The sequence below is a fragment of the Bradyrhizobium sp. WSM4874 genome, from assembly GCF_055811835.1.
In genome coordinates this window covers 1-113060 of sequence record NZ_JBVVPR010000013.1, presented here as the reverse complement: position 1 = coordinate 113060, position 113060 = coordinate 1, and the positions used below count along the sequence as shown (strand labels likewise).

Annotated in this window: 102 protein-coding genes, 1 tRNA gene and 1 pseudogene (1 of these 104 running past the window's edge); 50 read left to right on the top strand and 54 right to left on the bottom strand. The window is 63.5% G+C overall.

The genetic code is table 11. The features are described 5' to 3' along the window. The 3 genes from AC0L3P_RS16190 to AC0L3P_RS16180 all read right to left on the bottom strand — a co-directional run. Positions 1-398, bottom strand: the start of a protein-coding gene (locus tag AC0L3P_RS16190) for an RND family efflux transporter (RefSeq protein WP_275174385.1). 532 nt of this gene lie to the left of the window's left edge; only the first 398 of its 930 coding nucleotides appear in the window; the start codon lies at positions 396-398; its stop codon lies beyond the left edge, outside the window. A 158-nt stretch (positions 399-556) separates the two neighbouring features. Beyond that, positions 557-1228 (bottom strand): OmpA family protein, encoded by a 672-nt coding sequence (locus tag AC0L3P_RS16185; RefSeq protein ID WP_473302827.1) that lies wholly within the window; start codon positions 1226-1228, stop codon positions 557-559. 146 nt (positions 1229-1374) lie between these two features. Then, positions 1375-2889, bottom strand: coding sequence for a caspase family protein (locus tag AC0L3P_RS16180; protein ID WP_354210685.1), 1515 nt, complete (start codon positions 2887-2889; stop codon positions 1375-1377). Positions 2890-3261: 372 nt separating this feature from the next. Between AC0L3P_RS16180 and AC0L3P_RS16175 the strand changes: the two genes are divergently transcribed. Next, the gene (locus AC0L3P_RS16175) at positions 3262-4068 is read left to right on the top strand and encodes an N-acyl homoserine lactonase family protein (RefSeq protein WP_354210715.1); all 807 of its coding nucleotides are present in this window, start codon (positions 3262-3264) and stop codon (positions 4066-4068) included. On the opposite strand, the gene AC0L3P_RS16170 is transcribed toward AC0L3P_RS16175, so the two are convergent. Further along, on the bottom strand, positions 4069-4611 hold the full coding sequence (locus tag AC0L3P_RS16170; RefSeq protein WP_354210684.1) for a MarR family winged helix-turn-helix transcriptional regulator: 543 nt from the start codon (positions 4609-4611) through the stop codon (positions 4069-4071). 109 nt (positions 4612-4720) lie between these two features. Between AC0L3P_RS16170 and AC0L3P_RS16165 the strand changes: the two genes are divergently transcribed. From AC0L3P_RS16165 to fahA, 5 genes are all read left to right on the top strand, one after another. Next, a complete protein-coding gene (locus AC0L3P_RS16165; RefSeq protein WP_473302823.1) occupies positions 4721-6349 on the top strand; it encodes an FAD-dependent oxidoreductase in 1629 nt (542 codons plus the stop codon). Positions 6350-6357: 8 nt separating this feature from the next. Then, complete coding sequence (locus tag AC0L3P_RS16160) at positions 6358-6582, top strand: DUF2783 domain-containing protein (protein WP_275172668.1); 225 nt, start codon at positions 6358-6360, stop codon at positions 6580-6582. Between the two features lie 19 nt (positions 6583-6601). Further along, on the top strand, positions 6602-7558 hold the full coding sequence (locus tag AC0L3P_RS16155; protein WP_275172669.1) for an MBL fold metallo-hydrolase: 957 nt from the start codon (positions 6602-6604) through the stop codon (positions 7556-7558). Positions 7559-7560: 2 nt separating this feature from the next. Further along, positions 7561-8907, top strand: a complete 1347-nt coding sequence (gene hmgA / locus AC0L3P_RS16150; protein WP_473302819.1) for a homogentisate 1,2-dioxygenase — start codon at positions 7561-7563, stop codon at positions 8905-8907. A 177-nt stretch (positions 8908-9084) separates the two neighbouring features. Continuing rightward, positions 9085-10359, top strand: coding sequence for a fumarylacetoacetase (gene fahA, locus AC0L3P_RS16145; RefSeq protein WP_473302817.1), 1275 nt, complete (start codon positions 9085-9087; stop codon positions 10357-10359). Positions 10360-10476: 117 nt separating this feature from the next. On the opposite strand, the gene AC0L3P_RS16140 is transcribed toward fahA, so the two are convergent. Continuing rightward, positions 10477-10788 (bottom strand): DUF1272 domain-containing protein, encoded by a 312-nt coding sequence (locus AC0L3P_RS16140; protein ID WP_354210681.1) that lies wholly within the window; start codon positions 10786-10788, stop codon positions 10477-10479. 74 nt (positions 10789-10862) lie between these two features. Continuing rightward, complete coding sequence (locus AC0L3P_RS16135; RefSeq protein WP_473302811.1) at positions 10863-11342, bottom strand: Lrp/AsnC family transcriptional regulator; 480 nt, start codon at positions 11340-11342, stop codon at positions 10863-10865. Between the two features lie 121 nt (positions 11343-11463). On the opposite strand from AC0L3P_RS16135, the gene hppD reads away from it, so the two are divergent. Beyond that, complete coding sequence (gene hppD, locus AC0L3P_RS16130) at positions 11464-12579, top strand: 4-hydroxyphenylpyruvate dioxygenase (protein WP_473302925.1); 1116 nt, start codon at positions 11464-11466, stop codon at positions 12577-12579. Between the two features lie 202 nt (positions 12580-12781). Here hppD and AC0L3P_RS16125 read toward each other — a convergent pair whose 3' ends face one another. The 4 genes from AC0L3P_RS16125 to AC0L3P_RS16110 all read right to left on the bottom strand — a co-directional run bounded on the left by AC0L3P_RS16125 (position 12782) and on the right by AC0L3P_RS16110 (position 17815). Continuing rightward, complete coding sequence (locus AC0L3P_RS16125; protein WP_473302809.1) at positions 12782-13891, bottom strand: CaiB/BaiF CoA transferase family protein; 1110 nt, start codon at positions 13889-13891, stop codon at positions 12782-12784. A 196-nt stretch (positions 13892-14087) separates the two neighbouring features. Next, positions 14088-14888 carry an FAD binding domain-containing protein gene (locus tag AC0L3P_RS16120; protein ID WP_275172674.1) on the bottom strand — a complete coding sequence of 267 codons (801 nt, stop codon included), beginning with the start codon at positions 14886-14888 and terminating at the stop codon, positions 14088-14090. 14 nt (positions 14889-14902) lie between these two features. Continuing rightward, the gene (locus tag AC0L3P_RS16115; protein ID WP_275172675.1) at positions 14903-17245 is read right to left on the bottom strand and encodes a xanthine dehydrogenase family protein molybdopterin-binding subunit; all 2343 of its coding nucleotides are present in this window, start codon (positions 17243-17245) and stop codon (positions 14903-14905) included. An 84-nt stretch (positions 17246-17329) separates the two neighbouring features. Then, positions 17330-17815 (bottom strand): (2Fe-2S)-binding protein, encoded by a 486-nt coding sequence (locus AC0L3P_RS16110; RefSeq protein WP_473302806.1) that lies wholly within the window; start codon positions 17813-17815, stop codon positions 17330-17332. Between the two features lie 341 nt (positions 17816-18156). Between AC0L3P_RS16110 and AC0L3P_RS16105 the strand changes: the two genes are divergently transcribed. Both AC0L3P_RS16105 and AC0L3P_RS16100 read left to right on the top strand, forming a co-directional pair. Next, positions 18157-20196 carry a methyl-accepting chemotaxis protein gene (locus tag AC0L3P_RS16105; protein WP_473302804.1) on the top strand — a complete coding sequence of 680 codons (2040 nt, stop codon included), beginning with the start codon at positions 18157-18159 and terminating at the stop codon, positions 20194-20196. Between the two features lie 301 nt (positions 20197-20497). Continuing rightward, positions 20498-22531 carry a methyl-accepting chemotaxis protein gene (locus AC0L3P_RS16100; RefSeq protein ID WP_473302802.1) on the top strand — a complete coding sequence of 678 codons (2034 nt, stop codon included), beginning with the start codon at positions 20498-20500 and terminating at the stop codon, positions 22529-22531. Positions 22532-22699: 168 nt separating this feature from the next. Here AC0L3P_RS16100 and AC0L3P_RS16095 read toward each other — a convergent pair whose 3' ends face one another. Next, positions 22700-23038: a DUF3175 domain-containing protein gene (locus AC0L3P_RS16095; protein ID WP_473302797.1), complete on the bottom strand. Its 339-nt coding sequence runs from the start codon at positions 23036-23038 to the stop codon at positions 22700-22702. A 182-nt stretch (positions 23039-23220) separates the two neighbouring features. On the opposite strand from AC0L3P_RS16095, the gene AC0L3P_RS16090 reads away from it, so the two are divergent. The 3 genes from AC0L3P_RS16090 (at position 23221) to AC0L3P_RS16080 (ending at position 27247) form a co-directional block, all read left to right on the top strand. Further along, positions 23221-24720 carry an MFS transporter gene (locus tag AC0L3P_RS16090; RefSeq protein ID WP_473302795.1) on the top strand — a complete coding sequence of 500 codons (1500 nt, stop codon included), beginning with the start codon at positions 23221-23223 and terminating at the stop codon, positions 24718-24720. Between the two features lie 3 nt (positions 24721-24723). Continuing rightward, positions 24724-25545: a trehalose-phosphatase gene (gene otsB / locus AC0L3P_RS16085; RefSeq protein WP_473302793.1), complete on the top strand. Its 822-nt coding sequence runs from the start codon at positions 24724-24726 to the stop codon at positions 25543-25545. 238 nt (positions 25546-25783) lie between these two features. Then, positions 25784-27247, top strand: a complete 1464-nt coding sequence (locus tag AC0L3P_RS16080; protein WP_473302790.1) for a trehalose-6-phosphate synthase — start codon at positions 25784-25786, stop codon at positions 27245-27247. 49 nt (positions 27248-27296) lie between these two features. Here the strand turns inward: AC0L3P_RS16080 and AC0L3P_RS16075 are convergent, their stop codons facing one another. Further along, the gene (locus AC0L3P_RS16075) at positions 27297-27638 is read right to left on the bottom strand and encodes a hypothetical protein (RefSeq protein WP_473302787.1); all 342 of its coding nucleotides are present in this window, start codon (positions 27636-27638) and stop codon (positions 27297-27299) included. Between the two features lie 196 nt (positions 27639-27834). Here AC0L3P_RS16075 and AC0L3P_RS16070 point away from each other — a divergent pair. Next, a tRNA-Ser gene (locus AC0L3P_RS16070) sits at positions 27835-27924 on the top strand. Between the two features lie 431 nt (positions 27925-28355). Here the strand turns inward: AC0L3P_RS16070 and AC0L3P_RS16065 are convergent. The 9 genes from AC0L3P_RS16065 to AC0L3P_RS16025 form a co-directional block, all read right to left on the bottom strand. After that, a complete protein-coding gene (locus tag AC0L3P_RS16065) occupies positions 28356-29984 on the bottom strand; it encodes a type I restriction-modification system subunit M (RefSeq protein WP_473302785.1) in 1629 nt (542 codons plus the stop codon). Next, positions 29981-31183, bottom strand: a complete 1203-nt coding sequence (locus tag AC0L3P_RS16060) for an AAA family ATPase (RefSeq protein ID WP_473302782.1) — start codon at positions 31181-31183, stop codon at positions 29981-29983. The genes AC0L3P_RS16065 and AC0L3P_RS16060 overlap by 4 nt, the downstream gene beginning before the upstream one ends. Then, a complete protein-coding gene (locus AC0L3P_RS16055) occupies positions 31180-32493 on the bottom strand; it encodes a restriction endonuclease subunit S (RefSeq protein ID WP_473302779.1) in 1314 nt (437 codons plus the stop codon). The genes AC0L3P_RS16060 and AC0L3P_RS16055 overlap by 4 nt, the downstream gene beginning before the upstream one ends. Continuing rightward, positions 32490-35516 (bottom strand): type I restriction endonuclease subunit R, encoded by a 3027-nt coding sequence (locus AC0L3P_RS16050; RefSeq protein WP_473302777.1) that lies wholly within the window; start codon positions 35514-35516, stop codon positions 32490-32492. The genes AC0L3P_RS16055 and AC0L3P_RS16050 overlap by 4 nt, the downstream gene beginning before the upstream one ends. 69 nt (positions 35517-35585) lie before the next feature. Continuing rightward, on the bottom strand, positions 35586-36425 hold the full coding sequence (locus AC0L3P_RS16045; protein WP_473302775.1) for a hypothetical protein: 840 nt from the start codon (positions 36423-36425) through the stop codon (positions 35586-35588). A 701-nt stretch (positions 36426-37126) separates the two neighbouring features. Next, positions 37127-38119: a bifunctional DNA primase/polymerase gene (locus AC0L3P_RS16040; RefSeq protein WP_473302773.1), complete on the bottom strand. Its 993-nt coding sequence runs from the start codon at positions 38117-38119 to the stop codon at positions 37127-37129. Between the two features lies 1 nt (position 38120). Next, positions 38121-38330, bottom strand: a complete 210-nt coding sequence (locus tag AC0L3P_RS16035; protein WP_473302771.1) for a helix-turn-helix transcriptional regulator — start codon at positions 38328-38330, stop codon at positions 38121-38123. Positions 38331-38427: 97 nt separating this feature from the next. Continuing rightward, on the bottom strand, positions 38428-39024 hold the full coding sequence (locus AC0L3P_RS16030; protein WP_473302766.1) for a hypothetical protein: 597 nt from the start codon (positions 39022-39024) through the stop codon (positions 38428-38430). Continuing rightward, complete coding sequence (locus tag AC0L3P_RS16025) at positions 38993-40234, bottom strand: tyrosine-type recombinase/integrase (RefSeq protein WP_473302764.1); 1242 nt, start codon at positions 40232-40234, stop codon at positions 38993-38995. The genes AC0L3P_RS16030 and AC0L3P_RS16025 overlap by 32 nt, the downstream gene beginning before the upstream one ends. 503 nt (positions 40235-40737) lie before the next feature. Here AC0L3P_RS16025 and AC0L3P_RS16020 point away from each other — a divergent pair. The 5 genes from AC0L3P_RS16020 to recQ all read left to right on the top strand — a co-directional run bounded on the left by AC0L3P_RS16020 (position 40738) and on the right by recQ (position 47954). Next, complete coding sequence (locus AC0L3P_RS16020) at positions 40738-42312, top strand: amidase family protein (protein WP_275172684.1); 1575 nt, start codon at positions 40738-40740, stop codon at positions 42310-42312. Between the two features lie 363 nt (positions 42313-42675). Continuing rightward, positions 42676-43977, top strand: a complete 1302-nt coding sequence (locus tag AC0L3P_RS16015; RefSeq protein WP_275172685.1) for an O-acetylhomoserine aminocarboxypropyltransferase/cysteine synthase family protein — start codon at positions 42676-42678, stop codon at positions 43975-43977. Between the two features lie 12 nt (positions 43978-43989). Then, a complete protein-coding gene (gene metA / locus AC0L3P_RS16010) occupies positions 43990-44991 on the top strand; it encodes a homoserine O-succinyltransferase MetA (RefSeq protein ID WP_354063346.1) in 1002 nt (333 codons plus the stop codon). A gap of 104 nt (positions 44992-45095) precedes the next feature. Continuing rightward, complete coding sequence (locus AC0L3P_RS16005) at positions 45096-45839, top strand: polysaccharide deacetylase family protein (protein ID WP_354063348.1); 744 nt, start codon at positions 45096-45098, stop codon at positions 45837-45839. A gap of 249 nt (positions 45840-46088) precedes the next feature. Further along, complete coding sequence (recQ, locus tag AC0L3P_RS16000) at positions 46089-47954, top strand: DNA helicase RecQ (protein ID WP_354063350.1); 1866 nt, start codon at positions 46089-46091, stop codon at positions 47952-47954. Positions 47955-48359: 405 nt separating this feature from the next. On the opposite strand, the gene AC0L3P_RS15995 is transcribed toward recQ, so the two are convergent. Beyond that, positions 48360-49373, bottom strand: coding sequence for a 1-aminocyclopropane-1-carboxylate deaminase (locus AC0L3P_RS15995; RefSeq protein WP_354063352.1), 1014 nt, complete (start codon positions 49371-49373; stop codon positions 48360-48362). A gap of 163 nt (positions 49374-49536) precedes the next feature. Between AC0L3P_RS15995 and AC0L3P_RS15990 the strand changes: the two genes are divergently transcribed. The 3 genes from AC0L3P_RS15990 to AC0L3P_RS15980 all read left to right on the top strand — a co-directional run bounded on the left by AC0L3P_RS15990 (position 49537) and on the right by AC0L3P_RS15980 (position 51879). Next, positions 49537-50001, top strand: a complete 465-nt coding sequence (locus AC0L3P_RS15990) for an Lrp/AsnC family transcriptional regulator (RefSeq protein ID WP_007599137.1) — start codon at positions 49537-49539, stop codon at positions 49999-50001. 45 nt (positions 50002-50046) lie between these two features. Beyond that, positions 50047-51210, top strand: a complete 1164-nt coding sequence (locus tag AC0L3P_RS15985) for a PLP-dependent cysteine synthase family protein (RefSeq protein WP_473302758.1) — start codon at positions 50047-50049, stop codon at positions 51208-51210. A 108-nt stretch (positions 51211-51318) separates the two neighbouring features. Beyond that, entirely contained in the window at positions 51319-51879 is a 561-nt protein-coding gene (locus AC0L3P_RS15980) for a carboxymuconolactone decarboxylase family protein (RefSeq protein ID WP_473302756.1), read from the top strand. A gap of 13 nt (positions 51880-51892) precedes the next feature. Here the strand turns inward: AC0L3P_RS15980 and AC0L3P_RS15975 are convergent, their stop codons facing one another. Then, positions 51893-53476 carry a sensor domain-containing diguanylate cyclase gene (locus tag AC0L3P_RS15975; RefSeq protein ID WP_473302754.1) on the bottom strand — a complete coding sequence of 528 codons (1584 nt, stop codon included), beginning with the start codon at positions 53474-53476 and terminating at the stop codon, positions 51893-51895. Positions 53477-53795: 319 nt separating this feature from the next. Here AC0L3P_RS15975 and AC0L3P_RS15970 point away from each other — a divergent pair, with 319 nt between their 5' ends. Then, a complete protein-coding gene (locus AC0L3P_RS15970) occupies positions 53796-54041 on the top strand; it encodes a hypothetical protein (protein WP_473302752.1) in 246 nt (81 codons plus the stop codon). Positions 54042-54089: 48 nt separating this feature from the next. Here the strand turns inward: AC0L3P_RS15970 and AC0L3P_RS15965 are convergent, their stop codons facing one another. Continuing rightward, positions 54090-55025: an alpha/beta hydrolase gene (locus AC0L3P_RS15965; RefSeq protein ID WP_473302750.1), complete on the bottom strand. Its 936-nt coding sequence runs from the start codon at positions 55023-55025 to the stop codon at positions 54090-54092. 116 nt (positions 55026-55141) lie between these two features. Here AC0L3P_RS15965 and AC0L3P_RS15960 point away from each other — a divergent pair, with 116 nt between their 5' ends. Next, positions 55142-56026 (top strand): branched-chain amino acid aminotransferase, encoded by an 885-nt coding sequence (locus AC0L3P_RS15960; RefSeq protein ID WP_473302748.1) that lies wholly within the window; start codon positions 55142-55144, stop codon positions 56024-56026. 12 nt (positions 56027-56038) lie between these two features. Here the strand turns inward: AC0L3P_RS15960 and AC0L3P_RS15955 are convergent, their stop codons facing one another. Together AC0L3P_RS15955 and phaR are read right to left on the bottom strand one after the other, a co-directional pair. Next, positions 56039-56656 carry a class I SAM-dependent methyltransferase gene (locus AC0L3P_RS15955; RefSeq protein ID WP_275172696.1) on the bottom strand — a complete coding sequence of 206 codons (618 nt, stop codon included), beginning with the start codon at positions 56654-56656 and terminating at the stop codon, positions 56039-56041. A gap of 42 nt (positions 56657-56698) precedes the next feature. Continuing rightward, the gene (gene phaR / locus AC0L3P_RS15950; RefSeq protein ID WP_275172697.1) at positions 56699-57295 is read right to left on the bottom strand and encodes a polyhydroxyalkanoate synthesis repressor PhaR; all 597 of its coding nucleotides are present in this window, start codon (positions 57293-57295) and stop codon (positions 56699-56701) included. Between the two features lie 304 nt (positions 57296-57599). On the opposite strand from phaR, the gene AC0L3P_RS15945 reads away from it, so the two are divergent. The 3 genes from AC0L3P_RS15945 to yddG all read left to right on the top strand — a co-directional run bounded on the left by AC0L3P_RS15945 (position 57600) and on the right by yddG (position 60743). Then, positions 57600-58778, top strand: a complete 1179-nt coding sequence (locus AC0L3P_RS15945) for an acetyl-CoA C-acetyltransferase (RefSeq protein WP_275172698.1) — start codon at positions 57600-57602, stop codon at positions 58776-58778. A gap of 240 nt (positions 58779-59018) precedes the next feature. Beyond that, complete coding sequence (gene phbB, locus AC0L3P_RS15940; RefSeq protein ID WP_275172699.1) at positions 59019-59744, top strand: acetoacetyl-CoA reductase; 726 nt, start codon at positions 59019-59021, stop codon at positions 59742-59744. Positions 59745-59873: 129 nt separating this feature from the next. Then, positions 59874-60743 carry an aromatic amino acid exporter YddG gene (gene yddG, locus AC0L3P_RS15935; RefSeq protein WP_275172700.1) on the top strand — a complete coding sequence of 290 codons (870 nt, stop codon included), beginning with the start codon at positions 59874-59876 and terminating at the stop codon, positions 60741-60743. A gap of 282 nt (positions 60744-61025) precedes the next feature. On the opposite strand, the gene AC0L3P_RS15930 is transcribed toward yddG, so the two are convergent. From AC0L3P_RS15930 to gloB, 3 genes are all read right to left on the bottom strand, one after another. Next, positions 61026-61709, bottom strand: coding sequence for a flavin reductase family protein (locus tag AC0L3P_RS15930; RefSeq protein WP_275172701.1), 684 nt, complete (start codon positions 61707-61709; stop codon positions 61026-61028). A gap of 75 nt (positions 61710-61784) precedes the next feature. Then, positions 61785-62207 (bottom strand): cupin domain-containing protein, encoded by a 423-nt coding sequence (locus AC0L3P_RS15925; protein ID WP_275172702.1) that lies wholly within the window; start codon positions 62205-62207, stop codon positions 61785-61787. A 23-nt stretch (positions 62208-62230) separates the two neighbouring features. Further along, positions 62231-62998, bottom strand: coding sequence for a hydroxyacylglutathione hydrolase (gene gloB / locus AC0L3P_RS15920; protein ID WP_473302741.1), 768 nt, complete (start codon positions 62996-62998; stop codon positions 62231-62233). A gap of 108 nt (positions 62999-63106) precedes the next feature. Here gloB and AC0L3P_RS15915 point away from each other — a divergent pair, with 108 nt between their 5' ends. After that, on the top strand, positions 63107-63853 hold the full coding sequence (locus AC0L3P_RS15915) for a class I SAM-dependent methyltransferase (RefSeq protein ID WP_354063374.1): 747 nt from the start codon (positions 63107-63109) through the stop codon (positions 63851-63853). Positions 63854-63924: 71 nt separating this feature from the next. Here AC0L3P_RS15915 and AC0L3P_RS15910 read toward each other — a convergent pair whose 3' ends face one another. The 5 genes from AC0L3P_RS15910 to AC0L3P_RS15890 form a co-directional block, all read right to left on the bottom strand. Then, positions 63925-64716 (bottom strand): DUF4167 domain-containing protein, encoded by a 792-nt coding sequence (locus AC0L3P_RS15910; RefSeq protein WP_063992452.1) that lies wholly within the window; start codon positions 64714-64716, stop codon positions 63925-63927. A 462-nt stretch (positions 64717-65178) separates the two neighbouring features. Continuing rightward, on the bottom strand, positions 65179-66060 hold the full coding sequence (gene prmC / locus AC0L3P_RS15905) for a peptide chain release factor N(5)-glutamine methyltransferase (RefSeq protein ID WP_473302739.1): 882 nt from the start codon (positions 66058-66060) through the stop codon (positions 65179-65181). Positions 66061-66067: 7 nt separating this feature from the next. Continuing rightward, positions 66068-67153: a peptide chain release factor 1 gene (prfA, locus tag AC0L3P_RS15900; RefSeq protein ID WP_354063379.1), complete on the bottom strand. Its 1086-nt coding sequence runs from the start codon at positions 67151-67153 to the stop codon at positions 66068-66070. Between the two features lie 58 nt (positions 67154-67211). After that, positions 67212-69479, bottom strand: coding sequence for a phosphoenolpyruvate--protein phosphotransferase (gene ptsP, locus AC0L3P_RS15895; protein WP_275172707.1), 2268 nt, complete (start codon positions 69477-69479; stop codon positions 67212-67214). A gap of 269 nt (positions 69480-69748) precedes the next feature. Continuing rightward, on the bottom strand, positions 69749-71005 hold the full coding sequence (locus AC0L3P_RS15890) for an aspartate kinase (RefSeq protein WP_035973494.1): 1257 nt from the start codon (positions 71003-71005) through the stop codon (positions 69749-69751). Between the two features lie 149 nt (positions 71006-71154). On the opposite strand from AC0L3P_RS15890, the gene AC0L3P_RS15885 reads away from it, so the two are divergent. From AC0L3P_RS15885 to AC0L3P_RS15875, 3 genes are all read left to right on the top strand, one after another. After that, complete coding sequence (locus AC0L3P_RS15885; RefSeq protein ID WP_035973495.1) at positions 71155-71622, top strand: PH domain-containing protein; 468 nt, start codon at positions 71155-71157, stop codon at positions 71620-71622. A 15-nt stretch (positions 71623-71637) separates the two neighbouring features. Then, positions 71638-72411, top strand: a complete 774-nt coding sequence (ubiG, locus tag AC0L3P_RS15880; RefSeq protein ID WP_473302736.1) for a bifunctional 2-polyprenyl-6-hydroxyphenol methylase/3-demethylubiquinol 3-O-methyltransferase UbiG — start codon at positions 71638-71640, stop codon at positions 72409-72411. Between the two features lie 267 nt (positions 72412-72678). Then, a complete protein-coding gene (locus AC0L3P_RS15875; RefSeq protein ID WP_473302734.1) occupies positions 72679-73578 on the top strand; it encodes an EamA family transporter in 900 nt (299 codons plus the stop codon). Positions 73579-73584: 6 nt separating this feature from the next. Here the strand turns inward: AC0L3P_RS15875 and AC0L3P_RS15870 are convergent, their stop codons facing one another. Genes AC0L3P_RS15870 through AC0L3P_RS15850 form a run of 5 tightly spaced genes read right to left on the bottom strand, consistent with a single transcriptional unit; the run spans position 73585 to position 76401 of the window. After that, on the bottom strand, positions 73585-73917 hold the full coding sequence (locus AC0L3P_RS15870) for a hypothetical protein (protein WP_473302732.1): 333 nt from the start codon (positions 73915-73917) through the stop codon (positions 73585-73587). 9 nt (positions 73918-73926) lie between these two features. Next, on the bottom strand, positions 73927-74409 hold the full coding sequence (locus AC0L3P_RS15865) for a DUF1178 family protein (protein WP_473302730.1): 483 nt from the start codon (positions 74407-74409) through the stop codon (positions 73927-73929). Continuing rightward, positions 74406-75284: a carbon-nitrogen hydrolase family protein gene (locus AC0L3P_RS15860; protein ID WP_275172711.1), complete on the bottom strand. Its 879-nt coding sequence runs from the start codon at positions 75282-75284 to the stop codon at positions 74406-74408. The genes AC0L3P_RS15865 and AC0L3P_RS15860 overlap by 4 nt, the downstream gene beginning before the upstream one ends. Next, positions 75281-75556: a glutaredoxin 3 gene (grxC, locus tag AC0L3P_RS15855; protein WP_473302923.1), complete on the bottom strand. Its 276-nt coding sequence runs from the start codon at positions 75554-75556 to the stop codon at positions 75281-75283. The genes AC0L3P_RS15860 and grxC overlap by 4 nt, the downstream gene beginning before the upstream one ends. Before the next feature lie 47 nt (positions 75557-75603). Beyond that, positions 75604-76401, bottom strand: a complete 798-nt coding sequence (locus tag AC0L3P_RS15850) for a ComF family protein (RefSeq protein WP_473302727.1) — start codon at positions 76399-76401, stop codon at positions 75604-75606. Between the two features lie 64 nt (positions 76402-76465). Here AC0L3P_RS15850 and AC0L3P_RS15845 point away from each other — a divergent pair, with 64 nt between their 5' ends. Continuing rightward, positions 76466-77314, top strand: coding sequence for a methyltransferase domain-containing protein (locus AC0L3P_RS15845; protein ID WP_473302921.1), 849 nt, complete (start codon positions 76466-76468; stop codon positions 77312-77314). Between the two features lie 172 nt (positions 77315-77486). Here the strand turns inward: AC0L3P_RS15845 and AC0L3P_RS15840 are convergent, their stop codons facing one another. Then, positions 77487-77897, bottom strand: a complete 411-nt coding sequence (locus AC0L3P_RS15840; RefSeq protein WP_473302725.1) for a (deoxy)nucleoside triphosphate pyrophosphohydrolase — start codon at positions 77895-77897, stop codon at positions 77487-77489. Positions 77898-78036: 139 nt separating this feature from the next. Here AC0L3P_RS15840 and AC0L3P_RS15835 point away from each other — a divergent pair, with 139 nt between their 5' ends. Continuing rightward, the gene (locus AC0L3P_RS15835; RefSeq protein WP_473302723.1) at positions 78037-79392 is read left to right on the top strand and encodes a TadE/TadG family type IV pilus assembly protein; all 1356 of its coding nucleotides are present in this window, start codon (positions 78037-78039) and stop codon (positions 79390-79392) included. A 94-nt stretch (positions 79393-79486) separates the two neighbouring features. Here the strand turns inward: AC0L3P_RS15835 and argJ are convergent, their stop codons facing one another. Next, on the bottom strand, positions 79487-80728 hold the full coding sequence (gene argJ / locus AC0L3P_RS15830) for a bifunctional glutamate N-acetyltransferase/amino-acid acetyltransferase ArgJ (protein WP_473302721.1): 1242 nt from the start codon (positions 80726-80728) through the stop codon (positions 79487-79489). Positions 80729-80831: 103 nt separating this feature from the next. Further along, positions 80832-81749, bottom strand: a complete 918-nt coding sequence (locus tag AC0L3P_RS15825) for a peptidylprolyl isomerase (protein WP_275172716.1) — start codon at positions 81747-81749, stop codon at positions 80832-80834. Between the two features lie 361 nt (positions 81750-82110). Here AC0L3P_RS15825 and secA point away from each other — a divergent pair, with 361 nt between their 5' ends. Further along, the gene (gene secA / locus AC0L3P_RS15820) at positions 82111-84951 is read left to right on the top strand and encodes a preprotein translocase subunit SecA (protein WP_473302716.1); all 2841 of its coding nucleotides are present in this window, start codon (positions 82111-82113) and stop codon (positions 84949-84951) included. A 220-nt stretch (positions 84952-85171) separates the two neighbouring features. Here secA and AC0L3P_RS15815 read toward each other — a convergent pair whose 3' ends face one another. Beyond that, positions 85172-85606: a MarR family winged helix-turn-helix transcriptional regulator gene (locus AC0L3P_RS15815; RefSeq protein WP_007599198.1), complete on the bottom strand. Its 435-nt coding sequence runs from the start codon at positions 85604-85606 to the stop codon at positions 85172-85174. 178 nt (positions 85607-85784) lie between these two features. On the opposite strand from AC0L3P_RS15815, the gene AC0L3P_RS15810 reads away from it, so the two are divergent. From AC0L3P_RS15810 to AC0L3P_RS15780, 7 genes are all read left to right on the top strand, one after another. Continuing rightward, positions 85785-86972 (top strand): substrate-binding domain-containing protein, encoded by a 1188-nt coding sequence (locus AC0L3P_RS15810; RefSeq protein ID WP_275172718.1) that lies wholly within the window; start codon positions 85785-85787, stop codon positions 86970-86972. Positions 86973-87147: 175 nt separating this feature from the next. Then, complete coding sequence (locus tag AC0L3P_RS15805) at positions 87148-88662, top strand: amidase (protein ID WP_275172719.1); 1515 nt, start codon at positions 87148-87150, stop codon at positions 88660-88662. 96 nt (positions 88663-88758) lie between these two features. After that, positions 88759-89616: a branched-chain amino acid ABC transporter permease gene (locus AC0L3P_RS15800; protein ID WP_275172720.1), complete on the top strand. Its 858-nt coding sequence runs from the start codon at positions 88759-88761 to the stop codon at positions 89614-89616. A 4-nt stretch (positions 89617-89620) separates the two neighbouring features. After that, complete coding sequence (locus AC0L3P_RS15795) at positions 89621-90838, top strand: substrate-binding protein (protein WP_007599205.1); 1218 nt, start codon at positions 89621-89623, stop codon at positions 90836-90838. 6 nt (positions 90839-90844) lie between these two features. Further along, positions 90845-91939 (top strand): branched-chain amino acid ABC transporter permease, encoded by a 1095-nt coding sequence (locus tag AC0L3P_RS15790; RefSeq protein WP_473302712.1) that lies wholly within the window; start codon positions 90845-90847, stop codon positions 91937-91939. After that, positions 91926-92660, top strand: a complete 735-nt coding sequence (locus tag AC0L3P_RS15785) for an ABC transporter ATP-binding protein (RefSeq protein WP_473302710.1) — start codon at positions 91926-91928, stop codon at positions 92658-92660. Before AC0L3P_RS15790 ends, AC0L3P_RS15785 begins: the two co-directional genes overlap by 14 nt. After that, a complete protein-coding gene (locus AC0L3P_RS15780) occupies positions 92653-93348 on the top strand; it encodes a branched-chain amino acid ABC transporter ATP-binding protein (protein WP_007599215.1) in 696 nt (231 codons plus the stop codon). The genes AC0L3P_RS15785 and AC0L3P_RS15780 overlap by 8 nt, the downstream gene beginning before the upstream one ends. A 118-nt stretch (positions 93349-93466) precedes the next feature. Here AC0L3P_RS15780 and AC0L3P_RS15775 read toward each other — a convergent pair whose 3' ends face one another. The 6 genes from AC0L3P_RS15775 to AC0L3P_RS15750 form a co-directional block, all read right to left on the bottom strand. Beyond that, on the bottom strand, positions 93467-93880 hold the full coding sequence (locus AC0L3P_RS15775) for a PIN domain-containing protein (RefSeq protein WP_473302708.1): 414 nt from the start codon (positions 93878-93880) through the stop codon (positions 93467-93469). After that, positions 93877-94107: an AbrB/MazE/SpoVT family DNA-binding domain-containing protein gene (locus tag AC0L3P_RS15770; protein WP_354207445.1), complete on the bottom strand. Its 231-nt coding sequence runs from the start codon at positions 94105-94107 to the stop codon at positions 93877-93879. The genes AC0L3P_RS15775 and AC0L3P_RS15770 overlap by 4 nt, the downstream gene beginning before the upstream one ends. A gap of 148 nt (positions 94108-94255) precedes the next feature. Continuing rightward, on the bottom strand, positions 94256-95800 hold the full coding sequence (locus AC0L3P_RS15765; protein ID WP_473302705.1) for a L,D-transpeptidase family protein: 1545 nt from the start codon (positions 95798-95800) through the stop codon (positions 94256-94258). A gap of 415 nt (positions 95801-96215) precedes the next feature. Then, the gene (locus AC0L3P_RS15760; protein WP_473302703.1) at positions 96216-97178 is read right to left on the bottom strand and encodes an acetyl-CoA carboxylase carboxyltransferase subunit alpha; all 963 of its coding nucleotides are present in this window, start codon (positions 97176-97178) and stop codon (positions 96216-96218) included. 201 nt (positions 97179-97379) lie between these two features. After that, positions 97380-98363, bottom strand: coding sequence for a site-specific tyrosine recombinase XerD (gene xerD, locus AC0L3P_RS15755; RefSeq protein ID WP_473302701.1), 984 nt, complete (start codon positions 98361-98363; stop codon positions 97380-97382). A 17-nt stretch (positions 98364-98380) separates the two neighbouring features. Further along, the gene (locus AC0L3P_RS15750) at positions 98381-98527 is read right to left on the bottom strand and encodes a hypothetical protein (protein WP_035669499.1); all 147 of its coding nucleotides are present in this window, start codon (positions 98525-98527) and stop codon (positions 98381-98383) included. Positions 98528-98710: 183 nt separating this feature from the next. Here AC0L3P_RS15750 and AC0L3P_RS15745 point away from each other — a divergent pair, with 183 nt between their 5' ends. The 3 genes from AC0L3P_RS15745 to AC0L3P_RS15735 all read left to right on the top strand — a co-directional run bounded on the left by AC0L3P_RS15745 (position 98711) and on the right by AC0L3P_RS15735 (position 101876). Next, the gene (locus tag AC0L3P_RS15745; RefSeq protein WP_275172729.1) at positions 98711-99334 is read left to right on the top strand and encodes a shikimate kinase; all 624 of its coding nucleotides are present in this window, start codon (positions 98711-98713) and stop codon (positions 99332-99334) included. Continuing rightward, a complete protein-coding gene (gene aroB, locus AC0L3P_RS15740; protein ID WP_473302699.1) occupies positions 99331-100479 on the top strand; it encodes a 3-dehydroquinate synthase in 1149 nt (382 codons plus the stop codon). The genes AC0L3P_RS15745 and aroB overlap by 4 nt, the downstream gene beginning before the upstream one ends. Before the next feature lie 92 nt (positions 100480-100571). Then, a complete protein-coding gene (locus tag AC0L3P_RS15735; RefSeq protein ID WP_275172731.1) occupies positions 100572-101876 on the top strand; it encodes an HlyC/CorC family transporter in 1305 nt (434 codons plus the stop codon). Between the two features lie 112 nt (positions 101877-101988). On the opposite strand, the gene AC0L3P_RS15730 is transcribed toward AC0L3P_RS15735, so the two are convergent. Further along, the gene (locus AC0L3P_RS15730; protein WP_354063424.1) at positions 101989-102258 is read right to left on the bottom strand and encodes a BolA family protein; all 270 of its coding nucleotides are present in this window, start codon (positions 102256-102258) and stop codon (positions 101989-101991) included. Between the two features lie 159 nt (positions 102259-102417). On the opposite strand from AC0L3P_RS15730, the gene AC0L3P_RS15725 reads away from it, so the two are divergent. After that, a complete protein-coding gene (locus AC0L3P_RS15725; protein WP_007599228.1) occupies positions 102418-103053 on the top strand; it encodes a J domain-containing protein in 636 nt (211 codons plus the stop codon). 198 nt (positions 103054-103251) lie between these two features. On the opposite strand, the gene AC0L3P_RS15720 is transcribed toward AC0L3P_RS15725, so the two are convergent. Further along, a complete protein-coding gene (locus tag AC0L3P_RS15720) occupies positions 103252-104346 on the bottom strand; it encodes a citrate synthase/methylcitrate synthase (RefSeq protein ID WP_354063426.1) in 1095 nt (364 codons plus the stop codon). Positions 104347-104420: 74 nt separating this feature from the next. Between AC0L3P_RS15720 and AC0L3P_RS15715 the strand changes: the two genes are divergently transcribed. After that, a complete protein-coding gene (locus AC0L3P_RS15715; RefSeq protein WP_473302695.1) occupies positions 104421-105650 on the top strand; it encodes a citrate/2-methylcitrate synthase in 1230 nt (409 codons plus the stop codon). A 22-nt stretch (positions 105651-105672) separates the two neighbouring features. Here AC0L3P_RS15715 and AC0L3P_RS15710 read toward each other — a convergent pair whose 3' ends face one another. Continuing rightward, positions 105673-106602 (bottom strand): LysR substrate-binding domain-containing protein, encoded by a 930-nt coding sequence (locus AC0L3P_RS15710; RefSeq protein ID WP_473302693.1) that lies wholly within the window; start codon positions 106600-106602, stop codon positions 105673-105675. Positions 106603-106730: 128 nt separating this feature from the next. Between AC0L3P_RS15710 and AC0L3P_RS15705 the strand changes: the two genes are divergently transcribed. Further along, entirely contained in the window at positions 106731-107333 is a 603-nt protein-coding gene (locus AC0L3P_RS15705; RefSeq protein WP_473302691.1) for an NADPH-dependent F420 reductase, read from the top strand. 49 nt (positions 107334-107382) lie between these two features. After that, on the top strand, positions 107383-107754 hold the full coding sequence (locus AC0L3P_RS15700) for a nuclear transport factor 2 family protein (protein ID WP_473302689.1): 372 nt from the start codon (positions 107383-107385) through the stop codon (positions 107752-107754). A gap of 21 nt (positions 107755-107775) precedes the next feature. On the opposite strand, the gene AC0L3P_RS15695 is transcribed toward AC0L3P_RS15700, so the two are convergent. Continuing rightward, positions 107776-108435, bottom strand: coding sequence for a DedA family protein (locus AC0L3P_RS15695; RefSeq protein ID WP_354063433.1), 660 nt, complete (start codon positions 108433-108435; stop codon positions 107776-107778). 308 nt (positions 108436-108743) lie between these two features. Between AC0L3P_RS15695 and cobS the strand changes: the two genes are divergently transcribed. From cobS to AC0L3P_RS15680, 3 genes are all read left to right on the top strand, one after another. After that, a complete protein-coding gene (gene cobS, locus AC0L3P_RS15690; protein WP_275172738.1) occupies positions 108744-109742 on the top strand; it encodes a cobaltochelatase subunit CobS in 999 nt (332 codons plus the stop codon). Positions 109743-109928: 186 nt separating this feature from the next. Next, entirely contained in the window at positions 109929-111833 is a 1905-nt protein-coding gene (gene cobT, locus AC0L3P_RS15685; protein ID WP_473302686.1) for a cobaltochelatase subunit CobT, read from the top strand. Beyond that, on the top strand, positions 111830-112891 hold the full coding sequence (locus AC0L3P_RS15680) for an esterase-like activity of phytase family protein (protein ID WP_473302684.1): 1062 nt from the start codon (positions 111830-111832) through the stop codon (positions 112889-112891). The genes cobT and AC0L3P_RS15680 overlap by 4 nt, the downstream gene beginning before the upstream one ends. 92 nt (positions 112892-112983) lie before the next feature. Here AC0L3P_RS15680 and AC0L3P_RS15675 read toward each other — a convergent pair. Continuing rightward, positions 112984-113060, bottom strand: a pseudogene (locus AC0L3P_RS15675) (DUF1488 family protein); the annotation flags it as partial.

The following is a 113060-nucleotide window of genomic DNA, read 5'->3' as shown; positions in this document are numbered from 1 at the left end:
CGGACCTCGGTGATGAGGCCCGGCGCAGAGGCTTTCAGCGACACCGGACCTTGCGGGCCGGGCCGCTGCGGCTGGCCCGGGATCTGGGGCGGGGCGGTCAGGCGCGCCAGCTCCTGATTGTCGGTGACGAGAGTGCCCTCGGTGACGAAGAGGTCGGTGACCCTGGATCCCTCCTGGTCGGCGACGACCACCGCTTCGCGGCGCGGCACGAAGAAGCCGGTCACCCGGACCAGGTCGGAGAAGCAGGCATTGGTCGACTTGGTCACGATGACCAGCGCCTCGCCCGGCGTTTCCTTGGGCTCGGCGCGGTGCCGGTGCTCGAACAGATAATAGCCGACGCCGAGCGCGACGACGAAGACCACCGTGCCGGCTGGCTTGAGATATTGAGAGAGGTTCATCGCCGGATCGTCCTGGCCAGGCTCACGGCCATCCGCGCGCGGCCCATGGAGAGCGTTTCCCTGAAATAAAGCAGCGTCCCGCAAGGTTGCGGGACGCGCGCTGGAAGCGAGACTTTACACCACATCACGACTTGTCACTTCAAAGGATTACGTCGTGCTCACTTCGATGCGGTGGTCTTGTTTTCCATGTTGACGACCTGCACGCGACGATTGACCTCCGCCATCGGTTGGGCCGGGTCCTTCAGCTTGCTCTTGCCATAGCCGACGGTGACGAGGTCGGTCGCGGAGATGCTGTATTTGTCGACCAGGTAGCGCTTGATCGAATCCGCGCGGCGCTCCGACAGATCCTGGTTATAGCTCTCGCCGCCGGCGGCGTCAGTGTGACCGGCGACCACGAAGGTCGAGCCTTTCAGGTCGGGGCTGGTCAGCGCGCGGCCGAGCGCCTGGACCGAGGTAAGCGATTTAGCGCTGATATTGGCCGAGTTGTAGTCGAACGTGATTTCCAGATCGATGTTCGGCTTGTCCTTGGCCGCCGACGCGATTTCTTCACGCTCGGTCGACGACAGCGAGCGTGTCGAGCGGCCGCGCACGGACTGGATCAGCTTGGTCTCCGTCGCACTCGGTACGGGATCGGCCTGCGGAGCGATCGACAGACCCCGGGTCAGCGGCTTCTTCGGCGGCGGCGCCAGCGCGCGGACGATCTCGTCCTCGGTGACGTTCTTGCTGTTGCCGTCGTCGCCCGCGAATGCCAGCGGGGTCGTCAGCGACAGCGCGGCGCCGACGGTAATGATGGACAGGATTGCGGTAAGTCCCTTTGCAGCCAATCTCATAGCCAGTCCCTCCTGCGCAGCCAGCTCGCGTAGTTCCAAAATCCCTGCAATAAGCCCCCCGAAAGGACGGCCTGCGGCATCCGTTCGATTAGTCTTCGCCGGGCCGTCGCGGGTTCGAGGCACATCGGCCCCAATTCAAAAAAATATCAACGCACTCCGTAGCTTGCGAATTCCTGAACAATGTTCGGGTCCATCGCCTTGGCATTGGCGATGTCGAGCGCACCCTCTTGGGCCGAGCCGTTGCGCTGCTTGGCGATCCCGCGTCCGAACAGCGAGGAGGTCAGGCGCGGATTGATCCTCAGGGCTGCCTCGAAATCGGCGATGGCGTTCTTGACCGCCCCCGATTTCAGATTGACGAGTCCCCGGCTGTCCAGCGCGTCGACGAAGTTCGGCCGTAGCCGCAGTGCCTCGTTGCAATCCTTCAGCGCGCCCTGGAGGTCACCGACCACCGTGCGGGTCCAGCAGCGATTGTTCAGAGCCTCGACGTCCTTCGGGTTGATCCGGAGCGTCTCGTCAAAATCCTTGATGGCCAGGCTGTAGGCGCCCTTGCTGGCATAGACCTGGCCGCGCCGGTAAAGCGCGTTCACGTCGTCCGGATTGGCCGCGATCTTGGCGGTCAGCCCCTTGATGGTGGGGTCCTCGGCCAGGACGGCCGCACTCGGTCCGCTCTCCATGCTCGGAGCGGTGACGGGATCGGCCGGTTTCACAGGCGGTGGCGGCGGCGGTACCGGCGGCAAGGCAGCCTCGACCTGCGGCTTCGGTGACGGAGCCGGTGCTGCCACTGCGTCGGCTGGTTTCGGCAGCACAGGTGGCGGTGGCGCGGGCGGAGCCGGCGGCGGGTTGTTGGCGACGACCGGCGGCGGAGCGGGAGGCGGGGGTGGCGGGGTCGTTGTTGGGCGCGACCCGCCGGCCCCTGGAATGAACGAGAAATCCTCGGCCAGTGACGAGGATATCCACGGCACCTGCTCGCCCCGGGAGGCGCGTGTGACGCCCATCTTGGTGCGGTTCAGCGTCTCCTCGGCCATCAGGTCGGGGACGCGGATTTCCTTGAGGAGTTCCTGGACGAACAGGCTGTGCTCGCCGCCGGCGTCCGAGACCACCGAGGCCAGCGCCGCCGAATACATCACCAGCGTGCCGTTCGGCGCGATGACGGGGGTGAGGCCGGCTGAGAAGCTGCGGAACCGGCGCTCGAACGGGTTGCGCCTGGAGGCATCGACCAGCGCGATTTTGACGCCGGCGCCGCGGGTGTTGAGCTCGCCGAGCACGGTTTCGAGGCTGATGCCGTCGCGGCGCACGTCGGATTCGGTCCAGATCTGCGCATCGATCGGCAGCAAATAGCTCTGCCGCGCGGACTGGATGCCGAAGCCGCTAAAGAACACCAGTGCCACCGACCCCGGCTTGATCTTGCCGTAGAGCTTGTCGAAGGCGCGGCGCATGCCGTCGCCGGTCAGGTTTTCACCGGTTTCCACGGAAAAGCCGTCGCGCTTGAGCTCGTCGGCGACGTCGCGCGCGTCGTTGAGCGGTTCCTTCAGGGGAGCGTCGGCGTCCGGATATTTGGCGTTGCCGATCACAAGCGCAAAGCGATCGCCGGCCGCAATCGACGGAGCGGTCGGGATGAGCGACACGAGCAAGGACAGAACGAAAAGCAGGCGAATTTTCATAATTAGCGCGATCCAGCCAAAAAGGCGCCGTTTCCAGCTTGCGCCGCGGCGACCTTAACTTACGCAATGTGCATTATCAAACCGGGGAAGGGGGGCGTCAACCGCTTGCAGATTCGGCGCTATCGCGACAATTGACCGCGACGCATGGGCATGTGGCGGGGGGAATAAACGGGCGGTCACGATTGCACGCGATGCATTCTGGTTGTCATTGCGTCTGCACGTTAGGGCAGCCATGGCGACAAGAATGTGATTGGTCTCACATTGCGGACGGGCCTTCTCCGCAACCTCCGGTGTTTGACCTTTGCGGTGGACGATGGCTTGGTGCGGTCGATCGCACTGAAGGTGCATCCACAAAAGAGCAAGATCAAAACCATGGGAAACGCCTACGAAATCTACGCCCTGCGCTATGCGACGATGTCGCCGCGCACCCCCAATATGAACTTCCTAGCGCCCGACCCGCATGACAGCGCGGCGCAGGACCTCGACTATTTCGTCTGGCTGATCCGCGGCAACGGCCGCGACATCCTGGTTGATACCGGCTTCAATGCCGAGGAGGCGGGCTTGCGCGCGCGCAAGCTGACGCTCAATCCGGTCGACGCGCTGGAGCGCTTTGGTGTGGCGGCAGCGAGCATTCGCGACATCATCGTGACGCATCTGCACTACGACCATGCCGGCAATCTCGACCGCTTCGCGAACGCGCGCTTTCATCTCCAGGAGCGCGAGATGGCCTACGCGACGGGGCGCTGCATGTGCAACGGACTGCTGCGACATCCGTTCTCGGTCGAGCACGTCACCCAGATGGTCCGCCATGTCTATGGCGAGCGCGTCACTTTCTATTCAGGGGACGGCGAGATCGCGCCCGGCGTCACCGTGCACCGCGTCGGCGGCCATTCGGACGGCCTGCAGGTGGTGAGGGTCGAGACGGCGCGCGGGCCCGTGGTGCTGGCGTCCGACGCCGCGCATTATTACGCCAATCTCCAGCGGAGGAGTCCGTTTCCGATCGTCTACAATGTCGGCGACATGGCGGTCGGCTGGGAGACGATCGAACGTCTCGCCGGCCATCCTGACCGGTTCATTCCCGGCCACGATCCGATCGTGACGGAGATCTATCCGCGTGCCAGCGACGAGAGCGATGTCTGGGCTCTGCATTTGCCGCCGTCGCGATCGTTTGCGAAGTGATCAATACGCCTGCTTGGCGTCGGCCTCCTCGCTGGTCTGGATCAAATCGAGGCTCTGTTCGATCTTGCCGAGCAGCGTCGATAGCTGTTTGCGCTCCTGCGCGGAGAGGCAGGCGAGGATCTCGTCTTCCCGTCGCAGCAATTGCGGAAACAGCTCCTCGTAGAGCGTGCGGCCTTTCCTTGTCAGTCGCAGGCGGAATTCGCGGCGGTCGGCTTCGTTCTCGACGCGCTCAATCAAACCCTGTTGCAGCAGCATGGTCACCGCGCGGCTGATCGTGGATTTGTGCGTGCGGGTGCATTGCGCGACGTACTGCGCGCTGCAGGCATCGTTGCGGAAGCCGAGCGTCGCGATCACGCGCCAGGCCGGGATGTCGAGGCCGTGACGTTCCTGATATTCGACCGAAAGCGCGGCGCTGACCTCCGCTGCGAGCCGGTTGAGGCGGAACGGCACGAACCTGAATAGGTCGAGCCGTGTTTTTGGCCGCGCTGAGGCCTCATCGGCCTCGCGTGTCTTCAGCGCGATGTCGCTGGATGTCCTCGCCAAGGAGAGCGCTCCGAATTCCAGTTGACGGCCGGCCGGCTCCGGTCCAAAATAGTTGCACGTGAGACTATTAGCAGATCAGGCCTCTCCTGACCAGAGCCGAGGTTAGCGCATGGCGAAGGCCAATACGCATCAGGCCAAAACCCAGTTCGGCTATCGCCGCCACCCCGATCAGGATCGTCCCGGCCAGAGCGCGGCCGAGCATCCCGTGGTGGTCGTCGGCGCGGGCCCGGTCGGGCTATCGCTTGCGATCGACCTTGCCCAGCGCGGCCAGCGCGTCGTCCTTCTGGATGACGCCGACCGCATCGGAGAGGGCTCCCGCGCGATCTGCTTCTCGAAACGCTCGCTGGAATATTGGGACAGGCTCGGCGTCGGCGACCGCATGGTCGACAAGGGCGTGGTCTGGAGCGTCGGCCGCATCTTCCACGGCGAGCAGCAGCTCTACCAGTTCAATCTGCTGCCGGACGACGGTCACAAGCGGCCGGCCTTCATCAATCTCCAGCAATACTACGCCGAAGCCTATCTGGTCGACCGCATCAGCGAGCTGCCCGAGATCAACCTGCGTTGGCGCAACAAGGTGACGGCGCTGGAGAGCCGCAACGATTCCGTCGCGCTGACGATCGAGACGCCGGAGGGCGCCTATCGCCTGCACGCGCAATATGTCGTCGCCTGCGACGGCGCGCGCTCGTCGCTGCGGCAGATGGTGGGCGCCGATTTCGCGGGACAGGTGTTCGAGGACCAGTTCCTGATCGCCGACGTCAAGATGACCGCGGAATTCCCGACCGAACGCTGGTTCTGGTTCGATCCGCCGTTTCATGCGGGACGTTCGGCGTTGTTGCACCGACAGCCCGACGACGTCTGGCGCATCGACCTCCAGCTCAATCGCTATGCAGATCCCGTCGTCGAGAAGAAGCCCGAGAACGTGCGGCCGCGGATTGCGCGCATGCTCGGCCACGACGAGTTCGAGTTCGAGTGGATCTCGCTCTACAAATTCCAGTGCCGGCGGATGGACCGCTTCGTCCATGGCCGCGTGATCTTTGCAGGCGATTCCGCGCACCAGGTCTCGCCCTTCGGCGCGCGCGGCGCCAATTCGGGACTCGAGGACGCCGAGAACCTCTCCTGGAAGCTCGACCGCGTGCTGCGCGGCGCCTCACCCGCGAGCCTGCTCGAGAGCTATCATGTCGAGCGCAGTGGGGCGGCCGACGAGAACATCCGCGAATCCACCCGCTCGACCGATTTCATGGCGCCGAACTCGCATCAGGAAGCGCGGCTGCGGAAGGCGGTGCTGTCGCTGGCGAAGGAAACGGAGTTCGGCAAGCGCATGGTCAATGGCGGGCGGCTCTCGGTGCCGTGCAGCTATGACTCGCCGCTGTCATCGCCCGATGCGGATGCGTGGCGCGCTGGCCCGCTCCCGGGTTGTTCGATGCTCGATGCCCCCGTTACGATGCGCGCGGGCGAGCAAAGCTATTTGACGGATGCGTTCCGGCAGGGCGGAACGGATTTCACGTTGCTGTCGTTCAGCAATGGCGCGGCGATCGATGCGCCCGTTGGTGTGAAGGACATCTGCATCGGCGGTGAGGACGGGCTCGCAGATCCGGCGGGGCTCACCGCAAAGCGATATGATGCGGAACCAGGCTCAGCCTACCTGCTAAGGCCGGACGGCTATGTCGCGGCGCGCTTTCGCCAGCCGACGCGTGCCGGCGTCGCGGCAGCGCTGTCGCGGGCCCAAGGATTGAATTGAGGATTCGCATGCCGCTCTCGACCAGCTCCAACTTCGCGCGACCCGACGACGCCTTTCGCGCCATCATGGAGGCGCATCGTGGCTTCACCGACGAGCAGAGCGCCGATTTCGACGCGGCGCTGGTGCTGATCCTCGCCAACCATATCGGCGATATCGACGTGCTGCGGGAGGCGATCCTCCTCGCCAGGCGGCGCATGATCGACGGCCAGCAGCAACAGCAACAACAGCAATAATGTCCAAAGGAACGAACTGATGGCGAAGAATTTCGCATCCACCGGCGACCTCTCCGAGAAGAAGATCACCTTCTCCGAGATCGGCACCGATCTCTACGCCTTCACCGCGGAGGGTGATCCGAACACCGCGATCATTGTCGGCGACGACGGTTGCCTCGTGTTCGACGCGCAATCGACGCCGGCGATGGCCAACAAGGTGATCGAGCGCGTCCGTACCGTCACGGATAAGCCGATCAAATATGTCGTGCTGTCGCATTATCACGCCGTGCGCGTGCTCGGTGCCTCCGCCTACAAGGCGCAGGGCATCGTCGCCTCGCAGGAGACCTATCGCCTGATCGAGGAGCGTGGCCAGCAGGATTGGGATTCCGAATATGGCCGCTTCCCGCGCCTGTTTCAGGACGCATCGAGCATTCCCGGCCTGACCTGGCCGACGCTGACTTTCGAAGGCGAAATGTCGATCTATCTCGGCAAGCGCGAGGTGCGCCTGATGCAGCTCGGCGCCGGCCACACCTCCGGCGACATCGTCGCCTGGGTGCCTGATGCCGAGGTGATGTTCTCCGGTGACCTGATCGAATACCACTCGGCCTGCTATTGCGGCGATGCGCACTTGCGCGAATGGCCGCTGACGCTGAACGAAATCCGCAACTTCAATCCTAAGGCGATTGCGCCGGGCCGCGGCGATGCGTTGAAGGGTGTCGCCACGGTGCGCGAAGCCATCGCGATGACGCGCGACTTCGTCACCTCGCTCTACGGCGCCGCCGAAATCTCGGTCGCCAAGGGCCGCACGCTGAAGGAATCGATGGCCGCGACGCGCGAGGTGATGGATCCGAAATTTTCGAGCTTCGCCATCTACGAGCACTGTCTGCCGTTCAACGTGTCGCGCGCCTATGACGAGGCGTCGGGGATCGACGACCCCGTGATCTGGACCGACAAGCGCGACCAGGAGATGTGGGCCGCCCTGCAAGGAGGAGGATAGAAATGAACATCAATACCTCGCCCGATCAGATCATTCGCAGCTCTGCCCAGGTCACGCCGGGCTACATGTCGGGCTTCGGCAACAGCTTTGAGACCGAAGCGCTCCCCGGCGCGCTGCCGATCGGGCGCAACTCGCCGCAGCGCTGTGCCTACGGCCTCTATGCCGAGCAGCTTTCCGGCTCGCCCTTCACGGCGCCGCGCGGCAGCAATGAGCGCTCATGGCTCTATCGCATTCGCCCGTCGGTGAAACATTCGGGTCGTTTCGAGAAGGCCGACGGCGGCCTGTGGCGTTCGGCGCCGTGCCATGAAAACGATCTGCCGATCGCGCAATTGCGCTGGGATCCGGCGCCGATCCCGAAGGAGGACATGACTTTCCTTCAGGGCGTGCAGACCATGACCACCGCCGGTGACGTCAACACCCAGGCCGGCATGGCCGCGCATGTTTATCTCATCACCAAGTCGATGGTGGACCAGCACTTCTACAATGCCGACGGCGAACTGATGTTCGTGCTGCAGCAGGGCAATCTTCGCATCGTCACCGAGTTCGGTCGGATCGACGCCGAGCCCGGCGAGATCGTGGTGATCCCGCGTGGCGTCAAGTTCCGGGTGGAGATTCCGAGCGGACCGGCGCGCGGCTATCTCTGCGAAAACTACGGCGGCGCCTTCACGCTCCCGGAGCGCGGGCCGATCGGCGCCAATTGCCTCGCCAATGCCCGCGACTTCCTGACGCCGGTCGCGCACTACGAGGACAAGGACACGCCGACCGAGTTGTTCGTGAAATGGGGTGGATCGTTGTTCAAGACGCAGTTGTCCCACTCGCCTATCGACGTCGTCGCCTGGCACGGCAATTATGCGCCGTACAAATATGATCTGCGGAGCTTCTCGCCGGTCGGTGCGATCGGCTTCGATCATCCCGATCCCTCGATCTTCACCGTGCTGACCTCGCCGTCGGAGACCGCGGGCACGGCGAATATCGATTTCGTGATCTTCCCAGAGCGTTGGATGGTCGCCGACAATACCTTCCGCCCGCCGTGGTATCACATGAACATCATGAGCGAGTTCATGGGCCTGATCTACGGCGTCTACGACGCCAAGCCGCAAGGCTTCGTGCCGGGCGGCATGAGCCTGCACAATTGCATGCTGCCGCACGGCCCCGATCGAGATGCCTTCGAGCATGCCAGCAACGGCGAGCTGAAGCCGGTCAAGCTGACCGGCACCATGGCCTTCATGTTCGAGACCCGCTACGCGCAGCGCGTCACCGCGCACGCCGCGAATTCCGCGACGTTGCAGGACGACTACGCGGATTGCTGGAAGGGCCTGGAAAAGCGGTTCGACCCGAGCAAGCCGTAGCGTTCTGCCCCTCTCCCCTTGTGGGAGAGGGTGGCTCGCCCCTCAGCGGCGAGACGGGTGAGGGGTTCTCTCTCCCCACATGAGCCTCTTGCAGTATCAATTGTCGATACAACCCCTCATCCGGCGCTTCGCGCCACCTTCTCCCACAAGGGGAGAAGGAAAAAGGACCGTCGAAAAGTGACAACGCACCCCAACGACCCCAGCCTCCGCTCTTTCATCGACGTCGATCCCGCCTCCGACTTCCCGATCCAGAACCTGCCTTACGGCGTGTTCTCGACCGCGGCCAATCCGACTCCGCGCGTCGGCGTGGCGATCGGCAATTATGTGCTCGATCTCTGGGAGCTCGAGCAGGACTCGCGGCTCGATGTCGGGCCGCTCGGCGTGTTCTCGACGTCGTCGCTCAATGCTTTCATGGCGCTGGGGCCAAAGGTCTGGGCGAAGACGCGGGCGCGGATCAGCGAGCTGCTGCGTGCCGATCATCCCGAGCTGCGCGATAACGAGGAGTTGCGCGAGCAGGCGCTGGTGCCGATGCGCGATGCGAAACTGCATCTGCCATTCGCGGTCTCCGGCTACACCGATTTCTATTCCTCTAAGGAGCACGCCACAAATGTCGGCGTGATGTTCCGTGGCAAGGACAATGCGCTGCAGCCGAACTGGCTGCACATGCCGATCGCATATAACGGCCGTGCCTCGACCGTCGTGGTCTCCGGCACCAAGGTGAAGCGTCCGCGCGGGCAGCTCAAGCCGCCGAATGTGGAGGTGCCGAGCTTCGGACCGTGCAAGCGGCTCGATTTCGAGCTGGAGATGGGTGTCGTGGTCGGGCAGCCCTCGCCGATGGGCGGCATGCTCACTGAGCAACAGGCCGAGGAGATGATCTTCGGCTTCGTGCTGCTCAATGATTGGAGCGCGCGCGATATCCAGCAATGGGAGTATGTGCCGCTTGGCCCGTTCCTCGCCAAGGCGTTCGCGACTTCGATCAGCCCGTGGGTGGTGGCGCGCGCGGCGCTGGAGCCGTTTCGCCTGAAGGGGCCGGAGCAGGAGCCGGTGCCGCTCGATTACCTCAAGCAGGGTAAGCCGCAGAACTACGATCTCGAGCTCGACGTCTCCTTGCGTGCCGCCGGAGCCAACGCGCCGGCCGGCATCAGCCGCACCAATTTCAAGTACATGTACTGGTCCTCGGTGCAGCAGCTGATGCACCACGCCTCCTCCGGCTGCGCCATGAATGTCGGCGACCTCCTCGGCAGCGGCACCATTTCCGGCCCGGAGAAGAACCAGCGCGGCAGCCTGCTGGAGATCAGCTGGAACGGCACCGAGCCGGTCGAATTGCCCGGCGGCGTGAAGCGCACGTTCCTGGAAGACGGCGACAGCCTCGTCATGCGCGGCTGGTGTCAGGGCGAGGGCTATCGCGTCGGTTTTGGTGAGGTCGAAGGGACGATTTTGCCGGCGGAGTAGGGCGCCCCACACTCCGTCTTGTAGGGTGGGCAAAGGCGCATCAGCGCCGTGCCCACCATTCCACTCCGCGATCGCGGTAGCGTGGTGGGCACGCTTCGCTTTGCCCACCCTACGAAGTCAGCGCATTTCAGGCGGTACGTCCTTGACCCGCGCGCAATGCGCCGCGACGTCCTCCATGCTGTACTTCAAATGCACCCGCTTGTCCGACGGCGCCTGGTTGGTGGTGCACACGCCCGGTCGCCATTCCTGCGTTGGCCGTATCGGGCGCGGCGCAAAACCGCCGCCGCAGTTCGGGCAAACATTGGAGAGTTTCGTCTCCACGCAGTCCGCACAGAACGTGCATTCATAGGAGCAGATCCGCGCATCGATTGCGTTCGGCGGCAGGTCGCGGTCGCAATATTCGCAGTTCGGTCGAAGCTGGAGGGCCATGGCTCAGTCTCCGCAGATTGGCGGGGATCATCGCAGATCGCACGCGCAGCGCGAATGCCGGATTTCCCTCGATTTCAGCCGGGTTTGATTTCCTTCAGTGGCAGACGCGTGCTTTCCTTGAGCCTGTCGAGCACGATCGAAGAGCGCACATGCGCCACGCTCTGGTGCGGCATCAGCACGTCGTTGACGAGATTGGAGAGACCCTTCAGGTCGCGCAGCACGGCTTTCAGCACATAGTCGGCGTCGCCCGTGAGCGAATAGGCCTCCTGGATCTCGTCGATGCGATTGACCAGCGTTCGGAAGCGTTTCGAGTTGTCCGGCGAGTGGGTCGCCAGCGTCACCTGGATGAAGGCGACCACGCCGAAGCCCAGGGCCTCGCTGGAGAGATCGGCGTGGTAGCCTGATATGACCTTCTCCTCCTCCAGCCGCATCCGCCGGCGCGAGCATTGCGAGGCCGAGAGGCCTGCGAGGTCGGCCAGTTCCTGGTTGGTGAGGCGGCCGTCGTCCTGGAGCGCGCCCAGGATCTTGAGGTCGAAGGCATCCGCCAAAGTCATGCGCAGTTTGTCCATTTTATACACAGATCGTGCACAATATAGCCAAATGACGTCCCATTTGCACGTTCATTGCGGGCCCTGTGAAGGATAATTCATGGCAGCAGCAATTTGGGAGAGCACCATGGGTCCGTTTCCGCACGATGCACCGCCGGCCACGATCAGCGCCGACAATCCGATGGGCACCGACGGGTTCGAGTTCGTCGAGTATGCGCATCCCGATCCGGAACAGCTGCACGCCTTGTTCAAGCTGATGGGCTATGCGCCCGTCGCGCGCCACAGAACGAAGAAGATCACGGTCTATCGCCAGGGCGACATCAATTACCTCGTCAACGAGGAGCCCGGCACGCACGGTCACGATTTCGTCGCCGCGCACGGCCCCTGCGCGCCGTCGATGGCGTTTCGCGTCGTCGATGCGAAGAAGGCCTATGACCGCGCGATTTCGCTCGGTGCCGAACCTGCCGATGTGTCCTCTGCGCAGAAGACGCTCGACGTTCCCGCTATCAAGGGTATCGGCGGCAGCCTGCTCTACTTCGTCGATCGCTACGGCGCCAAAGGCTCGGCCTATGACAGCGAGTTCGAATGGCTCGGCGTGCGCGATCCGCGTCCCGCCGGCGCCGGCCTTTTCTATCTCGATCACCTCACCCACAACGTCCACCGCGGCCGCATGGACGTCTGGACCGGCTTCTACGAGAAGCTCTTCAACTTCCGCCAGATCCGCTTCTTCGACATCGAGGGCCGCGCCTCAGGCCTGTTCTCGCGGGCACTGACAAGCCCCGACGGCAAGATCCGGATTCCGATCAACGAGGACGCCGGTGATTCCGGCCAGATCGAGGAATATCTCAATATCTATCGCGGCGAAGGCATCCAGCACATCGCCTGTGGTTGCCGCGATATCTACCGCACTATCGAGGGCCTGCGCGAAGCCGGCCTGCCCTTCATGCCGGCGCCGCCCGAGACCTATTTCGAACGGATCGACGCGCGCCTACCCAAGCATGGCGAGGACGTCGCGCGACTTCAGGCCAACGGCATTCTGATCGACGGCGAAGGCGTGGTCGACGGCGGCCAGACCAAGGTGCTGCTGCAGATCTTCTCGGCCAACGCGATCGGCCCGATCTTCTTCGAGTTCATCCAGCGCAAGGGCGACGACGGTTTTGGCGAGGGCAATTTCAAGGCGCTGTTCGAGTCGATCGAGGAGGATCAGATCCGGCGCGGGGTGCTGAAGGTGGATGCGGCGTAGGCCGCGGCTTTTTGGCAGACTGCCGCGTCAAAACAGCTGTCGTCCCGGCGAAGGCCGGGACCCATACCCCCAGGGAGTGGCTGTTGCACGCAGGCGGTAACCCCGAGTCTTCGCCAAACCAAATGTCGTGGCTATGGGTCCCGGCCTTCGCCGGGACGACCCGGAGTGTGGTGCGGCAGCAGAGATCTTGCAGCTCCTAGATCTAACGCTCCGCCCACGCCTTCGTCACCGCGCCGATCTCCGCCGCTTCCGGCTCGCGCACCGCTGATGGTGTCCGCGAAAAGCGTGGCGCCGGGGCCGGCTGCTTGACGCCGTGGCGCTCGACAAACACCTGCCGGGCGACCATGTGCGGATGCTCGGTCGCTTCCGACATGGTCAGCACCGGCGCAAAGCAGATGTCGGTGCCTTCCATGATCTTGCACCAGTCCTCGCGCGTCTTGCTCTTGAATACCGTCTTCAGTTTTTCCTTCAGCGCGGGCCAGGCGTTGCGGTCCATCTGCGCATCGAAATCGGCGTCGGTCAGGCCGGCGTGCTCGCGCAGCAGCGCGTAGAACTGCGGCTCGATCGAGCCGATCGAGACGAAATGGCCGCAGGCGCATTCGTAGACGCCGTAGAAATGCGCGCCGCCGTCGAGGAAGTTCTCGTTGCGGCCTTCGGTCCAGCGGCCGAGGGTGGTCATGTCGAAGAAGAACGACATCAGCGATGCCGCGCCGTCGCACATCGCGGCATCGACCACCTGACCCTTGCCTGACCGCGATGCCTCCAGCAGCGCCGCAAGCACGCCGACGACGAGGTAGAGTGCGCCGCCGCCGAAATCGCCGACCAAATTGAGCGGCGGCACCGGCGCTTCCTTCGTGCCGATCGCGGCAAGCGCGCCGGTGATGGAGATATAGTTGATGTCGTGGCCGGCGGCATTGGCGAGCGGGCCCTGCTGGCCCCAGCCGGTCATGCGGCCGTAGACCAGCTTTGGATTACGCGCGAGCACCACGTCAGGGCCGAGGCCGAGCCGCTCCATCACGCCGGGACGGAAACCCTCGACCAGCGCGTCGGCACTCGCAAGCAGATCGAGCACCTCTGCGATCGCCGCCTTGTCCTTGAGATCGAGCTCGATCACCTTGCGGCCGCGGCCCGCGACCGACTTCATGTTCTTCCTGGCGCCGACCCGATCGAGCGTGACGATTTCAGCACCCATGTCGGCCAGCAGCATGCAGGCGAACGGGCCAGGTCCAATGCCGGCGAATTCGACGATGCGGAAGCCTGCAAGCGGGCCGGAGGTGCGAACGGAGGAGGTGGGGGCTGATTTGTCGAGCAATTTGTTGTTTCCTCGGGTCGCGGGCGGATGCCGATCGTTCGGCAATCGCCTCGGACATTCCTCTGTGGGCGAGTTAATTGGCTGATTAACTTTTCTCGCCTTCACGCCAGTGAGGCAAGCGCTTTTCATCCGCACGGCCAAATAAAAACGGCGCGCACCGAAGTGCGCGCCGCGGAAAATTTGCGTCGAGGCGCTATCAGCGTGCGGCGGCCACCGCGCGCTGCGCCATCACCTTGATGAGGTTGGCGCGGTACTCCGCCGTGCCGTGAATGTCGGCCAGCAGATTGCTCGCCGAAATGCTCACGCCGTCGATCGCCGACGGTGACCAGTTCGCCTTCAGCGCCGCTTCGATGGCGGGGACCCGCATCACGCCGCTTTGCGAAGCCCCGGTCGCGGCCACCCGAATCTCGCCCGACTTCGTCTGCGCAACGAACACGCCGGTCAGCGCGAAGCGAGACGCAGGGTGGCGCATCTTTTCATAGCCTGCCTTCGCCGGAACCGGGAACGACACGGCGGTGATGAGCTCGCCGTCTTCCAGCGCCGTCGTGAACATGCCTTGGAAGAAGTCATCCGCCGTAATCGACCGCTTGTTGGTCTTCACGGTAGCGCCGAGCGCGAGCAGCGCGGCGGGAAAATCCGCTGCGGGATCATTGTTGGCGATCGAGCCTCCGATCGTGCCGCGATAGCGCACCGCGGGGTCGCCAAGCACCGAGGTGAGATAGGCGATTGCAGGAATCGCCTTCTTCACATCGGCATTCTGCATGATGTCGAAATAGGTCGTGCCGGCTTTGATGGTCAACACGTCGCCCGAGAGTTCGACGCCCTGCAGCTCCTTGATCTTGCCGAGGTCGATCACATCGGAGGGGCTGGCGAGGCGCTGCTTCATCACGGGCAGCAGCGTCTGGCCGCCGGCGAGGAACTTTGCTTCGCTGCTCTTGGAGAACAGGGCGACGGCTTCGTCGACCGAGGACGCGCGATGATAAACGGTCTGGTACATCTTCGTTCCTCTCCTTAAGCCGCGTGGATCGTGCGCCACACCCTGTCAGGCGTTGCGGGCATTTCCAGATTGTTCTTGCCGATCGCATCCGTGATCGCATTGATCACGGCCGCTGACGCCCCGATCGCGCCGGCCTCACCGCAACCCTTGATGCCGAGCGGATTGCCCGGGCACAGCGTCGTGGTGTGGGAGAGGTTGAACGAGGGAACGTCGTCGGCGCGCGGCATGGCGTAGTCCATGAACGAGGCCGTGACCGGCTGCCCGCTGGCGTCGTAGATCGCGTGCTCGAGCAACGCTTGTCCGATGCCTTGCACAAGACCGCCATGGACCTGGCCCTCGACGATCATTGGGTTGATCAGCCGGCCGAAATCGTCGGCCGCGACGAAGTTGACGAAAGAGGTCTTGCCCGTACCGGGATCGACCTCAAGCTCGCAGATATACGTGCCGGCGGGGAAGGTGAAGTTGGTCGGGTCGTAGAAGGCGCTTTCCTTCAGGCCCGGCTCCATCCCGTCGGGCAGATTGTGCGCGGTGTAGGCCGCGAGCGCGACCATCGGGAAGGCGATCGCCTTGTCGGTCCCGGCCACCTTGAACTCGCCGTTCTCGATGACGATGTCGCCTTCCGAGGCTTCCAGCGCATGGGCGGCGATCTTCTTGGCCTTGGATTCCATCTTCTCCATCGCCTTCAGGATCGCGGTGAGGCCGACGGCGGCCGAGCGCGAGCCGTAGGTGCCCATGCCGAACTGCACCTTGTCGGTGTCGCCATGGACGATCGAGACCTGGCTGATGGGAACGCCGAGGCGCTCGGCGACGAGCTGGCAGAACGTGGTCTCGTGACCCTGGCCGTGACTGTGCGATCCCGTCAGGACCTCGATGGTGCCGACCGGGTTGACGCGGACTTCGGCGGATTCCCACAGACCGACGCCGGCGCCCAGACTGCCGACGGCCTTCGACGGCGCAATGCCGCAGGCCTCGATGTAGCAGGACACTCCGATGCCGCGCAGCTTGCCGTCGGCCTTCGCCTTGGCCTTGCGCCCGGCAAAGCCGGCGTAGTCGATCGCCTTCATTGCGGCATCGAGCGAGGCGTTAAAGTCGCCGGTGTCATAAGCCATGATCACCGGCGTCTGGTGCGGGAACTGGGTGATGAAGTTGGTCCGGCGCAACGCGGCCGGATCGACCTTCAACTGCCGTGCAGCCGTCTCCATCAGACGTTCGATCAGATAGCTCGCTTCGGGGCGGCCAGCGCCGCGATAGGCGTCGACCGGCGTGGTGTTGGTGTAGACCCCGACCACCTCGGCATGGATCGCCGGGATGTTGTACTGGCCCGACAGCAGCGTCGCGTAGAGATAGGTCGGCACCGACGACGAGAACAGCGACATGTAGGCGCCGAAATTGGCGTAGGTCTTCACCTTCAAGCCCGTGATCTTGTTGTTGGCGTCGAACGCCATCTCGGCATGGGTGACGTGGTCGCGGCCATGCGCGTCGGTGAGGAAGGCTTCGGTGCGGTCGCCGGTCCATTTGACGGGACGGCCGACTTTCTTTGAGGCCCACAGCGCCACCATCTCTTCGGGATAGATGAAGATTTTCGAGCCGAAGCCGCCGCCGACGTCGGGCGCGATCACGCGCAGCTTGTGCTCGGGTGCGATGTTGTAGAACGCCGACAGCACCAGGCGGGCGACGTGCGGGTTCTGCGACGTCGTGTAGAGCGTGAAATGCTCTTCCGCCGCATCGTAATCGGCAATCGCGGCGCGGGGTTCCATCGCGTTCGGCGCAAGACGGTTGTTGGTAACGTCGAGCTTCACCACGTTGGCGGCCTTGGCGAAGGCGGCATCGGTGGCGCCCTCGTCGCCGATCACCCAGTCATAAACTTGGTTGCCGGGAGCTTCGGGATGCAGCTGCGGCGCGCCGGACTTGATCGCGGCGTGGACATCGGCGACCGCGGGCAGCTCTTCGTAGTTCACGACCACGGCTTCGGCCGCGTCGCGTGCGAGATTTTTGCTCTCGGCGATCACGACTGCGACGGCCTGACCGACGAAGCGCACCGTCTCCGGCGCCATCGCCGGCCATGCGCCCATCTTCATCGGGCTGCCGTCCTTGGAGGTGATGGCCCAGCCGCAGATGAGATTGCCGACCTTGTCGTCGACGATCTCCTGTCCCGTGAGCACCGCGACCACGCCTGGCATCTTCAGCGCGGCGGAGGAATCGATTCCCTTCACCTTGGCATGCGCGTGCGGGCTGCGGATGAAATGGGCATGGGTCATGCCCTGCAACTTGATGTCGTCGACGTAGCGGCCCTTGCCGGTAATGAAACGCTTGTCTTCCTTGCGCACGACGCTCGCGCCAATGCCTTCAACACCCATGTCTGGTCCTCCCGACCGGAATTTGTCTTGACCGCGCTTTCCCTCGAAAGCGGCGGCGATGGTTCTTATTTCGAGGCGGGCCGCTTACTCGGCCGCCTGCGAGACCTTCATGCGGCCTGCCGCATCCAGCACGGCTTTGACGATGTTGTGGTAGCCGGTGCAGCGGCAGATATTGCCTTCGAGCTCGTGCCGGACGGTGGCCTCGTCGAGCTGGCCACCATAGCGGTGCACGATGTCGATCGCCGACATGATCATGCCCGGCGTGCAATAGCCGCATTGCAGGCCGTGATTGTCGCGGAAGGCGGCCTGCATCGGGTGCAGCTCGTCGCCCTTGGCGATGCCTTCGATTGTGGTGATGTTGGAGCCGTCGGCCTGTCCCGCCAGCATGGTGCAGGATTTGATCGCCGTGCCGTCCATATGGATGACGCAGGCGCCGCACTGGCTGGTGTCGCAGCCGACATGGGTTCCGGTGAGGTTGAGGTGGTCGCGCAGCAGCTGAACCAGCAGCGTGCGGTCCTCGACGTCAACGGCAACAGCCTTGCCGTTCACCGTCAGTTTGACTGTAGACACGGTTGAACTCCTCCCGGGATCGATTTTGATTGTTTCTAATTAGAGACAGCGACCCGGAACTTTGCAACTACGATTTTGGTCGCCTGCGTCATGGAAAAGTCATTGATTCAGAATGGCCAGCACTATTGAGGAGGCCGAGTCGACCGGATCGGGCGCGGCGCCGGGCCGCAGCTGGGATGCCAGCCTCTATATGTCTAAGGGGTCCGCCTTGGCCGATAGAGCCGGAAATGCTGTGGGCGCACCGAATTTACCGCCCCTTATCGATTCTGCCTTAGTTTTGCGCAGCCAGGTCAGGGGGCGGGGCGCCACCGGATCTCGGCTGAATGAAAATGGGGGTGGAAATGTCCGGGCGTATCGCGTCGTCCTCGAAGCGCACAATAATTCCGACCCTCAGGTTCCGCGCCAAGATCATTCTGGGCTTTGCCGCCGTGCTGGTAATCTCCGCCGGCAGCATGGCCTTCTCCTATTTTGGCTTCGAGCGGGTCTCGTCCGGGGTCGGGTCCTACCGTAGCAGCGTCACCGAGGCCGATCTCGCCCGTAACATCGACCGGGAGCTGCTCGCCTATCGCTCGGCCGTCAAATATTTCGTCGTCACCGGCAAGGAGGACGACGCCAAGGCGGCGCTGGACGCGGAGACTGGCCTGAAAAGCGCCATCGACCAAGCGGTCAAGAGCGCCAAGAAGCCGGCGGGCCAGGAGAGCCTGGGCAAGCTCGGCAAGGAGTTTTCCAACTTCTCCGCGACCTTCGCAAAGGTCCTCCAGGCCAAGCGTGACAGCGCGCTGCTGGTGCAGAACCAGCTCACGCGCAACGCCAACCTCCTGAAATACAAGCTCGACGACATCGGTAACAACGCCTCCGATTCCGAGGCGCAGGCGATCGAGTTCGGGACCAAGCAGGTCAATGCTCAATTCCAGACCGCGAACGCGGCCGCGACCAATTTCGTGCTGACATCTGACCAGGCGATCGCGACCAGCGCGCTGGCGCGGTTGAAATTCGTCGAGAACTCGCTCAACGCGGTCTATTCCATGGACGACAAGATCGTCGCCGGCCTGAAGGACGCCAAGGAATTGCTCGGTGCCTATCGGGAATCGCTGGAGAAGCTGATCGCCAACGCCAAGATGGTCGATGCTCTCGTCACCGAGATGAGCGGCTCGGCCGGCGCGATCCTTCAGGGCGCCACTGCCATGAAGGCGGACCTCGTTGCCGAACAGCAGCGGTTGGAGTCCGAATCGGAAGCCACCATCGGGAAGACCGAGCAACTGGTGCTGATGCTGGCCGTCGGCGGCACGCTGCTCGGCGCGGTCCTCGCCTTCCTGCTCGGCACCGGCATTTCACGTCCGATGATCGCGATGTGCAAGGCGATGCGCGAGCTTGCCTCGGGCAATTTCGACGTCGTGCTGCCGGGCTTGGGCCGCAAGGACGAGATTGGCGAGATGGCCGGCGCGGTAGAAGAATTCAAGGTGCAGGCCGTGGCCAAGGCCGAGCGCGATGCGGCCGCCAACGAACTCCAGAACAAGGAAGCGAGCGCTGCTCGCCGCTCCGAGCTGATCCGTTTCGCCGACGATTTCGAGAGCGCGGTCGGCGCCATCGTCTCCAACGTCTCGGCCTCCGCCGTGCAGCTGGAATCGGCGGCCTCGACGCTGACCCGCACCGCCGAGACCACGCAGAGCCTGTCGAGTCAGGTCGCCGACGTCTCCGAACAGGCCTCCAGCAACATGCAGTCGGTCGCGACCGCGACCGAAGAGCTCTCGGCCTCTGTCGAGGAGATCGGCCGTCAGGTTCGCGATTCCAGCCGCATTGCCGAAGCTGCCGTGGTGCAGGCAAAGGAGACCGATAATCGCATTGGCAAGCTCTCGCATGCCGCCCAGCAGATCGGCGAAGTCGTCAAGCTGATCACCGCGATCGCCGAGCAGACCAATCTTCTGGCGCTCAACGCGACCATCGAGGCGGCACGCGCCGGTGAAGCCGGCCGCGGCTTTGCAGTGGTCGCCAGCGAAGTGAAGTCGCTCGCAAGCCAGACCGCGAAGGCCACCGACGAGATCTCCTCGCACATCACGGGCATGCAGGGCGCCACCGCCGAGTCGGTTGCGGCGATCAAGGAGATCGGCGCGACCATCGGCCAGATATCGTCGATCTCGACATCGATTGCGAGCGCGGTGGAGCAGCAAGGCGCGGCGACGCAGGAAATCGCACGCAGTGTCCAGACCGTCGCACAGGGTACTCAGACCGCCGCCACCGACATCGGTCAGGTCAACCGCGGCGCTGCCGAAACTGGCTCGGCCTCGGAAGAGGTGCTGCACTCGGCCAAGACACTGTCGTCCGAAAGCACCCGCCTGCGCGCCGAACTCGACCGCTTCATGGGGAATATCCGGGCAGCGTAAGCTCGAAGCGCGTCACGCACTCCGCCGTCGTCCTGGCGAAAGCCAGGACCCATGACCCCAAGGCGGAGTTGTCGGGCGAACTGCTAACTCCGAGTCATCGCCAAACTGCTCCCCGGGGTAACAGGTCCTGGATCAGCGCTTCGCTTGTCCAGGACGACCAGACCCTGCGTCACCTAACCGTCGGTTGCGGCGCCACAAATTTACCGCCGCTTATCCTTTGCCATTTACCGTGCTCACGCGTCAGGAAGCGGGCTGCTTCGGGCTGCGCCTGGTTTTTCCGCGAATGGAATGGGGTGGGGGAATGCCCGTCAAGTCGAAGCCGACCACATCGAAGCTGCTCACCTTGCGTTTTCGCGCAAAAATCATCCTCGGCTTCGTGGCGGTGCTCGCCATCCTCGCCGTCAGCATGGCTTTCGCGTATTTCGGCTTCGAGCGGATTCAGGCCGCCGTGGCCTCCTACCGCACTAGCGTCGCCGAAGCGGACCTTGCGCGGACGGTCGATCGCGAGCTGATCGCTTACCAGGGGCTGGCGCGGGCCTACACGCTGACCGGCGCGGCCGATGATGAGACCGCTGCCAAAGCAGCCGAAGAGAATTTGAGGGCCGCGATCGCCAAGTCGGCGGCGGCCACCACGGGCGCGGCGCGCCGCGAGCAGGTCGGCAAGCTCGAGGCCGACTTCAAGAGCTTTACCAAGGTGTTCGGCGAGATCATCGGTTTGACGCGCGAGAACGGCAAGATCGCGACCGATGAGCTCAACAGCGTCGGCAACAAGATCCGGTTCAAGTTCGACGACCTCGCCGATACCGCGGCACTGGCGGGCCTGAATTCGGTTCAGAGCACGGCCAAGGACATCACATCGCAATATCTGGCGGTCTCCACCTCGGTCAGCGCCTTCGTCGCCAAGCCGGAGCCGAAGACCGCCGACGGCGTGATCGCCCGCATCAAATTCCTGGAGACCTTGCTGGTCTCGATCTATGCCAACGACCAGAAGATCACCGACCGCGTCACCGAGATCAGCAATCTCCTCAAGCAGTACCGCAGCTCCTTCTCAAAGCTGACCGAGAACGTGAAGGTCATCGTCAAGCTGAACGGCGAGATGACCAAGACGGCCGCGTCCATTCTCAAGCTCTCGGGTGAGCTGCGGTCGGAGCTGACGGCGGATCAGCAGCGCATCGAAGTGAGCGCCAATGCCACCATTGGCGACACCGAGCGGACGATGCTGATGATGGCGCTCGGCGGCCTCGCCATTGGTGCCGCGTTGGCCTGGATGCTGGGCAATGGCATTTCGCGTCCGATGATTGCGATGTGCAAGGCGATGCGCGAGCTTGCCTCGGGCAATTTCGACGTCGTGCTGCCGGGTCTGGGCCGCAAGGACGAGATCGGTGAGATGGCCGGCGCGGTAGAAGAATTCAAGGTCCAGGCCGTGGCCAAGGCCGAGCGCGATGCCGCCGCCAACGAACTCCAGAACAGGGAGCAGGCCGCAAGCCGTCGTTCCGAGCTGATCCGTTTCGCCGACGATTTCGAGAGCGCGGTCGGCGCCATCGTCTCCAACGTCTCGGCCTCCGCCGTGCAGCTGGAATCGGCGGCCTCGACGCTGACCCGCACCGCCGAGACCACGCAGAGCCTGTCGAGTCAGGTCGCCGACGTCTCCGAACAGGCCTCCAGCAACATGCAGTCGGTCGCGACCGCGACCGAAGAGCTCTCGGCCTCTGTCGAGGAGATCGGCCGTCAGGTTCGCGATTCCAGCCGCATTGCCGAAGCTGCCGTGGTGCAGGCAAAGGAGACCGATAATCGCATTGGCAAGCTCTCGCATGCCGCCCAGCAGATCGGCGAAGTCGTCAAGCTGATCACGGCGATCGCCGAGCAGACCAATCTTCTCGCTCTGAATGCGACCATCGAGGCTGCACGCGCCGGTGAAGCCGGCCGCGGCTTTGCAGTGGTCGCCAGCGAAGTGAAGTCGCTCGCGAGCCAGACCGCGAAGGCCACCGACGAGATCTCCTCGCACATCACGGGCATGCAAGGCGCCACCGCCGAGTCGGTTGCGGCGATCAAGGAGATCGGCGCGACCATCGGCCAGATCTCGTCGATCTCGACATCGATTGCGAGCGCAGTGGAGCAGCAAGGCGCGGCGACGCAGGAAATCGCGCGCAGCGTTCAGACCGTCGCGCAGGGCACTCAGACCGCCGCCACCGACATCGGTCAGGTCAACCGCGGCGCCGCCGAAACCGGCTCGGCCTCGGAAGAGGTGCTGCACTCGGCCAAGACGCTGTCATCCGAAAGCACCCGCCTGCGCGCCGAGCTCGACCGCTTCATGGGGAATATCCGGGCAGCGTAGGGCATTCCCGCCAATGTCGTCCTGGCGAAAGCCAGGACCCATTGCCCCAAGGCGGAGTTGTCGGGCGAAGTGCTAACTCCGAGTCATCGCCAAACTGCTTCCTGGGGTAATGGGTCCTTGATCAGCGCTCCGCTCCGCTTCGCTTGTGCAGGACGACCTAGCACTCACTCACTCCCTCCCGAACGCCCGCTTCAGCTCCACTTTTGCCCGCTCCAGCCGCGTGCGCTGCGTCTGCGGCAGCGTCTTGCCGGCGCGGTTGATGTAGAACGTCAGCATCGATAGCGCCGAGCGGTAGGCGCCGGTTTTGCGGCGCACGCTGTGCTCGGCCGAGCGCTTCAGCGACGTCGCGATCTTCTTCGCGCTGGTCAGCTTGAACACGCCTTGTTTCAGATCGAGCGCGTCGCTCTCCTTCGTCACGCGCTGTGACCAGCGCTTCGGTGCGGCGCGTTTGGTGCTCTTGCGCGCCGCTGTTTTGCGAGAATGTGTCGTCTTTCTGGCATGAGCCATGCGTCAACTCCTTGCGGCTCCACCGAAAACCGGCGGCGCGAACGGTCGTTCCACGGGGAACCTGCCTTCGCCGCAGACGTTGTCGCAGGTGGCAGGCGGAATGCCGCACCCCCTTGATCGGATCGCCCCCGTCCACGCCATGTGAACCGGGGCCACGTCCATTGGTCAGATACAACAACGCGATGGAATTGCAGCGAAGCCCAGCGCCGAACGATGGACCTGTGGTCTCCAAGGCGGTCGCGAAGGCGGCCGCGGCCGATCGCATCATCGAAACCAGCATTCCCGCACGACTTGACGCGCTGCCGTGGAGCGGCTTTCACACCCGCGTCGTGCTCGCGCTCGGCATCACCTGGATTCTGGATGGCCTCGAAGTGACCTTGGCCGGCGCGCTCTCCGGCGCGCTGAAGCAGAGTCCCACCCTGCATTTCTCCAATCTCGATCTCGGCATAGCCAATTCCGCCTATCTCGCGGGCGCGGTGCTCGGCGCGCTCGGTTTCGGCTGGCTGACCGATCGCATCGGCCGCAAGAAGCTGTTCTTCATCACGCTGGCGCTCTATCTCTCGGCGACGGCCGCGACCGCTCTGTCATGGGATGTCGCGAGCTACGCGCTGTTTCGCTTTCTCACGGGTGCCGGCATCGGCGGCGAATATACCGCAATCAATTCGACCATCCAGGAACTGGTGCCGGCACGCTATCGCGGCTGGACCGATCTCGTCATCAACGGCAGCTTCTGGATCGGTGCCGCGATGGGCGCGGTGGCGGCTATCGTGCTGCTCGATCCCGCGGTGATCGGCCCCGATCTCGGCTGGCGTCTCGCTTATCTCATCGGCGCGGCCATCGGCCTCGTCGTGCTCTTGATGCGGATGTGGATTCCGGAGAGTCCGCGCTGGCTGATGATCCACGGCCGTCCCGACCAGGCCCACGCCATTGTCGACGAGATCGAACGCTCGGTGATCGGACACGACCAGGATACGAGCGAGGCGCGCTTCGCCAAGATTCGCCTGAAAATGCGGAGTCACACGCCGATCCGCGAGGTCATGCACACGCTGTTCTCGGTCTATCGCCAGCGGGCGATGGTCGGCCTGGTGCTGATGATCGCACAGGCTTTCTTCTACAACGCTATCTTCTTCACCTTTGCGCTGGTGTTGACCGATTTTTACGGGATCAGCGCCGATCACGTCGGCTGGTATCTGCTCCCCTTCGCCGCCGGCAATTTCCTCGGTCCGCTGCTGCTCGGCCGCCTGTTCGATACGCTCGGCCGCCGTACCATGATCATGTTCACCTATGGGACGTCGGGCCTGTTGCTGGCGCTGTCGGGTTACCTGTTCTCGATCGGCGCCTTGAGCGCGCAGGGGCAGACCATCGCCTGGATGGTCATCTTCTTCTTCGCCTCGCCCGCCGCGAGCGCCGCCTATCTCACCGTCAGCGAGACTTTTCCCTTGGAAGTCCGCGCGCTCGCGATCGCCGTGTTCTATGCGGTCGGCACCGGCATCGGCGGCGTGATCGGCCCCGCGTTGTTCGGTGCGCTGATCGACACGGGATCACGCACGAGCGTGTTCGCAGGCTATCTGCTGGGGGCATTCCTGATGATCGCGGCCGCGATCGTGGCGTGGCGCTATGCCGTCTCGGCGGAACGGAGATCGCTCGAAGAAATCGCGCGGCCGCTTGCTTCCATGGAGTAGACTATGAAATCGGAACTGGCTGAATTGGATCAAAAGCGCACCATGGTCGACGATGAAGCGCCCGATGCGGTGCCGGTGCCTCACGCACTCGTGCCGCATCTCAATGAAACAGCGATCCTGCTCGACATCGACGGGACGCTGCTCGACCTGATGCCGACGCCGCGTGAGGTGTGGGTGCCGCCAGGCCTGTCGGAAACACTGAACCGGTTGACGGAGCGCACCTCGGGCGCGCTGGCGATGGTCAGCGGCCGTTCGCTCAACGACATCGACCTGATCTTCGCGCCCGATGTCTTTCGCGCCGTCGCCGGCCACGGCGCGGAAATGCGGCTTTCCATTGACAATGAAGCCGATGCCATCGGTGCGCCGCCGCTGGACAAGGAGCTGAAGCGGCGGCTCGCGGCGGTTGCCAAGCTCAGTCCCGGCATTCTGCTCGAAGACAAGGGCTATTCGCTGGCGCTGCACTACCGCCTTGCGCCGCATGCGGAGAAGGCGATCTATGAAGCCGTTTCGCTGATCCGCGCCGACCTGCCCAATGCGCCGATCGAGGTGCTGCCCGGCAAGTTCGTTTGCGAGATCAAGCATTCCGGTTTCACCAAGGCGACCGGCGTTCGCGAGTTGATGAAGCACGAGCCTTTTAGGGGACGCCGTCCGATCTTCATCGGCGACGACGTCACCGACGAAACCGTGTTCGCGATCATGCCCGACATGGACGGGCTCGCCTTCTCGGTCGGTCGCCGCGCCAGGGGTGTCAACGGGCACTTCGACGCGCCGAACGATGTGCGCGCGTTCCTTGCGCGGCTGCTCGACGATTCACGGTTGGAATAAGGCGCCGACATCTCGAAGCCACATTATCGCGCGCGCAACTCCCCAGCGCGCTGGCTTCGTGCTGCGCGCCCACGGCTCCGAAACTGAGTTTGTGCAGCAAAAACGTCAGGTTCCCTGGAGGTAAACCGGTTCCAACGCGCACGCCCGATTTTGGTTTCAATTGGTGCAAAGGATGATCAGGAACCATATTGATGAACGGCAGTTAAATGGGGTGGAATGAAACAGGAGGGGACGACCTGTGAACTTAGTCGTCGTTTCGAATCGCGTCGCGCGCGGCAAACCCAACGAGCCCATGACGGGCGGTCTCGCGGCGGCCTTGTTACCTGTCGTAGAACATTCGGGCGCGATCTGGGTAGGTTCCTCGGGCCGTGTGCGTGACGGTCATCAAAAGGAGCCGTTCGCCGAGATCGAAGCACTGGGTTCGGGCGCGATCGCGACGCTGGATCTGCCGGCGGCGCACTATGGCGGCTATTACGAAGGCTTCGCCAATTCGGCGCTGTGGCCGGCGCTGCACTCACGCAGCGATCTGATCCGCGTCTCGCGCGACGACTATGTCAGCTATCGCGAGGTCAACGCCTTCATGGCGCGCGCCTTGATGCGTTTCCGGAAAGCACAAACCGCGTTCTGGGTGCAGGATTATCATTTCCTCGCGCTCGGCGCGGAGCTGCGCGAGCTCGGCGTCGACGATCCGATCGGCTTCTTCCTTCATACGCCATGGCCGGTCGCCGCGGTGATGCAGGGCGTGCCCAATCATCGCGAGCTGATCACGGCGATGCTGGCCTACGATCTGATCGGCTTCCAGACCCATGACGATTGCCAGAATTTTCTCGGCTATGTCGCGAGCGAACTTGGCCTCGCCGTCGAAGACGGCGTTGCGATCTCGCAGCATGGCCGAACGCGCTGCGAGGTGTTTCCGATCGGCATCGACGCCGAGAAGTTCGCGCAATACGCGGCGAAATCGGCGTCGCATCCGGACGTGTCGCGGCTGCGCCGCAGCCTCAACGGTGAGCGGCTCGCGATCGGCGTCGACCGGCTCGACTATTCCAAGGGCCTCGTCAACCGCATCAGCGCGTTCGACCGGCTCTGGACCGATCATCCGCAGTTTGCGCGCAGCATTTCGCTGTTGCAGATCGCAAATCCCTCGCGCGGTGCCATCGAAGCCTATGGCAACCTCCAGAACGAAGTCGCGCGGCTCGTGTCCGACGTCAACGGCCGCCACGGCGAGGCCGACTGGACACCGATCCGCTATCTCAACAAGGGCTTCAGCCAGGCCGTGCTCGCGGGTCTCTACCGCACCGCGCAGATCGGCGTGGTGACCCCGCTGCATGACGGCATGAACCTTGTCGCCAAGGAATACGTCGCCGCGCAAAACCCGGCCGATCCCGGCGTGCTCGTGCTGTCGAAATTCGCCGGCGCGGCCAACGAACTCGACGCCGCGCTGCTGGTCAATCCGCACGATATCGACGGCATGGCGCGTGCGATCGCGGTCGCGGCCGCTATGCCGCTCACCGAGCGCAAGATGCGCTGGGATGCGATGATGAAGAAGCTGCGCGGCCACACCATCCAGCAATGGTCTGCGGATTTCGTCGCTGAGCTGGAGAAGTGCCGGACCGAGAAGGCCGCGGTCGCGCCGCTCGCCAATCAGCCGCCGCAAGCGCTGCGCTGGCTCAAGTCGGCGATATCGGGCGTGCGGTTGATTTAGTCTACTTCTCCCCGTTTTTTCGGGGAGGGCAGGGGCGAACACGAGAGCCTCAATAGCAATACGAGACGCCTTCCAAAATCGCGCACTGCCGCTTGTTCGGCGCGTTCGGATCGTCGAGCGGCACCATGCCCTTGCCTTGGCCGACGAACACGCCTGGCCCGACATGCACCGAGCTCTTGTTGCCGATGATGACGCTTTGATGCGGCGTCGAGCTCGAACGCGTGCCGTCCGGCCAGAGGATGGAGTCTCCCGAAAGCATCCCGCGCCGTCCGTCGTCGCAGCTGACGTCGAGCCCTTGCCGGGTGCAGACCTGTGCGGCGGCCGGCACGGCGAAGACGGCGGCAAGGGGCGAAATCAGGCTCAGCGCGGCGATGGTGTTGCGGATGGTCATGGTGCCCCCGGACTTGTTTGACGGTCTTGAGTGAATCGTCGCGCCGAACCCGCCACCGGTTCAGTTGGCGGGCGGTTCCGAGCGGTGGCGCCGCGCCTGATATTGTCTATAAAATACAACATCTTACGGAAAAATCACCCGATTTCCCCGCGATCCCTTGCAAAATCATCGGCGCCCCTTCAAGAGAGTGCGCTCCGGAGAGATGGCCGAGTGGCTTAAGGCGCACGCTTGGAAAGCGTGTGTGCGGGAAACCGTACCGTGGGTTCGAATCCCACTCTCTCCGCCAGTCAATCCAATTATGTAATTGATTTCATTGAATAAAAGCTTTTCTGATTTTTTGCTTCCCCACCTGATCCCCCACCGCAAGCCTTTCTGCAGAAGCAACGGCTGGTTTTTTTTTGCTCAGGTACCCCCAGGCATTTGGGGCCCCACTGCCCCGATCTGCGAGCGGCAAAAGGGGAGTTACCGCCTCATGCGCCGCCATCATTACGGCGCCGCCCGCTGTCCTGACGGGAAAATCCCCTGCCACTCTGTAGCTGCTACGGGCAGGGAAGTTACGCACTGCATAAAAGACGATTTATGTTTTTTGGACCAGATTCGAGAGAAGTCCTAGTGCTGCAGCTGTTTCTTGCGAAAAACAAATACCAAAAAAATCCGCGGTAAATCCATTTTTCATTCGCCGGCTGAACGGCCCACTAAGGGCGGTGATCGCGTTGCTTACTCCTCGGGCGCCGGCAACGGCGATAATCCAAGTTCCTTCAGAAAAGCGTTATGCTTCGCCGTTGACGCCCGAATCTGCTTCTCGATGTCGACCAACTCTCTATGCGTGGCCGACAGATCAATGGCGACATCATGCTCCGCCGTGGTGACATAACGCGAGATGTTCAGGTTGAAGTCGTTGGCCTCAATCTCCTCCATCTCGACGCGTCTGGCGTACCGCTCGACGCTGTGCGGACGCTGCTGATAGGTCTCGACGATCCTTTCGATGTGCTCATCAGACAGATAGTTTAGTCGTTTGCCCTTTTCGAAGTGCTCGGATGCGTTGATGAACAGGACGTCATCGGGCTTCTTGCACTTCTTCAGGACGAGGATGCAGACCGGAATGCCAGTCGAGTAGAACAGGTTGGCCGGCAGGCCGATGACGGTGTCGATGTGCCCGTCGCTAAGCAGCTTGCGGCGAATCTTCGCCTCAGCACCGCTTCGGAATAGCACTCCGTGCGGCAGGATGATCGCCATGACTCCATCATCCTTGAGGTAGTGAAACCCGTGCAGCAGGAACGCGAAGTCCGCCGCCGACTTCGGGGCTAACCCGTAGTTCTTGAAGCGCCCGTCCTCGTTCAAAGCTTCGTTCGGATCCCAGCGATAGCTGAACGGCGGGTTGGCGACCACGGCGTCGAAGTGAGGCTTCTTCGCCGGGTTCGTCTCACGGAGCATGTCCCAGTCGTTGGTCAGCGTGTCGCCGTGGTAAATATCGAACTCCGAATCCTTCACCCCGTGCAGCAGCATGTTCATACGCGCGAGGTTGTACGTGGTAATGTTTTTCTCCTGCCCGAAGATCTTGCCGATGCCATGCGGCCCCATGCGCTTTCGCACGTTGAGCAGCAGGGAGCCCGAGCCGCAAGCGAAGTCCATTACGCTGGCCAAGTGCTTCCGCTTGCCCGTCTTCGGCTCCTGGCTGTCGAGCGTGACGATTGCGGAGAGAATGTCCGATATCCGCTGCGGAGTGTAGAACTCACCGGCCTTCTTGCCCGAGCCCGCGGCGAACTGGCCAATCAGATACTCATAAGCGTCACCTAGGGCGTCGCTTTCGGTCGAGAACTCTGCGAGGCCCTCGGCTAACTTGGTGATAATTGTGCAGAGCTTTGCGTTCCGGTCTGCGTAGACCTTCCCTAGCTTGTCGGATCCGAGATTGATCTCCGAGAAAAGGCCCGAGAATGTGCTCTGAAATGAATCGTTCTCGATGTACTTGAAGCCGGCTTGCAGCGTGTTCAGCAGCTCGCCGTCCTGGGTGCGGGCCATGTGAGCGATGCTGGCCCAGAGGTGCTCTGGACGGATGACGTAGTGCGCCTTAAGGCGCATCTGCTTCTCAAATGCTGGCACGTCGTCCGGGTACTGCTCATACCAGACAGACAGAGATGACCGCCCCCCGTTTCCAATGGTGTTTGGGTCGGGGTAGTCGCGTCCGAGCTCCTTTTTCGCGGCTTGTTGGTAATTGTCCGAGAGGTACCGGAGAAACAGGAAGGCGAGCATGTAGTCGCGAAAGTCATCCGCGTTCATCGCCCCACGGAGCTGATCGGCAATGCCCCATAGCGTTTTGCCGAGTTGCTTCTGGTCGTTCTCTGTCATGCTGTTTCCGTATCTGCGGCAGGTTCAGGCAAGAGCTCACGATTGAACGGGTGGTGCTCCACGAAGCCGGTCAGGATTGTGAGGAAATATTCTTTGGTGTCGTCGCCCATCTCCGTCGGCTCGTACATCGAGTATTTACCGTGACTGAGAAGATCGACGAAGCGTTGGTGCAAGATACCGTCCGCATCGTCTGCCGCCTTCTTGATGCACTCAGAGAAATGGCGATGGCCCAGGAACAGCGCGGTCTTCTCCAAGATCGTTCGCAAGATGTTGAAATGGTAAGTCTTGGCCTGGCCGCTCTGCGCCACCAGCCAAAGGTCTGCCAATGCGGCTACATGGTAGAACTGCGGTGTATCGCCGCCCTGCTTAGCAAGTAGGTAGCCCTCAGTTCGGCGGTCTCGCTTCAGGATGTACTGCAACGGCCTCCCTACGTGACTTTGCAGTTCATAATGCAGCACATTGAAGAACAGCGCGTGATGCGTTGACATCACCGTCTTTATCGGACGTTGCGCCTCGCGATAGAGCTGTACAAGGTGGTTGCCCACGACGATCGCGTTGTGTTCATCGAGTGAAGAAATAGGGTCGTCGATGTATACGTTGTCCACCCACTTGTATGCTTCCGCTCCGTCAAGTGCGAGCTGAAGGATTGCGAGGAAAAAGCACCAGATGAAAATGTTCTCCTCGCCGCGCGATATTTTGATGCCATCGACCTCGTGCGCTCGTGCGTTTTCACCCTCGCCGCTCAGAACTTCGCGAGAGAAAGTCACTTCCGCGCCAGCGATGTTACCGTTCCGGTCATCAAAGTCGAAGCTAATCTTGAAGTCGAAGTCAGCATAGCGGTTCAGCAGCGGACGTATGCGGTTTTCGATCTCCAGCTCATTTAGCCCAACGAAGAAAGTGGAAGCAGCGTTGAGCTTCAGAGTGCGATGCTCGTCGTTCTCTAGGTCGTTGTCCCACGAGAACAGATCCTCAGTGAAGGCGTTGAAGTACAGCGTGTCGCGGCTTTGAACCGCGCCGCTTTCGTCGGTAACTTTTCCGAGATCCTTGAAGGCCGTGGAAAGTCGTGTTTTGCCGGTCCCGTTGAAGGCATACAAGAGCACGAACGGACTCTTGTCCGGCGACTTCTGGGCCTTGTCGTCAAGCAGCGACCGAAGATGCCGGGCGAGTTTGGGGAGATCGGCGTAGGCTGTCTCGCTCATCGCGTCTCCTCGTTTAGGGTCGGGAAGAGTTGCTGCAGCAGGCCCTGCTTATGCTGCTTCAGGCGTTCGAGCTTCTGTACCTGCAAGGCCAGCCGGGCGTCGAGCCAGGATAGGCAGGCGGCGATGTGCTGCTGCTCGGCGAACGACGGAAAGGGGAAAACGAGCTTGAGCCACCAGTCGAGCTTGAAGAGCATCTTTTCAATGACGATGCCGACGCTCGACTGAAGAAACGAATCGCTCACACATGGTTGCTGCGTGAAGTAGTTGAAGAACTTGATGTCGCATCCATCATTCGCAGTCAATACAGAGTACTCATTCGAGACGATTGACCCGGCAAGTTCGGCGGGAACGAGGCCGCACGCGTTGTGTACGATCTGCCGCTTTGAGATCAGAAAGTCATTTGCTTCTATAAGGAATTGCGACTTAACACTGATTGCCTTGCCCTTCAGGATCTTGCGAGCAACCACGCCGCCATAGCGACGTTTCACCGTCACGAGCGCGTATTCCGTCTCGTCATCCATCACGATTGGACGTTCCGTATTGCAAACTAGCGTGCCCACGGGCTTCGACTCCCACGCTTTGTTCACGAACTCCGGGAATCGAAGTCGGGGCGCAGTCTCGCCCGGTTGCGGGAAGAGTTGCTGCATCAACCCTTGCCTGTGCTGCCGCAGATCTTCAAGCTTCCGGTCCTCCGCCGCGATCAGGTCGTCCAGCGCACCAAGGCATTCGGCAATCTTCTGCTGCTCGGCCTTCGTCGGTGGAAGTGGGATCGGAACAGCCGAAATGCGGTTCGCCGATATACCGTAGACCTTCGCGCCCTGAGCTTCGTTCTTAATCCCGGCGCGAACGGCCGCGGACTGGAATACTTGGCCTCCAAAGCCAATGACCGGAACGTGGCCCCGCCGACTCGCGAGGATGGTGTGCGTTCCAGCAACGACGCGTTCTCCGCCTAGCGAAACTATTTCGATCGCTTTTCCGACGTCACCGAGATCTTCAGATGCGTCAGCAAGTACGATGTCGCCTTCCTCACAGAATGCGTTCTCAGAGAAATCGTTCGGGCCGGTATCCGGATTGATGTATGGGACGAGCTCGTTCTCTACGCGAAACATCGGCTTGAATTTAGTGTGGATGTCACCGTAGTGGATGTTCTTGATCGTCCCGGCTTCGTAGTTGAGCCCGTCTCTCGACAGACTGTTGGTGCGTTTGAACTCATAGAGCTCAGCGAGAGGTGGGGCCAACCAGACCGGATCGTTTCGAAACTCGGGAAACCGCAGCTTCGGCAAATAATGCGATGGCTTACTGGCTGTCATCGTGCGCCTGCATGCTCGTAGGCATTAAGGCCCGAGATGTCTCGGCCGTGAGCCCGCTTGTTCAAGAGCGGGACGAGGTCGGCCATGAGGGCGAGTTCCCGTTCGCGGCGTTCACGCCAGCCGAGGCCAAGCGGCTCCATCAAGTCGGTGAGCTGCTCGCCATCGAAGATCATGCGCTGAAGGATCGCGTCAACGAAGGCTGCGAGGGAGTCGGTCGTCAGCCTATGGGCCCGGGCAAGGTGCGCGATCTCGTTAGCCTGCTTTCCGGCCTTGAACTGCGCGTAGCCGGTGCGGATGGCGGTCTCGTCGAGGCCTTCACCCTGCTTAAGTGATCGGACGTATTCGGTGATCTCCTCCCGCTCGTCGAGGAATTTGGCGTCGGACTGGATCAGCCCGATGAGCTGCTCGCGACTGATCGTGAGCTTCTTCGGGTCCTGACCAGAGTACTTTGCGATCAGCTTCATGATGTAGTCGTAGTCGATGACAGCGGAGGCGAAGAGGACAAATTCGAAGTCGAGCTGGTCGATCTCGGGACTGCCCTTCTCGCTGTCCTGGGCGGGGGCGCGCTGCTGCTCTTTGAGACGCTGTGCGGTTTCGAGGTAGACGCCGCGGAAAGCGCGAAGGTCGTCCCTGGGGAGGGCTTGCTCGATCTGCTCCCGCTGCTCGTCGGTGAGGTCGGTGTACTGGTCGAGCTGAGTCTGAAGGCGCTGGACTTCCTTGAAGCGCTTTATGAACTGGGCACGGGCGTCGTCGCCCATGAGGTTGTTCACCCGATCGGGCGTGGCTGCGAGGCCCTGCGACTGCATAAACTCGCCGAGGTCCGCAACGGCTTGCTTGAAGTTTCCGATGACGACCGGAGGCTTGTCGACCAGCCAGATCTCGCGAGCCCGGTCAGCGTGCGCACCGGAGAAGAGAGCGATGGCAGCGTCGACGCTGTCCTGCTGGTTGCGGAAGTCGAGGATGTGACCGTAGGGCTTGGTCGCGTTGAGAACGCGGTTGGTGCGAGAGAAGGCCTGGATCAGGCCGTGGTGCTTGAGGTTCTTGTCAACGTAGAGCGTATTAAGGAACTTAGCATCGAAGCCGGTGAGGAGCATGTCGACGACAATGGTGATGTCGATCTTTTCCTTGCCCTTGCGGGGCAAGTCGCGGTTGGGGAATTGCTGGTCCTTGATGCGTTGCTGGACGTCCTGGTAGTAGAGGTCGAAGTTATTGATGTCGTGATTGGTGCTGTACCGCTGGTTGTAGTCGGCGATGATGGCCTTAAGGGCGGTCTTCTTGCCTTCTGGGTCGTGCTGGTTGTCCTGCTGCTCCTGGGGGAGGTCCTCCTGGATCTGCTGGACATCCTTGTTGCCCTGCGCAGGCGGCGAGAAGACGGCTGCGATCTTCAGCGGGGCGAACTCTGGGTCGGCGGCCTGGAGTTCGGTCTGGAGCTTCTGGAAGAGTTCGTAGTACTCAATGGCGTCGTTGATGGAGGCGGTGGCCAGCAGTGCATTGAAGCGTCGCCCTCCAGTCGCGGCCTCGTGCTTGTCGAGGATGGCCTGGGCTATCGCCTGCTTAGTAAGAGTCTGGCCGGGCTTAAGGGCGAAGGCGTCCTTGGGCTTGTAGTAATCGACGTGGAAGCGCAGGACGTTCCGATCCTCGATCGCGTGAGTGATGGTGTAGGCGTGCAGCTCTTTTTGGAAAAGGTCTTTCGTGGTTCGAAGGGTAGCGACGTCTCCCTCGATCTGCCTGACGGTCGCGTTGTCCTCGAAGATCGGAGTCCCAGTGAAGCCAAAGAGCTGGGAATTTGGGAAGAACTCCTTGATGGCCTGATGGGTCTCGCCGAATTGCGACCTGTGGCACTCGTCGAAGATGAACACCATCCGCTTGTCTTTGAGCTGTTCGAGTCGCTGCTTGAACGTTGACCGTCCCTGAACGATGTTCTGCTTGTTATGCTTGCTGTTCTCGTCGAGGGCGAGCCCGAGCTTCTGGATAGTCGTGACGATGACTTTGTCAGCGTAGTCGTCGGACTGGAGACGACGGACGAGCGCCGCCGTGTTGGTATTTTCCTCGACGCAGTTCTCTTGGAATCTGTTGAACTCCTCGCGGGTCTGGCGGTCAAGGTCCTTACGGTCGACGACGAAGAGACACTTGTGGATGCTCTCGTTGCTTTTGAGTAGCGTCGAGGCTTTGAAGGAGGTGAGCGTCTTTCCCGAGCCGGTCGTGTGCCAGATATATCCGTTGCCGCAGTTCTGATCTATGCAGTCTACGATGGCCTTGACCGCGTAGATCTGGTACGGGCGCATCATCAGTAGCTTCTGCTCGCTCGCGATGAGGACCATGTACTTGCTGATCATCTGACCAAGCGTGCACTTGGCCAAGAAAAGATCGGCAAAGTCGTCGAGGTGGGTGACCTTCTTGTTGTCCTCGGTCGCGAACTGATAGATCGGCAGGAACCGCTCGTCTGCGTCGAAGGCGAAGTGCCGTGCGTTATTGTTAGCGAAGTACCATGTGTCGGTGCGGTTGCTGACGATGAAGAGCTGGATAAAGCAGAGAAGGGTCTTCGTGTATCCGTTACCGGGGTCATTCTTATAGTCGACGATCTGCTCCATCGCGCGCCGGGGGCTGATTCCAAGCGTCTTTAGCTCGATCTGAACGATGGGGACGCCGTTGATCAGGAGCATGACGTCGTAGCGGTGATGGCTATTGTCCGTATTTATACGAAGCTGATTAACGACCTCGAAGTCGTTCTTGCACCAATCCTTGATGTTGACGAGCGTGTAGTTGAGCGGCGTGCCATCGTCACGGACAAATGCTTCCCGATTGCGCAGGGACCGGGCAGCTTCGTAGACGTCCGGAGTGACGATTTCGTCCAGCAGTCTCTGGAACTCGCCATCCGTGAGTGTGACGCGATTCAGGGCTTCGAACTTCACTCTGAAGTTTGCTTCGAGCGCGGCTCGATCGCGGATCTTAGAAGCCTCATACTTGAGGTCGCGGAGCTTCGTGACAAGCGCCTCTTCTAGTTGGCGTTCTGGTGCATTCATTGCCATTCATCTCATATTCTCGGAAGGTCTTGCATCGTCGCAGTTCAAGTCCCGACACAATCCGCGTTGTTAAGTCCACCCGTCGATGAAGCTGCAAACCCGTTGTAGGCTTGCAGCTTCGAGTTCTCCGATCAGTACGAAGCTCCTGTCGTTCAGGCCATTCATCGAGGGGCCGAACAGCCCGGAAATCTCGCCATTACGGTGCCGCGCCAAGTAAAATCTATCGTGAAAGCGCGTGCCGGTCGTCGTTCTGAAATACGTGAACTTGATGTTGTAACCTCGTCGCTCGCCGTGCTGCTTCACACTCCGGCGCCAAATCTTACCAGATTCTGTCTTCTTGCCCTTCGCAAAGGGCGGCTGATAGATCGTCAGCGTACCTGGCGCAGGAATCTGAAGCACGTCCAGATAAGTTAGAAAATTATTGATCCCTCCGACCGTGTCCTCTTCACCCTTGTCCGCATAAATGAACGGATCCGTGACAAGCAAGTCTTTGGCGGGGCCTTTGCTCCCATGTACCTTGCGGGCGGCATCCAAAAACGCATTGGCTTTGGCTTTCCAGCCGCCCGCGACAGTCATTAACTCAAGGACGAGTTCTCCACTGATTCCGGCGGCATCGAGGTTCGATGAAACCAAGTCCCGATGAGAACGGTTCAGTCGAAGAGGGCAGTCAGACTGTGGGCAGGTCCCTTCACGTACGGTCACAAGGGGGCGTGGATCATCTGTCTCAAGCCAACGTCTTATTTCGCTTCTAAACTCCTGGGGGTCCCAAAATTCCTGCTGGCGCGTTTCCAAGAAGCGATGATCGTGATCGAACAGCTCTGGTGCGAAACGTCGGATGTTTTCTCTATCCTCAGGCCGAGGGGGAAGGCCCATGCGGAAACGCCAAAACCAATCTTCCGAGTTCGACACGAAGGCAGCTCCAATTCCTGCGATTTCTGTTTCTATTCTTAATTGTCGCCCAGGCACCATACTCCTTTAGCCGAGCCATTGGCCAACGCGCCCGCATCACTGAAAATCCTCAAAATTCCATTCGCGTAGTCGGCCGAGGCTGAGAGCCTGCACGACCCGCGGGGTGCGGACTGTGTTGATCCCTGAGTATTCTGGGTTGGAGCTGTACTAGATCCCCAAGGAGGGCTGGTCCTCAGACCTCCATAGAGAAGTGTACCATAGAGGATAGCCTACCAAGGACGGTAGGCCTCTTCTTCTCACCTTTTCTTCCTGGTTTTGCGCCAACCATACTGAACGGGATCTCTTGGCCGGCCTGAGAATCGACTCAGGCCGTCCATGTGCTGAAGCGGCACTATCAGCCTTCTGAAAAGCTTGCCGCATACAACATTTCAAGGCGGTCCATTAGCACGGGGATCCAGTGGTGGGATAGTGACACTTCCGAAACGCAACCCTGACAAGATCCCTTTTGCCGGATGACGACTTGGCCGTCGCCTGTGCGATAAACAGCAACCGGTCGCTGTTCCGGGATCGTGATCCCGTCAAAGTCATCAGCCCGGCTCTTGCAATCAGACATATCAACTCCTTGCGTAAACGTATTCATATGTGCTCGGTGAGGGGCCGCTCGGCCCGTGAATGTTTTCCGTAGGGGCTCGGTGCAGTAGTCATCGCTGCTTCCTGGCCTCACCCCATTGGTGTTCGACCGGTTTACCCGGCTTGGGTTTGGTCAGCGGGGCGAGCCAATGAGCTCGGACTAGTTTGCGGCGAGCAGCCTGAAATTTTCGGCGAGGCCAACCGAACTCAGAATGGTTCAAGCCATCTGCCACCCAGAACGTGGCATCTGGCCCGTTGCGGGCCTGCAGCCAAGCGAGCAGCGCCAAAGCATATGGGTCTTTCACCAAGCTCTCCACGGACTCGGCGGTCAGCCATGAGCCGTGCCTGCCGACGCGGTTTTTGCCCTGCTCGGTGTACCTCCAAGCCGATCGCGCCGTGCGAACGACCTCGCCGTCGTCTAGTGGCGGGATGCACGAGTCCTCATTGAACGTCTGAGCGACGTCGAGAAGGTCGTCGAAAACGTCGCAGCTGTGAGCCTGCTCCATGCAATGCCACCACAGCGCTTTGTTTCGCTCGCCCTCGTGAGCGGTTCGAGGCTGGCCCTGGCCAGCCCTCCAGGCGTTCCGCATGAAGGGCAAGGTGGGCAGATCGTCCAAGGTGCCCTGAACGATCTCGTAAGACACGCGCGTGCCCTTCGACGGTGGCGCGACCACGTAGCCGTCGCCAAGTTGGTCGATCGGAAGCTCCTTACCCCACGGGCGGACCTGGCGCTTCTCGCCGTTGTGCCGGTACCAAGCTTGGAAGTTCTCCGAGCCCGTGCGGACCACGAACGGAGTCTCGCCGTGACGGGCCAAGGCATCAGCGAGGACCCGTTCGTCTTTGCAGTCAACGTCGAGGATGGTCAGACCCGTGAGACGACCGCAGGCCAGACCAAACGCGCTCGCATCGGCGAATTGCTTCACGAGTTTCTCGCTCGCTACGCTCCCGATCTTCATGTAGTTGCGGACGCCCGGCCGCTTTTCCTTGCCGGCGATCTGCACGGGAAATGTCGGGACCCCACGGGCGGCATATTCGGGCTGCCACCTGCCGAAGATTCCTTCCATGTCACGGCTCCTGGGCGAAGCCGCTGGCGACCAGCGCTTGGATGTCCTCAGCGCGCCATGCGGTGATGCGTGGCCCGAGCTTTACTGGTTTCGGAAAGCGGCCGGACTTCACGCCCGCCCACCATGTCGATTTGCTGACGGGGATGGGACCAGCTGGGGCGAGCACTGCTGGCAAGCGCAGGAGCCGGTCGTTGGATGGTTGAGAGTTCATAGACACCTCGTTGTTCAGACGAGGTGCCCTTTTCGGTCAGAGGCAACGGACGTTGGACGAACTCGGATTTTTTTGTCCGAACTCGGGAAGATTCTGTCTACCGGGCCCTTGGAGCTTTGATCGGGCCAAACCTCTGGACGGCCTCCTGTAGCTTAGATCGGATGGTGTCATCATCGACCTCAAGGCCGGCTTTGAGTAGATCGTCTCTGATCCTGGCAGCCACGCCCTTTCGCTCGTCTGGCCTGTAACGGTACTTCTCAATAGCCATACCAAGCAGGATTTTGAGGAAAGTGCCGCGCTCATAATCCCCTAGAGGCCTCTTCTCGACATTTGCCTGCGGTTGTGGTGCCCCCGTTTCGGTCATTTGAGACAGATTGTCCTTCCGTCCGTTCGTGGCCACGGCCCACCAGAGGTGCTCTGAGTGAAACGGCTGGAAAATGGTCCACGTAACCAGATTGAAGGGATTAATCCGCGTTGGCTCTCCAGCCAATTCCCCTACTTCAATCGAGCGCTCGATGATCTTCTTGAGTCGCTCAATCTTGATCACATCAACCGTCTCCTTGAATCTGCTGGCTTCCCCTGGGTCGAATCCGGCCAGAAGGGCTGCAGCCTCGTCTGATGTCCAGTACGGCATAATAGCCCACGCGTTCAGCTCCTCGGTCCTATCGTCCGACTGGGTGTCGCTTGAAGTCATTTTCGTTTCTCTTCTTAGGCTTTGCTTGTTTTCCGCTCTTAAGATTTTCAGAGGCGCAAAATGACGTCCAGTCGTCCATAAGGACTCTCCGCTTGTCGAGTGCATCTCCCCGTCGATAAGCACGCTCGGCCTTGTCGCCCACGATATGAGCCAGTGCGGCCTCGGCGACCTCGCGAGCAACGCCAGTCTTATCCCCAGCCCAGTCCCGGAACGAACTGCGGAAACCATGTGGCGTCGCATCGACGTCCATCCGCTTCAGCACGGCTTCCAATGAGGTCTCAGACAACCGCTTACCTCGCTTCCCGCCCAGAAAGACGAACTGGCTATCCGGAGTTCGGAGCCGTTCCATTTGCCGCAGGATTTGAACTGCCCGGTTCGTCAGCGGAACTCGGTGTTCGCGACCTCCTTTCATGCGCGAGCCCGGGATGGTCCACAGTTGATCATGCAGAGACAACTCAAACCACGTCAGGCCGAACACCTCCCCCGACCGCGCCGCCGTCAGGATGGCGAACTCCAATGCTCGTGGTGCTATCCCCTCCATTTCACGCAGCCGGCGCATGAACGCGGGCACTTCCTGGAAAGGGAGAGCCTTGTGATGTCCTCTCGTCAGCGTCGACCGTTTTGGCAGGATGGCATCCAGGTGGCCGCGCCACTGCGCCGGGTTCTCACCAGAACGCATCCCACGGGCCTTGGCGAAGCTCAGGACACGCTCAATCCGGCCCCGCACCCGAGAGGCCGTCTCTGGTTTCGAGTGCCAGAGGGGCTCCAGAACTGATAGAACGTCGTCGGTCATTATCTCTGCTACCGGCTTCGATCTGATCTGTTGGCAGTAGGTCGCCAGCGTCATCTTCCATTGTGCTCGGTGCTTCTCGTTTCGCCAGGACGGGGACATGCTCTCAATCAGAGCGTCAGCTGCTTCACCGAACGTGACTTTTGACTGTTCGGTATCGCGGGCAGCCAGGGGGTCACGTCCCTCAAGGACGAGCTGGCGAGCATTGGCGGCCTTCTCTCGGGCCTTGAGCAACGGCACGTCCCGCGCTGGTCCCAGACCCATCTCGCGGCGCCGGCCGGCGGTCTTCCACATGAACACCCATGAACGGGCGCCGTTCGGGCTGATGCTCAAGTACAGCCCGCCGCCATCGGAATGGCGTCCCGGCTTTCTCAGAGTTGCGACGCTGCGAGCGCTAAGCTTGTTGACGAGTTTGGCCATTCTCCCCCACCTTCTTCCCCACCCGATCCCTTGGATTTGGCAGGATTCGGTTGGACGACAAAGGATAGAGAATGTCCTAGATCGCTGGAAATACAGTGTCTAGAGAAACGTCAATGGATTGTATTGGACTTTGGTATGGCGGACACTCTCTCCGCCATCAGCCCCGTCCGGCCAATCTATACCTCCCGTCCCTCGCGCCCGTCCGCGACAGCCTTCCATCGGTGGTCGCTGCCGCCATGGCGATGCGGCTCCAGGCAGATGCTCTGGTTTGTCGCTGTCCAAATAGCCGCGTCAAAAGCTAGTCGCGATGCGGAAATCTCGGCGCTAGGTCGCTAAGTCATTCAATCAACATTTGGGTCATGGGAAGAACCAAAGGTGCATGAGCGTCTCTCGCGCGCCTTCGGCCGCGACAACGCGTCGTGACGGCGCGCCATGCAGAAACGCGCCTGTACACGGTCGCGTGACCTCCATAACTTCCGCGGCGCAATGTGAGGAGATGCGACGTGGCGAAGAAGACGGCGATCAGGAAGAAAACTGCTGCGAAGAAAGCAGCGAAGACCTCCAGCAAGAAAACCGCCGTTCGCAAGGGCAAGGCTGCGAAGGCTGCAACGAAGCCGGTCAAGCAGGCAGCCCCGCGCAAATCGTCCGCACCGCGCCGTCCCAAGGGCCCGGCCTGGCAATGGTCGGCGGTCGAGACCGCAGCCGCAATCCGCTCCGGCGCCATCTCCGCGGTCGAGACCGTCGAGGCGCATCTCGATCGGATGCGTGCCGTCAACCCGAGGCTGAACGCCGTCGTCGTCGATCTCTCGGAGGAGGCGCTGGCTGCGGCGCATGCGGCCGACAAGCGGCGCGCGAAGGGCGGCGAGCTCGGCCTTCTGCATGGCGTACCGATCACGATCAAGGAGAATGTCGATTACGAAGGCCGTCCGAATTTCAACGGCGTGCCGGCGAACAAGGACCTCATCGCGCCGTCGGATTCGCCGGTGGTGCGCAACCTGAAGAGAGCTGGCGCGATTGTCATCGGCCTCACCAACACGCCGGAATTCTCCTTCCGCGGGTTCACCGACAATCCATTGCACGGGCTGACGCTCAATCCCTGGGATCCGGATATCACCTGCGGTGGCTCCTCGGGCGGTGCGGGTTCGGCGGTCGCCGCCGGCATCGGCACCATCGCGCACGGCAACGACATCGGCGGCTCGCTGCGCTGGCCGGCGCATTGCAACGGGGTTGCGACCATCAAGCCGACGCAGGGGCGTATCCCGGCGTTCAACGCAAGCGCAACCGCCGAACGGCCGATGCTGGCGCATCTGATGTCGGCGCAGGGGCCGCTCGCCCGCCACGTCGCCGACGTCAGGCTCGGGCTGGAGGTGATGAGCCAGCGCGATCCACGCGATCCCTGGTGGGTGCCGGCGCCGCTGGTCGGACCGAAGCCGAAGGGGCCGATCAAGGTCGCGCTCGCCAGGATTCCTGAAGACATGGACGTCGATCCGCACGTCGCGGCGGCGTTGCGCCAGGCCGCCGATCATCTGGAGCGTTCCGGCTATCGGGTCAGCGAGGTCGAGGTGCCCGACATCGACGGCGTCTGGCAGACCTGGTGCGACATCATCACCAACGAGACGATGGTGATGCAGGAAGCGGGCATGTTGAAGGTGACGTCCGAAGACTTTCACAAGGCGTGGGGCGGCATGAAAGCCAAGGCCAACGTGCTCGACCTCAAAGCCTGGATGCAGGCGACCGCCGCGCGCAACGGCCATATCCGCGCCTGGCAGCTGTTCTTCGAGGAGTATCCGGTGGTGCTGGCACCGACCACGGTGAAGCCGATTCCGGGCCCGCGCGAGGATACTGTCAGCCCCGAGCGCGTGCGCGAGATTTTCTGGGGCGAAATCCGCTTCATCTCCGCGATCAACGTGCTGGGCTTGCCCGGCGCCGTGGTGCCGGTGGCGCTGCACGACGGCAAGCCGATCGGCGTGCAGCTCATTGCCGGGCGCTATCGCGAGGACCTCGCGCTCGATGCGGCGACCGCGATCGAGAAACGCGCCGGCGTGCTCGCCCATCGGCTGTGGGAACAGATGGACTGACAGGGCAGCGAAGTTGTTTCCCTCTCCCCTTGTGGGAGAGGGTGGCTCGCCGCGCAGCGGCGAGACGGGTGAGGGGTCTCTCTCCGCTAACGCAAGCTTGGCCGTATGGATAGAGACCCCTCATCCGGCGCTTCGCGCCACCTTCTCCCACAAGGGGAGAAGGGAGTGCAGCGTGGTCGCTGCCTTCATTAACAATTTGACTTGAATTTTAGCCAATTCCCCAACAAGTGTTAGGGTTACTTCCTCGATCTCTAGACGAATTATTGTCCGCTTTACCACCCGCCTCTAACAGAGGGACGGCGGACAACGCACATGCCTCATACAGGCCAATAAGTGCGGCCCGCTCCACGCGGAGGTGGCACGATGCGCAACGAGACGATCGCTATTCACGCCGGCTACGAGCCCGAAGCCACCACGCACGCGGTTGCCGTGCCGATCTACCAGACCGCGGCCTACGCCTTCGATAGCGCCGATCACGGCGCGGCGCTCTTCAATCTCGAGACCGAAGGCTATCGCTATAGCCGCATCGCCAATCCGACCAGCGCGGTGCTGGAGAAACGTATCGCCGAGCTCGAGGGCGGCGTCGGCGCGCTTGCGGTCGCGACCGGGCAGGCCGCGCTGCATTTCGCCTTCGTCAATGTCGCCGATCACGGCGGCAACATCGTTTCCGTGCCGCAGCTCTACGGCACCACGCACACGCTGCTCTCGCACATCCTGCCGCGGCAGGGCATCACCGGCCGCTTCGCCGAGAGCGACAAGCCCGAGGCGATCGAAAAGCTGATCGACGAGAACACCCGCGCCGTGTTCGCCGAAACCATCGGCAATCCCGCCGGCAATGTCTGCGACATCGAAGCACTGGCGAAGATCGCGCATGCGCATGGCGTGCCGCTGATCGTCGACAATACCGTTGCAACCCCCATCCTGCTCAAGCCGTTCGATTACGGCGCCGACATCGCCGTGCATTCGCTGACCAAGTTTTTGGGCGGCCACGGCACCACGCTCGGCGGCGCCATCGTCGATTCCGGAAATTTCCCCTGGGCCAAGCACGCCGATCGCTTCCCGGGCTACAACAAGCCGGACGCCTCCTACCATGGCCTGGTCTATGCCGAGCGCTTCGGCAAGACGGCCTATATCGAACGCGCGCGCAGCATCTATCAGCGCACCATGGGTTCGGTGCTGTCGCCGTTCAACGCCTTCCTGCTGCTCCAGGGCATCGAGACCGTCGCGCTGCGCATGGAGCGCCACTGCGAGAATGCCCGCAAGGTCGCCGAATTCCTGCGCAAGGATCCGCGCGTCGCCTGGGTCAACTACACCGGTTTCCCGCATAGCCCCTATTATCCGCTGGTGCAGAAATATCTCGACGGCAACGCGTCGTCGCTGTTCACCTTCGGCATCAAGGGCGGCATGGAAGCCGGCAAGTCCTTCTATGATGCGCTGAAGCTGATCACGCGTCTCGTCAATATCGGCGATGCCAAGTCGCTGGCCTGCCATCCGGCCTCGACGACGCACCGGCAGATGTCGGCGGAGCAGCAGCGGGTCGCCGGTGTTTTGCCGGAAACGATCCGCTTGTCGATCGGTATCGAGCATTGCCAGGACATCATCGAGGACCTCGACCAGGCGCTGGAAAAGGCCTGCCCGTCCGCGCGCCTCCAGGCCGCGGAGTAGGCGGCCGCGCCGATGACGATCCTGATCGACAGGGATCAAGCCATATCGAGCCCGACGCTGGTGCCGCGAGCGGGTGATCTGGCGCGCGAGCCCGGCGGCACCGAGCTCACCATTGGCCTGATCAACAACATGCCGGATCCCGCGCTGAAGGCGACCGAGCGGCAGTTCATGAAGCTGCTGCAAGCCGCAGCAGGTCCGCGCCGCGTCCGCTTTCAATGCTTCTCGCTGCCCTCGGTCAAGCGCTCGCCGGAAGCGAGATGGCATGTCGAGAGCGAATATTCGGAACTCACCGAACTCAGGCGCCACAAGTTCGACGGTCTGATCGTGACCGGCGCCGAGCCGATCGCGCCCGAGCTCGACCAGGAACCGTACTGGCGCGACCTCACCGAGCTGATCGACTGGGCCAAGGTCAACACGCGCTCCACGATCTGGTCGTGCCTCGCTGCCCATGCCGCGGTGCTGCATCTCGACCGCATCGAAAGGCGGCCGCTGTCGGCCAAATGTCACGGCATTTTCGACTGCGAGGCCGTGACCAGCGATCCGCTGACGCGGGCCGCGCCTGCGCCGCTCAAGGTCCCGCATTCGCGTCTCAACGAGATCGCCGAGAGCGACCTCGCGCAGGCCGGCTACCAGGTGCTGACGCGCTCGGCAAAGGCCGGCGTCGACATCTTCGTCCGGCAATATGCCAGCCGCTTCGTGTTCTTCCAGGGCCATCCGGAATATGACGCGCTGTCGCTTCAGCGTGAATATCTGCGCGACGTCGGCCGTTACCTCGCGCGTGAGCGCGACAATTATCCGCATTTGCCCGTGAGCTATTTTGACGCTGCGAGCGAAGAGAAGCTGGTGCGCTTCGAGAAGCAGGCAAGGCACCAGCGCCACCCCGCGCTCAGCAACGAACTGCCGGCGCTGAATTTGCGTGCCGATATCGCCGCGGGCAGCGCCGCGGCGGCATTGTTCCGGAACTGGCTGCAATATCTCGGTGCGGAGACCGACGCGTCGGTGCTTGCACGATAGGTCAGGACGGCGGGGTCGACGTTAGGACTAACGAAGTGTGAAGCTTGCCTCGAGCAGCGCACGAATGCTTCAGTGAGGGGCGGGGCAGACAGGAAATGCGAGTCGTGTGGTCGGCACTCCAGGGACGCGTGAGCAATCGGCTGGCCCGGCATTTCCGCGCCGCGCCGCACCGGCTGCCCGCGCATGCGCCCATGGTGAGCTTTACCTTCGACGATGCCCCCGATAGCGCCGCAGGCGAGGGGGCCGGGCTTCTGGAGCAGCATGGCGGCCGCGGCACGTTCTATCTCGCCGGCAGCCTGGTCGATCGTCCCTCGGACCACTGGCACGGGCTGTCAAACGACGCCGTGGTGCGGCTTCACCGGGCCGGACACGAGATTGCCTGCCATACTTTCTCGCACCTGAGTGCGGTCAATCTCGACGAGGCCGCCATGGCCCGCGAGATCGAGCGAAACCGCAGCCATTTTCGCGCCATCGATTCCTCGATCACGCTGGAAAATTTCGCTTACCCCTATGGCATCGCGTCGGTGTGGCGCAAGCCGCAGCTCGCCAAGACCTTCCGCTCGGCGCGCGGCATCCTTCCCGGCGTCAATCGCGACGTCATCGATCTCCAGTTCCTGAGGGCCTCGCCCCTGGTCGATTGCGAGATCGATATTGCCGGTGTCGATCGCTATTTCGACGAGGCGGTCGAGAGCGGCGGATGGCTGATCTTCTACGGTCATGACGTCGCCAACGCGGCGAGCCCGTATGGCTGCACGCCGCACCTGATGCGCCATGCGCTGCAGGCCGCCGGGAAGCGCGACATGCCAATCGTGACGGTCGCGGAAGCGTTGCGAAGGATAGGGGCGTAGCGACTTCTTCCCTTCTCCCCTTGTGGGAGAAGGTGGCGCGAAGCGCCGGATGAGGGGTTGTTTCCGCGAATTCAACTGCAGCAGGCTCACGCGCGGAGAGGTACCCCTCACCCGTCTCGCCGCTACGCGACGAGCCACCCTCTCCCACAGGGGGAGAGGGGAAGACTCGCGTCTCGCTCCGCAAACAGTCTTGCCACGCCTGCGCGGTCATGCGACTGGCCTTGGGACGAATCCCAGGTCCGCCACTCCATGTCCCCTCCTTCCACCGCTCCGCTTCCTGCGCTCCAAAACGGCCGCGATGCGCTGTCGGTGCTGCGTTCGGTGTTCGGCCTGCCCGGGTTCCGCGGCGCGCAGGGCGAGATCATCCGGCACGTCACCGACGGCGGCAATTGCCTGGTGCTGATGCCGACCGGCGGAGGCAAGTCGCTGTGCTATCAACTGCCGGCGCTGCTGCGCGAAGGCTGCGGTGTCGTAGTGTCGCCCTTGATTGCACTGATGCGCGACCAGGTCGCCGCCATGCTCGAAGCAGGCGTCAACGCCGCCGCGCTGAACTCGTCGCTGACCCCGCAGGAAGCCTCCGATATCGAGCGGCGCCTGATCGCGGGTGATCTAGACCTGCTCTATGTCGCGCCGGAGAGACTGGTGACGCCGCGCTGCCTGGCGCTGCTGGCGCGGGCGAAGGTGGCGCTGTTCGCGATCGACGAGGCGCATTGCGTCTCGCAATGGGGGCATGATTTCCGCCCCGAATATGTCGGCCTGTCGATCATCGCCGAGCGCTTTCCCGACGTGCCGCGCATCGCGCTGACTGCGACGGCCGACGAGTTGACCCGCAAGGAAATCGTCGAGCGGCTTCAGCTTGCAGACAGTCCGCACTTCGTCTCCAGCTTCGATCGTCCCAACATCCGTTATGAGATCGTCGACAAGCGCAATGCGGTGTCGCAGCTCAAGGATTTCATTCGGGATCGTCACGCGGGCGATGCGGGCGTCGTCTATTGCCTGTCCCGCAAACGCGTGGAGGAGGTCGCTGCCGCGCTCGACGACGCCGGCATTGCGGCGTTGCCCTATCACGCCGGGCTCGACAGCAGCGTGCGCTCGCGCAACCAGGACCGCTTCCTCAACGAGGACGGCATTGTCATCGTCGCGACCATTGCCTTCGGCATGGGCATCGACAAGCCCGACGTGCGCTTCGTCGCGCATCTCGATCTGCCCAAGAGCATCGAGGCCTATTACCAGGAGACAGGACGCGCCGGCCGTGACGGCAAGCCGTCGGCGGCCTGGATGGCCTACGGTCTCTCGGACATCGTGCAGCAGCGCCGCATGATCGACGAGTCGAGCGGCTCCGAGGAATTCAAGCGGGTCTCGATCGGCAAGCTCGATGCGCTCGTTGGCCTTGCCGAAACGCCGCACTGCCGGCGTCGGCGGCTGCTCGCCTATTTCGGCGAGATCGTGATGGGCGAGGGCTGCGGCAATTGCGACAATTGCCTGACGCCGCCGAAAATGCGCGACGGCAAGGTGCTGGCGCAAAAACTGCTATCCTGTGCCTATCGCACCGGGCAGCGTTTCGGCGCGATGCATCTCATCGACGTGCTGATCGGACGCCTGACCGAGAAGGTGACGCAGTTCGGCCACGACAAGCTGACGGTGTTCGGCATTGGACGCGAGCTCAACGAGAAGCAGTGGCGCACGGTGCTGCGGCAGCTCGTGGCGATGGGACATTTGTTGAGTGACAGCGAAGCTTTCGGCGCGCTGAAGCTGACGGATTCGTCGCGCGGCGTGCTGCGAGGCGAAACGGAAGTGTGGCTGCGCGAGGAAGCGCCCGGCGCCCGGATCCGTTCGAGCCGCGCCAAGTCCCGCCGCGGTGATCTGGCGCCGGCGCCCGGCGCGCCGCAGGGCGATGTCGATCCTGAATTGCGCACGCGGCTACGAGCGTGGCGCTCGGACATTGCCCGCGAACGTGGCGTGCCGGCCTACGTCGTGCTGCATGACGCCACCATCGACGGCATCGTTCGCGCATGGCCGACCACGCTGGACGAGCTGCGCAACGTGCCCGGCATCGGCGACAAGAAGCTCGAGCATTACGGCGACGAGCTGCTGCAGATCGTCAGGACGCGGTAGGGCGCGGTGGCGGTTGTTAGCGCCCCAACTCTCTCCACATCGTCATCCCGGACAAGCGCAGCGAAGCGGAGCGCAGATCCGGGATCCATACCGCGTGATCTGTCTTGGGGCACGCGCGACGGCGCTCCTCGCCAAACTGCTCCCTGGGGTTATGGGTCCCGGCCCCCGGGCGCAATTGCGCACTAGGCCGGGACGACACTGAATTTTTCGCGTAAGCGCAACCCCAAATTAGGGGTCGCGGGCGCCCCCCCGCCCCCCGCCCCCGGGGGGGGGGGGGGGGGCGGCCCCCCCCCCCCCCCCCCCCCCCCCCCCCCCCCGGCCGGGGGGGGCGGCCCCCCCCCCCCCCCCCCCCCCCGCCCCCCCCCCCCCCACGACAGCGGTAAATGAGGCGCGAGGCGGGCAACCTCACCCGTTCCGGAACGCATACCCATAGCCGTTCAGCGCCGGCGCGCCGCCGAGATGGGCGTAGAGGATCTTTGCGCCCTTCTCGAAATAGCCCTTCTGCGTGAGGTCGATCAGGCCCTGCATCGACTTGCCCTCGTAGACGGGATCGGTGATCATGGCTTCGAGACGCGCGGTGAGGCGGATCGCCTCCTTGGTCTCTTCCGACGGCACGCCATAGGCGGGATAGGCGTAATCCTCGATCAGCACGACGTCGTCGGCGACGAGATCCTTGCCGAGCTCGACGAGCTTGGCCGTGTTCTGTGCGATCGAGAGCACCTGCGCCTTGGTCTGCGCCGGGGTGAAGGACGCGTCGATGCCGATCACCTTTCGCGCGCGGCCATCGGCGGCGAAGCCGACCAGCATGCCGGCATGGGTCGAGCCGGTGACGGTGCAGACCACGATGTAGTCGAACTTGAAGCCGAGCTCGGCTTCCTGCTTGCGCACTTCCTCGGCGAAGCCGACATAGCCGAGCCCGCCAAATTTGTGCACGGAGGCGCCGGCGGGAATCGCATAAGGCTTGCCGCCCGCCGCCTTCACCTCCTCGATCGCCTCCTCCCAGCTCTTGCGGATGCCGATGTCGAAGCCGTCGTCGACCAGGCGCACGTCGGCGCCCATAATGCGCGACAGCATGATGTTGCCGACGCGGTCATAGACGGCGTCCTCGTGCGGCACCCAGGCCTCCTGCACCAGGCGGCACTTCATGCCGATCTTGGCCGCGACCGCCGCGATCATGCGGGTGTGGTTGGACTGCACGCCGCCGATCGAGACCAGCGTGTCGGCGTTCGAGGCGATCGCGTCGGGGATGATGTATTCGAGCTTGCGCAGCTTGTTGCCGCCATAGGCGAGGCCGGAATTGCAGTCCTCGCGCTTGGCATAGACCTCGACATTGCCGCCGAGATGCTTTGACAGCCGCTCCAGCTTCTCGATGGGTGTCGGACCAAAGGTAAGCGGATAGCGCGCGAATTTTTCGAGCATCGTCAGGTCATCCTGATTGGCGTTAATGTCTGCGAAAACGCTAGCATCAGGCTGCCAAAAGGTGCTTTCAAATATTGCGCCTCTATTGGGGCCGATCTTGCGATATTGAGGCCAATGCGTGCTATTCCTTTCGCAGTAGATGTCATTTACGGAAGCTTCTTCCATGTCCGCCCGTCTCGATCGTATCGACCTTAAGATGTTGCGATTGCTGCAAAATAACGGCCGGCTCAGCAATGCGGAGCTGGCCGAAACCGTCGCCATCAGTCCCGCCACCTGCCATCGCCGCACCCAGCGCCTGTTCGAGCACGGCTTCATCGCCGCCGTCCGCGCCATGGTCGCGCCGAAGAAGGTGGCAAAGGGCACGCTGGTGATGGTCGGCGTCGTGCTCGACCGTTCGACGCCGGAGAGCTTTGCGATCTTCGAGCAGGCGATCACCAGGCTGAAATTCGTGCTCGACTGTCACCTCGTCGCCGGCGACTTCGACTATTTCCTCAAGATCCGCGTCGGCGACATGGAAGACTTCAACCGTATCCACGGCGAGCAGCTGATCGCGCTGCCCGGCGTGCGCCAGACCCGCACCTTCTTCGTGATGAAGGAAGTCGTCGACAACGCGCCGCTGGAGTTTTGAGCGGAAGCTATTGATGCGCGATCCGCATCATGAGAGATTCAGCCGATGCAGACATTTCCCTTCCGGCATCTCAATCCGGCCGGACCGGCCTATCGGCGCGGATGGGTCGACGAAGCCGTCGCCGCGATCGAGGCCGACCAGTGCCGCACGGCCGACACGCATCTGATCCGGCTGATCGTGCCGGCGCTATCAGGCATCGACATCTATCTGAAGGATGAGTCGACGCATCCGACCGGCAGCCTGAAGCACCGGCTCGCGCGCTCGCTCTTCCTTTACGCGCTCTGCAACGGCCACATCCGCGAAGGTACGCCTGTCGTCGAGGCCTCGTCGGGATCGACCGCGGTATCGGAAGCCTATTTCGCGCAGATGATCGGCGTGCCCTTCTATGCCGTGATGCCGCGCACGACCTCGGCGGAGAAGATCGCCGCGATCGAGCATTACGGCGGCAACTGCCATCTGATCGACGACGGCCGTGCGCTGTATGCAGAAGCCGGCGCGCTGGCCGCACCGCTGGGCGGCCACTACATGGACCAGTTCACCTTCGCCGAGCGCGCTACCGACTGGCGCGGCAACAACAACATCGCCGAATCCATCTTCACCCAATTGCAGGGCGAGCCGCGCCCGCTGCCGGACTGGATCGTGATGGGCGCGGGCACCGGCGGCACGTCGGCCACGATCGGACGCTATTTGCGCTATCGCCAATATCCGACGCGGCTGTGCGTCGCCGATGTCGAGCATTCCGCTTTTTTCGACTGCTTCAGCTCGCAGGACCGCTCCCATGTTTGCGACCGCCCCTCGCTGATCGAAGGTGTCGGCCGGCCGCGCTGCGAACCCTCCTTCGTGCCGGGCGTGGTCGACCGCATGATGAAGATCCCGGATGCGGCGACGATCGCGGCGATGAACGTGCTGTCGCGCCGGCTGCGCCGCCCGGTGGGAGGCTCTACGGGCACCAATTTCCTGGCGCTGTGCCGGCTCGCCTCGGAGATGCGAAAGACGAATCAGACGGGGTCGCTGGTGACGCTGATCTGCGATTCCGGCGAGCGCTACCGGCAGACCTATTATGAGCCCGCCTGGCTGAAAGCGCGCGGTCTCGATCCAGCGCCGTTCGAGGCGGCCCTGTCGTCGTTCCTCGACACAGCGCAACCACTGGCGCTTGAGTTCGAAGACGTAACAAATCCGCAGAACTTGCGAAATCCTGAGGCCTTATAGCTGGCGCTTCCCTGCCATCTACAAAATTGCACGGCCGTCACGGCAACTTCACTTGCCTTGCGCCGTCACGCGGGCGAGCCTTGCGCCTCTCAACGAGGAGACTCTGCCGTGCGCCTTCCCATTCTCGATCCGAAAGACCTGAGTGCCGAACAGAAGCCGCTCTATGACGACATGCGAGCGGGCATCAAGGATCACTTCAAGGGCTTTGTGAACATGCGCGACGATGGCGCGCTGCTCGGGCCCTGGAATCCCTGGCTCCGTGAGCCGCGCTTCGGCAAGCCCGTGTGGGAGCTGGTCAAGGCGATCGCGGCGAACCCGCTGCTGCCGGCGCCGGTGCGTGAGGTCGCGATCCTCGTCACCGGCTCGCATTTCCGCTCCGGCTACGAGCTCTATGCGCATGTGCTGGTCGCCGAGCAGCGCGGCCTCTCCGACGAGAAGCTCGCGACCATCGTCGCGGGACAGCGACCGGTTGATCTCACCAAGCAGGAGGCCGTCGCCTACGACGTGGCGTCCGCATTGGTCAGCGGCGGCGTGCTGCCGGAACTGACTTATCGGGCCGCGGTCAAGGAATTCGGCGAGCACGGCGCGGCCGAACTGTCCTATCTCGTCGGCGTTTACTGCATGGTGTCGGTCACGCTGAACACGTTCGACGTGCCGGTGCCTGAATAGATGTGCGGTGCGATCACTCCGCCGCCTTGTTCATGGGCGGCGGGGGCGACCAGGCCATGCAGCGGTTGCGACCTTCGGCCTTCGCCTGGTAGAGCGCGTGATCGGCCGCACTCATCAAGGCGTCGATGCCGGACATGCTGACACTGGCGTCCGCAATGCCGATGCTCACGGTGACGCCGAACTGAACCTGATTGGCAACGATCTGCGAGCTCATTACGCGCTTGCGGATTCTCTCGGCGACGATCCTTGCACGCGACAGGCTGGTCTCCGGCAGCAGAATCGCGAACTCCTCGCCACCGAAGCGGCCGACGACGTCCGATTTGCGCTTGCCATCGAGGCATGCGGCCGCCACGGCCTTGATCGCCTCGTCTCCGACCGCGTGACCATAGCGATCGTTGACCGACTTGAAATGGTCGATGTCGAGCATCAGGACCGAAACAGAGCGATAGTAGCGCTGGAAGCGGCTCCATTCGGCCTCGAGCGAGCCGAGCAAATGGCGGCGGTTATAGAGGCCCGTGAGCGGGTCGGTGGTGGCCAGACGCTCCAGCATGTTGGCCTTGTTGGTGAGATCGGTAATGTCGACATAGGTCAGCATGCGGCCGCCGTTCGACATCGTGGTGCAGTGGGCCCTGATCCGCCGAGCATCCGGTGTCTGGAGGTCGCGCACATGATCGCCCGCCTTGACCTCGGCGACGCGCTTGACGGGAAATTTCGCCAGTTCGTTAGCCGGAAGATCGGGCGCGCTCGCACGGTGCACCCGGCTCACCAACGATGCATAGGTCGGGCGGGCGGCGGCATCCTGTTCGCTTACCTCCCAGAATCGTCGCATGCGCCGGTTCATGAAGCTGGCATTGAGATCGCGGTCGAGCAGCAGCACGCCGTCCTCGACATTCTCGAGGGCGTCGCGCAACAATTTCAGCTCGTCGGAATAGCGCACGATGTCGGTGACTGGCGTATAGGTCAGCATCCGCCCGCCGTCGGGCAGAGGCGTGCATTGCATCCGAACGACGTCGCCGCCGGTACGGCGCAGGTCGCGCGGAGACGCATCGCCTGCCTGTATTTGACGGACGCGCTCGGCGACATAAGCCTCCAGCTCGGCCGGCGGAATCTCGTAGGCGAGCGTATCGCGGCCATGATGCATCAGCGTCGCAAATGACGGGTTGCTGTTGGCGACTTCCTCCGGCAGGAGCCACATCTGCCGGAACGCCCGATTGATCAACTGCGCGCGGAGATTGGCGTCCAGCAGCACGATGCCCAGCGGAACGAAATCGAGAGCCGCGCGAAGCGCCAGCATCTGTCCGCGAATCAGCGAAGCGGTCGGCCGCTCCTGGTCGTCCACGGCCTTCGGTTCGATATGATTTTCCGCTCCGAGCGCAACCCCGACCTGACGGTCCGACCGCCAGAGCACACGACAGGAGAGGATCTCCTCGCCCGCGAGTCGGAGCTGGAACCGATCGGGCACGCCGAGGCTGCTCTGCATCTCCAGCGTCGCGCCATCTTCGGACATCCGGCGCACGACGCAATCGATCGTCGACTGGCCGAAGTTGAAGAAGATCTGGCCGGCGAGGAACGTTCGTTCCGATACCAAGCGGGGCATTCCCAACCTCCCAGGCGAAAGCGGCCCAGTTTGCCCGAAGCTTACTTGCAGAAGGGTAAGCTGGTGCGCGATTTTGCGAGAGGGCTAATAATTGGTTCACGCATCCGGCCGTCGTCTACCTCAACGATGAGGGGAGCGGCCGCTGTCGTGACAATCCGACGCGTCTGATGGCGGAACTGCCTGCTGGATTGTGATCGCCCGTGTGGTCACGCGGCGTCCGCAATCGGTGGACGGTGCTAATGCACGCAGGTACCTTGCCGTGACCGCACCGACACAGTCCCCCGCCAGAGTGCAGGCCGGACAATGGAGAACGACAGCCATGGACACGTCACGCCGCATCCTGCTCGCCGGACTGGCGGGACTCGCCGTTGCGCCGACCGCCGCAGGAGCCGTGCCCTCGGCCGCGTCCGATGATGTGACGGTCGCTGAAGAGCGCTTTGCGCGCATGATTGCGGCTGCGCATGCGCCCGACGTCACCTGCGCGCGACAAGCTGAGCATTATGCGGACGCGCATTGGCCAAACTACGTCGCGGCAGCGCGTTCCGTCATCGAGGCGAGAGCGTGAGGCATTCTCTTCCCTCTCCTGTCTTTGGAGATGGCAAAACGAGGTGTTTCACGTCCCCACCGCCCGCCTGACCTGCTCACCGATCTGCGACAGCACGAGCTGCGCCTGCGGCAGAATTGCGCCCATGGCGTGGAAATTGTGGACCATGCCCTCGTGGCAGACGTGCTCGACCGTGACACCCGCGGCGAGCAGCTTGCGCGCATAGGCATTGCCCTCGTCGCGCATCGGGTCGAACTCGGCGGTGTGGATGATGGCGGTCGGCAGGCCCGCAAGCCGCGTCGCGCGCAAGGGCGAGATGCGGGGATCGGCGGCATCCAGGGCCTCGGGCAGATAGTCGGCGAGATCGGCTTCGATCGTGGCGCGGTCGATCAGGTGGCCCTCGGCGAACGCCTCGCGCGAAGGTGAGGCCTCCTCGAAATCCAGCACCGGGCAGATCAGGCATTGCGCGACGATGGAAAGGCCTGCGCTCTGCGCCGCCTCCTGGCACACGATCGCAGCGAGCGTTGCACCCGCGGAATCGCCGCCGAGCACCAGACGTCCGGCGTCGATGCCGAGCGATGCGGCCTCGCGCGCCACCCATTCGGTGGCGGCGATCGCATCGTCCACGGCGGCGGGGAATTTGTGCTCGGGCGCCAGCCGGTAATCGACCGAGACGAGACGGCAGCCGGTCGCATGTGCCAACGCCGCCGCGATGCGGTCATGCGTGGCAATGCTGCCGGCAACGAGCCCGCCGCCGTGAAAGAACACGAAGCCGGGCGCGCGATCATCGGCGCCTGCGGGTGAATAGAGGCGATAGGGCAGCGCGCCGCCGGGGCCAGGCAGCAGGCCGTCGGATGTCGTCACGTCAGGCGCCTCCGCGCGCGCGAATTGCATCAGTTTTGCCAATGATTGCCGCCGTGCTTCCACGCTCGGCCGGCTCCGTGCCTGCGGCGCAGCCGCAGCCATCATGGTCAACAAACGCTTTGCGAGCGGATCGAGCGGCATGGTGCTTCCTTTCCCCGTCCGGGAGGGTAACCCACCATTTTCCCGCAGGGAATCATTTAGAAATTGCGCCCAATAGTGGCGCCATAATGCGGCACCACGCCAAGGGGAGGCCGGTCATGGCCGAGATCAAAAAGCCCATCGCATATTCACCGAGCTGGACCTTCTTCGAGGGCAAATGGCATGACGGCAATGTGCCGATCATGGGTCCGCGCACGCATGCGGCCTGGCTCGGCTCGGTCGTGTTCGACGGCGCGCGTGCGTTCGAAGGCGTCGCGCCCGATCTCGACCGCCACGTCGCCCGCGCCAATCAATCCGCGATCAACTTTGGCCTGAAGCCGGTGGTCGATACCGGAACCTGGATGACGCTCGCAAACGAGGGCATCGCACGCTTCGCGCCGAATGCCGAGCTCTACGTCCGTCCGATGTACTGGGCGCGGAACGGCTCGGGCGGCGGCGTGCTGTTCGATCCCGAGACTACCGATTGGTGCCTGTGCATCTACGAGGCGCCGATGCCAAAGCCGGTCGGCAACGCGATCACACTGTCGCCGTTCCGCAGGCCCACCGCCGAATGCGCCCCGGTCGAGGCCAAGGCCGCCTGTCTCTATCCGAACAATTCGCGCGCGCTTGCCGAAGCCGCCTCGCGCGGCTTCCAGAATGCGCTGATGCTCGACATGCTCGGCAACGTCGCAGAGTTCGGCAATTCCAACGTGTTCATGGCCAAGGACGGCGTGGTCTACACGCCGGTGCCGAACGGCACCTTTCTCAACGGCATCACCCGCCAGCGCGTCATCAGCCTGCTTCGCGCCGATGGCGTCACCTTGGTCGAGAAGACGCTACGCTACGCCGACTTCCTCGCCGCCGACGAGATCTTTTCGACGGGCAATTCAAAAGTCGCGCCGGTGATCCGCATCGACGACCGCGAGCTGAAGCCGGGCCCGCTCTACATTCGCGCGCGCAAGCTCTATTGGGACTTTGCCCACGCGGTGAAGCTGGCGGCTTGATTCGCGCTGCCCTTAGCTGTGTCGCTTGAACCGGCTGAACTGAAACGCCTGCGTCGAATTCCACGGCGTGTGGTGCGCCTCGTTGCGCGTTTCGACCAGCTCGAACCCCGGCCCGAGCTCAGCCGCAAGACTCGCGCTGTCATGACGCTGCACCGGCAGGCCGCTGCATTTCTCGGGGCCGTCGAGTGCAAACGTCGCAATGATGACGTGGCCGCCGGGCGCAACCGCCGACCGCAGCCGCTCGATGTAAGCGGTCCTGTCGCCGGAATCGGTCAGGAAGTGAAACGCCGCCCGATCGTGCCATAGATCGTATGCCTTTGTCGGGCGCCATGTCGTGGCGTCGGCAACGATCCAGTCGACCCTCGAAGCGGCTGCGCCGATTCGCTTCTTTGCAGCATCAAGCGCATTGGCTGAGAGATCCAGCACGGCGACGTCGCGATATCCGTCCAGCAGGAGAGCATCGACAAGTCGCGATGCGCCGCCGCCGATGTCGATGATCGCGGCCGCGCGGTCCGGATTGGCCGCCCGGATCATCGCGAGCGAAGTCGCCGGACTGTTCTGAAACCAGCTGACCTCGGCTTCGCCCTTGGTGGCGTAAACGTTGTCCCAATGGGTGCTTCGGTCGGACATGCGCGTCCTCCGGCTTGCCGGGAGCCGGCGCAGAGGGACGATCTACTCGTCCTTCTTCGACATCCGCTCGAGGCGTTCCTGCATGTCCTTCATCTGCTGGCGCAGATCGTCGATGTTGCTGTCCTTCGGCGCTTCGGCGGGCGCATCGGGCACCGGCTCCGTGGAGCCCGCGGGGCGTGCCGCGCCGGGCGCAAAAGGCTTGAACATCGAGAAGGTCTGCTGGAACAACTCCATGTTGCGGCGGACCTGTTCCTCCAGCGGCGCAAACGGGGTTCCGGACAGCGAGGTGGCGATCTGCTTGCGGAACTTCTCCTGCTCCTGAGTGAGCGACGCGATGGCCTGTTCCAGATATTTCGGCACCACCATCTGCATGCTGTCGCCGTAGAAGCGGATCAGCTGGCGCAGGAAGGTGGTCGGCAGCAGGTTCTGGCCGGCCTTGTTCTCCTGCTCGAAGATGATCTGGGCGAGCACGGAGCGGGTGATGTCGTCGCCGGTCTTGGCGTCGTAGACCAGGAAATCTTCGCCGTCCTTGACCATGGCGGCGAGGTCTTCCAGCGTCACGTAAGTGCTCGTTCCGGTGTTATAGAGCCGGCGGTTCGCGTATTTCTTGATGGTGGTGGGTTGGTCTGATTTCGCCATGGGCTCTCACTTGCAAGACGCGGAGAACGGGAACCTGTCGGGCTATGCCGCAGGGCGGGAAGAGTACGCAACGCAACAAAATAAGCATTTTCAAAGGGGTCACGCTACCGTTTTGTGCGCCACGGTTAATCGGGCAGCAAAAACGTGCTTGCGAAAGCGCCAAGAACGCTATTTTGAATGCGCTGCGGGATGAATTCGGCCGCCGGCCGATTGACATGCCTCAACGACGTTAACAGGATGCCGTCCGAGACTGGCGAGCCGTTTCCCCAGCCCCGTCTGCCCCCATACAACCCAGGAGATGCCCATGTCAGACGATGTCGTCATCGTCAGCGCCGCCCGCACCCCGGTCGGAAGCTTCAACGGAGCGTTCGCAACCCTTCCCGCCCATGATCTCGGGGCCATCGCCATCAAGGCCGCGCTGGAGCGCGGCGGCATCGAGCCCGGCCGGGTCTCCGAAGTCATCATGGGCCAGATCCTGACCGCCGCCCAAGGCCAGAACCCGGCCCGTCAGGCTTCGATCAATGCCGGCATCCCGGTCGAGAGCCCGGCCTGGGGCGTCAACCAGCTCTGCGGCTCGGGTCTGCGCACCGTTGCGCTCGGCTATCAGGCGCTGCTCAACGGCGATTCCGAGATCGTGGTCGCCGGCGGGCAGGAATCCATGAGCATGGCTCCGCACGCCCAGTATCTGCGTGGCGGCGTCAAGATGGGTGCAGTCGAATTCATCGACACCATGATCAAGGACGGCCTGTGGGACGCCTTCAACGGCTATCACATGGGCAACACCGCCGAGAACGTCGCGCGGCAGTGGCAGATCACCCGCGCCCAGCAGGACGAGTTCGCGGTCGCCTCGCAGCAGAAGGCGGAGGCCGCGCAGAAGGCCGGTAAATTCAACGACGAAATCGTTCCCGTCACCATCAAGGGACGCAAGGGCGATGTCGTCGTCAGCGCCGACGAATATCCGCGCCATGGCGCAACGGTCGACGCGATGGCGAAGCTCCGTCCCGCGTTCGAGAAGGACGGCACGGTCACCGCGGGCTCTGCGTCCGGCATCAATGACGGCGCTGCCGCCGTCGTGCTGATGACCGCCAGGCAAGCCGCCAAGGAAGGCAAGAAGCCGCTCGCGCGCATCGTGTCCTGGGCGCAGGCGGGCGTCGATCCGAAGATCATGGGCTCTGGCCCGATCCCGGCCTCGCGCGCCGCGCTGAAGAAGGCCGGCTGGAATGTCGGCGATCTCGACCTGATCGAGGCCAACGAAGCCTTCGCGGCGCAGGCCTGTGCGGTCAACAAGGATCTCGGCTGGGATACTTCCAAGGTCAACGTCAACGGCGGCGCGATCGCGATCGGCCATCCGGTCGGCGCCTCCGGCGCGCGCGTTCTGGTGACACTGCTGCACGAAATGCAGAAGCGCGATTCGAAGAAGGGGCTCGCCACGCTGTGCATCGGCGGCGGCATGGGTATCGCGATGTGTGTGGCGCGCGACTGAGATAGTTGACGCATCATTTGCGCGTGCGCTGCACGCGTTGCTGAGTGCGTTGCACGCGATTAAAAAGGCAGCGGTTGCAAATCAAATATTCTTCGCAACCGTACAAGCCTCGACTAAAGAGAAACGCCCGGCTCGACGCCGGGCGTTTTGTTCTTGATGTCCGTCAAACGTCCCCCATAATCCGCACTTAAAAACGATCACTCAGAAACGTCCGAAGAGTCCAAGGGAAGGAAATACGATATGGCACGTGTTGCATTGGTGACGGGTGGTACGCGGGGCATCGGAGCTGCAATCAGCAAGGCGCTGAAGGCGGCTGGCTACAAGGTTGCGGCGAGCTATGCCGGCAATGATGCGGCGGCGGAGAAGTTCAAGGCCGAGACCGGCATCGCGGTCTACAAATGGGACGTCAGCAATTTCGATGCCTGCGCCGAGGGCGTGAAGAAGGTCGAGGCCGAGGTCGGCCCGATCGACGTGCTCGTCAACAATGCCGGCATCACCCGCGACACCGCCTTCCACAAGATGACCCTCGAGCAGTGGAACGCTGTCATCAATACCAACCTCGGTTCGCTGTTCAACATGACGCGTCCAATCATTGAAGGCATGCGTGCGCGCAAGTTCGGTCGCATCATCTCGATCTCTTCGATCAACGGCCAAAAGGGACAGTTCGGCCAGGTCAACTATTCCGCGGCGAAGGCCGGTGACATCGGTTTCACCAAGGCGCTCGCGCTCGAGAACGCCAAGGGCGGCATCACCGTCAACGCGATCTGTCCCGGCTACATCAACACCGAAATGGTGCAGGCCGTGCCAAAGGACGTCCTGGAAAAGAACGTGATCCCGCAGATCCCGGTGAACCGGCTCGGTGAACCGGAAGAGATCGCGCGCGCGGTCGTGTTCCTGGCGGCGGATGAGGCCGGCTTCATGACCGGCTCGACGCTGACCATCAACGGCGGCCAATACCAAGCCTGATGACGCCAATTCTCTCGGCTGGACGTCGCTGAGCCAAATGCCTGTAGCTTCAGGCGCGACAAGGCGATAGTGAAGACGAAAATGCCCGGCCTTGTGCCGGGCATAAACGTCCTCAGAGCCTTTTGATCGATGACTCCCCGCACGGCAACGCTGATCGGACTGACCGCGATCCTGATGTGGTCGCTGCTGTCAGTGATGACGGTGGCGACCGGAAAAATCCCGGCGTTCCAGCTCGCCGCGATGACGTTCGCGATCGGCGGTCTGGTCGGCCTGCTCACTTGGATCGGCCGCGGCGAGGCGGCCAAAAGCCTGCGTCAGCCGCTGGCCGTGTGGACCGTCGGTGTGGGCGGACTGTTCGGCTATCACGCGCTGTATTTCCTCGCGCTGCGTTTCGCGCCGCCGGCGGAAGCGGGTTTGCTCAACTACCTCTGGCCGCTCCTGATCGTGCTGTTCTCGTCGTTGCTGCCGGGCGAGCGGCTGGCCGCGCATCACATCGTCGGCGCCATGCTCGGCCTCGTCGGCACCGTGCTGCTGTTCGCCGGCAACACCTCCGGCTTCACACCGGAGCAATTGCCGGGATTGGCCGCGGCCTTCATCGCAGCGTTCGTGTGGGCAACCTATTCGGTGCTGTCGCGGCGCTTGAAGGCAGTGCCGACCGATGCGGTCGCCGGATTCTGCCTCGCCACCGCGGTGCTTGCCGCGCTGATGCATGGACTGCTTGAAACCACCGTATGGCCGGACACCACGCTGCAATGGCTTTCCGTCATCGCGCTCGGCATCGGTCCCGTCGGTGCTGCGTTCTACGCCTGGGACATCGGCATGAAGCGCGGCGACATCCGCGTGCTCGGCGCCGCCTCCTATGCGACGCCGCTGCTCTCGACCGGCTTCCTCATCGCCGCGGGGTTTGCCAATGCTAGCGCCAACATCGCCATCGCCGCGATCCTGATCGCCGGCGGCGGCCTGATCGCCGCGAAGGACATGGTGCTGCGGAAGCGATGAGGCGCTCGTTCGCCATACTGCTGATCTCGATGCTCACAGCTCCGGGCGCCGTGGCGCAAGTCAGCGCGGCGCCCGAAACATTCACCGGCGTTTATCGGAACGAGCACGCGAATGGCCGGCCCGAGACCGTTACGATAAGCGATGGAAAATCCTTCATTGAATTGACAGAGGAAGATTATCGAGCCGGTGGTTATCGGCCGGCCTATGAGAGGCTTCCGGCGAGGTTTGTTCGTCGAATACCCGTGCGGAAGCCCACTCCAGCCGACCAGGATTGATCCGCAGCTAAAGCGCCGGCTGCCAACCCGGCGGCCGATACATCGCCTCCGGAATCTGTCCGAGTTCGGAGCGCTGCAAGCGTTGTGGCATTAGGCCGTAGAACTCCTGGAAGCTGAGGATCAGCGGCCGCCATTTGTCCGGATCGATGCGGTTGCTTGCACCGTCCATCATGATGTTGGGATGCGCATGCACGCGGGTAATGCGGACCTCGATCGCGGCCAGATGGCCGCGAAAGACCTGATCGTCCTGCGCCATCTCGTGCATATGCGCGACCTTGGCTTCCATCTGCACGGGGCACTCGGCCGCGCGTGGTGCGCCGACCGTTTCGCCTGCCAGCGCTGTCAATCCGCAAACGCTGAACTTGTCCTTTTCGTGCCGATAGCCGCGATAGAGTTTGCCGGGCGGCACCGGAGCCGATCCCGTGGTCCGTGCGAGGCGATCGACCGCGGCTACGAGATCGGCGGACGGCAGATTGAGCACGCATTCGCCCGTGCGAATCATGTTCTCGGTGGTCTTGGAATTTCGGGCCAGTCCCAGCATGCAGCGCCACCCGACCCACCATGCCGACGACATCGGCGCGAGATTGGAAGTGCCGTCTTCATTGGTTGAGCCGATGAGGACGACGGGCGTGCCGAAATACAAAATGGCCGGGTCGATCTGGACGGCGGCGGGGCCGAGTGTTCCGTGCATCGTGCGCTCCTGTTCGCTGGAAGCGCTGTCCTAAGGCGTGACGCGGACCGAACCCACCCGATTCCAGATTGAGATTCAGGGCTCCCAGCCCTTCGGCGCGAGCTCGAACTTGGCGAACTCGAAGGCGGGTGCCACGGTGCAGCCGACCAGGGTCCACTCGCCGGTGGTCTCCGCCGTCTGCCACGCATCGGCCGGCACGATCGCCTGTGGCCGCTCGCCGTTCAACAGATCCGTGCCGAGCCGCACCTCGTGCTGCGAGCAGCCGTCGTGCGCGATGCGCAGCGTCAGCGGGCTGCCGGCGTAATAGTGCCAGCTCTCGACAGCATCGATGCGATGCCAGTGCGAGCGCTCGCCGCGCGCCAGCAGGAAGTAGATGAGCGTCGAGCGCGCGCGGCCGTTGAGGTCCGTGGTTTGGTCGCGAAACGTCTCGCGATAGTGCCCGCCTTCGGGATGCGGTCGGAGTTCAAGGCGCGCGATGATCTCGGCTGCGGTCGGCATTGATCCCCGTCAGGATTTGCTCTTCAAGACTTGTTCTTGCGCTCGCGCAGTTCGCCGAACACCGCGGTGGCATCCGCGCCCTTCATGTGCAGCCTGGCTGCGATCGACGGTTCGTCGGCGCGCAGGAACACGTTTGTCCGCTTCTCGTCACCGAGCAGCGAGGGAATGGTCGGCTTGTTCTCGGCCCGCAGCCTCGCCACCTCCGCCGCGCGCGCCTGCAGCGCCGCATTGTCGGGGTCGACGGTCAGCGCGAACTTGACGTTGGACGCCGTGTATTCATGGCCGCAATAGAGCTTGAAGTCGTCGGGCAGGGCACGCAGCTTCAGAAGCGAATCCCACATCATCGGATAGGTGCCCTCGAACACGCGGCCGCAGCCGATCGAGAACAGGGTGTCGGCGGCGAACAGCGCTTTCTCGGTGTCGAACACGTAGGAGATGTGGTCGAGCGTGTGGCCGGGCGTCTCCAGTACGCGTCCCAGCAAGCTGCCGACCTTGACGATTTCGGCATTGGCGACGCGCAGGTCGACGTCTGCGATCCTAGTCGTCTTGTCATGCGGCGCGACGACGCGGCAATTGTATTTCTGCTTGAGCTCGGCGACCCCGCCGACATGATCGCCATGATGATGGGTGATCAGGATGTCCGTGAGCTGCCAGCCCTCGCGCTCGAGCGCCTTCAGGATGGGGCCGGCCTCCGGCGCGTCGATCGACGCCGTCGCCTTGGTTTCCACATCGTGGATCAGATAGCCGAAATTGTCGTTTAAACAGGTGAAAGTACGAATTTCGGCGGCCATGTCATCTCCATCGCGCTCAGCTCCGTCAGACAAATATGGCGTTAACGTTGCGCAGGCAATGCAATATTCCGCGCGCGGGGGCCGCCTCGTGCATGTTACATTGCGATCATGACCATTGATGTCGTCGACCTCCGCGAGTTCTACTCCCGTCGCCTCGGGATTGTGGCGCGGCAAATGATCAATCGCGGCATTCGGGAGCGCTGGCCACGCGTCGACGGCCAGCGGGTGCTCGGCTTCGGTTATCCCACACCCTATCTCGGGTTGTTCCGCGAGGACGCGGAGCGCTGCATTGCCTTCATGCCGTCGGCCCAGGGCGTCCTGAAATGGCCGACGGGACGGCCGGCGCTCGCCTCGCTGGTGGATGAGTTCTCGCTGCCGCTTCCCGACGCCGCGGTCGATCGCATCCTGCTGGTCCATGCATTGGAAATGTCGGACGATCCCGCCGCGCTGCTGCGCGAGGTGTGGCGCGTGCTGTCGCCGTCCGGCCGCATGATTGCGGTCATCCCGAACCGGCGCGGGGTGTGGACCCGCACCGACAGTACGCCGTTCGGTCACGGCCGGCCCTATTCGCGCTCGCAGATCACCGACCTGTTGCGCCAGACCTGGTTCACCCCGACCACCTGGGGCGAGGCGCTGTTCATGCCGCCTTATGCCGGCGGCTGGGTGCTGAAATCCGCGCAGATGTGGGAGCGCGCCGGCGCGGCGCTGTCGCTGCCCTTTGCCGGCGTGCACATCGTCGAGGCGACCAAGCAGGTCTACCGCGCGATCCCCGCCAAGCGCGAGCGGGCGCGGCTGATTCCCTCGCTGGCGAAGCCGGTGCTGGTACCGTCCTCGACGACGGCGACGCGCAGCTAAAAACAAATCGTCCCGGACATGCCGGGACGATTCAGGTCAGGATATCTGGCGCAAGATGTCCGGCGAAAGGTTTACTCGCCGGGGGCCACTTCGTCGCTCGAGGCGGCCGGAGCGGCTTCGCGCTCGGGGCGCGGGCCATTCGGCCGGCGGCGCCGCCGCGGAAAGCGTTCGCCACCACCACCCTCGAAGCCGGCCTGACCGGGCGCGCCACCGCTCACCTGCGGCTGCGGGCCGGTGATGAAAGAGGGCAGACGATCGACGCTAACGGCGTCGGCCACGACGGGCTGGGGCTGGTTCAGCGGCAGCGGTTGCGGCTGGGGCTGATATTGCGGCTGCGGACGATGGTCGCGTTCGCGATGCTCGCGCGGCTGCTGGTTGTCGCGCTGATAGTGGTTGTCGCGGGGCTGATGATCGCGCGGTTGATGATCACGCGGGCCGTCGCGGTCGCGCGTGAAGGGCTGCGGCGGCGGCTGTGGGACAAAACCCGGCTCCTGGCCGAAATTCGAGAAATTCTCGCCGTCGTCCTCGCCGTCGTCGCCGCTGCTATTGCTGATGGGCTCATCGCCGCGCGGCTGCTGGTTCTGCCGGAACTGTTCCTGAGCCGTCGCGATCAGGCGAAAATAATGCTCGGCATGCTGGTAGTAGTTCTCGGCCGCAACGGGGTCTCCGGAGGAGCGCGCGTCGCGCGCGAGCTGGAGATACTTTTCAGCAATATGCGAAGCCGTGCCGCGGATCTTGATGTCGGGTCCGTTGGATTCGTAGACCCGGGTCATCGGGTTCTGGCCGCGCCGGTTATTATTGTTGTTATTGTTATTATTATTGTTGCGGTTGCGCATCCGCTGCTTGTTCTGACCGTTTCTCATGTCCTGCCTTTAATTCCAGCCCTAAAGGTTGCACGCATTACTGATTGCCGAGAGTGACCTGGTGACAGCGGTTCACATCGCTTGCGCGCAACCGCACGCAAGAGCGGATTGATCCCTGCCGATGTTCGTCGACCGTCGCGTTCAACAAAAGACGCGTTCCCCACCGCCAGCATCCATCGCCAGCGAACCCATTCATATCGCCTGCCGAAACAAGCCCTGCTTTGTTGCGTAAGTCTTCAAGCGCAATATCAGGCTTTCGTTCACGTTGCGGTCGGTAAGCAGCGCAGCTCAAATGGCCATCGCGCTCAACAGGACCTGCGGCTTGGAACCATTATCAGTAAGCTCTCGCCCGAGAGCCCGGCTTTCACCCGTAGGTCTACGGGGCCGGCACCGATGTGTTGATCGGAAGGTAGTCGTTCCCAAGGGATATTCCAAGAGGTTTTTTGCAGCCCAATCCGGCTTTTATGGGGGCATTTTCCGGGCCGAAACCGCCCGCGGGATGCCCGCCAGATCGGCCTTGGGCGGCCTGTCCACGATCAACGCGGCAGCCGTCATCAAGGTTTCAATATTCCGGGCCTGGCCCTGTCCGGCCTCGACGATCAGTGCTCCGCCGGAGGCGAGACGTTCAGCCGCCTGCGGGATCAGGGCCCGATAGGCGTCGTAACCGTCATTGCCGCCATCGAGCGCCAGATGCGGATCGTGCTCGCGCACCTCGATGCTCAGTTTCGGAATTTCGGCCGACGGGATGTAGGGCGGGTTCGACACGATGAGATCGAACGGGCCGCGGAGCGCGGCTGCGTAGGAGCACGCGACGAAGCTGGCGCGGTCGGCGAGCCCCAGAGCCGCGGCGTTGTCTCTGGCGGTCTTGAGCGCGGTCAGACTGAGATCGGTGCCGACGCCGAAGGCGCCGGGAATTTCGTGCAGCAACGCGAGCAGGATGGCGCCGGATCCGGTGCCGATATCGGCGATGCGGATCTGATGGGAGGCTTGCCGCTCGCGAAAGATTTCGAGCGCGAGTTCGACCACGGTCTCGGTATCGGGACGCGGCACCAGCGTTGCTTCCGACAGACGAAACGGCAGGCCCCAGAATTCACGTGTGCCGAGAATGCGGGCGACCGGCTCGCCGGCGATGCGGCGCCCGGCATATTGCGCGAGCCGCGACGTCTCGGCTTCCGCGAGCAGGCGGGCGGCCTGCGCGATGAGGCCTGTGAGATCGAGGCCGAGTGCCGCGCCGAGCAGGATACGCGCGTCGAGCTCGGCTTCTTCGAGCTGCGCCGATCTCAGTTGCGCGGCCAGCGCGCGCCGCGCGCTCTCAACGGATAATCCGGTGAAGGGATTGCTCACGCGCCGGTCACGCCGCCGCGCCCTGGGCGGCGAGCTGCGCGGCCTGGTGCTCGGTGGTCAGCGCGTCGGTCAATTCGCCCAGCGCTTCGCCCGCCATCACCTGCGGCAGCTTGTAGAGCGTCAAATTGATGCGGTGATCGGTGACGCGTCCTTGCGGGAAATTATAGGTGCGGATGCGCTCGCTGCGATCGCCGGAGCCGACCTTCTCCTTGCGCTCGGCCGAGCGCGCCGCGTCGAGGCGCTGCTGCTCGGCGTCGTAGATGCGCGAACGCAGGATGTTCATGGCGGAAGCGCGATTCTTGTGCTGCGAGCGGCTGTCCTGCATCATCACCACGATGCCGGTCGGGATGTGGGTGATGCGGATCGCCGATTCCGTCTTGTTGACGTGCTGGCCGCCGGCGCCTCCGGCGCGCATCGTCTCGATACGCAAATCATCGTTCCTGATCTCGACGTCGACCTCCTCGACCTCGGGCATCACGGCGACGGTGGCGGCGGATGTGTGGATGCGCCCCTGCGTCTCGGTGTCCGGTACGCGCTGCACCCGGTGTACGCCGGACTCGAATTTCAGCTTCGAGAACGCGCCGCGGCCCTGCACCTCGGCGATGATTTCCTTATAGCCGCCGACGCTGCCCTCGCTCGCCGAGATCACCTCGACCTTCCAGCCCTGCAGGGCCGCGAAGCGCTCGTACATCCGGAACAAATCGCCGGCGAACAGCGAAGCCTCGTCGCCGCCGGTTCCGGCGCGGATTTCCAGCACCACGTTGCGGTCGTCCATGGCGTCCTTCGGCAGCAGCGCGACGCGGATCTTCTGGACCAGCTCCTCGATCTTGGGCGTCAGCTCGTCGCGCTCGGCTTCCGCCATGCCGCGCATCTCCGCATCGGTCGCGGGGTCGGCGATCAGCGCCTCGGTGTCGGCGAGCTCCTTGACGGCCGAGCGATAGGCTTTGACCGCTTCGATCAGCGGCGTGAGCTCGGCGAGCTCACGGGTGATCTGCACATAGCGTTCGGAGGCGAGCTGACCGAGCGATTCGGCCTCCAGCGAGGCGTGATGCGCGAGCAGGACGTCCAGTTTGGCTTCGGGGAGTGACGACATCGGTTCAGTCTCAAAAATGCGGAAAAGGGCGAGGCGGCGGGAAGGGGCGACAGGCCCGCTACAACGCCAGGCCTTCGGCCTCGGCAAATTCCGTCAGCTTCTGCCGGATCGAGACGCTGCCGGCGGGCGCGTCCAGCAACGGACCGAGCATCGCTTCGGCCTTCTTGGCGTCGAGATCGATCACCATCGCCTTGACCGGGCCGAGCGCGGTGGCCGAGAGCGACAGCGAGCGATAGCCCATCGCGATCAGGGCGAGTGCGCCGATCGGCTTCGAGGCCATCTCGCCGCAGAGCGACAGCGATTTCTTCGCGGCTTGCGTCTTGCGCGCAATGTCGCGAAGCGCGCGCAGGATCGGCGCCGACATGGTGTCGAAGCGCTCGGAGACTTTTGCGTTGCCGCGGTCGACCGCGAACAGGAACTGGAAAAGATCGTTAGAGCCGACCGAGATGAAGTCGACCTTCTTCAGGAGCTCGTCGAGCTGATAAAGCAGCGCCGGCACCTCGACCATGGTGCCGATGTCGATTCTTTCAGGCAGCGTGTGGCCGTGCTGGCGCAGATAGGTCAGCTCGCGTTCGACCAGCGCCTTCGCCGAATCGAATTCACCCACCTCGGAGATCATCGGGAACATGATGCGCAGGGCGCGGCCGCCGCCGGCACGCAGCAATGCGCGGATCTGGCCGCGCAGCAGGCCGGGACGGTCGAGCCCGAGCCGGATCGCGCGCCATCCGAGCGCGGGATTCTCCTCGATCACCGCTTCCATATAAGGCAGCGCCTTGTCGCCGCCGATGTCGAGGGTGCGGAAGGTGACGGGCTTCGTGCCGGCGGCATCCAGCACCGTGCGATACAGCGCGAGCTGGTCGCTGGTGCGCGGCAGGCTCTGGCCGACCATGAATTGCAGCTCGGTGCGGAACAGGCCGATGCCGGCGCTGCCGGTGTCTTCGATGTGCGGCAGGTCGATCGCGAGACCCGCATTGATCATCAGCTCGACCTTCTGGCCGTCTTTGGTGACGCAGGGCAGGTCGCGCAGCGCCAGATACTGCGCCTGGCGGCGGGCGCGGAAGCGCACGCGCTCCGCAAAGGCTGCCTCGACCTCCTGCGATGGGCGCACATAGATCATGCCGGAGGTGCCGTCGACGATGACGGCGTCGCCGGGATCAGCAATACCAGGCGCGTTCGGGACCTCGCCGACCGCGGGAATGCCGAGCGCGCGCGCCACGATAGAGACGTGGGAGTTGGCGGTGCCTTCCTCCAAGATGATGCCGCGCAGGCGCTTGCGGTCGTAGTCGAGCAGCGCCGCCGGGCCCATCGCGCGCGCGATGACGATGGCATTGTCGGGCAATTGTTCGCGTGACGGCGCGTGATCCTGGCCGACCAGCTGCCGCATCAGGCGATAGCCGAGATCCTCGAGATCATGCAGCCGGTCGCGCAAATAGGGATCGGTCGAGCGCAGCATGCGCGCGCGGGTGTCGGATTGCACACGTTCGACGGCGGCTTCCGCCGTCAGGCCGGTGGCGACCGCCTCGTGCAGCTTGTGCGACCAGCCCTGGTCGTTGGCGAACATGCGGTAGGCTTCCAGCACCTCGCGATGCTCGCCGCCTTCCGCCACGTCGCCGCGCTCCAGCATGCGATCGAGATCGGCGCGCAGCTTGGCGAGCGCGGTGTCGAGCCGCTTGATTTCCTTCGGCAGGTCCTCGGCGATGTAGTCCTTGATGACGACGCGCGGCTCGTGCAGCACGACATGGCCGAGTGCGATGCCTTCCGACAGGATGGCGCCGACCTTCTGCGCCGAATGACGCGCCGCGGGCTCATGGCCCGGCTGGGCCAGCGCAGACAGCTCGCCGGAGGCGATCAGCTCCGCCAGCACCATCGCTGTGGTCTGAAGCGCCTCGAGCTCCTCCTCGACATAGTTGCGCTTGGCGCGGTTCTGCACCACCAGCACGCCGAGCGTGTTGCCGGCGCGCAGGATCGGCACGCCGAGGAAGGAGTGGTAGATTTCTTCGCCGGTCTCCGGGCGGAACGAGAAGGCCGGATGGCTCTGCGCATCGCTTAAGTTGAGAGGGGTTGCCTCGCTGGCGACCAGGCCGACAAGGCCCTCATGCGCGCTGAGCACGGTGTGGTGCACCGCCTCGCGGTTGAGGCCTTCGGTGGCATAGAGCTCGAGCGTGTTGTCGACGCGCAGCACATAGACCGAGCACACCTCGGCCACCATGTTGGCGGCGATCAGCACCACGATCTTGTCCAGCCGCTCCTGGGCCGAGACCTGCTCCGCCATGGTTTCGCGGAGCCGTCTCAACAAGACGCGGGGACCTCCCGACGCGCTCCGCATGAACCGTCAATCTCCTCCGTCTGCCGGGGCCGAAAGGACCCGCGGCGGCTCGCCCAGAAATCCAGAAAAACAACAAATTTGCTCGTCCGGCCCCGGCCCCGGCGGTTGCCTGGGCCGAATCAGCGCCGCCTCAACTGGGGCACAGTTTCCGGCAGCCCACCCTGTTCGCCGTATAGCGAATTGGGGCTTGTTTTGCCAAGCAAAACGCCTGCCAAACGCGAAAGTGTGGAGACCTTAGCGTTTGCTGCGACTGCTAAGAGAAAATTAGCTTAAGCCTGATCGAGACCGTAGAGCGTGTGCAGCGTGCGCACCGCAAGCTCGGTATAGGCGGTGTCGATCAGAACCGAGAATTTAATCTCGGAGGTTGTAATGGCCCGGATGTTGATATTCCGTCCTGCGAGGGCCGAGAACGCCTGGGCGGCAACGCCGGCATGGCTGCGCATGCCGCTGCCGATCACCGAGATCTTGGCGACGTCGGTCGCGGTGTCGAGCCTGGCATAATTGATCTGGCTCTTGGCCGCGGTGATGGTCTCCTTGGCCCTGGTGTAGTCGGCGGCCGGGACCGTGAAAGTGAGATCGGTGGTCTTGCCGTCCTCGGAGACGTTCTGCACGATCATGTCGACGTTGATGTTGGCATCCGCGAGCGGGCCGAAGATCGACGCTGCCACGCCGGGCTTGTCCTCGATCTGGCGCACCGAAATCTGGGCCTCGTCCTTCGAAAAGGCGATGCCGGTGACGACGTGGCTTTCCATGATCTCCTCCTCGCTGCAGATCAGCGTGCCGGGCGGCTGGTTGGCATGCGGGTCGATATCCTCGGGCTTGTCGAAGCTCGAGCGGACGAAAATCGGCATGTTGTGGACCATGCCGAGTTCCACCGAGCGGACCTGGAGCACCTTGGCGCCCTGGGAGGCCAGCTCCAGCATGTCTTCGAACGCGATCTTGTCGAGCCGGCGCGCCTTCGGCACGATTCGCGGATCGGTGGTGTAGACACCGTCGACGTCGGTGTAGATGTCGCAGCGGTCCGCCTTGACGGCGGCGGCGATCGCCACGGCCGAGGTGTCGGAGCCGCCGCGGCCGAGCGTGGTGATGCGGTTGGTCTCGGGGTTGATGCCCTGGAAGCCGGCGATCACGGCGACTTCCTTGCGCTCCCTGAAGCGCTTGATGATCTCGCTGCCGTCGATGCCCTCGATCCGGGCCGAGGCATGGGCGTCGCTGGTCTTGATCGGGATCTGCCAGCCCTGCCAGGAGCGGGCCTGGATGCCCATGCCCTGAAGCACGATGGCAAGCAGGCCGGACGTCACCTGTTCGCCCGAGGCGACCACGGCGTCGTATTCGCGCGCGTCGTGCATCGGCGAGGCCTCGGTGCACCAGGCCACCAGCTCGTTGGTTTTCCCCGACATCGCCGAGACGACCACGGCCACTTCATGGCCGGCGTCGACCTCACGCTTCACATGGCGTGCGACGTTGCGGATACGTTCGATGTTGGCGACGGATGTGCCGCCGAATTTCATCACGAGGCGGCTCATGACGACGCGTGCATTCCCTCATAAGGATAAGTATGGTGACCCGCGCTGGACGGGTGCCTGCGATACCGACCGCGCGTATACAGACGGGCGGGGCCGGGGGCAAGCGGGTTCCTGCGCAGGCCAATCCGGGCAATGGGTTAATCGAGGTCATGGCGCGTTATATCGACGAGATCCTGCAACCGGGCGAGCGGGTGCTGTATTCGACCAATGCGCACTGGATCTTCTATTTGCCGGCGATCCTGGCCTGGATCGTGGCGCTGGCCCTGTTCGTCCTGTCCCGGCAAACCATCGTCGAGGGGCTCGTGCTGCTCTGCCTCGTCGCGGCCGGCCTGGTGGCTCTGGCGGCGCTGTACTGGACCGTGAAGGGCTGGTTCCATCGCTTTACCACCGAGACCGACGTGACCAATTTGCGGATCGTGCACAAGACCGGCTTCATCAAGCGCCGCACCTTCGAGATGGCGCTGGACAAGGTCGAGAGCGTCGATGTGAATCAGACCATTCTTGGACGTATTCTCAACTATGGCGACGTCACCATCAATGGCGTGGGGGAAGGCCGCGAAACCATCCGGACCATCGCCTCGCCGCTCGCCTTCCGCAGTTCGATCACCACGCGGTAGGACCGCGCGCAACCCATGAGCATGCAGCAAAATACTTCCGGCACCGCAAGCCCGCAGCCGGGCTCGACCGTCGACGCCGCCGAGATCGCAAAGTTCTCAAAACTTTCGGCCGAGTGGTGGGACCCCAACGGCAAGATGGCGCCGCTGCACCGGATCAACCCGCTGCGGCTCGGCTATATCCGCGATGCCGCCTGCCGCAAGTTCGAGCGCAATTTGCGCAGCCTCAACTGCCTCGGCGGTCTGCGCGTGCTCGACATCGGCTGCGGCGCCGGCCTCCTCTGCGAGCCGCTGTCGCGCCTGGGCGCGCAAGTCATCGGCGTCGATCCGTCGGTCAGCAACATCGCGGCCGCGAAGCTGCATGCCGACAAGGCGCATCTCGCGATCGACTATCGCTGCACGACGGTTGAGGAGATCGACCCGCGCGAGCGTTTCGACATCGTGCTGGCGATGGAGGTGGTCGAGCACGTCGTCGACGTCGGCGTTTTCCTGAAGCGCTGCGCCGCGATGCTGAAGCCGAACGGGTTGATGGTGGTCTCGACGCTGAACAGGAATTGGAAGAGCTTTGCGCTCGCCATCGTCGGCGCCGAATACGTCCTGCGCTGGCTGCCGCGCGGCACTCACGAATGGAACAAGTTCGTCACCCCCGACGAGCTGACGAAATACCTGCTCGACAACCGCCTCGTCATCACCGAGCAGACCGGCGTCGTCTACAGCCCCTTCGCCGACAAATGGACCCTCTCGTCAGACATGGACGTGAACTATATGGTGGTGGCGGAAGGCATGGTGTGAGGCGTTGCTGCTTCCAAACATTCGGCGTCGTCCTGGCCAAAGCCAGGACCCATTACCCCAGGGTCCAGTTAGGCGAAAACTGACAACCACGAGTCCTCGCCAAACCACTCCCTGGGGTAATGGGTCCTGGATCTGCGCTTCGCTTGTCCAGGACGACGATTAAGTTTGGCGAAAGCATCGCTCCCATGATGTGGGCGTGATTGACCTGCTTGAGCGCGAGCGGCACGTTGGTCTCAACTTCTTCTCCCTCCCACCGCCATCCCACCCATGTTCACCATCGCCAGCCTCTGGATTCCCTTCACCGTCATTGCTGCGCTTGGCCAGGTCGCGCGCAATGCGATGCAGCGGTCGCTGACGAAGCCGCTGGGGACCTGGGGCGCAACCAATATCCGCTTCCTGTTCGGCTTTCCGTTCTCGCTGCTGTTTCTCGCGGTGGTGCTGGTCGCAACCGGCGATCATCTCGGCATGCCGCCTGGCGTATTCTGGCCGTGGCTGCTGCTGGGCGCGCTCAGCCAGATCGTCGCGACCGGCCTGATGCTGCTCGCCATGAACGACCGCTCCTTCGTGGTGACGACGGCCTATTTGAAAACCGAGGCGATCCAGACCGCCATCTTCGGCTTCGTCTTTCTCGGCGATCATTTGACATGGCTGAAGGTGCTGGCGATCGTGATCGCGACAATCGGCGTCGTCATCACCGCGCTACGGCCCGGCGGCGAGAAGAGCTTTGCCGAGCTGAAGCCGACCATCACCGGTCTGGTCGCGGCGGCAGCGTTCGCATTGTCAGCGGTCGGCTTCCGCGGCGCCATCATCAACGTGCCTGGCGTCTCGTTCGTGACGGCGGCATCATTCACGCTGGTGCTCGGCCTGTTCGTGCAGACGCTGATCCTGACGATCTATCTGCTCTGGCGCGCGCCGAAGGTGCTTCAGGCGATCCTGAAGCTTTGGAAGCCGTCGCTGCTCGCCGGCTTCATGGGCGCCTTCGCCTCGCAGTTCTGGTTCCTGGCATTCGCGCTGACGGCCGCCGCCAATGTCCGGACGCTCGCCTTGATCGAGGTGCTGTTCGCGCAAGGTGTGGCGTATTACTCGTTCAAGCAGCCGATCGCGCCGCGCGAGATTGTTGGCATCGCGCTGATCGTGATCGGCGTGGCCGTGCTGGTGGGAGTTTAGGAAAAGTCAGCGTAGCTCGGCGAGTATGCCGGACGACAGAACGCGCAACTCGCCGCTCAAGATCGGGTTCGCCAAATCGAAGATCGCCGCTTCGATCAGCTCTTCAGACCCTGCTTCGAAGCCGATGTCCTCGCGGCATTCCACAAGATTAGCCCAATCTTCAACGGTGGGCGCATCGATCTCTCCCCTGGAATATCGCTCGAGGACAGCGGCGATATGACTCCGCGTCAACGTAACGACCGGATCGCTGTCCCAAGACAACGTGCCAAGTTCGGCCTTGAGCTGCTCTACCGGCGCATCGAACTTGAGCAGAGACGAAAGAATCGATTCGCGGCTCATGGTCTCGGGTCAGTTCCGGTCTTCCGGAAGCGTCGGCAGCGGCGAGACCTCGATGCCTTCGTCGATCAGCGACTTGGCCTCGTCGGCCGAGGCCTCGCCGTAGATTGGACGGTGCTCCTTGTCGCCGTAATGCATCGCGCGGGCTTCATTGGCGAATCGCTCACCGACATTGTCGGCGTTCTTCACGATGTGGTCGCGCAGCTCTTTGAGCTTGGCACGCAGCTCCCGCTCCTGCGCCATCAACAGCGAGGTTGGTGCGGATTGTGCAGCCTCAGGTGCGGTCGTGGCGGTGGGCTCAGGCGGCGGCGTGGCGCGTCCGCGGCCCTTCTTGCCGACGATGCGCGGCGCCATGATCGCCTTGTCGACCTTGGCCGAGCCGCAGATCGGACAGGTCACGAGCTTGCGCTTCACCTGCTGGTCGTACGCGGCCGAGCTCTGGAACCAACTTTCGAAGTCGTGGCTCCGGTCGCAGCGGAGCGCGTAGCGGATCATGCCGATCCCCGCACGAGGTGCAGATGGTCCGGCCCCGCCTTGGGATCGGCGACGCCGAAGCGGCGGCCGTGCTGGAGCGAGGGGATCGCGCGGCGCGCGGTCTCGACCTTGGCCGGATCGATCTTGGCCATGATGATGCCGGGCTCGACATCGCCCTCGGCGAGGATCTCGCCCCAGGGATCGATGATCAGCGAATGACCATAGGTCTCGCGCTTGTTCTCGTGCAGGCCTGCCTGCGCCGCGGCGAAGATGAAGCAACCGGTCTCGATCGCGCGCGCACGCAACAGCACGTGCCAATGCGCCTCGCCGGTCTTGCGGGTGAAGGCCGAGGGCACCGTGATGAAGTACGCGCCGCTTTCGGCCAGCGCGCGGTAGAGCGCGGGGAAGCGCACGTCATAACAGATCGTCAGCCCGACGCGACCCCAGGGCAGGTCGGAGATCACGGCCGTCTCGCCCGGCTGGTAATTGGCGGATTCGCGATAGCTCTCGCCGTCCGGCAGCTCGATATCGAACATGTGGATCTTGTCGTAGCTCGCGAGCACATTGCCCTCGGGCCCGATCAGGAACGAGCGGTTGACCGCTTTCTCGTCCGAAAAGCGCAGCGCCAGCGAGCCGACATGGATGTGGATCTTCAGTTCGGCCGCGAGCGCCCGGTACGCCCTCAGCGAGTTGTCGTCGTCCTGGCTCTGGAGGTGCTCGAACAGGGCCTTGCGGTTGAGCTGCATCATGTTGCTGACTTCGGGCGTCTGCACGTAGTCGGCGCCATTGGCCGCAGCCTGGCGGATCAGCCTGGTGGCCTGCTCGAGGCTCGGCTCGGGCATCAGGCCGGTGCGCATCTGCACCATCGCCGCAGTGAAGGTCCTGGTGTCGCTCATGACTCCGCCTTGACGCTTTCGAGCATGCCGTCGAGCTTGCCTTCGCGATCGAGTGCGTAGAGCTCGTCGCAGCCCCCGACATGGGTTCCGCCGATCCAGATCTGCGGGAAGGTCGAGCCGTCGCCGGCGCGATCGTACATCTCCTGGCGCCAGGACGGGTTCTTCGCGATATCCAGCTCCGTGAAGGTCGCCTTCTTGCGGGTGAGCAGCGACTTGGCGGCGGAACAATAGCCGCAGCCCGGCCTCGTGTAGATCTCGACAGCAGCGGTCATCTTGTCTGGCGCTTTCATGTCATGAATTCATTGAATTATATGGGACTTCACCGGCTCTCGACAACCCGGGCAAACACCAGCACGTCCACTTGCGCCGCCTTGGCCCGGAGCAGGGCCCGCGCACAGCCATCCAGCGTCGCACCCGACGTCAGGACGTCGTCGATGAGGACAATGCGCCGACCCTGGACGTCCGCCTGACGGTCGGGGGATACCTGGAATGCGCCCTGCACATTGGTGGCGCGCTGGGGCCGTGACAGGCCGATCTGCTGCTCGGTCGCGCGTACCCGGCGCAGCACCTCAGCCTTCGCTTTCACCCCGCTCTGCCGCTCGATGATCCGCGCCAGCGCCCCGGATTGGTTGTAACGGCGGCGCCAGGCCCTTCGCCAATGCAGGGGAACGGGCACCAGCATGTCGGCCTCGGTGAGCAGCTCGCCGCCCGCGCGCGCCATCCAGCGCCCCATGGCGGGCGCCAAATCCGTGCGGTCCTGGTATTTCAACGCATGTACCAGGGTGCGCGCGACGTCGTCATAACGCACCGCGGCGCGCGCTCGCTGGTAGGCCGGCGGGCTCGCGATCGCCTCCATCGACAGCATGTCGGGGCCGGGATCGTACACAAAAGGAATGCCGAGCCGCGGGCAGTAGGGCCGTTCGATGAACGACAGCCGCGCCCAGCACGCCGCGCACACGCCCTCGCCGTCGACCGGCTCGCGGCAGGACACGCACAGCGTCGGCAGCGCGATGTCGAGCGCAAGCCGTGCCGCACGTGACAGCACATGGCGGCCAGCCGTCCATGCGGCACGCAGGGGGGTGGCGATGGAACGAGGAGGGCCGGCGTCGGATGCCATGGCCGAAAGCTAGCGCCGCACGCACCGGATTGCCAGAACCGTCGCGATGGGCGTAACCAGCGGCATGGCTCAAGACCCGCAAACCCCGCCCGCTTTGTTCGACCGTGCTTTGCTGCACGCGCGACAGCGCCGCGCGCAGGCGCAAGGTGCCGTGAGCTTCCTGTTGGATCGGGTCGCCGAGGACATGTCCGACCGGCTGGCCGCGGTGATGCGGGAGTTTCACACAGCGGCCGATCTCTGGACGCCCGGCGAGGGTCTCGCGGTGCTGCGCGCGCGACTGCCCTCGATCGCGCGCATTGAGCTCGATACGTCGGGTGCGGAGAAGCTGCCCTTTGCGTCCGAAAGCCTCGATCTTGTGGTCTCGGCGCTGGCGCTGCAATTTGTCAACGATCTGCCGGGGGTGCTCGCGCAAATCCGTCGCGCGCTGAGGCCGGACGGGCTGCTGCTGGCGGCGATGATCGGCGGCGACAGCCTGACCGAGCTGCGCCAGGCTTTTGCCGCCGCCGAGGCCGAATGCGAGGGCGGCGTGTCGCCGCGCGTCGCACCGTTTGCCGATCTGCGCGACGTTGGTGCGCTGTTGCAGCGAGCAGGATTTGCGCTGCCGGTCACCGATGTCGACCGCGTCGTGGTGCGCTACGCCAATGCGTTCGCGCTGATGCAGGATATCAGGCGCATGGGCGCTGCCAATGTGCTGATCGAACGGCGGCGCACCCCGAGCCGACGATCGACGCTGCTGCGGATGGCGGAAATTTACGCGGAACGCTTTGCCGATGCCGACGGCCGCATCCGTGCGACATTCGATATCATCTGGCTCTCCGGTTGGGCCCCGCATGCGAGCCAGCAGCAGCCGCTGAAGCCGGGGTCGGCAAAAGCCAGTCTGGCGGAGGCGGTGCAGAAGGCGGGGAAAGAGTAGCGGTGTCTCGCCGCAAAACGCGGCGTCATCCTGAGGTGCGAGCCTCTTCGGCGAGCCTCGAAGGATGCTAGCGGGTACTTTGGCGCCGTCGCCCGTCGAGGCCTCCGCTTCGCTCCGGCACCGCCAGCGACAACGGCTATGCCGTTGCGCGGGGGTGACGGCGATCTTCCATTCACATCAACAAATCAATCAAATGCGGGATCAGCGGAATGTCCGCGGGCGGCATGGGGTAATCGCGCAGCTTGTTTGCGCGGACCCAGGCCAGGGTCTGGCCTTCGCGCGGCATGACTTGCCCTTCCCAGCGCCGGCAGATGTAGAGCGGCATCAGGAGGTGAAAGGTCTCGTAGCCGTAGCTCGCGAACGTCAGCGGCGCCAGGCACGGCTCGGCGACGGTGATGCCGAGCTCTTCGTGGAGTTCGCGAATCAGGCTTTGCTCCGGCCGCTCTCTGGGTTCACACTTTCCGCCGGGGAATTCCCAGAGGCCCGCCAGCGTCTTGCCCGCAGGGCGCTGCGCGATCAAGACGCGCTTGTCGGCGTCGACCAGCGCGCAGGCCACCACGAGCGTCAGTTTGAGATCAGCCATGTCTGAATGTCGCTCGCTGAAAGATCATCCGCAACGGTTGGTTAACCCTGTTAGGGCCGGTGTTTCCGAGGTCACCATAAGTCATATTTAATCCACGGATCCTAGGGTGGAAACGCTGAAACCATTCCGGGCCAGATCCATGCGCGTTGAGTTTCGTACCGTCTTCCGCCGCTTCCGTCGCGACCGGCGCGGCAATGTCGCGGTGATCTTCGCAATCTGCTGCGTTCCCCTGATCACGTTCGTCGGCAGTGCGATCGACTACTCCCGCGCGACGCAGGTCCGGGCGAAGCTTCAGGGCGCGGCCGACGCGGCCAGCGTCGGTGCGATCGCCAAAGCCTCGCCGGGGTTTGCTGCCGCGGGCTCGATGACCACGGATGGTTCGATCACGGTCGGCGTCACCGACGCCCAGAAAATCTTCGATGCCAATCGCGCCAACCTGACCGGCTATACGCTCAACAGCGTCACCCCGACAGTCGTCAAGACCGGCTCGACCATCAACTCGACCGTCTCGTTCACCGCCACCATCAACACCATGTTTCTCGGCCTGATCGGCAAGACCACACTGACTATGAGCGGCACGTCGGCGTCGACGGCCAACATGCCGCTCTATGTCGACTTCTATCTCCTGCTGGACAATTCTCCGTCGATGGGCGTCGCAGCGACACCGGCCGACATAACGAGTTTGCAGGGAAAGACGGGTGGATGTGCATTCGCCTGTCACGACACCACCAAGGCGGCCGGCACAAGCAACTACGACATCGCCAAAGCAAATGGCATCACGACCCGAATTGACGTGGTGCGCCAGGCGAGCGCGAACTTGATGGACACAGCCCAGAGCACGCAGACCTATTCGAACCAGTTCAGAATGGCGATCTACGATTTCGGCGCTTCGTCAGCGACGATCGGATTGAGAAATCTGTTCGCGCTCTCTTCGAGCTTGAGCTCCGCCAAGACGGCGGCGGGAAACATCGACCTGATGGCGGTTGCCGGTCAGAATGACGTGTATACTATCGACAAAGATACTCCCTTCACCACTATTTTTCCCGCAATCAATACCGCAATCGCCGCGCCTGGAGCAGGTACGTCCGCGTCACCGCTGAAATATCTGTTTTTTGTATCCGATGGGGTCGCTGACGAAGCCAACTCGGGCATGACGATGTGTAGTGTCTCGTCTTCTTCGTATCCTCTCGCGTCATCGAACCGCTGTCAGTCGCCGATCAATCCGGCGCTCTGCACGACGATCAAGAACCGCGGGATCAAGATCGCGGTGCTGTACACGACATACCAGCCGCCTACTGACGGCTGGTACAACACATGGATATCGCCCTTTAACCCCGGGCCGTGGGGGCCGTCTCCGAACAGCAAGATCGCGCAGAACATGCAGAGCTGCGCTTCGCCGGGATTCTATTTCGAGGTGAGCCCTACCCAGGGCATTTCGGAAGCGATGAACGCGCTGTTCAAGAAGGCAATCGCGGACGCGCGGATTGCGGGTTGAGTTGGACCAAGGCTCTTTCACCGTCACCCCTGAGGTGGCCGCATCTTCAGCGGCCCTCGAAGGCCGGCGGCCCGGCTATCGGTGGTCCTAAACACTACGACCTGTAGTCCCCGTTGATCGCGACATACTCCTTGGTGAGGTCGCAGGTCAGCACGCGGTCGCGGCCCTTGCCGAGACCGAGCGAGACCTTGATCGCGATCTCCGGCGCCTTCATCGCCTCCGACACCTGCGCCTCGTCATAGGACGGATCGCGCGCGCCGCTCTTGGCGACGCGGATGCCGTTGAACGAGATCGAGAGCTTGTCGCGGTCAGCCGGCTCGCCGGCCTTGCCGACCGCCATGACCACGCGGCCCCAATTGGCGTCCTCGCCGGCGATTGCGGTCTTCACCAGCGGCGAGTTCGCGATCGACATCGCGATCTTGCGCGCCGAGGCCTTGGTCTTGGCGCCCTCGACGGTGATCTCGACAAGCTTGCGCGCGCCTTCGCCGTCGCGGGCCACCTGCTCGGAAAGATTGGCGAGCACCTGGTTGAAGGCCTTGACGACGGCTTTCAGGCGCGGGTCGCTGGCGCGGCTGATCCTTGGCGCACCGTGCTCTGCAGCAGCGCCGGTGGCAAAGGCCAGCAGCGTATCCGAGGTCGAGGTGTCGCCGTCGATCGTGACCGCGTTGAACGTGTCCTCGACGCCGCTCTTGAGCAAGGCTTGCAGCGCGGCAGGCGCGATCGGTGCGTCGGTGAAGATGAAGGACAGCATCGTGGCCATGTCGGGCGCGATCATGCCGGCACCCTTGGCCATGCCGTTGATCGTGACCTTGGCCTTGCCGAGCTTCACGGTCGCGGTCGCGACCTTCGGGAAGGTGTCGGTGGTCATGATCGCCTTGGCGGCGGCCAGATAATCGCCGGCCTCGGCGGTTTGCGCGAGCCGACCGAGCACGCCGTCGAACTTGGTCGCATCCAGCGGCTCGCCGATCACGCCGGTCGAGGCCAGGAAGATCTCACCCTCGGTGCATCCGACGGCCTTGGCCGCGATCTTGGCGGTCAGTGCCGTGGAGCTGCGGCCGGTCTTGCCGGTGAAGGCATTGGCGTTGCCGGAATTGACCACCAGCGCGCGCGCCTTGCCGCCCTTGAGCTTGGCGCGGCACCATTCCACCGGTGCGGAGGGGCATTTCGACTTGGTGAAGACGCCGGCGACCGCGGTGCCCTTGTCCATCACTGCCAGCAGCACGTCGGTGCGGTTCTTATAGCGGATGCCGGCCTCGGCCGTCGCGAGACGGACCCCCGCAATGGTGGGCATGTCGGGGACGGATTTCGGTGCGAGGGGAGAGACGGAGGAGGACATCGGGGCGCCTTGATGGGATCTGGATATGCAGATGCCCGGCGCGGGGGGCCGGGCATCACAAAGGCTTAGATACTCTTCACGTCACCGAAGTGACAGCGAATTCTTACTTCTTCGCCGGCGGCGCCATCTTGCTGTCAGACGGCTTGGCCGCATCGGCCGGCTTGGCGTCCTTGGCCGCATCCGCCGGCTGGTCCATCCGCTCGACCTTGGCTTCCGCGCGCAGCTTGGCGACGTAGTCGGCCTGGGCCTTGCGGGTGACATACTGCTCGATCTGCGCCTTGACCTGCTCGAAGTCCGGCGCCTTGCGGCTGCGCTTTTCCTCGACCTTGATGATGTGCCAGCCGAACTGCGACTTCACGGGGTCGGAGATCTTGCCCGGCTCGAGCGCGAAGGCGATTGCCGAGAATTCCGGCACCATCTGCTCCTTGGTGAAGAAGCCGAGGTCTCCGCCGTCGGCCGAGCCCGGATCCTTGGACTTCTTCTTGGCGAGCTCGGCGAAATCGGCGCCCTTGTCGAGCTCGGCCTTCACCGCCTTGGCCTCGTCCTCGGTCTCGACCAGGATGTGGCGGGCGTGCACTTCCTGCTCGCCGGTGATCTGCTTGGAGGCCTCCTCATAGACCTTCTTCATGGCATCCGGGGTGGTGGCGGCCTTGCCCTCGCCGGCAAGCAGGCTGTCCATCAGGAGGCGGTTGCGGGCGAACGCCAGGCGCTTCTTGAACTCCTCGCCGTCGGCGAGCTTCTTGTCCTCGGCGGCCTTGCCGACGATCTTCATGTCGATCAGGAAGGACAGAACGTTCTCGTCCTTGGTCGCCGGGTCCATCTGGGCGAGGCTCGGCCCGAGTTCCTCTTCGGCCATGGCGACGTCGCTCTTCTTGATTTCAGCGCCATTGACCTTCGCCAGCACCGGATCGTCGGCAGCCCGGCCGGGCCCCGCGATCAGCGCCAGCGCAAGGCAGCCCACCAGGGCGGTGGCGAGGCCGAAGCGCAGGCCGGTTTTGGTTACCGGGAACGAGGTGGTCATGGAAAATCCTTTTGTTGAAGCAGGGGGCTGCTCGAGCGGGGCGGACACTCGCCCAATTCAGGGGGCCTTGGCAACGCGAAAAGTCTGTCAAAATGATGAATTAGCCGCAATGCACCCGCCGTTGACAAGGCCCTGACCGGGCCATATCTCTGCCCGGTCGCGTCCATGCGATGGCGTTTATTTTGCTGCGTTTTTGGCCGTTGAACCCAGACTTGCCCAACTCCCACCCATATGGCGGATGGACCCCCCGCAGTCCGGGCTCCGGCGCCCAGCAGGCGTCACGGTGAGTTGATAGGCAGGAGGGTGACAACCTCTTGGCTGCAACGCGAACGCGGTTGAATCGCGAACACAGGAACTAAGCATGATCGGCGCGCTCGCCCGCAAGTTTTTCGGCTCCGCCAACGACCGGCGGGTGAAGGGATATCAGTCCCGCGTCAACGCGATCAACGCGCTGGAGCCCGAGGTCTCGAAACTCTCCGACGAGGCCCTCAAGGCCCGCACCGCCGAGTTCAGGAAGCAGCTCGCCGAGGGCAAGACCCTGGACGACCTGCTGGTCCCCGCTTTCGCCACGGTCCGCGAAGCCGCCAAGCGCACGCTCGGCCAGCGCCATTTCGATGTCCAGCTGATCGGCGGCATGGTGCTGCACGAGGGTGACATCGCCGAGATGAAGACCGGCGAAGGCAAGACCCTGGTCGCAACGCTTGCGGTCTACCTCAACGCGCTCGCCGGCAAGGGCGTCCACGTCGTCACCGTCAACGACTACCTCGCCCGCCGCGACTCCGGCTGGATGGGCCAGATCTACGGCTTCCTCGGCCTGACCACCGGCGTGATCGTGCACGGCCTCGACGATTCCGAGCGCAAGACCGCCTATGCCTGCGACATCACCTACGGCACCAACAACGAATACGGCTTCGACTATCTGCGCGACAACATGAAGTACCGGCTCGAGGACATGGTCCAGCGGCCGCACTTCTACGCCATCGTCGACGAAGTCGACTCCATCCTGATCGACGAAGCGCGCACGCCGCTGATCATCTCCGGCCCGCTCGACGACCGCTCGGACTTCTACAACACCATCGACGGCTTCCTGCCCAAGCTCGACAAATCCGACTACGACGTCGACGAGAAGCAGCGCACGGTGACGCTGACCGAAGCCGGCATGGAGAAGATCGAGACGCTGCTGCGCGATGCCGGCCAGCTCAAGGGCGAGTCGCTCTACGACGTCGAGAACGTCTCCGTCGTGCACCACATCAACCAGGCGCTGCGCGCCCATACGCTGTTCACGCGCGACAAGGACTACATCGTCCGCGACGACGAGGTCGTCATCATCGACGAGTTCACCGGCCGCATGATGCAGGGTCGCCGCTATTCCGAAGGCCTGCATCAGGCGCTGGAAGCCAAGGAGCACGTGCAGGTCCAGCCGGAAAACCAGACGCTGGCCTCGATCACCTTCCAGAACTATTTCCGGATGTACGAAAAGCTCGCCGGCATGACCGGCACGGCGCTGACCGAAGCCGACGAACTGTTCGACATCTACAAGCTCGAGGTCGTGGAAATCCCGACCAATTTGCCGGTCGCCCGTCTCGACGAGGACGACGAGGTCTATCGCACCCAAAACGAGAAATACGCCGCGATCCTGGCCGAGATCGAGCGCGCCAATGCGCGGCTGCAGCCGGTGCTGGTCGGCACCGCCTCGATCGAAAAATCGGAAGTGATCGCCGAATATCTCAAGAAGCACGGCTATCGGCAGATCGATTTCGGCAGCGAACATTCGATGCAGAAGCTGTACGCCGCGGCCCGCGCCGGCAAGCCGGCAAAGCTGTTCGCGGTGCTGAACGCGCGCTTCCACGAGCAGGAAGCCTACATCGTCGCGGAAGCCGGCGTACCCGGCGCGATCACGATCGCGACCAACATGGCCGGCCGCGGCACCGACATCAAGCTCGGCGGCTCGCTGGAAATGCGCATCCAGCAGGAGGCCGCTTCGATCGAGGACGAGGCCGAGAAGGCCAGGAAGATCGAGCAGATCAAGGCCGACATCGAGCACTTCCGCGACATCGTGCTGAAGGCCGAGGAAGAGGTCGAGATCGAGCCGGCGAAGGGTTCGAAGCCCGCCAAGACCGTGAAGAAGCCCGGCGGCCTCTACATCATGGGCTCCGAACGCCACGAATCCCGCCGCATCGATAACCAGCTCCGCGGCCGTTCCGGCCGTCAGGGCGACCCCGGCCGCTCGAAATTCTTCCTGTCGCTGGAAGACGATCTGATGCGCATCTTCGGCTCGGATCGCCTCGACAGCATGCTGCAGCGCCTCGGCCTGCAGGAGGGCGAGGCCATCATCCATCCCTGGATCAACAAGGCGCTCGAGAAGGCGCAGCAGAAGGTCGAGGCGCGCAACTTCGACATCCGCAAGAACCTGCTCAAGTTCGACAATGTCCAGAACGACCAGCGCAAGGTGATCTTCGACCAGCGCGTCGACCTGATGAAGGACGACAGCGTCGCCGAGACCGTCGCCGACATGCGCCACGCCTTCATCGACGACCTCGTCGCCAAGCACGTGCCCGAGCATGCCTATGCCGAGCAGTGGGACGTCGCGGGCCTGAAGGAAGAGCTCAAGCGCGTGCTCGATCTCGACTTGCCGGTCGAGGATTGGGCCAAGGAAGAGGGCATCGCCGACGAGGAACTGCTCACGCGGATCGAGACCCGCGCCGACGAGCACATGGCCGCCAAGGTCGCGCAATGGGGTCCCGACGTGATGCGTTACGTCGAGAAGACCATTCTGCTCCAGACGCTCGACCATCTCTGGCGCGAGCACCTGATCATGCTCGACCATCTGCGCCAGGTCATCGGCCTGCGCGGCTACGGCCAGCGCGATCCGTTGCAGGAGTACAAGACCGAAGCGTTCAACCTCTTCCAGGAGATGAGCGCGCATCTGCGCGAGGCCGTCACGGCGCAGCTGATGCGGGTCGAGATCGTGCCGCCGGAGCAGGAAGCCCCGGCGCTGCCGCCGATGGAAGCGCACAAGTTCGACCCGAACACCGGCGAGGACGAAATGGCGCTCGCCAGCGTCACGCTGGGCGCGCAGGCCACCGACGCCGCGTTGCGCGATCCGAAGAACCCGGCCAGCTGGGGCAAGATCGGCCGCAACGAGGATTGTCCGTGCGGCTCAGGCAAGAAGTACAAGCACTGCCACGGGCGGTATGCGTAAGGCTTGAATGTGAGGCGTCGACGTCGGCGCCTCAGTCTCCGCTGTCGTCGCCCGGTTTAGCCGGGCGACCCAGTACGCCGCGGCTTCTCGGTTCAAATCACATGGGTCTCTGGAATACTGGATCGCCCGATTAAATCGGGCGATGACAGCGAGTATGTGGCGCGCAGCTCTATCTCCATCGCCGGGACGACCGTGTTAAGGGAGCGCGCTAAACGCACCCTCAATTCGAGCTGTCGATCAAGCTCTCCAGCAGCCGCTTCAATTCGCTCGTCGACTTGTCGCCGTAGCTCTCCAGGATGTGCTCTTCCTGGTCGACCGCGAGCGAGTTGAGCTTCTTGCTCAGCACCTTGCCGCGGTCGGAGATGAACATCAGGACCTTGCGGCGATCGTTCGGGTCCTGCACGCGGTAGACCAGCGTGTCAGAGACCATGCGGTCGATCATCTTGGTCAGCGTTGGATGGTTGAGCAGCACGGCATCCGCCAGCTCGCCCATCGAATGGCCGTTGCCATCCGACAGCACTTTCAGGATGCGCCACTGCTCGACGGGGACGCCTTCCTTGCTCAACCGCAGTTCGAGCTGCCGGTTGATCTCCCGGTTGGCTTGCGCGAGCAGGTAGGCGAGGTGTTCGGTGATCGGGGTGTTCGGTTTTGCCACGGCTAAGACTTTGTCTTGACCCAAATGAGTGAATGTCTTGCAATCGATGCTGCATCTATATGCACTTCAATTCTTGAATATTCAATATTTTCAAAATAGGATATTGCCCAACAATAGGGCGGGTGCCGCGGCCGCCTGCTGAATGAGCTTTCAAGTCTGGTGTCAGACAGGAGTTGGCGTGCGCGCGACGGTAAACTTCCCGGCTCACGGCGGTCCGGCCTTACCGCCGTCCTTGCTGTTCAGGAATCTGTCGCCCGCGGCAGCGGATTTCGACCTGTCGCCGGTTGACGCGCATTTCATGAAGCGCCGCGGTGCACACAACAAGCTCCGCATCGGAGGCTTCATGTGCTGCACCGGCTCGCCCGGCGTTTGGGGCCCGTGCGCGACAAGCAGCGCGCAGCTCGCGGTCGCCGAGATCAACAAGCGCGGCGGCATCCTCGGGCGCGAGATCGAGCTTTCGATCTATGACGCTGGCGGTCCGCTCGACGAGATTCTGAGCCGCGCCGAGCAGGCGATCGCTTCGGATGAGATCGACCTCATCGTCGGACTGCATACCAGCGCGGTGCGCGTGGCGCTGCGCAAGGTCACCACCCGCCACCGCATCCCCTACATCTACACACCCGTCTACGAGGGCGGCGAGCAGACACCGGGCGTCATGGCGATCGGCGAGACGCCGCGCTGGCAGAGCCGCCCCTCCATTCACTGGCTCGCCGACGTCAAGAAGGCGGCGCGCTGGTACCTGATCGGCAGCGACTATGTCTGGCCCTGGCAGTCACACCGCGCGGTGAAGCGCTACATCAAGGAGGCCGGCGGCCATGTCGTCGGCGAAGAGTTCGTTCCCCTCGGCGAAGACAACCACGAGCCGCATCTGGAGCGCATCCGTGCCGCGAGGCCGGACGTCGTGCTGATCTCGTTGATCGGCACCGACAGCATCACGTTCAATCGCGCGTTCGGCGAATGCGGCCTGGGCGCCACGACGCTGCGGCTGGCCGGGGCGATGGACGAGACCGTGTTGCTCGGAATCGGCGCCGACAACAGCGAGAACCTGTTCTGCGCCTCCGGCTATTTCCCCGGCATCGGATCGCGGGCCAACGACGACTTCCAGAGCCGCTATCGCGCGATGTTCGGGCCGAACGGGCCTCCGATCGGCTCGCTCGGTCAATCCAGCTATGAGGGACTGCGCTTCCTCGAGGCAGTCGCGAACAAGGCGGGCACGTTGGCGATGGGCCCGATGCTCGCGGCCGGCCGCAACATCGTCTATGGCGGCGCGCGCGGCCCCGTCACCGTCAGGAACGGTCACACCCGGATGCAAATGTATCTCGCCGGGGCGGATGGCCTCGACTTCAAGCTGATCAAACCGATCTGATGCCGGCGCGGCCATCTGCAAACGCCAGATTCCAAAATAATCCTTGAAAAGGAAAATATTTCCGTCTGTAATATCGAGGTGAAGCCGATTGGCGCGCGCCGCACACGTGCGCCCATGAGGCTCCAATGCCAGGGATTCCAATTCCAGGGATCAAGAAGCCTTTGAGGAGAGCGCCGTGACAGTTGTCCTTCCCACGCCAGCCCAACTTCGCAGTGTCGCCGACCAGTGCGGCCTTTCGCTATCCGACGACGATGTCGCCTCGTTCCGCGGCCTGATGCAGGGCTCGATCGAAGCCTACAATCTCGTCGGCGCCATGCCGGACGAGGTGCCGGAGGTCAAATATCCGCGCACGCCGGGCTATCGGCCCTCGCCGGAAGAGAACCCGCGCAACGCCTGGTATCGCAAGTCGACCGTCAAGGGTGCGGCGAGCGGCAAGCTCAAGGGCAAGACGGTCGCTCTCAAAGACAACATCATGCTCGCCGGCGTTCCCATGATGAACGGCTCGGCGACGCTGGAAGGCTACGTCCCCGATTTCGACGCCACCATCGTCACGCGCATGCTCGATGCCGGCGCCGAGATCGCCGGCAAAGTCCATTGCGAATCCTTCTGCATGTCCGGCGGCAGCCACACCAATGCGGTCGGCGCCGTCCACAATCCGCACAAGATGGGCTATTCGGCCGGCGGCTCGTCGTCAGGCTCAGGCGTCGTCGTCGCGCTCGGCGAGGTCGACATGGCGATCGGCGGCGACCAGGGCGGTTCGATCCGCATGCCGTCCTCGTTCTGCGGCACCTACGGCATGAAGCCGACCTGGGGCCTCGTGCCCTACACCGGCATCATGCCGATCGAGGTGTTCGTCGATCACACCGGCCCGATGACGGCGACCGTCGCCGACAACGCGCTGCTGCTCGAAGTGCTCGCCGGCGACGACGGCTACGATCCCCGCATCAAGGCGCCCAAGGTCGAGGAGTACACCAAGGCGCTCGGCCAGGGCGTCAAGGGCATGAAGATCGGCATCCTCAAGGAAGGTTTTGAGCAGGCGAATGCCGAAGCCGCCGTGAACGAGAGCGTGCGGGAGGCCGCAAAGCGTTTTAGGGATCTCGGCGCCACGGTCGAGACGGTTTCGATCCCGATGCATCTCGCCGGCCCCGCGATCTGGACGCCGATCGGCACCGAGGGCATGACCCAGACCATGATGTATGGCGACGGCTATGGCCTGTCCCGCTCCGACCTCTATTCGACCACGCTGATGGACTTCCATCGCGGCTGGCGGCGGCAGGCGGATTCACTGTCCGAGACCACAAAGCTGTTCCTGCTGCTCGGCACCTACATCAACAATACTTTCGGTCCCCGTTATTACGGCAAGGCGCTCAACATCTCCCGCCGCCTGACCGCGGCCTACGACAAGGCCTTCAAAGACTACGATTTGCTGCTGCTGCCGACCACGCCGATGAAGGCGACGAAGCTGCCGGAGCCCACGGCCAGCCGCGAGGACTATGTCGCGCGTGCGCTGGAAATGATCTCCAACACCGCGCCCTTCGACATCACCCATCATCCGGCGATGTCGCTGCCCTGCGGCATGGTCGACGGCCTGCCCGTCGGTCTGATGCTGGTCGGACGCATGTTCGAGGAATCCACCATCTACCGCGCCGCACATGCCTTCGAGCAGATCGGCGACTGGAAGAAGATGTGAGCGAGGGACTCATGCAGACGGACGCACCAGAGCGTTTTCAAGCGAAGTGGATACCGGTTCGCGTCAAGAAAACGCATCAAAACAAGAACCCATCATATGGCTAACGCGTTCGTTGCGGCGTTCGAGATCCTGAGCTTTGGCGCGATCATTGTCCTGATCGTGCTGGGGCTCGGGATCATCGCCAGCATGATGGGCATCTTCAACTTCGCGCAGGGGGAGTTCGTCCTGCTCGGGGCCTACATCACTTATCTCGCCTACGCCAAGGGCCTGCCGATCTGGGCCGGCATGGTCGCCGCGCCCTTCGTCGTCGGCGCACTCGGCTTCGTGCTGGAGGCGCTGATCATCCGCCGCTTCTACGCAGCACCCATCGTCGCCATGCTCGGCACCTATGCGCTTGGCTTGATCATCCGCGAATCCGTGCGCGGCCTGATCGGCGGCTTCTATCTCACCGTGCCGGAGCCGATCGGCGGCTCGATCGACATCGGCGCCATGCACATCTCGGCCTGGCGCTTCACCATCATCGTCATCACGGCGCTGGTGATGGGTGGCTGCTATCTGCTGCTGGCGCGCACCAGCTTCGGCCTGCGCGTGCGCGCCACGCTGGAAAATCCTTCGCTGGCGCGCGCCTCCGGAATCTCCACGCCGCTGATCTATGGCGCCACCTTTGCGTTCGGTGCGGCGCTTGCCGGCCTAGCCGGCGCTCTGATCGTGCCGGTGTTCAGCCTGTTCGCCGATCTCGGCCTGCGCTTCCTGATCCAGGGCTTTGTCGCGGTCATGGTCGGCGGCGTCGGCTCCTTCATCGGGCCGGTCGCGGGCGCCGGGCTCATCGGCACGCTCAGTGCCGCGCTGCCCTGGGTAATGGCGCCCGTCGTTGCCGATGTCCTCGTTTTTGTTCTCGCCATCGTCTTCATCAAATTCCGGCCGCAGGGCCTCATCGCTGGAAAAGGGGTTTAGTCACATGTCCGATCGCACTCAGCTCTCCCGCCGCCGCTTCCTCTCGAATTTCGCCTTTGCCTCCGGCGCGGTCGCCACCGGCGTCGGCAGTTGGGTGATTCCGGCGCCCTGGGCTAATGCGGCCGAAGCCCCGATCAAGGTGGGCATCGCCACTGACCTCACCGGGCCGATCGCCTACGCCGGCAATGCCGACGCCAACGTCGCGAAGATGGTGATCAAGGAGATCAACGCCGGCGGCGGTCTGCTCGGCCGCCCGCTCGAGCTCTATATCGAGGACACCGCCTCGAACGAATCCGTCGCGGTCGGCAACGTCCGCAAGCTGATCCAGCGCGACAAGGTCGACATGGTATTGGGCGGCATCACCTCGTCGATGCGCAACGCGATCAAGGATCCGATCGTCGCGCGCGGCAAGACGCTCTACATCTATCCGCAGCTCTACGAAGGCAAGGAGTGCACGCCCTATCTGTTCTGCACTGGGCCGACGCCCGCGCAGCAGTGCGACGAGTTCATTCCCTGGCTGATCAAGAACGGCGGCAAGAAGTTCGCGCTGCCGAGCGCCAACTACGTCTGGCCGCACACGCTCAACGTCTATGCCCGCAAGGTGATCGAGGCCAACGGCGGCGAGGTCGTGTTCGAGGAATATTATCCGCTCGACCAGGTCGACTTCTCCTCGACCGTCAACCGCATCATCTCCAACAAGGTCGACGTCGTCTTCAACACCGTCATCCCGCCCGGCGTCGGCCCGTTCTTCAAGCAGCTCTATGAAGCCGGCTTCCTCAAGAACGGCGGGCGGCTGGCCTGCGTCTACTATGACGAGAACACGCTCAACATCAACCAGGCGGCCGAGATCGAGGGTCTCGCCAGCTGCCTCGATTATTTCAAGGTGCTGACCAAGGAGAACCCGTTCGACGCGAAAATCCAGGCCGCCTACGAGAAGGATTTCCCGGGCAACTTCCTGTTCGCCGCCGGCAGCGCAGCCACCGGCACCTATCGCGGCCTGAAGCTGTGGGAAGCCGCCGTCAAGGAAGCCGGCAAGATCGACCGGGAATCGGTCGCGGCTACGCTCGACCACGCCAAGATCGCCGAAGGTCCGGGCGGACCGGCCGAGATGGTGCCGGGCAAGCGGCACTGCAAGATGAAAATGTACACCGCGGTCGCCAAGGGCGGCAATTACGAGATCGTCGGACGCAGCGACGGGCTCGTCGATCCCAAGGAGTGTTAAGCTGGAATGCTGAAGTCGATGGGCGCAGCGAAACAGGCAATCCCCGCCGAGATCGGCGGGGAGGCGGTCGGCGCGATGACTGAACACGGATCAGCGAAGCAAGCCGCTCCGGGACGAAAGGTCCTGCCGATCGTGGAGGGCGTCGTGCTGGTCGCGGCGCTCCTCGCGCCGCTGGTGCTGCAGGACTACCTCACGGTGTTCGCAACGCGGGTAATCATTCTCGCGCTGTTCGCGCTGTCGTTCGACCTGGTGTGGGGCTATGCCGGCATCATGAGCTTTGGCCAGGCGCTGTTTTTCGGCTCGGCCGGCTATGGCGTGGCGCTGCTCGCGCGCGACCTCGACATCACCAACATCTTCCTGGTGCTGCCTGCGGGCACCATCATCGGCCTCACCTTCGCGCTGCTGCTCGGCGGCTTCCTGCTGCTGGGGCGGCATCCCTCCAGTGTGATCTTCGTCTCGCTGGGCACGCTGACCGGATCCTACGCCGCCGACCGGCTGGCGCGCGGCTGGTACTATCTCGGTGGCCAGAACGGCATCCCCTCGATCGCGCCGATGACGGTCGGCAGTTACGAGTTCTCGGAAGGGCCGCCGTTCTATTATCTCGTGCTTGGCCTTCTTGTTGTGGTCTACCTGCTTTGCCGTTTTCTGGTGCGCTCGCAGTTCGGGTTGGCGCTGGCCGGCCTGCGCGAGAACGAGCAGCGCATCGCCTTCTTCGGCTACAAGGCGCAGCACCTGAAGGCGATCATCTTCGCGATCGGCGGCGCGGTGGCGGGTCTTGCCGGCAGCCTTTACGCCTTCCACGAAGGTTTCGTGTGGCCCAACATGGTCGGCGTCGTGGTGTCGACGCAAGTCGTGCTCTACGTGCTGTTCGGCGGCTCCGGGACGCTGATCGGCGCCGTCATCGGTGCCGTCATCGTCGAGGGTGTCAGCTTCTGGCTCTCGGACAATTATCGTGAGGTCTGGCCGATCATTCTTGGCGTGCTGCTGTTGCTCGTGATCCTGTTCCGGCCGCTCGGCCTGATCAGCTTCGTGCTCGGCGAACGCGAGCGGGTCGGCAGCTTCGGAGCAAAGGCGAAGGAGAAGCGCGATGCCGCTCCTTGAAGCCACCGGCGTCAAGAAAATCTTCGGCAAGCTCACCGCGCTCGATGGCGCGGCGCTGACCGTCGGCGAGAACGAGTTCCACGGCCTGATCGGCCCGAACGGCTCCGGCAAGAGCACGCTGATGAAGTGCATCGCCGGCGCCGAGATGCCGACACAGGGCAAGGTCTCCTTCGTCAACACCGACATCACCGCGTTCACGCCGACCGAGCGTGCCCGCGCCGGCATGAGCCTGAAATTCCAGATCACCAGCGTGCTGCCGACGCTGACGCTGTACGACAACATCCTGCTCGCCTTGCAGGCGCAGTCCTCGCTGTTCGATCTCGTGTTCTCGCGCACGCGCGGGCTCCTGCACGATCAGGTCATGACCATGCTGACGCAGTTCCGCCTCGCTGACCGCGCTTTCGACGCGGCGGCGGCGCTGTCGCATGGCCAGCAGCAATGGCTGGAGATCGCGATGGCGCTGGCCGGCAAGCCGAAGCTTCTGCTGCTGGACGAGCCCACCGGCGGCATGAGCCTGGAGGAGCGCCGCGTCACCGGCGAATTGCTGCAGCCGATCAAAAAACATTGCTCGCTGGTCATCGTCGAGCACGATCTCGATTTCATCCGCGACATCTGCGATCGCCTCACCGTGCTCGACCAGGGCAAGGTGCTGGCATCCGGCACTGTGTCGGAGATCCAGGCCAACAAGGCCGTCCAGGAGATCTATTTGCGCCGTGCCTGAATTTTTGGACATCAAGCATCTCGACGCCGGCTATGGCCGCAGCCAGGTCCTGTTCGACGTCAACCTCGGCATTCCCTGGCGCGGCGGTGTCGCCGTGCTGGGCCGCAACGGCGCCGGCAAGACCACGCTGATGAAGACCATCGTCGGCGAGCTGCCGGCGTGGAAGGGCGAGGTCGCCTTCGATGGCCGCGACATCAGCCGCCGCGCGACCCAGGAGCGCGTACGCGCCGGCATCGGCTACGTGCCGCAGGAGCATTCGGTGTTCGCGCGCCTGTCGGTGCGCGACAATCTCGCGGTCGGCTCGCTCGCGAGCAGGAAAGCCGACGCGGTCGACCACGTGCTGACCATCTTCCCAAAGCTCGGCCAGCGCCTCGACCAGCCCGCCGGCACGCTTTCCGGCGGCGAGCGCAAGATGCTCGCCATCGGCCGCGCCATGCTGGGCGATCCCAAGCTGCTTCTGCTCGACGAGCCAACCGAAGGCGTCTGGATCGGTGTCATCGAGGAGATCACCGAGCGCCTGATCGAGCTCGCGAAAACCATCGCCGTCATCATCGTCGAGCAGCACCTCGACCTCGCGCTCCGCGTAGCCGATTACGCCTACGTGCTGGACCGCGGCCGCGTCGCACTGCAAGGCGAGGCAGGCGAAGTGAGGGGCAATCCGGAGTTGCTGCGTTATCTGGCGCCGTAGGAGAGCCCTGGCAGTTCGTCATCCCCGCGCAATGGCGAAGCCATTGTCGCTGGAGGCACTCGCGTAGCGCTGCCAGCCGGGCCGTCGCCCTTCGAGGGCGGCTGAAGAAGCGGACACCTCAGGGTGACGGCGAAGTGCTTCCGAAAAATGGATTGACGATGGACAGCCCACCGATGCTGCGGCCGTGCTGCATGTCCTCGCTATACAGCGTCTCGCAGCCAGCCTCGATCGCGGCCGCTACGATCAGAGCATCGTAGAAGGCAAGCGTATGGTCGCGCGCAAGCGCAAGCGCCGTAGCGTGCGTGTCGGCGGTGAGCGGTGTGATATCCGGAAACCGAAATCGGATGGCTTGCACCGCGGCCTCGATAACGGACCAGTCCTGTATTTGCTTCTTGCGCAGTACGTTGGTGAACTCGTTCAGCACCTGCGCACTGATGACGCCGCCGCCAGCAATTGTGGTCAGCGCGCGCTCGCGCCGGATGTCGGCCGAAAAGGCATAGACCAAGATGTTGCTGTCGAAGAACGAGCTCATCTCTCGTTCGCTTCGTCGCGGTCGAATTTGTAACCCTCGGGCAGGGGAATCCGGAACTGCTCGGCTCGCTTGAGAAATTCCGCTCGTCTGTCGACCTTCTCTACTTTGATCTGGCCTGTCGAAGCCTCTACGACGTTGAGCTCGTCACCGGGGGCGAGGTTCAAGGCCTCAACGAGTGCCTTAGGCAGACGGACTGCGAGGCTGTTACCCCATTTGGAGACCAGCATGGAATGCTCCATGATATACAGGATTATTGTATATCATGGAGAGGATATCATCGCAATTCAAGGGCTTCAGGTCCTGGAAGGCCGCTGATCATCCGGGACGGCCGTCAGCTTGGTACGAATCGGGAAGGGGCGAGAGGTTCCCGCCCGTTTACTTCACCGCCCCAAACCGGCTGTCGAACGAGTTCGACTGCACGACCGGCGCGGCTCCCATGATCTGGGTTGCTTCACCCGCGCCATCCGACACCGACGGCTTGAGCGCAGGGCGGGTTGCGGCGAGACGGGTGTCGGGCTTCGCAGGTTCGGCGGGCTTGGCAGCGACAACAGCCGGCTTCGGCGCATCCTTCGCTGCATCCTTGGACTTGTCGTGTCCCGGCACGAACCGGGTCACCGCGGCCTTCAGCCGGGACGCCGCGCTCGGCGGCGTCGTGGTCGTCGCGGCCGGGGCGACAGATGCCGTGGCTTGCGGCGAAGGCGTGGTCGCCGTGGCCTCGGCGTTGCCCATGCCCATCTTGCGGCCGAGATTCGAGAAGAAGCCGGATTTCTCAGGTGCAGCTGCGGTGGCGACGCGGGTGTTGGTGGCGGGCGCGCTGACGGCGACGACGGGTTCTTCCTGCGGCGAGGGCGCGGCTGCATCGAGATTCGGCTTCGGCGGATTGACGTGCCCAGGGATCGTGCCCGGCGCCTTCGCCATGGCCAGCATCTGCAACGTCGTGCCTTCGGCGCCCTCCGACAGGCCGGTCGAGCCTTCCGGAATCTTCGCGGCGAAGATTTTGTTCATGCCGCCGTCGATGCCGGTGTTCATGCGCGCAACGGGCGTGCCGCGCGAAACCAGCTTGCTGTACTCCGCCTGGTCGCGCGCATCCTTCTCGCGCACGGCGCTGGCGATCTCCTCGGGGATCACATAGGCCGGGCACTTTGCAGACGCGTCGAACACCGGATCGCGCTTGGCGTCGGGCGGCTTCGCTGCGTCGAAGACGTACTTCTTCTCGCAGAAATCGACCTTCGGCTCCTGCCGCGTCACCTCGAAATGATCATAGCCTTCCTTGATCATCTTCCAGAACGGCATGTTCGGATTGTTCCGGTGCTTGGCCATGTTCACCGGCGTCATCTTGAACGGATAGGCCTGCAGCTGAAACGCCTTCTGGCCGCCGAAGAAGGACTCGCGCCCGAGCGAATAGATCTCGGCGATCTGCTCGTCCGTCATCGCGTAGCAGCCGCGCGACGAACAATCGCCATGCACCATCAGCTGCGAGCCGCTGCGGCCCAAGGCCTTGTCGAACGCGTTCGGATAGCCCGTGTTGAACGACAAATAGTACGCCGATTGCGGATTCATCTGGCCCGGATTGATCGAGTAGAATCCTTCCGGCGCCTGGCGGTCGCCTTCGCGCACCTTCGGGCCGAGGTCGCCCGACCAGCGACAGATCGGATAGGTCTTGAGCAGCGCGAACTGGCCGTTGCGGGTCTGCTTCCAGACCTCGAGCTCGGCCTCCTGCTTGAACAGGCGCACCAGGATCGGCGATTGCAGATCCATGTTCTTCTCGACCATCGCGGCGAGAAGCTTTGGCGGCACCGGCTGGTTGGCCTTGGCATTGGTCGCAAGCGAAACCTGGTCGGTGTCGCAGCCGGCCAGCACAAAGCTGGCGGCAAGCGCCACCGAAACCAAAAACGCGCGAGCAAGCGAACGAGAAATCAAGATGGACCCCACACCGTCCAGGGCATCGCGCGCAAACCCCAATCTTGAAGCATGATCCGACCGGAGACCCGGACCCGTCGCGACGGGCTTTTCGCAATCACGCTCCAGCGCTTATGCCCTGAAGCCATTGATTAAAATTCTAACCTCTGGGTCATGTGGTCGCAACCCGAACGGGGATCACGAGCCCGTTGGCCCAAAGGCGTGGTCAACGAAGGCTTAAACTGGGCCGTAACTTGGGCCTCGCGGCCAAACCGGTACAGAGATCGCTGATTTGGGCAAAAAAAGGGTTAACGCGGGGTTACCGGGGCCTACGGCGCGGTTTGGCCGGCCTCAAACTCAGTGTCGTCCTGGCGAAAGCCAGGACCCATTACCCCAGGGAGGGTGACGCGGCCGACGGGCCCCAAACCCGCCCGAATCAGCCCAGTTTCCGGCCAATATCGAGGAATTTCTGCCGCCGATGCTTGCGGATGGCGTCGCCGTCGAGGCCCCGGAGCTCGTCAAAGGCCTTGGCGATGGCATCGCCTGTGGTGGCGATCATGGCGGCGGGGTCGCGATGGGCGCCGCCGACCGGCTCCTTCAGGATGCTGTCGATCACGCCGAAGCGGAGCATGTCCTGGGCGGTGATCTTCATGTTGTTGGCGGCTTCCTGCGCCTTGGACCCGTCGCGCCAGAGAATCGAGGACGCCGCCTCGGGCGAGATCACGCTGTAGATCGCGTGCTCCAGCATCAGGACCTTGTTGGCGGTGGTGATGGCGATGGCGCCGCCCGACATGCCCTCGCCGGTGATGATGGCGACGTTCGGCACTGTCAGTGCCATGCAGGCATCGGTCGAACGCGCGATCGCCTCGGCCTGGCCGCGCTCTTCTGCGCCGATGCCGGGATAGGCGCCGGCGGAATCGGCGAGCGACAGCACGGGCAGGCCGAACCGCTCCGCCATCTCCATCAGCCGTACGCATTTGCGATAGCCCTCGGGCCGCGCCATGCCGAAATTATGCTTGATGCGGCTCTCGGTGGAATCGCCCTTTTCCTGGCCCATCACGCAGATGGCCTCGCCGCGGAAACGGCCGAAGCCTGCCACCAGCGCCTCATCCTCGCCGAACTTGCGGTCGCCGGCGAGCGGGGTGAACTCGGTGATCAGGCCCTTGATGAAGTCGTTGAAATGCGGCCGCTGCGGATGTCGCGCGACCAGCGTCTTCTGCCACGGCGTTAGGTTCAGATAGAGGTCGGCCATCGCCTGCGCGGCCTTGTCCTCGATCCGCCCGACCTCCTCGGCGATGTCGCTGCCGGAGGCCGCAAGCGTCCGCAATTCGTCGAGCTTGGAATCGAGCTCGGCGACGGGCTTTTCGAAATCGAGATAGCTGCGCATCTGGTCTGGCATCAACTCAATATAGGGACGACGGGGCGAGGCGGCGAAGCGGATTCGATGTCGCGGAAAGAAATGTAGGTTCGTCAATGAGTTGGCCTGTGTGTTCGCAGGGAGCGGCGGCCAAATCATCGTGAGGCCCCGGCTCTTTCTGCGGAGATGTGGCCGAAGTCAAGGCGGTTTCGGGCTGTGGCCTGTAGCCGGGCTACCGGAGACTCATTTCTCCGCCAGCGGGTGCAGGTCGCGGACCAGGCTCTTCAGCCGCTCCTCGACCACGTGGGTGTAGATCTGAGTCGTCGAGATGTCGGTGTGGCCGAGCAGCGTCTGCACGATGCGCAAATCGGCCCCGTTGTGCAGCAGGTGGCTGGCGAAGGCGTGGCGCAGCACGTGGGGGGAGACCAGCCGGGCCTGCAGCCCCGAAGCAACCGCGAGCTCCTTCAAGTCGCGGGCAAAATGCTGCCGCGTCAGATGCCCGCTCTCGCCGAACGAGGGGAATAACCATTTCGAGGCCGCCACGCTGTTCTTCTTGTCAGTCTTGCTGTTGTCCTTGGCCGCCTCCGTCGCCGCGAGATAATCGGCCATCGCCTGGCGCGAGGCCTCGTTGAGCGGCACCAGCCGTTCCTTGTTGCCCTTGCCGCGCACCACGATCATGCGGGCGTCGCGCTTCGCGGCCGTGCGCGGCAGCGCCACCAGCTCGGAGACGCGCAGGCCGGTGGCGTAGAGCACCTCGAGCAGACAATAGAGTCTCAGGGCGCGCAGCCGTTTCGAGGGCGAGGCATCCTCCGCCTCGCTCAATTCCTTGGCGCGGCGGAGCATGCGGTCGACATCCGCGATCGACAGCACCTTCGGCAGCCCGCGGCCGCGCTTGGGGCCGGACAGGATCGCCGCGGGATCGTCGGTTCTGATGCGTTCGTTCAGGAGGAAGCGATAGAGATGCCGCATCGCCGACAGCCGCCGCGCGACGCTGGTGGATTTGAAGCCTCGCGTGTCGAGATCGGCGAGATAGTCGCGCAGCGTCTGTGTTTCCGCATCCGCAAATGCATGGCCGACGCGGCCGAGAAACTCGGAGAAGTCGGTGAGGTCGCGGCGATAGGCGTCGAGCGTATTGGGACCGGCGCCCTGTTCCGCCGCGAGCATGTCGAGGAACAGGCCGGTGAGTTTTGTGTCTGAGGGCTTGCTGGCGGAAGATCTGGCACGCATGCCCGGCAGCCTAGCTGCTATTTCTTGAGAAACTTATCCGGCGGGATCGTCACCGTCATTTCCCGCGGCTTCGGATTGACGAAGTTCGCCAGCGCGAAGACCACGCCATAGACGATGCCGGCGATCACGGCGACGACCGTCAGGAAGCGGAACAGGCTGGGCATCGGCAGGATCTCGGAGGGGTCTCGGTCAGGGGCTTGGCGAGCAAATTAACCAATGAAATCATCCAACACGTTCGCCGTTTCGTGGCAAGAGTCCTCTGGCGAGGGCCCCTGCGTGGTCGTATAGGTGGCCAAAGGATGCCGCCTTTGGCGGCAGATCGAGCGAGACCCAATCGAGCGAGACAAATGCCCGACGCCGCGTTGCCGATCCAAGCTTCGCCCGAGGCCGACATCCTGTCGGCGCTGGGGACGCGCTCGATCGTGCTCGTCGGCATGATGGGAGTGGGCAAATCCACCATCGGCCGCCGCATGGCTCTCAGGCTCAAGCTGCCCTTCATCGATGCCGACACCGAGATCGAGGCGGCGGCCGGCATGACCATACCGGAAATCTTCGAGCGCCACGGCGAGCCGCATTTCCGCGACGGCGAGGCCCGCGTGATCGCGCGTCTGCTTGACGGCGGTCCCATCGTGCTGGCGACCGGCGGCGGCGCCTTCATGCGCGAGGAGACGCGGGGCCGCATCGCGGCGAAGGCGATCTCGATCTGGCTCAAGGCCGATCATGATGTCATCATGCGCCGCGTGCGCCGGCGCGCCGACCGCCCGCTGCTCCAGACCGCCGATCCCGAAGGAACTGTGACGCGCCTGCTGACCGAGCGCGAGCCGGTCTACGGCCATGCCGACCTCACCATCGCCTCGCGCGACGTGCCGCACGACAAGATCGTCGATGAGACCATCGAAACGCTGCGCGCGCATCTTTGCGGCGAACAGGCGTCCCCGCCACCAGCCGACGTCGCGAGTGCCGCACGATGACCGCGCCCTTGAAACATTCCGATCCCGTCAACGTCGAAGTCGCGCTGGAGAATCGCGCCTATGACATCGTCATCGGCCGCGGCGTGCTGGCCTCGCTCGGCGAACGGGTCGCGCATCTGCGTCCCGGCGTGCGCACCGCGATCGTGACGGATCGCACGGTAGCGAAATACTGGCTCGAGCCCGCCGAGGCATCGCTCGCAGCCGCGGGCATTCCGACATCGCGCATCGTCGTCGAGGAAGGCGAGATCTCCAAGACCTATGCCGGTCTCGAAAAAGTCAGCGAGGCCCTGATCGCCGCGAAAATCGAGCGCAACGATCTCGTCATCGCGCTGGGCGGCGGCGTGGTCGGCGATCTCGCCGGCTTTGCGGCGGCCATCCTGCGCCGCGGTGTCGACTTCGTGCAGGTGCCGACCTCGCTGCTGGCGCAGGTCGATTCCTCCGTCGGCGGCAAGACCGGCATCAACTCGCCGCAGGGCAAGAATCTGCTCGGCGCCTTCCACCAGCCGGTGCTTGTGATTGCCGACACCGCCGTGCTCGACACGCTGTCGCCGCGGCAATTCCGCGCCGGCTACGCCGAGGTCGCCAAATACGGCGTGCTCGGCGACGAGGCCTTCTTCGCCTGGCTCGAGAAGAACCATTCCGACATCTCCAAAGGCGGTTCGGCGCGCGAGCATGCGATCGCGACCTCCTGCCGCGCCAAGGCCGGCGTGGTCTCGCGCGACGAGCGCGAGACCGGGGAGCGCGCGCTGCTCAATCTCGGCCATACGTTCGGCCATGCGCTGGAAGCCGCGACCGGTTTCTCCGACCGCTTGTTCCACGGCGAGGGCGTTTCGATCGGCATGACGCTGGCGGCGCAGTTTTCCGCGAAGCTAGGCATGATCGGCGACGCGGACGCCACGCGCGTCGAGCGCCACTTGATCGAAGCCGGCCTGCCGACGCGCTTGCAGGACATCGCGGGCTTCGCGCAGGAGGGGCTTGCCGATGCCGACGCGCTGATGGCGCTGATGGCGCAGGACAAGAAGGTCGAGCGCGGCAGGCTCACCTTCATCCTGCTGGAGGCGGTGGGGCGCGCAATCGTCGTGAAGAACGTCGAGCCGGCTCCGGTGCGCGACTTCCTCAAGGACAAGCTCGCCCAGAAGGCGTGACACGCGGCTGAACGGCGTTAAAGCGTTTTCGAGCGAAGTGGGTACCGGTTCGCGTCAAGAAAACGCGTCAAAACAAGAAACCAGAGTGGTTCATGGATTGGCTCGGATTCACCATCGTCATTCTCTGCCTGCTCGTCTCCGGCTTCTTCGCCGCGAGCGAGACCGCACTGACCGGCGCCTCGCGCGCCAGCATGCTGCGGCTCTCCAAGCAGGGTAATCGCGACGCCGACGTGGTCTCGCAGCTGCTCGACATGCGCGAGCGCCTGATCGGTGCGCTGCTGCTCGGCAACAACATCGCCAATATCAGTGCATCCGCGCTGGCCACCAGCATCTTCACGGCCTGGTTCGGCGACGTCGGCGTGCTCTATGCCACCGGCTTGATGACCGCACTGGTCGTGATCTTCGCCGAGGTGCTGCCCAAGACCATCGCAATCAACGCGCCCGACCGCATGGCGCTGGCAGTCGCCCGCCCGATGCGGCTGACGATGTACGTGCTGGGGCCGTTGCTGCGGATCGTGGAAGTCATCGTGCGGCTGTTGATGCGCCTGTTTGGCCTTGCCGGCGAGCACCAGGCGATCCTGTCGCCGACCGAGCGCCTCCGCGGCGCGGTCGACCTGCTGCATCATGAAGGCAAGTTCGAGAAGCTGGACCGCGACATGCTCGGCGGGCTGCTCGATCTGCGCGAGCTCCAGGTCTCCGACGTCATGATCCATCGCACCGAGATGACGATGATCAACGCCGATCTGCCGCCGGAGGATCTGGTGCGCGAGGTGCTGGCGGCCGAATACACCCGCATCCCGCTGTGGCGCGAGAAGCCGGAAAACATCATCGGCGTGCTCCACGCCAAGGATCTGCTGCGCGCGATCCGCGCGGCCGACGGCGAGACCTCGCGCATCGACGTCTCCACCATCGCGCTACCGCCCTGGTTCGTGCCGGAGATGCGGCCCGTCTCCGAGCAGCTCAAGGCGTTCCGCCGCCGCAAGACCCATTTCGCCCTGGTCGTCGACGAGTACGGCGAAGTGGAAGGTCTCGTGACGCTGGAAGACATTCTGGAAGAGATCGTTGGCGACATTTCCGACGAGCATGACGTCGTGGTCGCGGGCGTGCGCGCCCAGCCGGACGGCTCGGTCGTCGTCGACGGCTCGGTGCCGATCCGCGACCTCAACCGCGCCATGGACTGGCACCTGCCTGACGAAGAGGCAACGACGGTCGCCGGCCTCGTCATTCACGAGGCGCGCTCGATCCCCGACCGCGGCCAGAGTTTCACCTTCCACGGCTTCCGCTTCCGCGTCCTCCGCCGTGAACGCAACCGCATCACCGCACTCCGTATTTCACCGGTGCCGCGCGAGACGGAAATGGAAGAAGCCAAGCGGCGGCGGGCCGGGACGTCGTTTTGATTCCTCGGTCATTCCGGGGCGATGCGAAGCATCGAACTATGGTGCGCAATTGCGCACCTGAGAATCTCGAGATTCCGGGTTCGGCTCTTCGAGCCGCCCCGGAATGACCAAGCTAATTTTCTCCCGGCGCTTGCGCGTGGATCGCCAGCGCGTGCACGCTGCCTGCGAGTTCCGCGGCCAGTGCCGAATTTATCATGCGGTGGCGATCGACCCGGCTCTTCCCTTTGAAGCCCTGAGACACGATATATACGCGGAAGTGCGTCTCGCCGCTCGGCCGATGGCCGGCGTGGCCCTCATGCAAATGTGACTCGTCGACGACTTGCAGGCTTTCCGGCGTGAAAGCTTCCTGCAACTTGTTGCTGATAGTGTCTCTCATAGCCATGGGTGTGCCTTAAGGTGCGCGACCGCACTCCGTCAATTGCGTAGGCTGCCCTTGGGTAGCCGTTCTTCAGGACGCCGAGGCGAAGCTTCGGCTATGTGTTTTCAGCTAATTGCAATGTCAAGACTTGAAGGTTTTTGCATTGCGTAGTCAAAGTCAGCCATGCCGATTGATTCATCAAAGTTCTTCGACTCCATCCGGGTCAAGCCGAAAGGCAAGCAGCCGGAAGTGAAGCCGCGCGACGCCGTGGTCAATTGCGAATGGACCGGGTGTCAGAACAAGGGCGCGCATCGTGCGCCCAAGGGTCGCGACAATCAGCGTGAGTACTGGCACTTCTGCCTGAACCACGTGCGCGAGTACAACCAGAACTACAATTTCTTTTCCGGCATGAATGCCGACGCTGTCGCGCGCTATCAGAAGGATGCACTGACCGGTCATCGTCCGACCTGGAAGATGGGCGCCAATGGCGGCGTCAAGAAAGGCGCGGAAGCCGAGATCGACGGCGCCTTCGATCCGTTCAGCATGTTCCAGGAGCTCAACGGCCGCACCGGCTGGCGCGCCGGGCCGCAGGCCGCGCCCAAGGCCGAGACGCGCAAGATCATGAATGCCGAGCGCAAGGCGCTCCAGGTGATGGGCCTCGGCCCCGAGTCCACGCTCGCCGACGTCAAGTCCAAGTACAAGGCGCTGGTGAAGCAGCACCACCCCGACGCCAACGGCGGCGACCGCTCCACCGAGGACCGCCTGATCGAGATCATCAAGGCGTATAATTACCTGAAGACCGTGGTGCGCGAGGCCTGAGGCCGCGCCTCTGTCTTCCCTTCTCCCCTTGTGGGAGAAGGTGGCGCGAAGCGCCGGATGAGGGGTTGCTTCCTCAAATTCCAATGCAAGGGATTGTGCGGGGAGAGAACCCCTCACCCGTCTCGCCGCTGCGCGGCGAGCCACCCTCTCCCACAACGGGAGAGGGAAAGAACGCCGTTCCATCCAGGCTACGTTTCATCACGCCTCCGGCATCGCCCCCACATATGACGAGCTCGGCCGGATCAGCCGTCCCGTCCGCTGCTGCTCGCGCGCATGCGCCGTCCACCCGGCTGCGCGCGCCACCGCGAAGATCGGCGTGAAGGCCTGCCTCGGGATCGCCAGCGCATCGAGCAGGATCGCGGTGAAGAACTCCACATTGGTCTCCAGCGGCCGGTCCGGGTTCTTCTTGCGCAGCGCGCTGCGGATATAGGCTTCGACCTCGCCGGCAAACGGCAGGTCGGCGCCGTCCGAGGCCAGCGCCTCGATCGCGGTCTTGAGCACGTCGGCGCGGGGATCGCGCACGCGATAGACGCGGTGGCCGAAACCCATCATCCGCTCGCCGCGGGCCAGTGCCGCGTCCACCCAGGGCTGGATGCGCTCGCGCGAGCCGATCGCGTCGAGCATTTCCAGCACCGGCTCCGGCGCGCCGCCATGCAGCGGACCCGTCAGCGCGCAATAGCCGGCGGTGACGGCGGCAAACAGATCTGCCTGCGTTGAGGCCACCACGCGGGCGGTGAAGGTCGAGGCGTTCATGCCGTGGTCGCTCGCGGTGACGAGGTAGGCGTCCAGCGCCGTGACCTCGCGTGGTTCAGGCGCGCGCCCGTGCAGCATGCGAAGCGTATCGGCAGCATGGCTCACGTTCGGATCGGGCGCCACGGGATCGAGACCCCTAGCGCGGCGGACGAGCGCGCCCGCAATCACCGGGAATGCGCCGACGATCGTCGCCTCATGAGCGAGGCCGTGCTCGGCGCGAAGTCCCGCGACCGCCGCGCGAAACCCGTCGATAATGCCCATGCCGCGCGTTGCCGGCAGCAACTCATCCAGCCGCGCGAAGGCGCGCTCGCGTGCGGCGCCCAGGCTCGCGCGCACATTGGCTTCGTTCAGCGTGGTCGTGCTGGCGCCGTTCCAGAGCCGGGCGGTGACGCCCTCAAAGCTCGACTGGCTCGCCAGTCGGCCAACATGCTCGCCTGCGATGATCAACTCGCCGCGCTCGCCGTCGACATGGCTCAGCACGGTTTCGGCCGCGGGAACGCCGTCCAGCCCGATCTGGCTTTTGGTGAGGTGGATGTTCATGGCCCAAATCTCCTTTGCACCAGCCAAGGTCAGGCCTCTCGACAGATTGATCAATCTTGATTACATAAATCAATATGAAAAATTCCGAGGAGCTCTACCTGTCGGCCAGGGAAGCCGCCGCCGAGCTCGCGATCTCGCCGGCCACGCTCTACGCCTATGTCAGTCGCGGCCTGGTTCGCTCCGAGCCGACGCCGGACTCGCGCAAGAACCGCTATCGCGCCGAGGACGTCCGGGCGCTGAAGGAGCGCCGGGTGCCGTCGCCGGAGCCGCGCGGTCTGCGCAGCTTCGATGCCGATCTGCCGGTTATGGACACGGAGATCTCCACCATCACCGAGGACGGCGCGATCTATCGCGGCGTCAATTGCGTCGATCTCGCCGAGCACGACACGCTGGAGCACACCGCAACGCTTCTGTGGGACGTCTCCGGCGTCGATCCCTTTGCGCCGGATAATCAGCCCGCGGTGTCCGATGAGATGCGCCTGATCGCGCAGGCCGCGCGGCGCGCCGCGCCGATCGATCGTGCCATTGCCGTGCTGGCGCTCGCATCGAGCGCCGATCCCCGCGCCTTCACCCGCGCGCATGATGGACGTGCGATGGTCGGTGCGCGCATCGTCCGGCTCCTGGTCGCGACCATGCTCAACACGGAGCCGTCCGCCGAGCCGCTGCACCAGCAGATCGCGAGGGCCTGGGCGCCCGACAACAAGCACGCGGCCGATCTCATCCGCCGCGCGCTGGTTCTGCTCGCCGAGCATGAATTGAACGCGTCCACCTTCACCGCGCGCTGCGCAGCCTCGACCGGCCTCAATCTTTATGATTCCGTCATCGCCGGCCTCGCCGCCCTGAAGGGGCCGAAGCACGGCGGCGCCGGCGTGCTCGCCTCGCAGCTCGTCAAGACGCTGGTGGATCGTGACGTCGAGCCAATGGTCCGCGAACGCGTCGCGCTCGGCGAACGCTTTGCCGGCTTCGGTCACGGCGTCTACAAGCGGGGCGATCGGCGCGCGCAGTCGCTGCTGAATGCCCTGAGCCGCGCCGGCGCACCGCGCAAATTCACCAAGGAGGTGCCGGAGCGGATCGCGGAGGCGACCGGCGAACTCGTCAATATCGACTACGCGCTCGCGGTGCTCGTGCACGCGCTGCGCCTGCCGGCCGGAAGCGAGCTCGCTTTGTTTGCGATGGCCCGCAGCGTCGGCTGGATCGCACATGCCAGCGAGCAGCTGCAGTTCGGCAAGCTGATCAGGCCTAGGGCGCGTTATGTTGGGCCTGCACCGGGGCGACGGGCAGGGGGGCCGGACGCAAAGGCCTAGATCATACGTGCGGGCATGCGTGTCAGCTCAGACTCCCCGCAAAGCGCTCCGCGAGCTTGTTCTTCTTGAATGCATCCGCCACCCAGTCCACGAAGGCTCTCGTCTTTGCCGGCACCAGCTTGCGCGAGGCATGGTAGATCGAGATCGCGCCGGCGTCGCAGTACCAGCGCGGCACGAGGCGCAGCAGCGAACCGTTTTCAAGCGCGGGCAGGGTGTCGGCGGTTGCGAGCATGGCGACCCCGAGGCCCAATAATGCCGCCTCACGCATCGCAGCGGGATCGTTGACCACGATCGCCTCGGAGAGCGAGGCCTGAATTTCCCGACCTGAAACGTCGCGCATCGACCAGTGCCGAATGCGCCCGGTCTGCAGCGAGCGCATGACGATGCCGTCCAGTGTCGCCAATTCGTCCGGCTTGGTCGGAAATGTTCGTCCCGACATATAGGCTGGAGACGCCACGGCGACGATGTGTGCCGGCGCAATTGTTCGGCTCACGAGACCGGGGGACAACTCGAATCCGCCTCCGATTGCGGCGTCGTAGCCTTCACCGACGAGATCGACTTGGCGATTCTCGAAGTGCCACTCGGCGCGTACCCGTGGATAACGGGCCAGGAAACCGGGAAGCAGCGGCAGGATATGGCCTATGCCGAATGTCGGCGGCAGGCTCACCTTGAGAAGGCCAGCCGGCTCATTGCTCCCCGTCGATATCCCAGTAATCGCTGCCTGCAGTCCCTCCAAATTGTCGGCGATCGCTGCGCGGAACGTCTCCCCGGCCTCCGTCAGCGTCAGCTTTCGCGTGGATCGATGAAACAGCCGGACGCCCAGATTGCGCTCCAGCATCGCGACATTGCGGCTGACAGCAGCCGGCGTCACCGACAGACGCCGACCTGCCTCGGAAAAGCTGCCGCATTCCGCGCTGCGGAGGAAGGATTCCAGATTAGCCAGCGTTTCCATCAGCTCATTCAAAAGTAATCGTTGAAAATCTTACTACCAAGTCCCCTCTAATCAAGGGGGAATGGTTGCGCCATTTTGAGGTCACTGATCAGTCGATCTGATCTCCATACATCTCGGGAGCATCTTCCATGTCCACCATCGGCATTATCGGCGCGGGCAATATCGGCCGCGCCATCGCCCGGGCGTTCGCGCGTAAGGGCATCGCCACGACCTTGTCTAACAGCCGCGGTCCGGAGAGCTTGGCGACGGCTGTGGCCGACATCGGTCGGCTCGTGACCGCCGGCACTCGCGAGGAGGCGGCCGCCAAGGATATCGTGTTCGTCGCGGTCAACTGGTCGAAGCTGCCTGGCGCGCTTGCGGGCCTGCCGCCGTTCGGCGGCCGCATCGTGGTTGATGCCAACAATCCGATCGAGGCGCCGCTATTCAAGCCGGCTGAACTCGGTGGTCGCGCCTCGTCGGAGGTCTTCGCCGATCTGGTGCCCGGCGCGCGGGTAGTGAAGGCATTCAATCATCTGCTGTCAGAACTCCTCGCAGCTGACCCGACCACCGATGGAGGCAAGCGCGTGCTGTTCTACTCGGGAGATGATGCCGGAGCTAAGACCGCCGTCGGCGCGCTGATCGAACAACTCGGATTCTTCGGCATCGATCTTGGCTCGCTCGCGATCGGCGGAAGGTTGACCCAGTTTCCGGGTGGCCCGCTTCCCGCGTTGAACCTGGTCAAGTTCGATTGATCATCCGTCGCGGATATTCGCCGACAATGATGTGAAGAAAGGCTGCAACATGACAACCGGCAATATCGAATTCGACCATCTGCTTCGTTCAAATCTGGAGCGCGTGTTCAACGAGCGCGACGAGGACAAGCGGCGAGCGGCCATAGCCGAGTTGTTCGTCGATGAGCCCGTCATGTACGAGCCGATGAATATCGTCCGCGGGCGGGCAGAAATATCGAGGATCGCGGGAGATCTTTTGAAGCAGTTCGGGCCGACTTTCAGGTTCGTGCCCGATGGCGCGGCTGTCGGGCATCACGGCTTGGGCCATCTAGCCTGGCACGCCGGGCCCGAGCACGGCCCGACCACCGTGACAGGGGCCGACGTGGCTGAAGTCGAAAATGGTAGAATCTCGCGGCTGTGGGTACTTCTCAATACGCCTTGAGAGAAGGTCGCGACGCTGGCGCTAGATCTGCGGCTTCGCCGCGGCGACAGCGCTGCCGTTCCGCCGGCGATAGATCCAGACCGCCAGGCTCAGAACGATCGCGACGCCGATCACGGTCAGGATCCAGATGTGCTTGCCGATATGCCCGTGATGCGGCAGCCCGGCGTATTCGTGCAGGGCCGACACTGCCAAAACACCCGGCAGCACATGCGCGGGTGCCCAGACCAGGATTGCCGGGATGTTGATGGCGTAGAAGCGGGCCGGGGGCATGCCCAGCGCGCCCGCCGTGACCGGGACGAAGGCACGGATCGGCGGCACGAAGCGGGCGAAGAACACCGCCCAGGTGCCGAAGCGGTGGAAGAAAGTCTCGCTCTGTTCGACCACGCGCGGATAATTGGTCAGCGGCCAGGTGTTGAGGATCTCCCGTTGCTGCCGGTGCCCGATCCAGTAAGCCGAACCGTCGCCGAGCACTGCGCCGAGCGCCGCCGCCAGCAACACCCATTGCAGCCTGAGCTCGCCGCCCGGGATCAGGGCGCTCAGCGCCAGGATGATGGTCGAGCCGGGGATCACCGACCCCACCACTGGAACCGCCTCCAGCAGGGCCGCCAGGAACAGGGTCAGATAGGCCAGCCACGCATGGGCCGAGACGAATGAAATGAGGGGATCGAGAAAGGACGTCACATCGTCTCTATGGTGGGATTGGGTCTCGGGGTTCGGACCCTGCATTCGGACCCTACATAAGTAACGAGCGGCGGTAAAAGTGCCACCCGCGTGGGCAGGACGTGCCTTCCGCACGAAATTCAGGCGTGATTCGCAGGGCAGCCTTCCAAAAATCGCGTTCCTTGCCTATCTAAATGAAAAGACAACGGAACTTTGATTGGGGGGCGGGCTTCTGCCCGCACGTTGTCTCTGATAGGTTCGCAACAGCACCCAGCCGCAGCCAACGTGCAATAACTGGTCTCGGGATCGCCCGGGACCTCGGAGGATTGATGACGACCGCCGCGATGTCCAAAGTTGAGGAAGTTTCCGGTTTGCCCGACATGAAGGTGTCGGTGCGCCAGGTGTTCGGGATCGACAGCGATCTCGAAGTCCCCGCTTATTCCGAAGTCGATCCTCACGTCCCCGAAGTCGATTCCGATTACCGCTTCGATCGCGCCACCACGCTCGCCATTCTGGCCGGCTTCGCCCACAACCGCCGCGTCATGGTCACGGGCTATCACGGCACCGGCAAATCCACCCATATCGAGCAGGTCGCCGCGCGGCTGAACTGGCCCTGCGTGCGCGTCAACCTCGACAGCCACATCAGCCGTATCGACCTCGTCGGCAAGGACTCGATCGTGGTCCGCGACGGCAAGCAGGTCACCGAATTCCGCGACGGTATCCTGCCCTGGGCGCTCCAGCATAATGTCGCGCTGGTGTTCGATGAATACGACGCCGGCCGTCCGGACGTGATGTTCGTGATCCAGCGCGTGCTGGAAGTCTCCGGCCGCCTGACGCTGCTCGACCAGAACAAGGTGATCAAGCCGCATCCGGCATTCCGCATGTTCTCGACCGCCAACACCGTCGGCCTCGGCGACACCTCGGGCCTCTATCATGGTACCCAGCAGATCAACCAGGGCCAGATGGACCGCTGGTCGATCGTCACCACGCTGAACTATCTCAGCCATGACGAGGAAGTGGAGATCGTGCTGGCCAAGGCCAAGCACTATCGCACCACGGAGGGCCGCGACATCGTCAACAAGATGGTTCGCCTCGCCGATCTCACCCGCAACGCCTTCGCCAATGGCGATCTGTCGACGGTGATGAGCCCGCGCACGGTGATCACCTGGGCCGAGAACGCCGACATCTTCGGCGACATCGGATTTGCGTTCCGGGTCACCTTCCTCAACAAGTGCGACGAGCTCGAACGTCCCCTCGTCGCCGAGTTCTACCAGCGCTGCTTCAACGCGGAGCTGCCGGAATCGGCGGTGAACGTGGCGCTCAGCTGAGATTTGAGATGTCGTCCCGGACAAGCGAACTCCTGGCGGCGCGAAGCGCCGTCTGGAGGAAGCGCAGATCCGGGACCCATAACCACGGGGCGTGGTTGTCGCGAAGATCGGGGCCGTCAGTGTGCTCAATAACTGCATGCGGTGGTTATGGGTCCTGGCCTTCGCCAGGACGACGGTGAGATCGAGATGAGCACCACCTCCAACTCCAAATTCCGCAACACCAAGGAAGCTCCGACCGAGCCGTTCAAGCGCTCGGTGGCCTCCTGCCTGAAGGCGATCGCCAAGGCGCCCGAGCTCGATGTCAGCTTCGCCGCCGAGCGCCCCGGGCTCGCACCGGGCAAGGCGCGGCTGCCCGAGCCCGCGCGAAAGATGACCAGGCGTGACGCCGCGATCGTGCGCGGCCATGCCGATTCGATCGCGCTCAAGCTCGCCTGTCACGATCCGAAGCTGCATCGCAAGCTGATGCCCGGCAATCCGCAGGCGCGCGGCGTGTTCGAGGCGGTGGAGCAGGCCCGTGTCGAGGCGATCGGCGCGCGGCGCATGGCGGGCGTTGCGAAAAACCTCACCGCGATGCTCGACGACCATTTCCATCGCGGCAAGTTCGACGAGATCACCGATCGCGCCGACGCGCCGCTCGCCGACGCCTTGGCGATGCTGGTGCGCGAACGCTTGACCGGCATGGCGCCGCCGGCGGCCGCCAAGAAGATGGTCGATCTCTGGCGTCCCATCCTCGAAGACAAGATCGGCAGGCGCCTCGACCGGCTCGACACCGTGGTCGAGGACCAGACCAGGTTCGGCGATGCCGTGCATGATCTCCTGACGGCGCTCGAGATTGGCGACGAGCGCAGCGCCGACAGCGAAGACAATGACGAGAACGACGAGAACCAGGACGGCGACAACGATCAGTCCGGCGCCGAGGGCTCGCCCGATTCCGACGCCGCGCAGGAGATGAGCGCCGATCAGGCCCAGGCGTCGAGCGAGGAGATGAGCGAGAGCGCGATGGAAAGCGCGCAGGCCTCGACCTCCGACACCTTCGACGACGGCGAGCTCGGCGACGACGAGACGCCGGGCGAGGCAACGCGGCCGAATTCGCATGGCAAAAACGAGCCGCGCGGGCCGGAATATCACGCCTTCGCGCCGAAGTTCGACGAGATCATCGCCGCCGAAGACCTCTGCGACCATGACGAGCTGGAGCGCCTGCGCGCCTATCTCGACAAGCAGCTCGCCCATCTGCAGGGCATCGTCGCCCGTCTCGCCAACCGCCTCCAGAGGCGCTTGATGGCGCAGCAGAACCGCGCCTGGGAGTTCGATCTCGAAGAGGGCATTCTCGACCCCGCGCGGCTGTCGCGCGTGGTGACCGATCCCTATCACCCGCTGTCCTTCATGCACGAGAAGGAGGCGACGTTCCGCGACACCGTGGTGACGCTGCTGCTCGACAATTCCGGCTCGATGCGCGGCAGGCCCATCACGGTCGCGGCGACCTGCGCCGACATCCTCGCCCGCACGCTGGAGCGCTGCGGCGTCAAGGTCGAGATTCTCGGCTTCACGACGCGCGCCTGGAAGGGCGGGCAATCGCGCGAGGCGTGGCTTGCCGCCGGCAAGCCGGCCAGTCCCGGCCGCCTCAACGATCTCCGCCACATCATCTACAAGTCGGCCGACGCCCCGTGGCGTCGCGCGCGTAAGAATCTCGGCCTGATGATGCGCGAGGGGCTGCTGAAGGAGAACATCGACGGTGAGGCGCTCGATTGGGCGCACAAGCGCCTGCTCGGCCGGCCCGAGCAGCGCAAGATCCTGATGATGATCTCGGACGGCGCGCCGGTCGACGATTCCACGCTGTCGGTCAATCCCGGCAACTACCTCGAGCGGCACCTGCGCCACATCATCGAGGAGATCGAGACCCGCTCGCCGGTCGAGCTGATCGCGATCGGCATCGGCCATGACGTGACGCGCTATTATCGCCGCGCGGTGACGATCGTGGACGCCGAAGAGCTCGGCGGCGCCATCACCGAAAAACTCGCCGAACTCTTCAGCGAGACCAACACCGCGCCAACGCAGCCGGCCGGTCGCCCGCGACGCAAACTGCATTCGTGAGCAACCATCGATCCCGCCGCAGCTTTATCGGCCACGCGGCGGCGGGATTTTCCACTCTCGCACTGTCTCGGCTGGCGCAGGCGCAGCCCGCGCCGAAGCCGGCGCTCATCGAGCACGCCGTCGCCGCGCCTGTCGGCATCGAGGTCAACGCGCGGCCGATTCCCAATTTCGAGCCGCGCGACCGCGCGCGCACGCGCTTCGGCTCGCTGGATTATCGCGGCGGCCTGGTGCTGACCTCGCCGCATCGCGGCTTCGGCGGCCTGTCCGGCTTCCGCTTCCTCGACACCAAAGGCGAGCGCTTCCTCGCGATGTCCGACCAGGGCACCTGGTTCACCGGTCGCATCCGCTATTCCGGGCGGAGCATGGCGGGTCTCGACGACGTCGAGGCCGCGCCGGTGCTCAATGCGCAGGGGCGGCCGATCACGGAGAAGCGGCTGTGGTACGACACCGAGGCGCTCGCGCGTGACGGCGACCTTGTCTATGTCGGGCTCGAGCGCGTCAACCAGATCATGCGGTTCGATTTCTCGAAGGGCGGCACTCGCGCCCGCGGCGAGGTGCTGCCGACGCCGCCGGCGGTGCGAAAGTTGCCCTATAATAAAGGGCTCGAGGCGCTGGTGTTCGTCCCCAAGGGGCAGCCGCTCGCGGGGACCTTGATCGCGCTGTCGGAAGGCGGCTTCGATGCCGACGGCAATCTGATCGGATTTCTGATCGGCGGCCCGACGCCCGGCCAGTTCAGCGTTCGCCGCACCGACCAGCAGCTCATCAGCGACGCCGTGCTGCTGCCCTCGGGCGATCTCCTGATTCTCGAACGCAAATTCTCCTGGTTCACTGGCGTCGATATCCGCATCCGCGCGATTCCCCTGAAATCGATCGCGCCGGGCGCATTGGTGGACGGCCCCGTGCTGTTCAAGGCCGATCTCGGCCACGAGATCGACAACATGGAAGGCATCGACGCCCACGTCACGCCCGAGGGCGAGACCGTGCTGACGCTGGTGTCCGACGACAATTTCTCGATGCTCCAGCGCACCCTGCTGCTGCAGTTCGCGCTGGTGGAATAGCCGCAATGCATCCTCCGCCAGCCGCCATGCCCGTCGCGCGGCTGGCAATCCGCGCATCGCTCACTACACTCTCTCCAACTCCCGCCCTCCATCCCCCGAAAATCAATGCTCCGCAGCACGATTCCCGGCGGCGTGCCTTCGAACTCGGTCGCCTGATATTTGCGTCCGG

What these genes read in the sequence shown, in the direction of transcription:
- AC0L3P_RS16165 (WP_473302823.1), top strand. Translation starts at nt 4,721, where the DNA reads ATGGCGAAGGCCAATACGCATCAGGCCAAAACCCAGTTCGGCTATCGC.
- AC0L3P_RS16100 (WP_473302802.1), top strand. Translation starts at nt 20,498, where the DNA reads ATGCCCGTCAAGTCGAAGCCGACCACATCGAAGCTGCTCACCTTGCGT.
- AC0L3P_RS15800 (WP_275172720.1), top strand. Translation starts at nt 88,759, where the DNA reads ATGGCTAACGCGTTCGTTGCGGCGTTCGAGATCCTGAGCTTTGGCGCG.
- AC0L3P_RS15915 (WP_354063374.1), top strand. Translation starts at nt 63,107, where the DNA reads ATGACCATTGATGTCGTCGACCTCCGCGAGTTCTACTCCCGTCGCCTC.
- AC0L3P_RS15770 (WP_354207445.1), bottom strand. Translation starts at nt 94,107, where the DNA reads ATGCTGGTCTCCAAATGGGGTAACAGCCTCGCAGTCCGTCTGCCTAAG.
- hppD (WP_473302925.1), top strand. Translation starts at nt 11,464, where the DNA reads ATGGGTCCGTTTCCGCACGATGCACCGCCGGCCACGATCAGCGCCGAC.
- AC0L3P_RS15865 (WP_473302730.1), bottom strand. Translation starts at nt 74,409, where the DNA reads ATGATCCGCTACGCGCTCCGCTGCGACCGGAGCCACGACTTCGAAAGT.
- AC0L3P_RS16120 (WP_275172674.1), bottom strand. Translation starts at nt 14,888, where the DNA reads ATGTACCAGACCGTTTATCATCGCGCGTCCTCGGTCGACGAAGCCGTC.
- AC0L3P_RS15875 (WP_473302734.1), top strand. Translation starts at nt 72,679, where the DNA reads ATGTTCACCATCGCCAGCCTCTGGATTCCCTTCACCGTCATTGCTGCG.
- AC0L3P_RS15730 (WP_354063424.1), bottom strand. Translation starts at nt 102,258, where the DNA reads ATGGCTATGAGAGACACTATCAGCAACAAGTTGCAGGAAGCTTTCACG.
- ubiG (WP_473302736.1), top strand. Translation starts at nt 71,638, where the DNA reads ATGAGCATGCAGCAAAATACTTCCGGCACCGCAAGCCCGCAGCCGGGC.
- AC0L3P_RS15985 (WP_473302758.1), top strand. Translation starts at nt 50,047, where the DNA reads ATGCAGACATTTCCCTTCCGGCATCTCAATCCGGCCGGACCGGCCTAT.
- AC0L3P_RS15720 (WP_354063426.1), bottom strand. Translation starts at nt 104,346, where the DNA reads ATGAACATCCACCTCACCAAAAGCCAGATCGGGCTGGACGGCGTTCCC.
- AC0L3P_RS15885 (WP_035973495.1), top strand. Translation starts at nt 71,155, where the DNA reads ATGGCGCGTTATATCGACGAGATCCTGCAACCGGGCGAGCGGGTGCTG.
- AC0L3P_RS16015 (WP_275172685.1), top strand. Translation starts at nt 42,676, where the DNA reads ATGCGCAACGAGACGATCGCTATTCACGCCGGCTACGAGCCCGAAGCC.
- AC0L3P_RS15785 (WP_473302710.1), top strand. Translation starts at nt 91,926, where the DNA reads ATGCCGCTCCTTGAAGCCACCGGCGTCAAGAAAATCTTCGGCAAGCTC.
- AC0L3P_RS16155 (WP_275172669.1), top strand. Translation starts at nt 6,602, where the DNA reads ATGGCGAAGAATTTCGCATCCACCGGCGACCTCTCCGAGAAGAAGATC.
- AC0L3P_RS16095 (WP_473302797.1), bottom strand. Translation starts at nt 23,038, where the DNA reads ATGGCTCATGCCAGAAAGACGACACATTCTCGCAAAACAGCGGCGCGC.
- otsB (WP_473302793.1), top strand. Translation starts at nt 24,724, where the DNA reads ATGAAATCGGAACTGGCTGAATTGGATCAAAAGCGCACCATGGTCGAC.
- AC0L3P_RS15925 (WP_275172702.1), bottom strand. Translation starts at nt 62,207, where the DNA reads ATGCCGACCGCAGCCGAGATCATCGCGCGCCTTGAACTCCGACCGCAT.
- AC0L3P_RS15705 (WP_473302691.1), top strand. Translation starts at nt 106,731, where the DNA reads ATGTCCACCATCGGCATTATCGGCGCGGGCAATATCGGCCGCGCCATC.
- AC0L3P_RS15965 (WP_473302750.1), bottom strand. Translation starts at nt 55,025, where the DNA reads ATGCCGCTCGATCCGCTCGCAAAGCGTTTGTTGACCATGATGGCTGCG.
- AC0L3P_RS15970 (WP_473302752.1), top strand. Translation starts at nt 53,796, where the DNA reads ATGGACACGTCACGCCGCATCCTGCTCGCCGGACTGGCGGGACTCGCC.
- AC0L3P_RS15945 (WP_275172698.1), top strand. Translation starts at nt 57,600, where the DNA reads ATGTCAGACGATGTCGTCATCGTCAGCGCCGCCCGCACCCCGGTCGGA.
- AC0L3P_RS15860 (WP_275172711.1), bottom strand. Translation starts at nt 75,284, where the DNA reads ATGAGCGACACCAGGACCTTCACTGCGGCGATGGTGCAGATGCGCACC.
- AC0L3P_RS15795 (WP_007599205.1), top strand. Translation starts at nt 89,621, where the DNA reads ATGTCCGATCGCACTCAGCTCTCCCGCCGCCGCTTCCTCTCGAATTTC.
- AC0L3P_RS15955 (WP_275172696.1), bottom strand. Translation starts at nt 56,656, where the DNA reads ATGTCCGACCGAAGCACCCATTGGGACAACGTTTACGCCACCAAGGGC.
- AC0L3P_RS15825 (WP_275172716.1), bottom strand. Translation starts at nt 81,749, where the DNA reads ATGACCACCTCGTTCCCGGTAACCAAAACCGGCCTGCGCTTCGGCCTC.
- metA (WP_354063346.1), top strand. Translation starts at nt 43,990, where the DNA reads ATGACGATCCTGATCGACAGGGATCAAGCCATATCGAGCCCGACGCTG.
- AC0L3P_RS16040 (WP_473302773.1), bottom strand. Translation starts at nt 38,119, where the DNA reads ATGGAAGGAATCTTCGGCAGGTGGCAGCCCGAATATGCCGCCCGTGGG.
- AC0L3P_RS15760 (WP_473302703.1), bottom strand. Translation starts at nt 97,178, where the DNA reads ATGCCAGACCAGATGCGCAGCTATCTCGATTTCGAAAAGCCCGTCGCC.
- recQ (WP_354063350.1), top strand. Translation starts at nt 46,089, where the DNA reads ATGTCCCCTCCTTCCACCGCTCCGCTTCCTGCGCTCCAAAACGGCCGC.
- AC0L3P_RS15750 (WP_035669499.1), bottom strand. Translation starts at nt 98,527, where the DNA reads ATGCCCAGCCTGTTCCGCTTCCTGACGGTCGTCGCCGTGATCGCCGGC.
- gloB (WP_473302741.1), bottom strand. Translation starts at nt 62,998, where the DNA reads ATGGCCGCCGAAATTCGTACTTTCACCTGTTTAAACGACAATTTCGGC.
- AC0L3P_RS16160 (WP_275172668.1), top strand. Translation starts at nt 6,358, where the DNA reads ATGCCGCTCTCGACCAGCTCCAACTTCGCGCGACCCGACGACGCCTTT.
- AC0L3P_RS16185 (WP_473302827.1), bottom strand. Translation starts at nt 1,228, where the DNA reads ATGAGATTGGCTGCAAAGGGACTTACCGCAATCCTGTCCATCATTACC.
- prfA (WP_354063379.1), bottom strand. Translation starts at nt 67,153, where the DNA reads ATGTCGTCACTCCCCGAAGCCAAACTGGACGTCCTGCTCGCGCATCAC.
- AC0L3P_RS15735 (WP_275172731.1), top strand. Translation starts at nt 100,572, where the DNA reads ATGGATTGGCTCGGATTCACCATCGTCATTCTCTGCCTGCTCGTCTCC.
- AC0L3P_RS15890 (WP_035973494.1), bottom strand. Translation starts at nt 71,005, where the DNA reads ATGAGCCGCCTCGTGATGAAATTCGGCGGCACATCCGTCGCCAACATC.
- ptsP (WP_275172707.1), bottom strand. Translation starts at nt 69,479, where the DNA reads ATGCGGAGCGCGTCGGGAGGTCCCCGCGTCTTGTTGAGACGGCTCCGC.
- AC0L3P_RS16050 (WP_473302777.1), bottom strand. Translation starts at nt 35,516, where the DNA reads ATGAATGCACCAGAACGCCAACTAGAAGAGGCGCTTGTCACGAAGCTC.
- AC0L3P_RS15845 (WP_473302921.1), top strand. Translation starts at nt 76,466, where the DNA reads ATGGCTCAAGACCCGCAAACCCCGCCCGCTTTGTTCGACCGTGCTTTG.
- AC0L3P_RS15775 (WP_473302708.1), bottom strand. Translation starts at nt 93,880, where the DNA reads ATGAGCTCGTTCTTCGACAGCAACATCTTGGTCTATGCCTTTTCGGCC.
- secA (WP_473302716.1), top strand. Translation starts at nt 82,111, where the DNA reads ATGATCGGCGCGCTCGCCCGCAAGTTTTTCGGCTCCGCCAACGACCGG.
- AC0L3P_RS16135 (WP_473302811.1), bottom strand. Translation starts at nt 11,342, where the DNA reads ATGACTTTGGCGGATGCCTTCGACCTCAAGATCCTGGGCGCGCTCCAG.
- AC0L3P_RS15840 (WP_473302725.1), bottom strand. Translation starts at nt 77,897, where the DNA reads ATGGCTGATCTCAAACTGACGCTCGTGGTGGCCTGCGCGCTGGTCGAC.
- yddG (WP_275172700.1), top strand. Translation starts at nt 59,874, where the DNA reads ATGACTCCCCGCACGGCAACGCTGATCGGACTGACCGCGATCCTGATG.
- cobT (WP_473302686.1), top strand. Translation starts at nt 109,929, where the DNA reads ATGAGCACCACCTCCAACTCCAAATTCCGCAACACCAAGGAAGCTCCG.
- AC0L3P_RS15835 (WP_473302723.1), top strand. Translation starts at nt 78,037, where the DNA reads ATGCGCGTTGAGTTTCGTACCGTCTTCCGCCGCTTCCGTCGCGACCGG.
- AC0L3P_RS16030 (WP_473302766.1), bottom strand. Translation starts at nt 39,024, where the DNA reads ATGACTTCAAGCGACACCCAGTCGGACGATAGGACCGAGGAGCTGAAC.
- AC0L3P_RS16180 (WP_354210685.1), bottom strand. Translation starts at nt 2,889, where the DNA reads ATGAAAATTCGCCTGCTTTTCGTTCTGTCCTTGCTCGTGTCGCTCATC.
- AC0L3P_RS15700 (WP_473302689.1), top strand. Translation starts at nt 107,383, where the DNA reads ATGACAACCGGCAATATCGAATTCGACCATCTGCTTCGTTCAAATCTG.
- aroB (WP_473302699.1), top strand. Translation starts at nt 99,331, where the DNA reads ATGACCGCGCCCTTGAAACATTCCGATCCCGTCAACGTCGAAGTCGCG.
- AC0L3P_RS15790 (WP_473302712.1), top strand. Translation starts at nt 90,845, where the DNA reads ATGCTGAAGTCGATGGGCGCAGCGAAACAGGCAATCCCCGCCGAGATC.
- grxC (WP_473302923.1), bottom strand. Translation starts at nt 75,556, where the DNA reads ATGACCGCTGCTGTCGAGATCTACACGAGGCCGGGCTGCGGCTATTGT.
- AC0L3P_RS15850 (WP_473302727.1), bottom strand. Translation starts at nt 76,401, where the DNA reads ATGGCATCCGACGCCGGCCCTCCTCGTTCCATCGCCACCCCCCTGCGT.
- AC0L3P_RS15930 (WP_275172701.1), bottom strand. Translation starts at nt 61,709, where the DNA reads ATGCACGGAACACTCGGCCCCGCCGCCGTCCAGATCGACCCGGCCATT.
- argJ (WP_473302721.1), bottom strand. Translation starts at nt 80,728, where the DNA reads ATGTCCTCCTCCGTCTCTCCCCTCGCACCGAAATCCGTCCCCGACATG.
- AC0L3P_RS16175 (WP_354210715.1), top strand. Translation starts at nt 3,262, where the DNA reads ATGGGAAACGCCTACGAAATCTACGCCCTGCGCTATGCGACGATGTCG.
- AC0L3P_RS15990 (WP_007599137.1), top strand. Translation starts at nt 49,537, where the DNA reads ATGTCCGCCCGTCTCGATCGTATCGACCTTAAGATGTTGCGATTGCTG.
- AC0L3P_RS16105 (WP_473302804.1), top strand. Translation starts at nt 18,157, where the DNA reads ATGTCCGGGCGTATCGCGTCGTCCTCGAAGCGCACAATAATTCCGACC.
- phaR (WP_275172697.1), bottom strand. Translation starts at nt 57,295, where the DNA reads ATGGCGAAATCAGACCAACCCACCACCATCAAGAAATACGCGAACCGC.
- phbB (WP_275172699.1), top strand. Translation starts at nt 59,019, where the DNA reads ATGGCACGTGTTGCATTGGTGACGGGTGGTACGCGGGGCATCGGAGCT.
- AC0L3P_RS15745 (WP_275172729.1), top strand. Translation starts at nt 98,711, where the DNA reads ATGCCCGACGCCGCGTTGCCGATCCAAGCTTCGCCCGAGGCCGACATC.
- AC0L3P_RS15975 (WP_473302754.1), bottom strand. Translation starts at nt 53,476, where the DNA reads ATGCCCCGCTTGGTATCGGAACGAACGTTCCTCGCCGGCCAGATCTTC.
- AC0L3P_RS15910 (WP_063992452.1), bottom strand. Translation starts at nt 64,716, where the DNA reads ATGAGAAACGGTCAGAACAAGCAGCGGATGCGCAACCGCAACAATAAT.
- AC0L3P_RS15725 (WP_007599228.1), top strand. Translation starts at nt 102,418, where the DNA reads ATGCCGATTGATTCATCAAAGTTCTTCGACTCCATCCGGGTCAAGCCG.
- AC0L3P_RS16075 (WP_473302787.1), bottom strand. Translation starts at nt 27,638, where the DNA reads ATGACCATCCGCAACACCATCGCCGCGCTGAGCCTGATTTCGCCCCTT.
- AC0L3P_RS15715 (WP_473302695.1), top strand. Translation starts at nt 104,421, where the DNA reads ATGAAAAATTCCGAGGAGCTCTACCTGTCGGCCAGGGAAGCCGCCGCC.
- AC0L3P_RS15995 (WP_354063352.1), bottom strand. Translation starts at nt 49,373, where the DNA reads ATGCTCGAAAAATTCGCGCGCTATCCGCTTACCTTTGGTCCGACACCC.
- AC0L3P_RS15710 (WP_473302693.1), bottom strand. Translation starts at nt 106,602, where the DNA reads ATGGAAACGCTGGCTAATCTGGAATCCTTCCTCCGCAGCGCGGAATGC.
- AC0L3P_RS15960 (WP_473302748.1), top strand. Translation starts at nt 55,142, where the DNA reads ATGGCCGAGATCAAAAAGCCCATCGCATATTCACCGAGCTGGACCTTC.
- AC0L3P_RS16065 (WP_473302785.1), bottom strand. Translation starts at nt 29,984, where the DNA reads ATGACAGAGAACGACCAGAAGCAACTCGGCAAAACGCTATGGGGCATT.
- AC0L3P_RS16055 (WP_473302779.1), bottom strand. Translation starts at nt 32,493, where the DNA reads ATGACAGCCAGTAAGCCATCGCATTATTTGCCGAAGCTGCGGTTTCCC.
- AC0L3P_RS16060 (WP_473302782.1), bottom strand. Translation starts at nt 31,183, where the DNA reads ATGAGCGAGACAGCCTACGCCGATCTCCCCAAACTCGCCCGGCATCTT.
- hmgA (WP_473302819.1), top strand. Translation starts at nt 7,561, where the DNA reads ATGAACATCAATACCTCGCCCGATCAGATCATTCGCAGCTCTGCCCAG.
- AC0L3P_RS16115 (WP_275172675.1), bottom strand. Translation starts at nt 17,245, where the DNA reads ATGGGTGTTGAAGGCATTGGCGCGAGCGTCGTGCGCAAGGAAGACAAG.
- cobS (WP_275172738.1), top strand. Translation starts at nt 108,744, where the DNA reads ATGACGACCGCCGCGATGTCCAAAGTTGAGGAAGTTTCCGGTTTGCCC.
- AC0L3P_RS16025 (WP_473302764.1), bottom strand. Translation starts at nt 40,234, where the DNA reads ATGGCCAAACTCGTCAACAAGCTTAGCGCTCGCAGCGTCGCAACTCTG.
- AC0L3P_RS16090 (WP_473302795.1), top strand. Translation starts at nt 23,221, where the DNA reads ATGGAATTGCAGCGAAGCCCAGCGCCGAACGATGGACCTGTGGTCTCC.
- AC0L3P_RS15870 (WP_473302732.1), bottom strand. Translation starts at nt 73,917, where the DNA reads ATGAGCCGCGAATCGATTCTTTCGTCTCTGCTCAAGTTCGATGCGCCG.
- AC0L3P_RS16140 (WP_354210681.1), bottom strand. Translation starts at nt 10,788, where the DNA reads ATGGCCCTCCAGCTTCGACCGAACTGCGAATATTGCGACCGCGACCTG.
- AC0L3P_RS16035 (WP_473302771.1), bottom strand. Translation starts at nt 38,330, where the DNA reads ATGAACTCTCAACCATCCAACGACCGGCTCCTGCGCTTGCCAGCAGTG.
- xerD (WP_473302701.1), bottom strand. Translation starts at nt 98,363, where the DNA reads ATGCGTGCCAGATCTTCCGCCAGCAAGCCCTCAGACACAAAACTCACC.